The organism is Shewanella sp. P1-14-1, assembly GCF_001401775.1.
GTDB lineage: Bacteria > Pseudomonadota > Gammaproteobacteria > Enterobacterales > Shewanellaceae > Shewanella > Shewanella japonica.
On record NZ_LKTL01000014.1, the window covers coordinates 57,672 to 140,615 of the forward strand.

The 82,944-nt window shown below is 41.3% G+C and carries 72 protein-coding genes and 2 pseudogenes (1 of these 74 cut by a window edge); 36 read left to right on the top strand and 38 right to left on the bottom strand.

All coding sequences use genetic code 11. The features are described 5' to 3' along the window. A protein-coding gene (locus tag AN944_RS11640; protein WP_055024790.1) for a YgiW/YdeI family stress tolerance OB fold protein crosses the window boundary here: on the bottom strand, positions 1-119 show its start. 280 nt of this gene lie to the left of the window's left edge; 119 of the gene's 399 nt are visible here — the first part of the coding sequence; its start codon is at positions 117-119; its stop codon lies off the left edge, out of view. Between the two features lie 390 nt (positions 120-509). Continuing rightward, positions 510-830 (bottom strand): hypothetical protein, encoded by a 321-nt coding sequence (locus tag AN944_RS11645; protein WP_055024791.1) that lies wholly within the window; start codon positions 828-830, stop codon positions 510-512. A gap of 253 nt (positions 831-1,083) precedes the next feature. Here AN944_RS11645 and gmtY point away from each other — a divergent pair, with 253 nt between their 5' ends. From gmtY to AN944_RS11670, 5 genes are read left to right on the top strand one after another with little or no spacing between them, the layout of a single operon-like run. Continuing rightward, entirely contained in the window at positions 1,084-2,541 is a 1,458-nt protein-coding gene (gmtY, locus tag AN944_RS11650) for a gamma-mobile-trio recombinase GmtY (RefSeq protein ID WP_055024792.1), read from the top strand. Further along, complete coding sequence (locus tag AN944_RS11655) at positions 2,541-5,225, top strand: integrase family protein (protein WP_055024793.1); 2,685 nt, start codon at positions 2,541-2,543, stop codon at positions 5,223-5,225. Before gmtY ends, AN944_RS11655 begins: the two co-directional genes overlap by 1 nt. Then, positions 5,225-5,902, top strand: a complete 678-nt coding sequence (gene gmtX, locus AN944_RS11660; protein ID WP_055024794.1) for a gamma-mobile-trio protein GmtX — start codon at positions 5,225-5,227, stop codon at positions 5,900-5,902. The genes AN944_RS11655 and gmtX overlap by 1 nt, the downstream gene beginning before the upstream one ends. Then, positions 5,902-6,339 (top strand): VPA1267 family protein, encoded by a 438-nt coding sequence (locus AN944_RS11665; RefSeq protein WP_055024795.1) that lies wholly within the window; start codon positions 5,902-5,904, stop codon positions 6,337-6,339. The genes gmtX and AN944_RS11665 overlap by 1 nt, the downstream gene beginning before the upstream one ends. After that, positions 6,336-8,489, top strand: coding sequence for an AAA family ATPase (locus tag AN944_RS11670; protein WP_055024796.1), 2,154 nt, complete (start codon positions 6,336-6,338; stop codon positions 8,487-8,489). The genes AN944_RS11665 and AN944_RS11670 overlap by 4 nt, the downstream gene beginning before the upstream one ends. Positions 8,490-8,941: 452 nt before the next feature. Here AN944_RS11670 and AN944_RS11675 read toward each other — a convergent pair whose 3' ends face one another. The 6 genes from AN944_RS11675 to AN944_RS11700 all read right to left on the bottom strand — a co-directional run bounded on the left by AN944_RS11675 (position 8,942) and on the right by AN944_RS11700 (position 13,095). Next, entirely contained in the window at positions 8,942-9,385 is a 444-nt protein-coding gene (locus AN944_RS11675) for a YiiD C-terminal domain-containing protein (protein ID WP_082419996.1), read from the bottom strand. A gap of 65 nt (positions 9,386-9,450) precedes the next feature. Beyond that, a complete protein-coding gene (locus AN944_RS11680) occupies positions 9,451-10,095 on the bottom strand; it encodes a DsbA family oxidoreductase (protein WP_055024797.1) in 645 nt (214 codons plus the stop codon). Positions 10,096-10,215: 120 nt separating this feature from the next. Beyond that, positions 10,216-10,527, bottom strand: coding sequence for an EthD family reductase (locus AN944_RS11685; RefSeq protein WP_055024798.1), 312 nt, complete (start codon positions 10,525-10,527; stop codon positions 10,216-10,218). A gap of 45 nt (positions 10,528-10,572) precedes the next feature. Beyond that, on the bottom strand, positions 10,573-11,373 hold the full coding sequence (locus AN944_RS11690) for an SDR family oxidoreductase (protein WP_055024799.1): 801 nt from the start codon (positions 11,371-11,373) through the stop codon (positions 10,573-10,575). A 141-nt stretch (positions 11,374-11,514) separates the two neighbouring features. Then, positions 11,515-12,336, bottom strand: coding sequence for an AraC family transcriptional regulator (locus AN944_RS11695; protein WP_198589623.1), 822 nt, complete (start codon positions 12,334-12,336; stop codon positions 11,515-11,517). A gap of 165 nt (positions 12,337-12,501) precedes the next feature. Next, positions 12,502-13,095: a TetR/AcrR family transcriptional regulator gene (locus AN944_RS11700; protein WP_055024800.1), complete on the bottom strand. Its 594-nt coding sequence runs from the start codon at positions 13,093-13,095 to the stop codon at positions 12,502-12,504. A gap of 109 nt (positions 13,096-13,204) precedes the next feature. On the opposite strand from AN944_RS11700, the gene AN944_RS11705 reads away from it, so the two are divergent. Next, on the top strand, positions 13,205-14,023 hold the full coding sequence (locus tag AN944_RS11705) for a peroxiredoxin family protein (RefSeq protein WP_055024801.1): 819 nt from the start codon (positions 13,205-13,207) through the stop codon (positions 14,021-14,023). A gap of 18 nt (positions 14,024-14,041) precedes the next feature. After that, positions 14,042-14,599, top strand: a complete 558-nt coding sequence (locus tag AN944_RS11710) for a carboxymuconolactone decarboxylase family protein (RefSeq protein WP_055024802.1) — start codon at positions 14,042-14,044, stop codon at positions 14,597-14,599. Between the two features lie 426 nt (positions 14,600-15,025). Here AN944_RS11710 and AN944_RS11715 read toward each other — a convergent pair whose 3' ends face one another. After that, the gene (locus tag AN944_RS11715) at positions 15,026-15,577 is read right to left on the bottom strand and encodes a prepilin-type N-terminal cleavage/methylation domain-containing protein (protein WP_327272391.1); all 552 of its coding nucleotides are present in this window, start codon (positions 15,575-15,577) and stop codon (positions 15,026-15,028) included. Positions 15,578-15,981: 404 nt separating this feature from the next. Between AN944_RS11715 and AN944_RS11720 the strand changes: the two genes are divergently transcribed. Then, entirely contained in the window at positions 15,982-16,788 is an 807-nt protein-coding gene (locus AN944_RS11720; protein WP_055024803.1) for an SDR family NAD(P)-dependent oxidoreductase, read from the top strand. A gap of 45 nt (positions 16,789-16,833) precedes the next feature. Here the strand turns inward: AN944_RS11720 and AN944_RS21635 are convergent, their stop codons facing one another. Beyond that, positions 16,834-17,010: a hypothetical protein gene (locus tag AN944_RS21635; protein ID WP_160319086.1), complete on the bottom strand. Its 177-nt coding sequence runs from the start codon at positions 17,008-17,010 to the stop codon at positions 16,834-16,836. A 146-nt stretch (positions 17,011-17,156) separates the two neighbouring features. Here AN944_RS21635 and AN944_RS11725 point away from each other — a divergent pair, with 146 nt between their 5' ends. Further along, positions 17,157-18,032 (top strand): radical SAM protein, encoded by an 876-nt coding sequence (locus tag AN944_RS11725; protein ID WP_055024804.1) that lies wholly within the window; start codon positions 17,157-17,159, stop codon positions 18,030-18,032. A 115-nt stretch (positions 18,033-18,147) separates the two neighbouring features. On the opposite strand, the gene AN944_RS11730 is transcribed toward AN944_RS11725, so the two are convergent. Continuing rightward, on the bottom strand, positions 18,148-19,137 hold the full coding sequence (locus AN944_RS11730; RefSeq protein WP_055024805.1) for a hypothetical protein: 990 nt from the start codon (positions 19,135-19,137) through the stop codon (positions 18,148-18,150). Positions 19,138-19,760: 623 nt separating this feature from the next. On the opposite strand from AN944_RS11730, the gene AN944_RS11735 reads away from it, so the two are divergent. Next, positions 19,761-19,940, top strand: coding sequence for a PA3496 family putative envelope integrity protein (locus AN944_RS11735; RefSeq protein WP_055024806.1), 180 nt, complete (start codon positions 19,761-19,763; stop codon positions 19,938-19,940). A gap of 289 nt (positions 19,941-20,229) precedes the next feature. On the opposite strand, the gene AN944_RS11740 is transcribed toward AN944_RS11735, so the two are convergent. After that, on the bottom strand, positions 20,230-22,053 hold the full coding sequence (locus tag AN944_RS11740; RefSeq protein ID WP_082419997.1) for an alpha-amylase family glycosyl hydrolase: 1,824 nt from the start codon (positions 22,051-22,053) through the stop codon (positions 20,230-20,232). A gap of 56 nt (positions 22,054-22,109) precedes the next feature. Continuing rightward, entirely contained in the window at positions 22,110-23,117 is a 1,008-nt protein-coding gene (locus AN944_RS11745) for an aldo/keto reductase family oxidoreductase (protein ID WP_055024807.1), read from the bottom strand. A 168-nt stretch (positions 23,118-23,285) separates the two neighbouring features. On the opposite strand from AN944_RS11745, the gene AN944_RS11750 reads away from it, so the two are divergent. Then, positions 23,286-24,185 carry a LysR family transcriptional regulator gene (locus AN944_RS11750; protein WP_055024808.1) on the top strand — a complete coding sequence of 300 codons (900 nt, stop codon included), beginning with the start codon at positions 23,286-23,288 and terminating at the stop codon, positions 24,183-24,185. Between the two features lie 106 nt (positions 24,186-24,291). On the opposite strand, the gene AN944_RS11755 is transcribed toward AN944_RS11750, so the two are convergent. Continuing rightward, entirely contained in the window at positions 24,292-24,975 is a 684-nt protein-coding gene (locus tag AN944_RS11755) for an energy transducer TonB (protein ID WP_055024809.1), read from the bottom strand. 476 nt (positions 24,976-25,451) lie between these two features. On the opposite strand from AN944_RS11755, the gene AN944_RS11760 reads away from it, so the two are divergent. Continuing rightward, a complete protein-coding gene (locus tag AN944_RS11760; protein WP_055024810.1) occupies positions 25,452-27,533 on the top strand; it encodes a M13 family metallopeptidase in 2,082 nt (693 codons plus the stop codon). Positions 27,534-27,608: 75 nt separating this feature from the next. Here the strand turns inward: AN944_RS11760 and AN944_RS11765 are convergent, their stop codons facing one another. Beyond that, positions 27,609-28,592, bottom strand: a complete 984-nt coding sequence (locus AN944_RS11765; RefSeq protein ID WP_055024811.1) for an MDR family oxidoreductase — start codon at positions 28,590-28,592, stop codon at positions 27,609-27,611. A gap of 47 nt (positions 28,593-28,639) precedes the next feature. Next, on the bottom strand, positions 28,640-29,284 hold the full coding sequence (locus AN944_RS11770; RefSeq protein ID WP_055024812.1) for a TetR/AcrR family transcriptional regulator: 645 nt from the start codon (positions 29,282-29,284) through the stop codon (positions 28,640-28,642). Positions 29,285-29,471: 187 nt separating this feature from the next. On the opposite strand from AN944_RS11770, the gene AN944_RS22030 reads away from it, so the two are divergent. The 3 genes from AN944_RS22030 (at position 29,472) to AN944_RS11785 (ending at position 31,894) form a co-directional block, all read left to right on the top strand. Continuing rightward, positions 29,472-29,966: a type II secretion system protein gene (locus AN944_RS22030; RefSeq protein WP_055024813.1), complete on the top strand. Its 495-nt coding sequence runs from the start codon at positions 29,472-29,474 to the stop codon at positions 29,964-29,966. A 185-nt stretch (positions 29,967-30,151) separates the two neighbouring features. Further along, a complete protein-coding gene (locus tag AN944_RS11780) occupies positions 30,152-30,409 on the top strand; it encodes a hypothetical protein (RefSeq protein WP_055024814.1) in 258 nt (85 codons plus the stop codon). 282 nt (positions 30,410-30,691) lie between these two features. Then, positions 30,692-31,894, top strand: coding sequence for an ammonium transporter (locus tag AN944_RS11785; RefSeq protein ID WP_055024815.1), 1,203 nt, complete (start codon positions 30,692-30,694; stop codon positions 31,892-31,894). A 146-nt stretch (positions 31,895-32,040) separates the two neighbouring features. On the opposite strand, the gene AN944_RS11790 is transcribed toward AN944_RS11785, so the two are convergent. After that, complete coding sequence (locus tag AN944_RS11790) at positions 32,041-32,700, bottom strand: nitroreductase family protein (RefSeq protein WP_055024816.1); 660 nt, start codon at positions 32,698-32,700, stop codon at positions 32,041-32,043. A gap of 298 nt (positions 32,701-32,998) precedes the next feature. Here AN944_RS11790 and AN944_RS11795 point away from each other — a divergent pair, with 298 nt between their 5' ends. Next, a complete protein-coding gene (locus AN944_RS11795; RefSeq protein ID WP_055024817.1) occupies positions 32,999-33,859 on the top strand; it encodes a patatin family protein in 861 nt (286 codons plus the stop codon). A 208-nt stretch (positions 33,860-34,067) separates the two neighbouring features. Here the strand turns inward: AN944_RS11795 and AN944_RS11800 are convergent, their stop codons facing one another. After that, positions 34,068-35,243 (bottom strand): patatin-like phospholipase family protein, encoded by a 1,176-nt coding sequence (locus AN944_RS11800; RefSeq protein WP_055024818.1) that lies wholly within the window; start codon positions 35,241-35,243, stop codon positions 34,068-34,070. Positions 35,244-35,920: 677 nt separating this feature from the next. On the opposite strand from AN944_RS11800, the gene AN944_RS11805 reads away from it, so the two are divergent. The 5 genes from AN944_RS11805 (at position 35,921) to AN944_RS21775 (ending at position 42,773) form a co-directional block, all read left to right on the top strand. After that, positions 35,921-37,603, top strand: coding sequence for a hypothetical protein (locus AN944_RS11805; protein WP_055024819.1), 1,683 nt, complete (start codon positions 35,921-35,923; stop codon positions 37,601-37,603). A gap of 289 nt (positions 37,604-37,892) precedes the next feature. Beyond that, positions 37,893-39,962, top strand: coding sequence for a carboxylesterase family protein (locus AN944_RS11810; RefSeq protein ID WP_055024820.1), 2,070 nt, complete (start codon positions 37,893-37,895; stop codon positions 39,960-39,962). 125 nt (positions 39,963-40,087) lie between these two features. Then, positions 40,088-41,560, top strand: coding sequence for a phospholipase D family protein (locus tag AN944_RS11815; RefSeq protein ID WP_082419999.1), 1,473 nt, complete (start codon positions 40,088-40,090; stop codon positions 41,558-41,560). A 311-nt stretch (positions 41,561-41,871) separates the two neighbouring features. Next, on the top strand, positions 41,872-42,558 hold the full coding sequence (locus tag AN944_RS11820) for a LysR family transcriptional regulator (RefSeq protein WP_200913371.1): 687 nt from the start codon (positions 41,872-41,874) through the stop codon (positions 42,556-42,558). Further along, complete coding sequence (locus AN944_RS21775) at positions 42,528-42,773, top strand: hypothetical protein (protein ID WP_200913372.1); 246 nt, start codon at positions 42,528-42,530, stop codon at positions 42,771-42,773. Before AN944_RS11820 ends, AN944_RS21775 begins: the two co-directional genes overlap by 31 nt. A gap of 146 nt (positions 42,774-42,919) precedes the next feature. On the opposite strand, the gene AN944_RS11825 is transcribed toward AN944_RS21775, so the two are convergent. Beyond that, positions 42,920-43,678: a hypothetical protein gene (locus AN944_RS11825; protein ID WP_055024821.1), complete on the bottom strand. Its 759-nt coding sequence runs from the start codon at positions 43,676-43,678 to the stop codon at positions 42,920-42,922. A gap of 330 nt (positions 43,679-44,008) precedes the next feature. Between AN944_RS11825 and AN944_RS11830 the strand changes: the two genes are divergently transcribed. The 3 genes from AN944_RS11830 (at position 44,009) to AN944_RS11840 (ending at position 49,393) form a co-directional block, all read left to right on the top strand. Then, positions 44,009-45,562 (top strand): amidohydrolase family protein, encoded by a 1,554-nt coding sequence (locus tag AN944_RS11830; RefSeq protein WP_055024822.1) that lies wholly within the window; start codon positions 44,009-44,011, stop codon positions 45,560-45,562. A gap of 341 nt (positions 45,563-45,903) precedes the next feature. After that, positions 45,904-46,746, top strand: coding sequence for a polysaccharide deacetylase family protein (locus tag AN944_RS11835; RefSeq protein ID WP_055024823.1), 843 nt, complete (start codon positions 45,904-45,906; stop codon positions 46,744-46,746). Positions 46,747-46,885: 139 nt separating this feature from the next. Beyond that, a complete protein-coding gene (locus AN944_RS11840; protein WP_055024824.1) occupies positions 46,886-49,393 on the top strand; it encodes a cache domain-containing protein in 2,508 nt (835 codons plus the stop codon). Here AN944_RS11840 and AN944_RS11845 read toward each other — a convergent pair. After that, positions 49,390-49,728, bottom strand: coding sequence for a hypothetical protein (locus tag AN944_RS11845; RefSeq protein ID WP_055024825.1), 339 nt, complete (start codon positions 49,726-49,728; stop codon positions 49,390-49,392). The genes AN944_RS11840 and AN944_RS11845 overlap by 4 nt on opposite strands. Positions 49,729-50,567: 839 nt before the next feature. Between AN944_RS11845 and AN944_RS11850 the strand changes: the two genes are divergently transcribed. The 3 genes from AN944_RS11850 to AN944_RS11860 all read left to right on the top strand — a co-directional run bounded on the left by AN944_RS11850 (position 50,568) and on the right by AN944_RS11860 (position 52,985). After that, a complete protein-coding gene (locus AN944_RS11850; RefSeq protein ID WP_055024826.1) occupies positions 50,568-51,959 on the top strand; it encodes a hypothetical protein in 1,392 nt (463 codons plus the stop codon). A 63-nt stretch (positions 51,960-52,022) separates the two neighbouring features. Further along, a complete protein-coding gene (locus tag AN944_RS11855) occupies positions 52,023-52,595 on the top strand; it encodes a DUF2971 domain-containing protein (RefSeq protein WP_055024827.1) in 573 nt (190 codons plus the stop codon). A 72-nt stretch (positions 52,596-52,667) separates the two neighbouring features. Beyond that, positions 52,668-52,985, top strand: coding sequence for a hypothetical protein (locus AN944_RS11860; RefSeq protein ID WP_144430182.1), 318 nt, complete (start codon positions 52,668-52,670; stop codon positions 52,983-52,985). A 217-nt stretch (positions 52,986-53,202) separates the two neighbouring features. On the opposite strand, the gene AN944_RS11865 is transcribed toward AN944_RS11860, so the two are convergent. The 3 genes from AN944_RS11865 to gloA all read right to left on the bottom strand — a co-directional run bounded on the left by AN944_RS11865 (position 53,203) and on the right by gloA (position 56,030). Continuing rightward, positions 53,203-54,054, bottom strand: a complete 852-nt coding sequence (locus AN944_RS11865; RefSeq protein ID WP_055024829.1) for a DMT family transporter — start codon at positions 54,052-54,054, stop codon at positions 53,203-53,205. Between the two features lie 441 nt (positions 54,055-54,495). Continuing rightward, the gene (locus tag AN944_RS11870; protein ID WP_055024830.1) at positions 54,496-55,596 is read right to left on the bottom strand and encodes an alkene reductase; all 1,101 of its coding nucleotides are present in this window, start codon (positions 55,594-55,596) and stop codon (positions 54,496-54,498) included. Between the two features lie 56 nt (positions 55,597-55,652). Further along, a complete protein-coding gene (gloA, locus tag AN944_RS11875; protein WP_055024831.1) occupies positions 55,653-56,030 on the bottom strand; it encodes a lactoylglutathione lyase in 378 nt (125 codons plus the stop codon). Positions 56,031-56,285: 255 nt separating this feature from the next. On the opposite strand from gloA, the gene AN944_RS11880 reads away from it, so the two are divergent. After that, a complete protein-coding gene (locus AN944_RS11880) occupies positions 56,286-56,504 on the top strand; it encodes a hypothetical protein (protein WP_055024832.1) in 219 nt (72 codons plus the stop codon). Positions 56,505-56,873: 369 nt separating this feature from the next. Here the strand turns inward: AN944_RS11880 and AN944_RS11885 are convergent, their stop codons facing one another. The 3 genes from AN944_RS11885 to AN944_RS11895 all read right to left on the bottom strand — a co-directional run bounded on the left by AN944_RS11885 (position 56,874) and on the right by AN944_RS11895 (position 58,880). Beyond that, a complete protein-coding gene (locus AN944_RS11885; RefSeq protein ID WP_055024833.1) occupies positions 56,874-57,365 on the bottom strand; it encodes a tyrosine-protein phosphatase in 492 nt (163 codons plus the stop codon). A gap of 135 nt (positions 57,366-57,500) precedes the next feature. Next, on the bottom strand, positions 57,501-58,667 hold the full coding sequence (locus tag AN944_RS11890) for an aromatic ring-hydroxylating dioxygenase subunit alpha (protein ID WP_055024834.1): 1,167 nt from the start codon (positions 58,665-58,667) through the stop codon (positions 57,501-57,503). 12 nt (positions 58,668-58,679) lie between these two features. Next, complete coding sequence (locus AN944_RS11895) at positions 58,680-58,880, bottom strand: hypothetical protein (RefSeq protein ID WP_055024835.1); 201 nt, start codon at positions 58,878-58,880, stop codon at positions 58,680-58,682. A gap of 130 nt (positions 58,881-59,010) precedes the next feature. On the opposite strand from AN944_RS11895, the gene AN944_RS11900 reads away from it, so the two are divergent. From AN944_RS11900 to AN944_RS11920, 5 genes are all read left to right on the top strand, one after another. After that, the gene (locus tag AN944_RS11900; protein ID WP_055024836.1) at positions 59,011-59,595 is read left to right on the top strand and encodes a TetR/AcrR family transcriptional regulator; all 585 of its coding nucleotides are present in this window, start codon (positions 59,011-59,013) and stop codon (positions 59,593-59,595) included. A gap of 72 nt (positions 59,596-59,667) precedes the next feature. Further along, the gene (locus AN944_RS11905) at positions 59,668-60,255 is read left to right on the top strand and encodes a hypothetical protein (protein ID WP_055024837.1); all 588 of its coding nucleotides are present in this window, start codon (positions 59,668-59,670) and stop codon (positions 60,253-60,255) included. 9 nt (positions 60,256-60,264) lie between these two features. Continuing rightward, entirely contained in the window at positions 60,265-61,155 is an 891-nt protein-coding gene (locus AN944_RS11910; protein ID WP_082420002.1) for a sterol desaturase family protein, read from the top strand. Between the two features lie 657 nt (positions 61,156-61,812). Continuing rightward, the gene (gene katG, locus AN944_RS11915) at positions 61,813-63,993 is read left to right on the top strand and encodes a catalase/peroxidase HPI (RefSeq protein ID WP_055024839.1); all 2,181 of its coding nucleotides are present in this window, start codon (positions 61,813-61,815) and stop codon (positions 63,991-63,993) included. A 393-nt stretch (positions 63,994-64,386) separates the two neighbouring features. After that, on the top strand, positions 64,387-64,875 hold the full coding sequence (locus tag AN944_RS11920) for a zf-TFIIB domain-containing protein (RefSeq protein ID WP_055024840.1): 489 nt from the start codon (positions 64,387-64,389) through the stop codon (positions 64,873-64,875). A 166-nt stretch (positions 64,876-65,041) separates the two neighbouring features. Here AN944_RS11920 and AN944_RS11925 read toward each other — a convergent pair whose 3' ends face one another. The 9 genes and pseudogenes from AN944_RS11925 to AN944_RS11960 all read right to left on the bottom strand — a co-directional run bounded on the left by AN944_RS11925 (position 65,042) and on the right by AN944_RS11960 (position 76,026). Continuing rightward, positions 65,042-66,034, bottom strand: coding sequence for a hypothetical protein (locus AN944_RS11925; RefSeq protein WP_144430183.1), 993 nt, complete (start codon positions 66,032-66,034; stop codon positions 65,042-65,044). A gap of 505 nt (positions 66,035-66,539) precedes the next feature. Then, entirely contained in the window at positions 66,540-68,726 is a 2,187-nt protein-coding gene (locus AN944_RS11930; protein ID WP_055024842.1) for an OsmC domain/YcaO domain-containing protein, read from the bottom strand. Between the two features lie 169 nt (positions 68,727-68,895). After that, on the bottom strand, positions 68,896-69,603 hold the full coding sequence (locus AN944_RS11935) for a flavin reductase family protein (protein WP_055024843.1): 708 nt from the start codon (positions 69,601-69,603) through the stop codon (positions 68,896-68,898). Positions 69,604-69,739: 136 nt separating this feature from the next. Continuing rightward, the gene (locus AN944_RS11940; protein ID WP_055024844.1) at positions 69,740-71,311 is read right to left on the bottom strand and encodes a cryptochrome/photolyase family protein; all 1,572 of its coding nucleotides are present in this window, start codon (positions 71,309-71,311) and stop codon (positions 69,740-69,742) included. Positions 71,312-71,418: 107 nt separating this feature from the next. Beyond that, a pseudogene (locus AN944_RS21880) lies at positions 71,419-71,544 on the bottom strand (DUF2256 domain-containing protein); the annotation flags it as partial. A 302-nt stretch (positions 71,545-71,846) separates the two neighbouring features. Then, a complete protein-coding gene (locus AN944_RS11945; RefSeq protein WP_055024845.1) occupies positions 71,847-73,298 on the bottom strand; it encodes a deoxyribodipyrimidine photo-lyase in 1,452 nt (483 codons plus the stop codon). Further along, the gene (locus AN944_RS11950) at positions 73,298-74,686 is read right to left on the bottom strand and encodes a DASH family cryptochrome (RefSeq protein WP_055024846.1); all 1,389 of its coding nucleotides are present in this window, start codon (positions 74,684-74,686) and stop codon (positions 73,298-73,300) included. Before AN944_RS11950 ends, AN944_RS11945 begins: the two co-directional genes overlap by 1 nt. A gap of 327 nt (positions 74,687-75,013) precedes the next feature. Next, positions 75,014-75,304 carry a hypothetical protein gene (locus tag AN944_RS11955; protein ID WP_408005083.1) on the bottom strand — a complete coding sequence of 97 codons (291 nt, stop codon included), beginning with the start codon at positions 75,302-75,304 and terminating at the stop codon, positions 75,014-75,016. Positions 75,305-75,510: 206 nt separating this feature from the next. Further along, entirely contained in the window at positions 75,511-76,026 is a 516-nt protein-coding gene (locus AN944_RS11960; RefSeq protein ID WP_055024848.1) for a VF530 family DNA-binding protein, read from the bottom strand. A 179-nt stretch (positions 76,027-76,205) separates the two neighbouring features. On the opposite strand from AN944_RS11960, the gene AN944_RS11965 reads away from it, so the two are divergent. Then, positions 76,206-77,060 carry a PA4780 family RIO1-like protein kinase gene (locus AN944_RS11965; protein ID WP_055024849.1) on the top strand — a complete coding sequence of 285 codons (855 nt, stop codon included), beginning with the start codon at positions 76,206-76,208 and terminating at the stop codon, positions 77,058-77,060. Between the two features lie 374 nt (positions 77,061-77,434). Beyond that, positions 77,435-78,679 (top strand): 4Fe-4S binding protein, encoded by a 1,245-nt coding sequence (locus AN944_RS11970; RefSeq protein WP_055024850.1) that lies wholly within the window; start codon positions 77,435-77,437, stop codon positions 78,677-78,679. 399 nt (positions 78,680-79,078) lie between these two features. Here AN944_RS11970 and AN944_RS11975 read toward each other — a convergent pair whose 3' ends face one another. Continuing rightward, entirely contained in the window at positions 79,079-80,686 is a 1,608-nt protein-coding gene (locus AN944_RS11975; RefSeq protein ID WP_082420004.1) for an ABC-F family ATPase, read from the bottom strand. Between the two features lie 460 nt (positions 80,687-81,146). On the opposite strand from AN944_RS11975, the pseudogene AN944_RS21520 reads away from it, so the two are divergent. Then, positions 81,147-81,311: pseudogene (locus AN944_RS21520) on the top strand (IS110 family transposase); the annotation flags it as partial. Between the two features lie 22 nt (positions 81,312-81,333). Here AN944_RS21520 and AN944_RS11980 read toward each other — a convergent pair. Then, positions 81,334-82,098: a hypothetical protein gene (locus AN944_RS11980; protein WP_055024852.1), complete on the bottom strand. Its 765-nt coding sequence runs from the start codon at positions 82,096-82,098 to the stop codon at positions 81,334-81,336. 41 nt (positions 82,099-82,139) lie between these two features. After that, positions 82,140-82,703 carry a hypothetical protein gene (locus tag AN944_RS11985; protein WP_055024853.1) on the bottom strand — a complete coding sequence of 188 codons (564 nt, stop codon included), beginning with the start codon at positions 82,701-82,703 and terminating at the stop codon, positions 82,140-82,142. Between the last annotated feature and the right edge of the window lie 241 nt (positions 82,704-82,944).

Here is an 82,944-nt window from a genome sequence, read left to right on the forward strand (position 1 = left end):
CCACCAGCTTGCTTTAACGCTGGTGTCGTTACGGCAGCATTATCAGAATAACCTTCAGACTGATTTGCCATTGCTGCTGATGACATAAATAACACACTGCATACTAATAATTTTTTCATTTCTATCCTCATTAACATCATTGGCTAATAGATTAAGGTTTGCGACAAACACGCTCTTTTTGCACAAGCTGAAACATTGGTTAACACCTTTTGTTGTTGGCGGAATAATACGCGATTACTAAGTGTTAAAGTCCAAGATGACCGATTGTTAATGTGAAACATTGTTCATCATTGGTTTATTAAGGTGTATTAGCGCCTCAACCATTAAAGTTATGCTTGATATGGCTATGATATGAAGAATTATTGATACCTAGTTACCACTTTACGCCACTGTGGTCTCATATGATGTCAGCAGTCAGCAGTCAGCAGTCAGCAGTCAGCAGTCAGCAGTCAGCAGTCAGCAAGGTAAATAGAAAATATATCAACAAAAAAGAGAAGCAACGATATGGGTTAGTCATTTAACATCGACTCACATTCGAAGCCTTGTCTCATAGAATCGAATCGACAGTATAAACCACACTGCCATGGTGCATTGTTATATTCTGCCGATACTGTCTGTGCATGAGCTTTACATGAAGGGTAATCTACAAAATCTGTATCCATTTCATAAGCGGCAGAATCATAACCATTTTTATACACAAATGAGCTCCAAACTTCAGGGCCTTTATGTTGATTAGACTGATTGATCATCACAACTGATGTGATAACAGCAATTAGCAAGCCGATGATAACGACGACAGATACAAGGTTAGCGTTTTTAGCTGTAGGCATAATAATTTAGCGAAAAATAAACATGGCATTAGCATAAGCGGTTAATAGTGAAAAGCAATCGCTACTAAGCTAAGTCAGTTCGAAAAACATAGGATTTAGCTGAAACTAAAAGCAGCCTCAACACATTTATATATAGTAACTTTAAAGGGTGTATAATGTGTATTAAGGTAGAGAAATCTGCCTTTTTTTTGCATATTTAACATAACAGGTGTATAGTAAATGGTGTGTACGATATGTATAAGGAAAACATGGTTTGTCATCAGTAAAAGTTAGAGCAACGATTGTAGAGGACAATACGGGCATCAAAAGCCAACTGCCTATCTTGCTAACTGAGCAAGGAGAGTTAAGTACGGTCACAGACTACCTACTCAAGCTAGAGGCAGACGGTGTGAGTAACTCCGTCATGAATGGGTTTATTCAAGCGGTGTCCTTGTTGCTGGATTATATGGAAGCAAATAGAGGATTGTTTGACGATCCGAAGTTGCTCTTTCAGACCTTTTCTAAGCGGTTGTATACAGGAACGATTGGTGAGGATGGACTTGACCCATCAGGTTTGTATTGGGTGCCAAGTTCAACCAGTAACGTGAATAAGCATATTCATCGATTGACGGCATTTACAGATTGGTTGGCAAACAAGCACGGCACTGCGTCCATGAATCCCTTGCGTAATGCTACCCCGCATGAGCAGCGATTGAATTACGCTGCATGGTATCGCAAAAACCAAAACGATTTCCTTGGTCATATCGAAGATAAGACTGTGAACAAAACCATCCGTAAGGCGCGAACCATTAAAGGACGCACGCCGCTCACCAAAACCGAAGATGACGCCATCGCCTTTCCTGAAAAGCATTGGGAAGATTTTTATATAAATGGCATCGGTGGCGCGAGCGACCCACGAGTGGCACTCAGGGACAAGTTAATACTCCTTCTCATGCACGGTGGCGGGTTACGCGAAAGTGAAGCTTTAACGCTTTGGGTGACAGACGTGTTTGAAGATCCCTATGAGCCAGATAGTGCTATCGTTCGAATTTACAACGAAATAGATGGCAAAGCCCCTGATGGTTGGCGAAGTCGTTCTGGTACACCAAACAGAGAAGCATATCTAAAGGAGCAATATGCTCGCATCCCTCGCCAGCGCATGAAAGGCACAGCTCATCTTGGTTGGAAGAACCGTGTGGTTGACCACAAAGACAATTACATACAGGTTCAATGGTTTCCAACTGACTATGGCAAAGTGTTTATGTCACTTTGGAAAAACTACCAAAAGTACCGCGCCAGCATCGACTGTCATCACCCTTATGCGTTTATTTCGTTTCATCATAGCGCTATCGGCAACCCTTACACCATCAACGCCTTCCATGATAACTACGCCAACGGCTTGAAGCGCATTGGTTTAGAGCCGAGCAAGGCAGAAGGCTTAGATCCACATGGGCATCGACATAATTACGGCAGACGATTAGAACGTTCAGGATTGAACCCGTTGGTAATTCGACGCTGTATGCACCATAAGTCCCTAGACTCACAAATCCCCTACACAGGCAAAGGCCAGCAGGAAATCTCTGACGAACTCACTCAAGCCACGCTGCAACTGGCAAACCCTGAATCCAAAGTCAAAGCACTCGACTGGAAAGCATTGGTAGAGCATGGTTTTGATGACATCGACCCGCAGGGCTACTTCACTGGCAAACATCCAAAATTGAGAGGTAAATAATGGCGAACAAAGGCAGAAAACTCGACGGACGCTCATCGGATTTAACTTTCTCATGGATGCTCACCACGCTTGGTGCGGAGTGGCAGCAATGGCAGGAGTTAGCAGCGGAGTGGATGGCAACTCAAACGACAGGTATTAACAATAAACAAAATGCTCTAAATCGTTTCTTTGAGTCCTATCTGGCTGAATATGCACCCTATGCCATCGGCGATATAGATTTGTTTTTTAAGGGCTACTGCGGTCATCAATGCTCTAGCGAAGAGTTGAAGATTCTTGTAATGAAAACACAAAATGCCCCAGCTATCATCTCTAAAGGCGTGAATTTTCCTTGTGACTTTATCGACTTTGTTATTGAAAAAGTGTTCTCCGAGGAAGATGACCATGGCAACCTTGCTCCCTTAGTTCAAAACCCGCTCAGCAAAATCAAGAGCCAAGCCTCCACTACGGAAACCGTGCGTAACCCCTTGCCGTATCGCTATATTCAGGACTTACGCCAAATACTCTGTCCGTTGCCCGACAAAACCGAACTGACCGTCATTGAGCAAAATCTCAAGGAAGGTGAACAACAACTTCCTGCTTACCACTACCGTCATTTCAAGCACTGGACATGGGCGCAGCAGCAAACAGGGCAAGGAGAAAGAGGTGGCGATGGTGATTGGTTTGAAGTTGAGCCAGAACTGATTGATAAAGCCGATCCTGATTGTGTGTGGCGCACCAAAGAGGTGACTCGCCATATTAAAGGAGAGGGGAAGAAGAAAATCACCGTCCATCAAATCTGGTCGCCTGTCAAAGCGATGGTGATTTTAATAAAGCTCCATCTACCACTGCGTACCTATCAGGTGCGTATGCTGGACAGCGGTGAGGCTGATACATGGCGCTATGAGCAAGGTCAATGGGTGCTCAACACCAAACATGACTTTGCCCTTGGCAGCGAGAAGCGCCCGTTCGGGAAAGGCATCTTCCGCCGCATTCACGACACCATGACAGGGCTGTATTCCACAGGCTTGTATATCAACACCAACAAAACCGCTGACCAAAACAAAGACGAACTAGAGCGTGGTTATATCATCCCTTGGCAAAACGAGGAAGTGCTGTACTGGCTTGAGAAACTGCGTAACTGGCAAGAAAAATATAACCCCATTGCAAAGCCCACCGATTGCACCACACTGCTTAATAAGCATATTGGAAAGAGCAAGTCGGATAAACAATTAGAAAGCATGGGGGAAATTGCGTTTCTGTTTCGTGATGCGTCAGCAAAAGGTGAGGATGAATCTAAACCAATTGCAGGTGACGCAAATATAGCGCCTTTCTGGTATCAACTCCTAATAACGCTAGAAAACCAACTGGCAGAACGTGGTAATACCCTAGATAACGGAGAACGGCTAAAACTGGTTGTGGATTACCCTGAAGGTACTCAAGAAGGTTCTAAAGTTGCCACACTTTTTCCTTTACACAGTTTGCGAGTCTCACTCATCACGGCGTATACGATGGACACGCAATTGCCACTGCCTGTGATTTCTAAGCTATTAGCTGGACATACACGCCTGTTGATGACCATCTACTACAACAAAATCACTCCATCGGTTATGGCTGAGAAGATGGACGAAGCGCATGGCGCACTGGATGCCAAATCCAAACAATCAGTGCGCAACTTCCTTAAAGATGCTTCGATGGAGCAAATCCAATGCAAGATGGTGTATCACAGTGATGATAGCATTCAGGCGGCATTGGTTAACCGTAATCCGATAGGCTGGGAAGAACGCTCGTGTGGGATGTGTCTGGTTGGTGGCAACACCGTGAAATCGGATGAAGTCAGTACCCTTGGTGGCTGCTGGAACGGTGGTGAGGTGATTAAAGATACAAAAATCGCTTACAACCGTGTTTACGACAGCGTAGCGCACGGCTCTGAAAACTGTATCCGCTGCCGCTGGTTTATTACCGAAGCACGCTACCTACCTGCGCTTAATGCCCACTTCAATCAACTGAGCTACAAAGCACATCAGGCCGCTAACCTATCGGTGGAAATTGAGGGTGAACTAGAAGCCCTCAAAGATGAACAGTTCTTTTGTGAAGAGCAAGGTAAGCCGTTCATCAAGCATGATGAACTGCAAGCACTACAGCGCCGCTATGAAAAACAGCAAGTCGAAGCCGATGAATACGCCAAAGATTGGATAGCGTGCTTTGAGCTTATCAACAAAATCATTCGCGTCGAAGAAGCCAGGAATGAGGATGACGCCAAAGATAAGCTGATTGCGGTTGGCTCTGAACAAGATGTCAGCCATGCCTTGAAATTTATCGAAACCGACTCTGAATTGTTACACCTCTCCCTAATATGTGATGATGCGGAGTTCTATCCTGATTTACAGGATGAACTTCGTAAAACGCCTGCCATAGAAAAGCGCTCACGCAAGCTCAGTCGTGTACTGATGAAAAAAGGTTTTGAGCCAATTTTCATGGAAATGGACGACAAGCAACAACTCATCGCCGCCAATGCCATGCTGCGCCAAATGGCGAAAATTGCCGACCCTGACGACAAGCTGGAAGGCTACCGCAAGGTGGCGAGCTACATCGAAGCGGGTGAATACCTGACTGATAACAAGCTATTCTCTCAGGGTATTCAGGCACTGACTGATAAAGCAATTAATCTTGATGGCATAGCACTACCGAACTTATTGGAGGACTAATGGAACTCGATATTGAAGTCATTCTGGCTGACTTAAAAGAAGGCAAAGTGCCTCGTACGCAGCAAAACCTCGATAAGCTCAACGAAACCCTGAAAGCCTATGCAGAATCAGGTCAGCGTGACTTCTCCATCACGCAAATTGGTCGGGTGTCTGCGGAAAATGGCGGATTGGCGTATGAGGCTTTTCGTGCTACCCGAAACACGCATTACCGCACCTTGATTGAAGCATGGGCGCAAAAGTGTAAAACCAACACTAAAAAGCCACTATCACCTACATCACGCTCCAAATCTGTCCCACAAGACAACAAGTTGTTAGAGCGCATCCCTGACCCAGCCGTCCGCGCTTTGTTTGGTCAAATCATCGCAGAGCGCAACCGCTACCGCAAAGAAGTAAACCTGCTTAAGCAACACGCCAATATCACGATTGATAAGCGACCTGTCCGTCAGTTTGATGCCAGCGCAGAGCCAAGCATTGAAGTGCTCCCCTCACTTTCTGGTGTGCTTAATGAATCAGAAAAAAAGGCATTGGCTTATGCCATCTCCGATGAGTGTATGGACAAGAACGACTGGCAAACAACGCAGGCAGGCCAAGTGAAAGACATGGAGTTCAACACAGAAATATTCCCCCGAGGCTTTGTGACTGGCCTGCGCAAGCTACTGGGTGAGGTTGATAACTAATGGCAAATGGGCAGCAAAAAGCACAGCAAAACCTCGATGCGTTTCAGGTGTGGGTGGCAACTCAACAGGATGATGACTTTAAACAAATAGTGTTTAGAGGTCAGCTAAATCGTATTGAAGTGGCTAAAGCCGTAGGCTGTGGTAAATCAGCTCTAAATCAAAATCCTGATTTACGAAAATCATTAAAACAACTAGAAGATAACCTGCGCGACAAAGGCGTGCTGCCACCACTGACCGACACCGCAAAAAAAGAAACTGATAAGCCTAAACAATACGATAATACGGCGAATCGCAAGGCGCTTGATTCAAAACGCTTATCAGCACTGGAGGCTGAAAACATTGAATTAAAAACCAAAGTGAAAGAGCTTGAATGTAAACTTGAGCGCTTTGGTGAATTATCAGAAACCTTGTCAGAAATGGGGTTCATGCCTCGATGAATGCTACCTTACACGAAGACCAATTGCGCGTCACCAGTATCCCCTACACCTCATCAAAGATGGTGATATTCAGCGGTACACCGCTAAAGAAAAACTCATACAGAGCCAACAGTGGTAAATACTACGTCACGATAAAGGTAGATCCTGACACATTGCCTGCACAACCAGCTATCGGTCAGTATTGGTCAGTCAAAGGAAGTCGACAAGTCGAAAGCATGGACATAGGCGATTACGTTATGCAGCAGCATACCTTTGAGTCACCTGAGTATGTTGAATGCAGTTTGCCAGAAACAGGCGAACAACTGATCCGATTCATCGCTAGGGAAGCTGCCTTTAAAGGTATTGGTGAAAGCAAAGCAAGGGCGCTCTGGGAGCTTTTAGGTAAGAATTTTCATGCAACCTTGAGAAAAGATACGCCAGAGTCAAGAGAGCGGCTTAGAAGTGTTCTGAGCGAAGATTCCATTATCTCATTGTTTGAGGGATATTCTAAATACAAGAATCTAGCCTACTGCAATTGGATGTCTGAACACAAGATACCTGCCAGTGTTCAGCAGCGTTTGCTGAAGTATCACACTGAGAAATCCATTGAAGCAATTAAACATAATCCTTATGCGCTAATTGGTTTCGGCATGAGTTTTACAGAGGTGGATTCTATTTCTCAAGCGAAGCTTGAGGCCACAACAAATGATGACAGACGATTGAGTGCAGCGCTTGAAATAGCGATACGCAAAGAGATTGAGAAAGGCCATACCTACACGATACAAGCTGATTTACGCACTTATTTAACCAAGTTACTCAAGGACAAAGAACTTGTCGCCAAAGCCTTTAAAGCAGGACATGACAAAGCTCAGTATTTATTAAATCACACAACAGGCACATACCATCCAACGGCTCAGTTATTGATGGAGAATGTCGTTGCTAAACGACTCAATGCGCTTGCCAGTCAAAACAACTTGTATGACGAGTATGCAGATTCTGCATATTGCTCTGCGGTTGGTGAATTACCTTATGAGCTAACAAAGAAACAAATAGAAGCTGTCACTACATGCTTGGATAACGCCGTAAGTTGCATTACAGGTGGTGCTGGAACAGGCAAAACGACAGTGCTTAGAACTGCATTGCGTGCCTATCATATAATGGGGTTTGAAATACATGCTGTAGCCTTAAGTGGTCGTGCGGCCATGCGCTTGCATGAGTCAATTGGTTTTATCACTTCAACGATTGCAAAGTTACTGCGAAATGAACCTATTGATTCAGATAAACAAAAACATCTGCTCGTTATTGATGAAGCCAGCATGATTGATTTGCCGACCATGTACCGCCTGGTCAACCATATTCATCCATCGGTTCGTATTATCTTTACAGGTGACCCCGACCAGTTACCGCCTATAGGTTGCGGCAAGGTACTTGCCGATATCGTTCTGTCTAAAGCCATTGCTAACACCATGCTAGATATCGTTAAGCGTCAGGAAGGTTCAACAGGCATTCCCGAATACTCCAAGCTCATTAATCAAGGCATCGTACCTGAGAAACTAAGTACGGGCGCTATTCACTTCCACGAAACGACAAAGAGCGACATTGCTCAAGTCTGTTGTGACTTGTATCAGCAATCACCTGAAAACAGTCGTGTTATGGCACCGACCAAAGCGCTCGTTGCTGACATTAATAAACTAACACAAGAAGCCGTCAACCATAATGGAAATAGACTTGAGTTCGAAATGCACGGTGAGAGATTCATTCAAAACCTCAGATTGAATGATGCGATTCTATTTACGCAAAACCATTACGACAAAGGCATTCAAAACGGCTCTCTTGGTACACTAACCAGTGTTGAGTCTTCGGGTGAAAGCTATGGTGAAGTAACGCTGGATACGGGGGATAAAGTTGAGGTCACACAATCAGTACTCGATTGCATGGAATTGGGTTATGCAATAACCCTCCATAAAGCACAAGGTTCTCAGTTCCCACGCATTATCATTGCTTTGCAGAAAGGTAGAATCGTTGACAGAGCATGGCTTTATACCGCTATCACTAGAGCTGAGCATGAAATTCACATTGTTGGGGCAGAAGATGATTTTAAAGCCATTACTGAGGCACCAAGTCATTCACATCGGCGTAATAGCTATCTTGTTGAGCTTTTAAAAAGATAAAAATAAAATTTGTTACTTTGGGGAGTGACTACGGGTACAAGCGGAGATAAGCTGTGTGTTAACGCGAAGCGTTATCCACATCTTATTCTGCGTTCTTGCGTAGCAAGATGTGCCTGTAGTTGAGCGACCATCAAAAAGCCCGTTGGTGTTCACAATAATTGCGTACTCATTTGCAACACACTTCTGGACAGAAATCATTTAGAGTACTCTGTCTACGTCGACTAATATTGATTAGAAAAAGTATCCGAAATTATCAAAGATCTATAATTAGTTTCACCCTCTTTATCTACAAAACGAGCGGTGAACGGTAGCCGAAGAGTACAGGGCAAGATCACGAAGCTTTACCTTGTGCTAAGTTTTTTATCTTATACTTCTTTTTGATAACAAACCAAGTCAACCATGTCTAAGCTCAATTTATTCAAGTACTTTGTAGCCTTCATTGCATTTTGACCTTATAACTCTTTATTAAAAACGACGTATACTCCCTCAAAAGTAGCAACCAACTCATCCGCACAAAATAGATTGCAGGCTATTTGAACACGACCTTTTCCCTTGCGTTGAAACGCACGATGAAACCGAGACCACGCCGTAAGGTTGTCATATTTACATACTGCTGTTACATCTTTGCTGGCGGGTTTCAAGTATCGAATGCTATTTTTTTGAATAACAATTTGATGTTTTTTACCCTCCAGCTGGGCATAAACTAAAGACCAACCTGCCAAAATACCAACAACAGACAAGCTGCCGCCAAACACCGTATTCATGTGGTTTGTATTCATTCTCAATGGTGCAGTAATCTCGATATTTTTGCTGCTACAAGTATTCACACCGATACCGAGAGACTTTGATACTGGTATATGATGATGAAGGTAGACTTCAAGCTCTCTATGTTTCATATAGACCGTTGCCTTTTTTAGACCGCCAAAATATTGCAAAAGTCCGTTTTAGAGGGATGCAGGAATTACATTTTAGCTAATTCAGTTAATACTTGCTTATACGTATCCACTGATTGGGCTCCAGAAATAGCGCTCTCGCGATTGAATACAACTGTTGGAACACCTGATATACCCGCTTGTTTCCATTTCTGTTCCAGCGACTGGACATGACTTCGCATATTATCGTCATCTAGGCATTGCATTGCTTCGTCAACATTAATACCAAGACTTTGCAACTCTTGCTCGAGGGTACTCTTGCTGGATATATCTTTTTGCTCGCTATAAAACGAAGCAAATAACCGGTTTTTAAGCTCGGTTTGCTTGCCTACACTTTTTGCATGCTCCAGAAGAATATGAGCATCAAGGGTATTTACAGCTTTTAGCCCGTCAAAGTAGTCGAATTTAAACCCAACGTCTTCTCCAAGCTCTGTCATCTCTTTTCTGAAACGAATGCTATCTTCTAATGTAGTACCGTACTTCCTTTTAAGGTGGGCACGTAGGTCTTCACCTTCAAGCGGCATATCTGGATTTAACTGAAAAGGTTGCCACTCAATCTCAATGCGATCTTCTATCCCAAGCTCTTTTATCGCGGTATTTAAACGCTTATAACCGATAATACACCAAGGACAAATCACATCTGACACTATATCCAATTTGATTTTCTTATTCATATTTAACTCTTTTTTATCAAGCGTTTAGCTTCAATTTTATTTCATTAAATAACACTAAGCTGAATCCAAATTGTTTATTATTCGGTATCCTGCTCATTTTCACCGTAGAGAGTTGCGGTTCTATATTTTTTGCTCACAAAGCTGAATTGTTGGAACGGTATTAGTGAAGTTCGGTACATCAGCTTTTATCTTCTCTGCATTTGGGCCAAATGCCGTTTGAAATGACTCTATAGATTCAAATGAAATTGTACTAATCGCCACATATGCCGCTGCTTCACCAGGAACAACACTTGTTAGCCCTGCATCTACTGTCGCCCCTTTTAGTGCGTCTCCCAGAAGCTCTCCTATCATAGGAACATGTTTGTTGCAGTAGTAATCAAAATCAAAAATCACATCATCGTTATTTGGGTATATTACGTATACTTTAATCATTGCTTTTTCCCTTTTTCTTTCACTAAAGTTTTAAACTGTTGGGGGTTACATTTTGTTCTTGGGCATTGCTTTTCCAATCATTGATTCACCCATTATTGCCTGCTTTTGGTGGGAGATGATCCCAGAAAGAATAGCGGTCATTCGATTACGTTTACCTGGAACCACAACTGCTTTTCTACCCAAACCATTGATAGCTATTTCTGCTACTTCCGCAGGATCTTTTGCAACCATAGGTAGTTTTGACCAGTCAACACCATTATCAGCAGTCATCGGTGTAGTTGTTAACCCAGGAGAAAGAACCGTTACATCAATACCTTTGGGTTTAAGTTCGCCATGAAGAGATGCACCTAGCTGAAGAACATAGGCTTTGGTACCTGCATAATTTGAAAAATATGGGGAAACCATATGACCAGAAAGACTTGATACCATTAAAATACCGCCTCTTTTTCTTTCGATCATCGCTGGTGTAAAGTGGTGAGTCAGTTGCAATACAGAGGTAACGTTAAGCTGTATCATCTTCAACTCTTGCTCTAGAGATGATTTAGCAAACGAACCATTAACTTCAATACCAGCGGCTAGTACAAGTAGCCCAATACTTTTGTCAATTTGCTTAACTTTTTCGACGCCTTCTGACGTACTTAAGTCAGCAGAAACTGTCATTGCTTTAATTCCGTAGCGTTCCGTAAGCAACGTAGCTTGCTCTTCAAGCTCTTTTTCTCGACGAGCGACCAAAACAACGTTCAATCCTTTTGCCGCAATCTGGCTTGCCATTTCTGCGCCAATGCCTGATGTTGCCCCTGTGATAAGTGCCCAATCACCATATTTTTCTTTAAAGCTGATACCCATAATTCGTTACCTTTCTCTGTGTTTAGTTGATGGGGTAACTATATGGAATTTGGAGGTACAGAGCTCTCCATAAAAGTTCAAAAATTGCTCACATTAGTTCAAACGAGCCAACCTGAATAGAAAGGTTAAAATGCGGTGGTGTCAAGTTAAACGAAATTGAGAAGGGGATAGGCCTGTTTGTCCTTTAAAGGCACGGTTAAACGTGGAAACCGACTCGAAACCCGTTTCAAAAACGATGTCGGAGATACGTAAGCTATTATCTTTCAGTAACACTTTAGCTTTGTTGATTTTTAATTTGCTAATGTATTTTATTGGGGGTTCTGAATACACCTCTTTAAACTTACGTTTAAAAGTAGAAACACTCATATGACACAGTGCTGCCAACTCATCCACACTCAGATCCGCATACAGATTACTTTGGATAATATCTTCAAATTTGGCAAAGTTAGGTTTAAACATAGAAGCAAGAAAATCGAGTTCAGAAGGTGCGCCGGTTCTTTTCGCCATAAGAATGACAAATTCACGTAGTTTGCTCTCGATAAGCAAATCATCCGCCAACTCTGGAGAATCCAGCAATATACTGATGCTATCACGATAGTGCTCTAGCAATTTGTCCACTTCAACCTGCAAAATATTATAATCGACCCTGTATTTTGACTGGCTAATATCAAAGTTAAACAGTGACTGAAATATTTCAGGATAGAGAAGGATACCAATCGCTTCACCTGCACCTTCATCATTATGATAGCTAGTGTTTTCATAAAAGTAGTTAGTGCATTTTGCCAGTATTCCGCAGTTTTTGTTCAATGAAGCAGATTCTGTCTGTTCCCTGACGTTAAAATCGCCATTTGTGACAAACGCAAAACACGCTTCACTGTCTACAAATACGCGCGGCATACGTTTGAAACTGGGTATATCTTGTTTTTGAAAAACAATACGTCCATTATATTTTATTGTTTTCATTTAAAGGCACCATTCAATAGTATTGCGATAAGGATAAAGCAGTCTACCTGCTCGATTAACTAATTGGCTCAACTAGAATCGTGTTGCTACGGTGCTGCATTCATAATCATTAGACATCTAAAACTCGACAACAAAACTAAAGCTCGAGAATAGCCTACGCATAATCTATTTTTCAAATGTACTCAATACAAGCATGAATACGTGTATAGATCGAGCGAGAGATTCATGTGGTCTTTGCCCTCTTGATTGAACTTTGAGTCCTTGACGAAACGTAAGGAAATAGTCGGTCAAATGCTCCGCATCTATACCATCAATAAGTCGTTCTGTTTTCTCATATTGAGTAAAAAATGCCAGTGTTGCAATACGACCTTGTTCAAACTTCTTAATAACATACTCATAGAGGGCTGGTTCGTTTGATTTTAATTCAACAATACTGTTTGTAATTAAGCAGCCGTAAGTGAGTAGATCATTCTCTGGATTTAAGAACTCACTATCAAATAAATATTGAAGATTCTCTGATATTAATTTATCTGAGTCGAGTTTCCTGAGTACCACAGACATGTGATGCTCAACATAGAAATCTACTATACATTTAAACACGGTTTCTTTGTTGCCAAACGCGTTGTAAATACTGGTTTTAGTTAATCCTGTAACGGTCGATAATTGATCCACCTTAGTCGACGCATAACCATGCTGCCAAAAATATTTGGCCATAACTCCAAGCACTTCTATCTCGTCAAACTGTCTTTTCTTTGCCATTTATCTATACAACTACATAAAATTCTTATTGACACCTATTGTACTAGTTAGTACATTAATTGCAAATGTACTAACTGGTACAATTAAACAAAACAATGAGGAACAAACGATGTTTTCAGCTATAGCACTATCACTACTTGGATTTGCCTCAACGGTGATTGGAAGTTTGCATTACTTTCTAAAAGTAAAAAAGAACAAGCCTCCCAAAAATCCTATCATCCTTATGCTAGCACTTGCGGCAGGTGTCCTTTTGGGGCTAGGTGCAATTATCAGTGGGATTATAAATATGCATTGGAGCTTTGTTTTCGTTGTCTTAATGTCCAGCTTTTCCATATTTCTTGGTGGTAAATTCATTTGGGTATTCAGTCAAAAAGATACTCCTCTAGGTGATATTAAAGTTGTAATTGGAGATAAGTTCCCACAATTCGAATCAACAACATATGACAACGAGATTTATTCGGCTGATGACATAAAAAATCAACGCGTTCTACTCAAGTTTTACCGAGGTGCTTGGTGTCCATACTGTAGTGCTGAATTAAAAATGTTTAACGATATGAAACCGACCCTAGATCGATATGGCGTTAAGGTCGTTGCGTTGTCGGGAGATACGGCAGAACAAGCAAAAATGCACATCGAACGAGATAGTTTAGATTTTCTTCTTTTGTCAGACCCAGAACTCAAAGTAGTTAAACAATACGGCGTTGAACACCACAAGGCTTTAGGGGCTGACTCGTCTAAAACAAAAACAGTATTAGGGCTGCCATTTCCTACTTCATTTGAATACAAATCAATGTCTATCCCAACATCGGTCTTAATTGATGAACATGGTGTCATCCAATGGATAGATCAGTCTGAAGACTATCGACTAAGAGCAAGCGAAGAACGATTAACTCAAGCCTTACGTAACGCTTTCACCATTAATAAATAATAAACCGAGAGAATTATTATGTTTAACTACCACAATATTGAAACAGCACCAGAAGCTTCAAAGCAAATGATGGAGCAATCTAAAAAATCACTTGGTTTAATTCCAAATTTACATAAAGTGCTAGCAGATGCTCCCGCAACTTATCAAGCTTATTTGAAGACTTATGAGTTATTCACGCAAAGTACACTATTCAGTCCACTCGAAGCTCAAGTGGTTCTGATGACCTCAAACTTTGAAAACAACTGTCACTATTGCGTTCCTGGTCATACGTGGATCATGAAATCAGCTAATATGCCAGAAAGCATTATTGAAGCACTACGGGAAGGAAATGAGTTACCTGATGTCAAACTACAAGCGTTGCATGTCTTTACTAAAGAGCTACTAGATAATCGTGGTCATATAGGTGATGAAAAGTTGCAGAACTTTCTAACGGTAGGATACACTGAGCGGCATGCACTTGAAGTGTTGACAGGCTTAGCTTGCAAACTCATTTCAAATTTCACCAATGCATTATCTCATACACCAGTTGATGCCCCATTAAAGGCTTTTGACTGGACTCACCCTTCAGAGAGGTAAGATCAATCTGAAGAGAGTATCTACTGATACTCTCTTTTAATGGCCGTGTATTTTCATAAGTATATGTGTTGTGGATTAGTAAATTTGGCCACATAGTCAGAACTCTAGGCATAAAGAAAAGTAAGTCAAATTACGAATCTTTAGTATAGCCTCATTCCTGCTCTAGCTTGTTATGGGGCAAAAGTTAGCTAGAGGTTTTGCTTTATCAGGTAGTGTAAACTCCTACCAAGATGGAGCGCACGACAACCGACATTGCGTTGCAAAAAAAACGTACACACCATTATACATAGTGTGTACGTCATTGTTACTTTAGCTAGCCCTTGTCGTATATAGCTATTCACTCACTCACACGAGAATAAACATACTTTCTACTATATACTCCATGAGGAGACTGCTTTATATTTCAATCTATAAATCTTAGCCTCCTTAACACTTGTTTGGATCAGTTTCTATTATGTACTCTGGTAATTCTGTTGTACTTTTTGCCTCCTTATAGATTAACTTACATTCTGCAGGCGCACCGACTTGCCAAATAGTCGCTTGCCCATTGCCTTCATACATTGTCCATTCAGCACCTCTATCAACAGCCATGGTTGGATCGGTTTCAGAAACGGCTGAGTTAAAGTTATTTTGTAGCAAATTATCTAAATCTAGTTCAGAAGCAACCACATAACCGTAGGCTGTGTACAAATCATTACCTGTACCGATATCTAAATCCGTCACATTTGCATCTTTCTCCACTCCAGCAAGACTGGCTTTTGAATACACCAATGTATTAGCACTTTGAATCGCCGCTTTCATTCCAGCAAGCGAGCTCACGCGAGCATCACCCTGCAAATTAATGAACTTGGGCGCGGCCACGACAGCTAAAATGCCAAGAATAATGATGACAACCACTAATTCGACTAAAGTGAAGCCGCCTTGCGCTTTAGTTGTCGACATTGAAAAATTCGGTTTTGTAACCATTGATAATTTCATAGTGATACCTCGCTATAGAGACATTTTCGTCTCTCTGATGAAGGCTTAAGTCATCTTAAACCTCGAATGCCATCCTAGCGTCGGAGTTAATCCACCTTATAACCATCACTCTATTTTTTTCTTAATTGAAACGACTTAATTGAAACGACAAGTGTATCAATCATAAAACCAAATAGAGCAAAAACTCTAAATCAACATTGGACTCAATTTTGTGATTGTGCAAATTAAATAAAGTTAATTTTTAACCAATCTATTGCTGCTATTTACAGTGCTCTATTATCAACCGAATCTATAAAGTGATTCTGCATTTAGTGCCATTATCAAACACTCAATAAGTGCTAATATTAATGAATCAAAACAGTGGACAGCGCCCCAGCGGCGATTAATATCATTAGGAATACACCATGCAAAAAATCATTCTTGTTACTGGTTCAACAGATGGAATTGGATTAGAAACAGCAAAAATGTTACTCGCTGAAGGCCATAAAGTATTACTTCATGGACGTAACCCTAACAAACTTGCCGATGTGGAAACGCTGCTTATTAACAGCTCCTCTGCTGCACAAATCGAAACGTATGTTGCCGATTTATCTAGCATGAGTGATGTCAAAAAGTTAGCAGCAAACATTAAAGAAAAACACAGTAAGCTGGATGTGTTAATTAACAATGCTGGGGTTTATAACCCTACGACGTTAATCACCTCAGACGGCTTAGATTCACGCTATGCAGTAAACACTTTTGCGCCTTATTTGCTTAGTAAGTTGTTAATGCCGATCATGGATAATAGCGGCCGCATTGTGAATTTATCTTCAGCTGCACAAGCCGCTTTTTTAGCAAGCGACATGGCACAGCCAAGTCAGTTATCTGATAGTACTGTCTATGCCCAAAGTAAACTGGCTCTGACAATGTGGTCACGAGATCTCGCCTTATCAGTTCAAGGTCATGGACCTATGATTGTCTCGGTCAATCCTGCTTCGATGTTAGGCAGTAAAATGGTTAAACAAGCATACGGTGTGGCTGGCGGAGATTTATCAATTGGTGCGGACATTCTAACCAGAGCGGCATTATCAGAAGAGTTTGCTCAAGCAACTGGGCAATATTTTGATAATGACAGAGGCCAATTTGCATCACCTCACCCTGATGCACTTGATGTAGCTAAAACCGCAAAAGTGGTTGCTGTGCTTGAGCGAGTTCTTACAGAGCTAAGCTAATAATTAAGCTCAGCTTCAATTACAAAAACCTTAATATTAAAAAAGCTAATGGCCCGTGCCTTTAGCTTTTTTATTGCCCTGCAATGACTCATTCTTTTGATAAAATCTGTCATCTTCAGCATAAGCACAACGCCTTTTCATCACGGTAAAACCCTGAGTTGCATAACAGTCCTGTGACTTAGCAACAAAGCGATTATCAACAAAATCGATAAACTGATTCAATATAGTGCTTGATTATCAAGCTAAAAATCTACTGTTAAGATCGCCCTCATTGTATTGCTAGGTGTCTTTTCATCTAGCATTGACCTAGAGTGTCTCCACTTCTAGGTGATGTATTCTCAATAAGACGACAGTCTTAAGGAAACGTTATGCGTTATGAAGGCAAAGTTTATCGTCCATGGCCCGAGGCTGACAGCATCCTCATTCAGACCACATTAGGTTGCAGTAACAACCAATGTACTTTCTGCAATATGTTCAGCGATAAACGATTTAAAATTCGTGAACTAGAAGATATTTTTAGTGATATTGAACAGGCCAGAAAAATCCACGCTCACGTTGAATCTATCTTTTTGATTGATGGCAATGTCATGGCTGTAAGAACCGAATTTTTATTGGCAATTCTCAATAAAATTACTGAGACTTTCCCTGAAATTCAAAATATTGCTTTATATGCAGGCTTTAATGATTTTCGCCGTAAAACAGTGGCAGAACTTAAACAAATGCGGGCTGCGGGTTTGACAATGGCATACGCAGGTTTAGAGTCAGGCGATCCTATTGTCCTCGATAACATCAAAAAGTCGATGAAACCTGAACATGCCATTGAAGGCATGGCGATGGCAAAAGAGGCAGGGATTAAAGTGCTGGCTTCATTTATATTTGGACTAGGTGGCCGTCATCGCTCAAAAGAGCACATTAAAGCGACTACAGATATTTTAAACATTATGCAGCCGGAAGAAATTGCGCCAATGGCCATTGCAATTCAGCCAGGGACTGAACTCGAACAGCAAGTACTGCGTGGTGAATTTGTTATGCCAAGTCCATTACAAGTGCTGGAAGAAGAGAAGTACTTACTGGAAAATTTAGCGGATTTTGACTGCTATTACTGGGGCGATCACGGTAATAATATCTCGCCAATGCGAGGCATGTTACCTCAAGCTAGAGTGCCATTTAAAGATAGAATTGAGCATGAAATAGCAACCAATCCAGTGACAAAACAAGACATCATTCAAACGTTTTTTTGGTAGGCTAACATGCTAATTTAACAGCTATTACCTTGCAAAGTGTTGGGATTCACCCTCAACACTTTGCCATTATTTAAGCCACTGTTTTTACTTTACTGAATGTCATATCAACCACGCATTAGTTCACGGTATACCGTAGCAATACCTCATTATCTAACACCACATTAGTAGCCCAAATAAAGCTGGCTCCCGCCCCACTGAATTTTTCGATAAAATTCATGTAGGCTTTTTTATTATTCACTCCTATTTCATCATCTGAGTATAAGCTTGCTTGCGGCCAAGTACTTGAATCAAAATCTTCATTCATCCAATTATCAGCCATCGTCCAATGCACGGCATACGCTTGTTGTCCATTTTTCTCATCCGTAACACCACAATCAGTAGATAATCTCGCGCCGTCTTTTTCAGATAAGCAGCTTAAATCTAAAATTGGAGAGGTATAAAAAGTTTGCGCTTGCCAATCACGATTTGTCACAGTGCCATCACTAAAGCTGGCAATAAAGCCCCCATCACCAGCATGGTATGCATTACCTCTATTATTCTCAGAACCTAAACCTAGGTTTTCTTCCCAATCAATGACTTTAACGGCAATGGTATAAGGTTTACTGACCTTGAATTTTACAATACTTGAATTAAATGGCGTAAATGGCACGCTATCAACGGCGATTAATTTGCCATTGATATAAAGTTCAAAGTAATTATCTGCAAAAATATACCCCGTAATCACCTCACCTTGCGGGTCAACTGTCACCACAGGCACATCATCTTGATTAACTTCTGCTAAATTTCTAGGGGTAATACCAGCGCATTGTTCATATAAATCCATTGCTTTAGGTGCACTGCTAAATTGATTACTGCCTGGTACAGTCCATACTGTGCCCTGCGCAGCAGTAATCTCACCTATACCAGCAACGCGACTGCGACCATTTTGACACGTAAACAAATTACTGACGACGGTAGTCGCAGCGCCTTGGGTAATACTCCCTGAGCCGAGATAGTCATCATGGTGCATTTGAATATCATCAGAAGCACAGCTCATCGCTGTACTTCCTATCATGACGATACCGCCAATTGAAAATAGGATGTTTTTAAACAATTCGTTTTTCATAGGCCCTTCAGTCAATCAAATAAGTGTGTTGGTTAATAATAGGCTATTCAAAAATATTGAATAAGGTTATTTAACCCTAGCAAGACACTAATCACTAGCAGCTTTACAGTCTTTTAAGCTTTGACATAAGTGGCACACAATGAGAATTACTGCGTCTAGAGCTTAAAAAACGCAGATAATGAATGATGAAGTGACTCACTTGCCCCTTTGCCACCTCTGTTAGTCATGTGTGCCTTAATGACTTTAATCTTGTATTGAATAAATGAATATCGCGACTAGGGCCTGTTGCTCTTTGCTGGTTAAGTTTTATTTCGAAAAAAATAATCTTGAAAGATCAACAGGCCCTAGATAGTTAGCAAAATAATTCGCTTATCCCCTTAAAATATGACGAATATCTCCTTTTGAAACTTTAAAATAAAATTGTTATCCGGATCGCATTTTTATTTTGAAACTCCTGATAAATTCCAGCTTAAGCATACACTAATGTAGTGTTTATTTTTACCAATACTAAATGCTTGTAGTTTGGTCTCTATGTTTGATATCGACAGGTTTTCTTGAATACCATCAGCGCCATTTGGCCCATGAAACACCAAGAAAATTCGACTCGATAATGAGGATATTTTATGGCTGAAATTATTGAATTTGTTCCAAGTAACACAGAAATAGATGGGTTTGAAAAACCATCTAATCCAAAAGCAAAAGAAGATATACAACACAGACGTGAAGTAAAAAGACGTCTTGAAGACTACCTCGAAGCACAACAACTCAAACGTGCAATGGGTGAGGATGATTTTTTTGCGTAATCCCTAGCATTCTTAACTAACGATTTCATTTTCCAATACAGGCGTTCATCTCCCACCACGCTTTGTTATTCATTAAGCTCATTGGTTTCTGAGCTTAATGAATTATCCAATAATCCCCACTTAGTTTCATTAATCACTGCGCAATCGTTGCATCACGCTTATCCAATAAAAAACCACTGTAAACTCATGCCTACAGTGGTCAGGAGTAAAAAGGGGAAAGCTCCTTAGTGAGGTTTTATCGTCAATCTGAGCCTATATTGACTCCTTGCTATTAGTCGTTGCATTGCTATTAGTCGTTGCGATGAGTCACTCGATACACCTCAAAACTTAAACCAGCGAGTGAGACCTTAATATCATGCCCATTAACCTTGACTTGACTCGTTGATATAGCAGTCTTTGATGATGTTGCCGCTTCTTTTAAAGCCTGCGTATTAAGGAGTGAATCCACTTCAGTAACCAGCATAGGAATCGTTGCCGAAGCCAAGCTGGTACCAGTATTAAATACCATCAATAACTCCTCACCAGTGCTGCTATCTATTCTTGAAAAAGCAAACATAGCGGCATGACTTGCGTTCTCTTTATCAGCATAAAATCGAGCTTGATACTCACCACGGCGTAAAACCCGCTCAGTCTTGCGTAACTCACTCAGTGCGGCAATGGCCCTATACAAAGGATGCGCTTTATCGAAGTTGTCATCAGCCGTTGTTGCCAAAGTGCCCAATAACGAATTGTCGTTATAGCTTGGTACTTGAGAGGCAAACATGTCTTCTCGGGCATCAATATCATTACCATCGCCAGTAAACCCTTGCTCATCACCGTAATACACCACCGGAATCCCTCGAGATAAAAACATAAAGGCATGGGATAAAATACTGCGCTGTAATTTTTCTGCTTCTGTGCTGGCAATGCCAGCTTCATTGATAAAGTAACCTGCTCGCCCCATGTCGTGATTACTTAAAAAAGTCATCAGTAAATCTGCTTGGCTATCTTCATCTTTATACAAATCATCTTGCTCAAATAATTGCTTGGCAAGCAGCGGACTTTGCCCTTGATAAAAGATTTTTGCAGCCACGTCTTGAAAAGCAAAATCCAATACCGACGGCAGTTTTCCATCTGTGGTGTATAAGCTCAAATTAACAGGGTTGGTATCATAGACTTCACCGAATACATGAAACTGAGGGATCCTCTGCAGCTTGGCAAACCCAACAATAGCAGGGCTGAAGGTTTGCCAAAATGATAAATCAACATGACGCACGGTATCGATTCTGAATCCATCAGGTTTAAATTCAGCAATGAGGTTTTGGTATATCTCAACCATCCCAGACAGCACTTTAGGATGCAAAGTATTCAGATCATCTAGACCATTAAAATCACCGTTTAATGAACTTTCTCCCTCAAAATTACTGTCGCCTTGATTATGATAATACTGTGGGTCATTTAGCCAAGATGGTGTTTTGATATTGGCTTCATCATCCAATAGAAATGGCGAATACTGCTCACTCATTGCTGTGTTTATTGGCTTATATTCACAACGCGTTAGCCCTTCAATAAATCGACCATCAAGTTGATGGCACTCTTTATAACGAATGATATCTGCAGTGTGATTAGTGATAATGTCAAAAAATACTTTCATGCCACGTCGGTGCGCCGCATCAATCAATTGCTTCAGGTCATCGTTTGTACCAAAGTGCGGATCGATTTCAGTAAAATCGACAATCCAGTATCCATGGTGAGCAATACCGTCTTTTTGAATCGCATTATTTCTTAGCAGTGGTGTCATCCATATTGCTGTAATGCCAAGCGATTCAAGATACGCAAGTTTCTGTTCAATACCGTTAATATCACCACCATGAAAACCTCGCTCAGTAAGGGGATCAAACCCGCCATGAGATACACCAGATAAGGCTCCATTGTCATTGGCTTGATTACCATTGTTAAAACGATCTGGTAAAACAAAATAAAAAATATCATCTCGAATATCACGATGAAGATAATCCTGATATAACACTTTGTCGCCCGTTGCTTTCGCATCGTTTACCTTAGGCGCAGCGTGTACGTGTATGTGGAAGGCCAATAACAGTAAAGCCAAACTCGTGAAAAATATTTGTTTCATAACACCTTCTTAATCCATTAGTGAATAATCCAAATCAGCCCAATAACGTGCTGAAATTAAGGCAGTTCATGCCCCTTTGCACTGACATATAAGGCATACCAATGTTCTCGAGTTAGCTGTAACCCCACTGCTTGCTGACATGCTGCAATACGTTGCAAGTCGGTTGTTCCAACCACTGGCTGAACTCGAGCCGGATGCTGCATTAACCAAGCAAGAATGATGGCCTCTTTACTGACACTGTATTCAGCGGCAAGCTGACAAACTAATGCGTAGGTTTGTTTAACCCGCATTGGCTCATCACTGAGATCTGCGCCGCTGTATCGTCCTTGGCATAAGCTTCCCCACGACTGCACTTGAATGTGTTGCTGTTGGCAATATTCCAATGTGCCAGGGGTAAAATTAATATCAGCCCCAAGCTGATTTCCGGCATAAACGGTTTCATCTATCCAATGCTGTTTGTGTAAACTCAGCTCTAACTGATTCACGACCAAAGGCGTATCTAAATGCTGTTGCAGCATACGCATTTGATGGTGCTGCATATTCGAGACACCTAAAAATCTCACTTTGCCTTCGTCACGAAGTCGATGATAGGTTTTGGCAACATCTTCTGCATCCATTAGCGGATCGGGTCGGTGTAATACCAGTACATCTAGGTAGTCAGTTTGCAGGTGTTTCAGACTTTGATTCACACTGTGGCCTATCCATTGTGCCGATAAATCATAGCGTTTAGGCCCCTTATCATCAGCAAATCGAATACCGCATTTAGTTTGAATCAACATGTGCTCTCTTAGCTCAGGTCGAGACGATAAAACTTGACCAAATACTTGTTCCGCTTTACCAAAAGTATAAATATCCGCATGGTCAAAATAGTTTATCCCTTGGTCTAAAGCAGTACTCACCACATCATGTGCCTGCGCTAAGTCTTTTGCATTTATGCCATTTTTATTCCAGCCCCCTCCCAACCCCATACAGCCATACACTAAAGGGCTTGCGTGAGGTAAGTGCTGATTAAGAGGTAAAGGATTAGGGCTAACATTTGCCAAAGGTTTAACGACAGACTTCATGGTTTAATCACTGATGTTAAGTATTAAGATGATGCATATTCTCAACATTAACCCCATCAGTGGAACCGTATTCTCCAAAATCATTATTTGATATAACTACCAATAACAAAATACAATTCACTTTAAAGAACAAAAACTATCATACGTATTTTATGAAGGACTAAGCTAATGAGCCGAGAGCACAAGAAATTTGAGCGACTATTTCTATTTAATGAAGTCGCAAAACAGCTCAGCTTTACAGAAGCAGCGGCGACTTTAGGCATATCCAGAGGCTATCTTTCGGAACAGATCCGCCAATTAGAAAAGGAATTTGGCAGACCTTTGCTGATCCGCAGCACACGCAGTGTAAAACTCACTCCCCAAGGTGAATTAATATTGGCGAAGATGGGACAGGTAAAACAATCGTTATTGGAGTTAGATAGGCAGATACGCCATGACAATGACAGTATTGCGGGTCGAATTCGTATTACAGCACCCAGCCAGTTTACCCAACGTTACCTATTGACTATTTGCCGTGATTTTCAAAAGCAAAACCCACTCATTGAGTTTACGCTCGACAGTAGTTACACCACCTACGATTTAACCCAAAATGACTTTGATTTAGCTATTAGAGCAACCAAAACACCACCACAAAATATGGTGGCTAAAAAGTTATTTTCTTACCAGTATGTATGCTGCGCCGCGCCCGCTTATATTGAACAACACGGTGCTCCAAGTACAATTGAAGAGCTGACACAACATCATTGCTTAACCGCTGAAGAACAAAGCCTGTGGCATATAGGGCAAGAACCGATGATGGTGAAAAGTCATTTAAGCATTAATGATAATCACATGCTAAAAGCGTTAGCACTTGATGCTCAAGGGATCATTTTTGTGCCTGAGTATTTGGTTGATAGAGAACTTGAAGTTGCCAACTTAATGCCTTTACTCGTCAATGAGCCCACACAGGCCTCTTCTACTTACCTTGTTCATCCACAACTGATACATCAATCAGCAAGATTAGCGAGTTTTATTACCTTTACGTCAGACTGGATAAGTCGTCACCTGCCGCCATCACAGCGACAATAGTGGTTTAGCAGATTAACCTAACTCTGCAGCTTAATGAGCTAGGTTAACCCGAATAAAACCGCCAATACGGCTACGTGCGATTACTGAGTACTATTACTGAGCGCTATTACTGAAAGTTATCGAGCGTAAAGTCTAATCTTACTTGCTGATGACGTTGGATCACGCCCTGACCTTTGACCGTTTTTGGTTTGTACTTCCAATTATTAATCGCCTGCAAAGCTGCACGGTTAAAGGTTCTTTTAGGTTCAGCCTCCAGAACTTGTGCATTGATAACCGCCCCACTGCTACTGATATCAAACATCACTATCACATAACCTTCTTTCCCGTCACGAGCAGCATCCATAGGATACTGAGGTGAGACTTGTACTACAGGCATTGCGTCCCCTTCATTAAAGCCCGGAGTAAACGTTTCTTGAATCGGCGTCGTCATTTCTGGCGAGATGTCATCAAAAGTATTATTCGTATCCGAGCTGGTTGTCGCAACCGTATCGCGTTTAACTAAGGGCGGTATTGATTTCTTTTCCAATCTAATTTTTTTTATCGGCTTTGACGGCTCTGCTGGCCTCTCAAAATAATCAATGATTGGGCTCGGTTGCACTTCTTCCACATAAACATCATCGCTTTTTATCAACTGGGCCATGAATACAAACAAGGCAAGCGTGATAGCCCCACCAACGAGTAAAATACTCACATGGCTCACTATGCGAGATGAGGTAATACAATGGAAAAAATTCACAGAGTTTGAGTAAAAAGCTGAACTATTTTGAAAAGCAGTTTGATCTGAGGTCATAGACATTCCTTGTGTAATGTAGAATTAATACAAACAATTAAGCTGCCTTTTAACCTGTAGTCGTCAATTAACTCACTTACCAAATATTTTGTTACATTTAGCCAAAACAACCAGAATCACACATAAAACAAAACAATTAATTAACAAAAAAGAAACGCAGAAAGCGCTTTCAAAATAACATTATTGTTTCGCATTAATATTTAACACTTATCTCCCAAATGCTCATCTCATTGTTTCAGTTTAGATTCATACCTAAGTATTAAGCTCAAGCTGGCTATATACGTAACAAGATTTGCTAACAATTATAAGATTGACTTTTTGGCTCAGTTTTAGAATATGGTGGCGATTATTAGATATGGATCCTATAGATAATTGCAGTAAAAAATTGTCGTTGTAAAAAGATCGCCCGAATAAAAATCAAAAAAACCAATAAAAAACAAAAATGAACCCCATTTTTTGTAAGGAAGCAGACCACAATGAAAAAAACGCTAATTGCAATTGCACTAGCCTCAACCTTTTTGAGTGCTTGCGGCAGTTCAGATGTCAAAGTCAATGACACGAATAAGGCAGAAGCTACAGTAACAAAAGCCACCAATACCCACGCTGAGTTAGGTGATTTCGGGATTGATTTAACCGCCCGAAATGAAGCGGTAAAACCGGGTGACGACTTCTTTATGTATGCCAGCGGCACATGGTATGACAACTTTGAAATGCCCGCGGATAAAACCCGTTATGGCGCTTTCACTGCATTAGGTGAGCGCAGCGAGAAACAAGTTAAAGAAATCATTGATGATATCGCTAGTCGTAGTGATTTAAATGCTGAAGAGCAGTTAATTGCAGATTTTTATCAGTCTTACATGGACACTGATACCATCAATAAATTGGGTATCACCCCTATTCAAGGCACATTAGATACTATTACCGCAGTTAAAAACACTGATGACTTAACCAAGGTATTTGGTAACGCGTGGCTCACCGATGCTGAATCGCCAATTTATGGCGGCATGTGGTTCAACCGTTTAGATCCAAACCAATATGAACTGTCTATTGGCGCTGGCGGTTTAGGCTTACCTGATCGCTCTTACTACCTAGAAGACAGCGAGCGTTTTGTAAAAATTCGCACCGCTTATGTGAGCCACATTGCTGAAATGCTAGCTTTTGCTGGCATTAAAGATGGCCAAGCTCGCGCAGAAGCTATTCTTGCGTTAGAAACTAAAATTGCTGAAGGTCAATGGCCACGTGAGAAACGCCGTAACCGTGACTTAACCTTAAATCAGGTTAAACGTGCAGACTTAAATAATGAGTACCCTAACTTCAACTGGGACTTATTCTTTGAGCAATCAGGTTACCAAATCCCACAACTTAACGTGTCTCAGCCTGAGCCGATCAAAGCGATGATTGAGCTAATCAATAACGAGCCGTTAAATGTATGGCAAGACTACCTGACCTTCCACACTGTCAGTAACAATGCAGGCTTACTATCTGAAGATATCTACAACGCAAGCTTTGCTTTTTATGGCAAAGAACTGAGCGGACAAGAAGAGCCTAAACCGCGCTGGAAACGTGCCGTAGCCGAAATGTCTGGCACCCAATCGTTAGGTTTTGCTATTGGTAAAGTGTATGTGGCGCGTTACTTCCCTGAGTCATCAAAACAGCAAATGGCTGAATTGGTTGAAAACCTTCGCACAGCGTTAGGTCAACGTATTGATGGTCTTGATTGGATGGGTGATGAAACTAAGGTAAACGCCCACGCTAAACTTGCCGCCTTCAAACCTAAGATTGGTTACCCAGATGTATGGCAAGAATTCGATGGCCTAACATTAACCAACAAAGATTTAATCACTAATATCCAAAACTTACGCCAATACTTCCATGCCGATAGCGTTGCTAAAGAATTGAAAAAGACTGACCGTAACCGTTGGGGCATGACGCCACAATTCGTCAACGCATACTACAATAGCTCGTTCAATGAGATTGTGTTCCCAGCAGCCATTTTACAGCCTCCGTTTTTCGATCCAAATGCCGACCCAGCTGTGAACTATGGCGGCATTGGCGCTGTGATTGGTCATGAAATGGGACACGGCTTTGATGACCAAGGCTCTAAATCTGATGCTAACGGTATTCAACGTAACTGGTGGACTGACAGTGACCGAGCAGCATTTGAGGCGAAAGCCGATATGCTTGCAGATCAATACAGTCAATACGAGCCACTACCGGACAACTTCGTAAATGGCCGTAACAGCTTAGGCGAAAATATTGGTGATGTAGGTGGTTTAGCCATGGCCTATCATGCATACCAGTTAAGCTTAAATGGTAAAGAAGCACCGATTATTGATGGCCTGACGGGCGATCAACGTTTCTTCTTAGCATGGGCACAAGTGTGGAAAGAAAAACGCACCGAGCAAAGCATGTTAAGTCAGCTGCGTGCAGGTACTCACGCACCTGGCCGTTACCGCGCACTTGCGCCACGTAACCATGATGCATGGTACAAAGCGTTTGACGTGAAACCAGGTGACAAGCTTTACTTACCAGAAGACCAACGCGTTCGTATTTGGTAATCGGTCAATCAGCCGATAAATATAAAGCCAGTCAATTGACTGGCTTTTTTATGAGTCGATGAAAGTGTACTTTTGCTACTTAGTTAAATCGACCACAACGCGGCCACGAACTTGACCAGCCATTAACGCTTCTGCCGTGCTTATCACTTCATCTAAGCCAATATCTGCTGAAATATCATCAAACATTTGTGGTTCAATAATCTCAGCTAAGCGTTGCCATGCCTCAAGTCTGTCTTCAAGAGGACGCATGACGCTGTCGATACCCGCTAACGTCACACCACGTAAAATAAATGGCATGACAGAAGAAGGAAAGTCCATCCCTTGGGCCAAGCCACAAGCCGCTACAGTGCCGCCATATTTTGTACTGGCGCAGATATTGGCTAAGGTGTGACTACCAACAGAATCAATCGCCCCAGCCCAGCGCTCTCTGGCTAATGGTCTACCTGGCTCCGATAAGGTGTTACGGTCAATCACTTCTGCAGCGCCAAGCTTTTCAAGATAAGCGGCTTGATCTGCTCGCCCTGTTGATGCCACAACCTGATAGCCAAGTTTGGCTAAAATGGCGATAGCAAAGCTGCCGACACCGCCATTAGCGCCTGTCACCAGAATTTCACCTTTTTCAGGAGTGACGCCATTTTTCTCCAGCGCAATCACACTCAACATTGCGGTATAACCTGCGGTGCCAATCGCCATAGCTTGCTTTGGCGTAAAGGCATTAGGCAACGGGATCAACCATTCACTTTTTAAACGCGCCCGCTCAGCAAGACCACCGCAATGCACTTCACCAACACCAAAGCCATTGAGTAGCACGTAATCGCCAACTTTGAATTTATCAGTCTCGGACGCTTCAACAAGCCCCACTAAATCAATACCTGGCACCATAGGAAACTGCCTGACCACAGGACCTTTACCGGTAATTGCCAATGCATCTTTATAGTTTATCGTGCTATAAATCACTTTTACGCTTACATCGCCATCGGGTAAAACACTCTCATCAATTTCCTTAACTGCCGCGCGATATCCTTGGTCATCTTTTTCAATTAATAAGCCGTTAAACATGGTCACTCCTCAATATAGACCGCTCGTCTATAAATAGTTAAAAAATTTTATCGCGGTAATCCTGCGATAAAACATTCAAGGTAATTTTGCAGTGGCTGAGTGCTTTTAACTAACTTTGCGCGGCTTACCGCCCCTTCCCAGCCAACCCAAAAATGCTCAGCCAATAAAACACAGTTAGCCGTTGGGGATAATTCGCCCTCAACTTTGGCAGCCTCTAGACAAGCCGTTAATCTTTGCTGCCAATCTAAAAATATATCAATCAATTGCTGTCTGTAGCTTTCAGGTAATAAATCCACTTCTTGGCCTAAATTGCCAACCAAACAACCACGCTTAAATTGATAGCGCTCCATACCATCCATCGCACTTTCAACAAAAAGGCCAATACGTTCAAGCGCTGAGTAAGCTTCGTTTAGCAAGCACTTATCAAGTTTGTAAGCAAAATACGTGGCGTAGTTTTCAATCACAGCCTGACCAAATGCTTCCTTACTCGCAAAGTAATAGTAAAACGAACCTTTGGGCACACCGACCTTTTTAAGAATTTGATCGATTCCAGAAGAGGCAAAGCCATTCTCAGTCAGTTGCTCAAGACCACTGCGAATTAGTTCCGCCCGAGTATCTTGACTATCTCTCGCCTGCTTGGGCGGCCTACCACGTCGTGGTTTAGTGATGTTTTCTACAATTGATTCTGTCATAAAATCATATTAGACCGATCGTCTATTAAAATGCAATGTTATTTCAGATCCTTTGCTTTTTTTGTTTAGTTGCTCTCACTATGATTCCTTGCGATATGCCATAAATCCTGTACCTGGCACCAAATGGTAACTCTTAAAGTTTTCATTGAGGAATAATAGCCACAAATTCACTATTTGAGGTTTTATAATGCAGCGCAGTAATGGTTTTACGCTAATTGAATTAGTGGTCGTAATTATTATTTTGGGTATTTTATCTGTGGTCGCAGCGCCAAAATTTATCGATCTTAAAGGCGATGCCCATACTGCTACCATTGAAGCGATGGCAGGAGCCATTGATAGCGCAAACAGCTTGGTTTACTCGAAGTCTGCGATTAATGGTGTTGAAAAAGAAGCGTCGATAGATGCTGCTGCAATTGGCGATGAATATGCAGGTGCAACGCTCATATATGGCAGCATGCAGTCTGATGAAACAAGCTTAGTGATGTTTGTCGAAGGTATTGATGACCCAAGTGCATGGGACATGGAAAAAACCAATGAAGTAAACATGAGAATTCATCCTGCTGATCACCCTACCATTGGTGATGGGGCTGGCAACTGCTTCGTACAATACAGCCACCAGTGGACTGATGCTCGTGGAGCAACTTATCCCGCTAAAACCACTTTATATACTGACGATTGTTAGACATCGATGAAAAAACGGCTAAAAGCCATTTGTAAATGTTATTAATACTGCTGTAAAACAAAGCAATAAACGATATATCATCAAGCTAACTTGGCACTCTTAGTAAAGTGCCATTAACGATGAACCTTAAGCGATGAGCCTTCAGCCATGAGTGGCATACCTAAGCCGATGAAATACCGTTAATAATGTCATTTAGCTCTAGCCGTAAACGTGCATTAGATACAAGCCGCCCTATTGCTTATCGAGCATCGAGTGCACGCTCTTGTGCCGTTTGCGTATCTGAAAAATATCGAGTTAAGCGATCTGTAATCCTAGAACAAGTCCGCCAACAAACCCATGTTGATCTCAACGCTGTTGATAATTCAGATGGCATCTTAAAAGCGATTAGCGCATTAGAACACATCAAATTAAATGGCCTTAATAAACCGCTCCACACTATTTGATAACGCTGCACTGTTTGATAACGCGCTGCACTGTGGTGACTCAGCCATCGCACCATTATGAAACAAAATGCACGCATTTACTGAACAGAACTTAATCATTCAACCTAAAGCTGCAGAAAAATCGCACCGATATCGATCATAGAACTTATTGTTATGATGGAATTTTTATCTAGTCGCACCATTTTAGCCCCTCCTGAATTTAACATTATCCCAACATAGGAATAATTCTTGCTTTACTAAGTGACTGAATTATAAATAAGAGAATAGCTTTGGGGAGCATAAATGGACAATATCAGTGACGCGATCGGGGTAATTGCACAAAGTGCGGATACCGTTTTTATCCTTCTTGGTGCAATTATGGTGCTAGCGATGCACGCAGGCTTTGCATTTTTAGAAGTGGGGACTGTCAGGCATAAAAACCAAGTAAATGCATTAGTTAAGATTTTAACCGACTTTGCTTTTTCAGCTGTAGCCTATTTTGTCATTGGCTATCAAATCGCTTACGGCAGCCACTTCTTTGTCAGTGCAGAGACATTATCAGCTAATAATGGCTATGACTTAGTGAAGTTCTTTTTCTTACTCACCTTTGCCGCCGCTATTCCCGCCATTGTTTCTGGCGGTATTGCTGAGCGTGGTAGCTTTCGCCCCTTCTTATTTGCCTCTGCATTGATTGTGGCGTTTGTATACCCACTGTTTGAGGGCATGATATGGAATGGTAACTATGGATTTCAAGCATGGTTAGGCAACACCTTTGGCGCAGAGTTTCATGACTTTGCAGGCTCTGTTGTCGTACATGGAATGGGCGGTTGGTTAGCATTAGTTGCTGTGTACTTTTTAGGTGTTCGTGGTGGCCGTAAGCCCGGAGTCGCCTTTGCTCCATCTAACATTCCCTTTCTGGCATTAGGGTCGTGGATACTAATTGTCGGCTGGTTTGGTTTTAATGTCATGTCAGCACAAACATTAGATGGCATAAGTGGCCTTGTGGCCCTAAACAGTTTAATGGCCATGGTGGGCGGCACGATTATCGCGTTAATTGTTGGTAAAAATGATCCAGGGTTTATCCATAATGGTCCACTAGCTGGGTTAGTTGCTGTTTGTGCGGGTTCTGATTTAATGCATCCAGTTGGCGCTTTTGTCGTCGGTGGTGTTGCCGGTGGCTTATTTGTTTTTGTATTCACAAAACTTCAACGCAGCACCAAAATTGATGATGTATTAGGTGTTTGGCCTTTGCATGGATTATGCGGTGTTTGGGGTGGTATTGCTGCTGGAATATTTGGACAACAAAGCTTAGGCGGTCTTGGTGGTGTAAGCATTATGTCGCAACTGGTTGGCACACTTGTGGGTGTTGGTTCTGCCATCGTAGGCGGCGTGATTGTTTACGGTATTGTTCATAAAATAGCTAGCTTACGTTTAAGCCAAGAAGATGAATATATAGGCGCTGATTTAGCCATTCACAAAATTGGCTCAACCAATGCTGACAAGTAGTTCTGTCAGTTTATATGGCTGTTTTTATGACTGTTTTTATGAAAAGGTTCTGGCCTGTTTTCAGCCCGATAAGTGACAGCATAAAATAGTGACGAAAACAAAAAAGCTCAAGCAATTGCTTGAGCTTTTTTAGTAAACCAATGCGATTATAAAACAGTAATCACATCAGCTTCAGGTAAACGAGCTTTAGGTTTACCGTGGTTATAATCTTCACCACCTTTGTGGTACCCAATCGCTAATGCAAATTGACACACATAACCTGCTAGTTCTTCTTTGAAAATCTCGCCAATTAAGTCAGGATCGACCCCTTCCATTGGCGTTGAGTCAATACCTAAACGCGCTAGAACGTGCAGTGTATTACCAATCGCAATGTATGTTTGCGCTTTAGTCCAGTTGCCGTTAAACCCATTTTCATCAGTATTTAAATCAGCAAAGGCATAAGCACCATTTAACATGTTGTCGTACATTTCTGCCGGTAAATGGCCTGATGCCACTTCTGCGTCAACCACTTTACGGTAGTCATCTTTGGTGTAATACGGGTTGTGAGCAAATAAAATAATGTGTGATGCTTCAGTCGCATGAGGCTGATTAAACTGATGCATGTTTGCAAAAGTATCGTGGAAACGTTGTTTGGCAGCATCCGTTTCAAGCACAATAAATTTCCAAGGCTGCGAATTGATCGAAGAAGCAGATAAACGCATCGCCTCTTTAAGTACTGACATATTTTCTGCAGAAATCCGTTTAGAAGCATCATATTTTTTAGCTGTATAGCGGCTGTTAAGATCTGTAATAATTTGATGAGACATAAAGTATTTCCTCAATAAGCAATGTCAAAAAATGAATCAAGAGACAAAAATGAATCAAGAGAATGTTATTGCCATCCCCATGAATAAAGTCGCTTAAAATCTTGTTGCAGTAATACTAGTTAAAAATGGCTAATTTCGACATAGCCACCAGCACCAAACATTATGGACTTATTAATCCATAATAATCGACGCTATCATTAGCGGATCCCATGACAAATATTGAGTCTTTACTCTATCAACATTAAGATAATGACATCACTCGAATCAGATAATCGCATTGAGCGATAAAGAAACCGCAATGGATGCATATACCACAACGAAAAATCAACACGCCCTTGTAGTAGAAGGCGGCGCAATGAGAGGGATCTTTGCCTCTGGCGTGTTAGACAGATTTATTGAACAACAATATCGTCCTTTCGACTTTTGTATCGGCGTGTCAGCTGGTTCAACAAATTTAGCCTCTTGGTTATCTCATCAAAAGCAGCGCAATTACCGTATCATTACCCATTATTCATGCCTGCCTGAATTTATTGATTTTGGTCGTTTTATTCGTGGTGGTCATTGGCTTGAGCTTGACTGGTTATGGGATATTTTGGCAAAAGAATGCTATTACGATATGGCAGCGTTTGTGCAACAGCCGATCCCTTTATTTGTGGTCACAACCAACATCAATACAGGTGAAGCGGTTTATATAAAAAGCACTGAAGACAATCTCGAACTGATTTTAAAAGCATCCTGTTCAGTGCCTATCGCTTATCGAGACTTTCCTACTTATCAAGGTGCTCCTATGACAGATGGCGGCATTGCCGATTCAATACCTGTTATTAAAGCCTACGAAATGGGCGCCAAAGAGATCACTGTAGTATTATCTAGACCATTAGGTTATCGCAAAAAGGCCCCCAAAATACCTTGGCTAATCACTAAAACTCTCAAACGACACCCTAAACTTGCAGAAGCCATGGTGAACCGTGCAACCAATTATAACCAAGCCATCGACTTTATCATGCAGCCTCCAGCAGACTGCAAAATCCATATTATCGCCCCGCCAGATGATTTTAACGTCGGTAGATTAACCACTGATAAAGCAGTTTTAGAGGCAGGATATCAAATGGGAATCACTGCTGCAGATACCTTGCTTGCGAAGCCCTGTTTTAGTTAAAAAAAACCGGACAAGATGTCCGGCTAACAAGCTGCTTCCGTGCATTGATTACCAAAAATGCTTTTACGCAAATTTGCTACACCTTGTGCCACAACACATGGACAGGTAAAGCTGTAATCAACGATTAGGGTTGGTAATGAAAAGTCGATTTATCTCGTATTTTTATGGTTAAACTGAGTATTGTTAATTGGCTTAAAGCCCGTTTCTATTAAGGTAATTGTTTAGACCACACTTGCCCCTTCACTGCTTTGTCATAGCCATAATTGTAAAGTGCTTGCATGTATTCAAAATCAAACATTGCCTTAGTTTCTACTGGTGCATCAAATTCGCTATCCACATAGGTGAAGCTCAAATCGATTTGTTGTAATTGGCTGTCATAAAGCATTTTGTATAGGTCACCTCTGCTTTGCAGCACTGTTAAACTTTTTAAACTTCGAGTCAGTAATGCCATGCCCTTATCTGGTATCACTTCATAAGGCATAGTTAACATGCCATTGCGGATAACATGAATATATGGCTGTTGAGTTAGCCCAAGTGCCTTTGATAGCTTTCCATAATCTGTTGTCACTGGCTCAAAGAACATTTGTGCAGATAAACCACCATCGACGTGCAATTCCTCATACGCTTCACCCTGATAATCGACTTTGATAAACTGCGGAGGGAACACACCAGGGATCGATGCACTCGCCGCTAAAATTTGATGAATAAAACCAGCTTTATTGTCGATATTACTGTTAGCAATCGCACCAATATTCCATATTGATAAACGGCCAGAATCAAACTGTGTTGTGCCGATAAATAATCGACGCCCTGCATTATGCTGCTTAGCGATGTCAGCTATCATTTCTGGGGTGTACACGCTAGCAATGAACTCCAGCATATTGTCACCGTTGGTAAAAGCATCTTTAAAAAGCGTATTTAAAAAGTTACGTTTGCCCATGATTTCTTTGTCATTAATCCCTAGCATCACTTGCTTTAATCTAGGCACTTCATCGCCGCCCAGAAACGCAAATGGTGCGATTAATGCCCCCGCACTAACGCCTGTCACTATTGTGTATTGTTCAAGTTGGTCATGATCGTATAAGCCATTAACGACACCTGCACCAAACGCACCTTTAGCCCCGCCTCCTGATAACACTAAAATGTTTAACGCATCGCCCTGAACAGTTAACGGGGTGGATTTTGTTAAATCAGAATATAAAAAAGTGGATGGTTCACCAGCCCAAAAGCGCAGCGGCTCTGCATTAGGTGATTTTGCTTCGCCGTCAACGGTCGCTTGCTCATAACCCTGTTCAGGAACTCGAAGATCAAAAGTATGTGTGGTGCTACAGCCAGCGATAAGCATCAATAATAAAATGGCTGCTATCTGTTTAACGTGATTCATTGCTTCTCTCTATATGTTCTGTTTATTGCAACAAGCCTTCTCTTCTGTTGGTCCGCCGTTTGTGGCTACAACACAGAAAATAACGCTTAATGGGGTAAATCCACTTTGTCACACCTACACACCACTTATTATAAAAAGCTTTTAAATCAGTAACTTTATAGTGAAACACCTAAGGTTAGCAGGTTGATTTGACGCATTATAGAGACTGAAATGACCTAAGCAGAATCACATATGAAGGATCAAACCCTCATCCTGTATTGACTGAGTATCTAGCACGTCGTGTTAAAGCCCCAATGACTCAATGGAAAATGCATCACTTCCCTAATTCCATTCTCAACGCCATTTCCTCAGCACTTAAATCCTAGCTGCAAACGGAATTCATTCCTTCTCTCAAGTAACCCATTCAACAGTTTGTGTTTCGTCATTTATCAATCAGTTTGTATAAAAAACAAACCGAGGGTTTCGTCCTACAAACGCGATTAACTAAATTTAATCTTTCTCCCTAGAATGCTCGCCAACACAGTTTCATCAATGCAAAAAGCGCTAGCGGCACAAAAAAGACTGCAGCCTTTTTAGCGAGGTTTGTATGAGATTCACGACTAACAAATGAACGGTTAGTTGACATCAATAACGATTGAATACGCATAGGTTTGCGGTTCAGTAGGAGCAAATACAGCATGACCTTTACTAAAAATTGGATAACCTCTTTCCCGAAGCAAGCTTTATCCATAGGCATCAGCGTAATGGCACTCAACTTTCCAGTGAATGCTTTAGCTGAAGAATTTCAACCTGTTGAAGAGAGCGAAAAACAGCAAATTTTGACAGGTAAAGCCATCTTCAAAAAATACGGCATTGCAGATGACTTACCTAAGCTTGGGTTGAATTCATTAGTACAAGGTGAGCACTTGGTTGAGCACGTCAAACGCTCAACCAAAGTCGGCGATGAAGAGCGTAAATCCGAAGTGTTTTTAATTCAAAATACTGACGAGAAAGGCAACATTGACCTTCGCATCAAATATGACCCTGCAAAGCTTGATGAAAACGAAGACATTATTAAAGAAATCGAAGCGAATACTAAAATTGAGTATCGCTTACGTAATTATGCGCAAAGTTATGATCCGAACTCTGTTACCGCAACAGAGCTAGGTAATGGCCAAGTAGAAATCGCATTCAATTACTCTAAGTTTGGCTTACCGCAAGATATTGCTCACTTTCGTTTTATGCGAGTCAAAATCACGGTTGAGAATAACCAACCTGTAAAAATGATTATTAAAAATACCCGTGACTTTGCATATCAAAATTACCGCATTAATGACTATCATCAAGTGGTCAATTTTGAAACCTATGACAATGGTAACGTTGGCGTTAAAAACAAGCGCATCGAAGCCAATGGTGAAAACTCAAAAGGCACAGCCGTTAGCATCGCAACCATCGTTGAACCTGTGGCCTTTTACGATGGTGACATGGAAGCAACCGTTGTTAACCAAGAACGTCTGTCCCAAGTATCAGATCCTCGCTACAAAGAAGAAAGCGTGAAGCTAGACCGCGTATTCCCATTAATGGGGGATTTAGTCCGCCGTCAAGGTATTGATGTGCCATTACCGTTCGGTGTGTCTGTTGCTTACCGTAATCAAGATATGAATTTTGGCTTTAGTGACTTTGACATTATGGGCGCCAATTTAAATGAGTTCTTTGACCCGTTTAAATCGGTAGCTCAAGTGAATGCGGAAAGCTTAAGTTTACGTGGTGACGTGAATATTTTGCCTTTTTGGAATGTATTTGGTTACGTCGGAAAAATTAATGTTGATGCCAAAGTTGATGCTGAATACACAGGTGAAATTGGTCGTCAGTTACAAGATAAGTTAAACAACAAGTTACCAGGTTTAGGTAATGCATTCTGTAATGAGCTATCAGCACTATGTAACTCTGGCACCTTAAGCGTACCTCTGCATCTTGAATACGACCTAATGGGGGTTGGAACAACCTTATCGGTTGGTTACAAACAGTTCTTTGCTTCTGTTACAGGTAGCTACTCGAGAACAAGAATGGTCGGAACAGATAAGTGGGGCGACGGCATCTTAACCGTTCAACCAATGCTGGGTTACCAGTTAGCAGATTACCGCGCACAAATCTTTGTTGGTGCTGAATATCAAAGCCTAAAACCTAACATGGAAGGGTCTATCCAAGGCGTTGAACTTGGCGGTGAAGAGTTCTTCTACAACGTGGGAGTTGACCTAGATAAGTGGGCTTACCTTGTTGGCTTTAACAAACAATTTGGTAAGCACTACAACTTAACCATGCTGTATAACAAAGGCGAAACCCGCAGTGCAGTCACACTGAATTTCGGTTACCACTTCTAAATTGACTTGATGTAACCCAAAACACTACCTGAGAAAAAATGACCTCACTCTATCAAGTTGAGTGAGTCATTTCTCCTTGCACGCACCTCAACGGGTAAGGCTGACATTCAGGGCTGAATTTTCATGAGGATTTCATCCTACATAACCGATTACGCATGTAGGCACTGAACAATTAATATACAGCCACATTTGCAGACAACCTAGCTATCAGGCCTTAACAATAATCAATCAGCCTCATTAGCAAATAACAGGTTACGTTTGGACGATTAGGCCATTACAGGACACGAAAATGACAATATTCAATAAAACCATACTTGCTGTTTCAATCGCATTCACATTAGCAGCTTGTTCTGGCAGCGATGATAATAACGAAACAACACCGACGCCACCGCCACCACCAGAAGTCACGCCACTTCCGACTGAAGAGGTGACGTTAACCATTGGCCAAAGTCAGGTTGAAGCCCTAAAAGAGTCTCATGTTGTTACCTCAGTAACAGGTGAAAAATCACTTGCCAGTATCGAAACATTCAAGGGCATTACTTACGCAACAGCAGAGCGATTTAGCCATAGTGCGCAACTTGATATGGACGAAACGGTCAATGCGACAGAATTTGGCTTTGCATGTCCACAGCTTAAAACAACATCACAACCTCAGTCTGAAGATTGTTTAAATTTGAATATTTGGCGTCCAGCGGATCTGTCAACGGATGTGGTACTACCGGTTTATGTATTTATCCATGGTGGTGATTTTGAATACGGCGCAGGCTCTGAGCCATTGATTCATGGCGATACGGTTGTTGCGCAAGGCGCTGCTGAAGGTAACCCATTTATTGCCGTGACACTTAACTATCGCCTTGGCATGTTAGGCAGCCACTGGCTTAAAGACAATCAAGGCGGCAACTATGGCCTTGGCGATCAAAAGCGCGCTTTAGAGTGGGTCAATAACCATATTGCTGACTTTGGCGGTGATATTGAAAACATCACCCTAATCGGTCAAGGCGCTGGTGCAATGTCGGTAGGCATATTGCAACAAGAAGCAACTGAAGAGCCGATGGCAGGTGAGTATTTTACTCGCGCTATTATGCAAAGTAACCCCGCTGGATTTGATTATCGCACTTACAATCAGGCTAAAAGCTTTGCCACTAGAATTGAAGACACCCGAGCTGAAATGCCAGAACTCAGTGAGTTAAGTTTAGCGGATATGCCTTTAGACCAGCTGATGACACTTCAGGCTAAAGTGAACTCGCCAATTGGTCGTATCGGTGATTGGACTGGGCTTAGCTGTGTTGATCTGGATAACCTTGTGGGTAGCGGATTATGCTTAACCAGCAAAATATCAGGTGAAGCAAGCCCAATGGCTAATCTAATGCCATTTGCACCATACGTTGAATATTATAAGCCAACGTTTGGTTCAACCATTAAAGGCTACCACTTAACCACTCAGCCTTCATTGGATCATTTTACCGTACCGACAGTTGTAGGTTCGAATACGGAAGAAGCCAATACTTTCGCGATGTTGCCAAGCTTAACCTTCTTGATCCCAACGATTATTAACTTAATGAATAATCTCGATCCAGAGTTAATCGAACAAGGTGACATCAATCAAGCCATGCTAACTTGGCTTGCTGACGAGAAAAACATGGCTTTAGTTGAACAAGAAATTGCTCAACTAACCGCTGATGATATTAAAGCGCAAGTGGAGCTAGGTGATATCTTACCGAGCAGCGCCTATGAAGCCATTGTTAAGTTTTACTTTGGTCTTGGTAACGGTGACACCACCAATGCATTACTCGATTTAGCAGACTTTTATCCAAACAATGAAAGTGAATTATCGGGCGCTTTAACCAACATGAAGCAATTTAAAATGATGCTAAATGACATGTTATTTGCTGGACCTTCACGTAAACAAGCACGAGAAACCCAAGAAAATAACGTAGACGCCACCTTTTATCAGTTTGGTTACCATGCAAGTTTCAACGTATGGACATACAACACAGAAGGTGAAGATGGCAATCTTGATATCGGCGATGTGATTAAAACGATCAGCTGTATAAGTGGTGCGTGTAATGGCTCTGAACTGCCATTTGTATTTAACAAAGCACTGAAACTTGATGGTTCACCAGTCTCTGTTAGCAGTAAAGACCAAGCGTTAATGGATAAAATGTCTCGCCTGTGGTTTAGCGATGCATTATTTGAAAACTACCAATACAACAACGACAGCGTGTTGTTAATCGACGAAGACGGAATTCATACATTCGAGTCAGATTGGGATAGCAAACAGCCAGGTACGGATCCGGCACTTAGACAAGGTCGCTTACAAGGACTTGAAGATTTAAACCTGATCTTAGGTTACCTATAAGCAGTGACTTAGCGCGATCAATGCACAAGATTTCACTCTTTGTTAGTCATACCTAACAACTCCCCAAAAATAGGCCAGTTCGCTGGCCTTTTTTATGACGTTTTTTGACGATTAACGGATACCTCATGAAGCTGTTTAACCCTATTAAGCCTATGTCACTGCTGACATTGCTTTGCGGCATATTGTTACTGACAGGCTGCGCCACACCTAACCCAAGTGTCCCAGAAGGATTTGAAAGCCACTTTGTAAAACGTGACTATCAAGCACAGGCTTACTTAATTCCAGCGGCAAATGAAGCCTTTGCCCGTCGAATTGATTTAGTCAGAAAAGCACAATCAAGCATCGATATGACCTATTTTTCGTGGAATGGCGATACCTTAGGCCTCACCTTACTAAATGAGCTCAAACTCGCAGCTGACCGCGGCGTGAAGGTTAGGCTAACCTTAGATGACTTACTGGTTTTTAACGAAAAATGGTTGGCGGATGTCGACAAGCACCCTAATGTCCAAATCAAAATTTTCAACCCATTTAACTCGCGCAAAATGGGCTGGGTTGGCCGTGCTTTTGATTTCCAAATCCATCAAGAAGTGCTAGATAATCGTTTGCATGAAAAGTACTTTAACGTCGATCATCAGCAAATGATCCTCGGCGGTAGAAACATTGGCGACGAGTATTTTGGTTACAGTAAAGAGGCTAACTTTTTCGACTTAGATGTGCTGTTCACTGGCGATATTATTGCGCCATTTGCAACCAATTATGAACAGCAATGGCAAAGTGACTTTGTTGTCCCTGTGAGTGAATTAATTAAGGTGAATGCGGATATTAGCGACACACGCCACTTTTCTAAAGCCTTAGCTAAAACCCAAAAAAAGCACCCAGAAATAACACAAAATATTGAATTAACAATCAATAATATGACAAACCCAGCGTTTATTGATGTGACAGTGTCACCTGTTTTCGATTCTCTGCAAAAAATGCATGACCGTTTACCTTACTTCAGAACACGAGCTGAAATGACGGTCAGTGAAGAGTTAAAGCAAGCCAAGGATGTCGTTATTTCAACCCCTTACATTGTGCCGACAGATAACGAGTTTACGGTCATTGCAAACCTGACAGCCCAAGCATCTAAAGTCACGTTAGTGACCAACTCGTCAGCCTCAAATGATTCGCTATTTATCCCGGCATATTATGAAAAGCACCGTCAAACCTTATTGGATATGGGAGTCGATATATATGAATATAAAGACACGGCCAAAAATGACGATCATTTTTACCATGGTGATACTTACTACCATAACAAGACCATTATTCTAGATAATCATGTCTCTTATGTGGGCTCATCAAATTTTGACCCACGCTCAGATTTCTTAAACATAGAGTTTGGCTTGTTCGTTCACAGCACTGAGTTTGCCGAGCATCTACACCAGTATCTTTTACAACAAAAAGCCACGCTTTTTTGGCATGTAACCCAACAAGAAAACGGGGATATCCAGTGGCGAAGTCAAGATAAGGTACTCAATAGCAATCCTAATTATGGAAGCTGGCATAAATTACCCGACTGGCTGTTTAGAAAAATGGATGGTGAGTCAGAGTTATAACTTGATACTGCAATGCATCTTTACCGTTCACGATTTTAGGGCATAACAATTCCATGTTATGCCCTATTTTTATCTGCCCTAAAAAAGCAACAATGTTTTAAAACTAACGCAGCCCATTACACTCTTCAGACATTACGCTTTTCAGTCATTGCATCATCAGCCATTTTTATTGAAAACAGCGTAAATCAAACAGCAACATAACTTGAGTTCAGTTATGCTAATAATATCCAGTCTTCAATTATGTTAATAATATCCAGTCTTCAATTATGTTAATAATTTAGAGCCTTATGCAACCAACCTCGGAGCGGCGAATGAATTTTAGTCTAGAGCAGCTACAAGCTTTCGTGATTGTTTATGAGGAACAATCAATCAGTAAAGCCGCAATCAAACTCAATAAACACCGCACGACTGTTGGACAAGTGATCAGCAATTTAGAAGACCAAGTAGCAGTGACCTTGTTTGAACGAGGCGCTCGAAATGTCACCCCAACCCACGAAGGCAGTTTACTGTACCATTACGCTAAACAAGCCTTAGAACAAGTCAAAACTTTCGATAAAGTCGCGCTTAGCCTTTCTTACGGCGAACTTGATTCAATTACAATCGCTTATAACAGCTTTATTCCACACACAGCCTTGTCATTGATTAGAGCGCAGCTCACCTCTGACTTTCCTAATATGCGGGTGCGTCTATTAGTACGGACTCAGCAAGAGATCCGAGCGGGAATTGAAGATGAGTCTATTCATTTTGGTATTGTGAATATCACGAATGCCAGCGCCATGAGTAATTTAGATTATGTCTTACTCGGCCAAATGCCTTTTGCTCCATATGTTAATCGCAATAGTGATATCGCCAAGCTCGATAGCAATGAAGTGTTTACCGCGCTGCAATCATCAAGACAAATTATTCTAAAATCTTTTTTAGATGAAAATATGGCAAAAAAATCACCTTGTCACCCCATTATGATGTTGTGGATCAATTGTCGCTCGCCATCAAGTTAGTCAACGATAATTTAGGCTGGACCTTACTCCCAAATCATCAAGATCATGCCAACGCCACCAATGAGCTACTGCAAATACAATGTCCGCAAATTAGCGATGACTATTACGTTCCACTGGCTTTGTGGAGTTTAAAAACAAAACCCATCATTGAAGTGAAAAAGTCGATAAAAGCGGCGTTTGATCGATACATATCATTAGGCCAGCAGGTTCAATAGCAATCCTTTACTGAAAACATGCTCGTCATAAAAAACACGCAATAAAAAAGCGACTCAACGTCGCTTTTTTACATCAGTTACATGGCAATCAACACGAAAAAACCGCACTACATCCTGAATAACCGCCAGATAAGATTGGCACTCAATTAAAAATAAGCCTTGTATAGCGCCCAAACTACCGTCTCATCAGCTGAGTAATCAAAATGAGTTGATGACGTACTTGCTAGTGTATTTTCAATCTTAATCTGACCCCAACGAGTTTTGTCTTGGCTTAATGGTGTTGCGACTTCTAATGTGGTTTTTAGCACCGATGTTTCAATACTGCCTGTCATGTAGGTATATTCAGGGTTAATCATAAAATAGGTGCCATCATTGCCCGTTTTCAAAATCAAGAATATATCGCCTGTTGCCCCATAAGTTGCCGTGTCTGACTCCCCCATCATCTCGACAAAATCATCACTGTATTCACCACCTAGCACGCCCGCTCTTACGAATAAATTAACCTTGTCACTCGGTAACGTAATCGATGCAATTCCGCCAATAGCCGCCGTGGTAAAAGCATCATTGTTAATCATATCCAATGACATCGCGACCTTAGGTACGGCTGTACTTTCTAAATCAAACACATGAAAGTATTGTAAACGACTGTCGCTATACTCACCTTCATTGTTCATCGTCCCTTCAAGCGTCAGCATTCCTTCTTGGGTGGGACTGACACTAAACGAACCTGAAATAGACACCTTCAAGTCCCCTTTATTGCTCATCGCGGCGTAGCCAGATGTCGTTGCTTTGGTTAAATCAGAAGGGTCATGTTCAGGCTTTTCTTCGGCAACGATTGCCGAGGAATAAGTGCCAGTAAACATTAGTGAGCTCAATAAAAGTGTTGCTAAGGTCGATCGTTTCATTAGTGCTATCTCCGGTATTGGTGTAAACCGAGATAGTAAAACCACTTCTTAAATCCAGATAATCGCCAAGCGATGATAATTTCATCACCACAGGTTTCAATGCAGTTAAAACATCCACATCAAAACCCGCCACTTGGGAATAAAAGCCTTTCTATTACACAAAAGGTACACAAAAGGGGGCAGTTCCCTCCTCCGAGATAATGATTAAACCCTCCCTAAGAGATATCACTTTTTTGCAGTTAGCCAGTAAATTACTCGTCATTCAACAGGCAAACACGCTGCCTGAATACGATGGATTTAATGTTCATCTTTCTAACTCGAGGAATAATCATGAAAAAAGTCAGCAAAATCACTCCATTGGTTATCGCAATGGCACTCATTGGTGGTCAAGTTCAAGCACAAGACTTTGATATTGTCATCAACGAAGGACGCGTGATGGATCCTGAAACAGGTTTTGATCAAGTCGCCAATATTGGCATTAAAGATGGTAAAATTTTAAGCATTACCAAAGACATCATCGAGGGTAAACAATCAATCAATGCCAAAGGTTTAGTGGTTGCGCCAGGGTTTATTGACACTCACTCTCATGTATCAAACATTCCATTTGGCCAAAAATTACACTTACGTGATGGTGTGACGACCCCGTTAGATTTAGAGGTGGGTTCTTACCCTGTTAATGCTTTCTACGATCGCCTTGAAGGAAAATCGATAACCAACTATGGTACATCGGTATCACCAGCAGGAATTAGAGAGTCAATTGTGAACCCTGATTATAACTCGCGAACAGGGTCACTGGTCACCGACTTATTTGAACAACACGAACATGAGCATTCTCATGCGACATTGGAAGTAGCAACATTTTTGCCTAACAAAGAGCAAATAGAAAAAATTAATAACAAGGTCGCCCAAGAAATGGGGCAAGGTGCCATTGGTGTTGGTGTCCCTGTCGGTTACATGTCAGCAGGCACGACCTCTGCAGAAACGATCTCTTGGCAAGAAACCGCAGCCCAATATGGTTCATCAACCTATTTACATGGTCGATTCTCAAGCCAAAAACCGGCAACGACTGGTATTTTAGGCTTCCAAGAAATGATCTCAAATGTTGGCATTTATGGCGGCGGCTTACTGATCCAACATATCCACCAACAATCATTAGAGAAAACACCTGAAGCATTAAAAATGATTGCAGATGCGCGTAAAGCTGGACTAAAGGTTTCAGCAGAGGTTTACCCATACTATCAAGGTGCTACTATTGCTGGTGCAGATTACCTCGTCCCTGATAACTATGGTCCAAACATGGGTAGAACGTATAAAGACATTATTGAAGTGGCAACCATGAAGCCGTTAACCAAAGAGCGTTACGATGAGTTAGTGGCAAACAACCCAAGTGCATCAGTAATTTTTGCAGGTATTTCTAAGCAAGGTATGCTGGAAGCGTTAGTGGATCCAAATGTTCATGTTGGCAGTGACGCGATGCCGTTAACTATCCCTGCTACTGGGCAAATGGCTGTTGACTTTGACACCCCTTATGAAGGCTTACAAGGTCACCCTAGAGCTGCGGGAACTCATGGCAAAGTATTACGTTTAGTGCGTGAGCAAAACATCATGCCACTCATGACTGCTATCTCTAAAATGAGCTACAAGCCTGCTAAATACTTACAAGAAAACGGTGTGCATGCGATGGAAAATAAAGGCCGTATTCAAGTGAACAAAGATGCAGACATTACTATTTTTGACCCTACAACCGTAACAGATAACGCCACGTTAACCGATGCAGGTTTACCAACAACGGGGATTCCCTATGTATTGATTAACGGTACCGTCATTGTTAATGACTCTGTGGTATTAAAAGATATCTACCCAGGTCAAGCGGTAAGAAACTAAGCGTTTTATTGTTCTCAACAAAACGTATAGGGGCGTTAATGATTGCATTAACGCCCCTTTTTACTGTGTTCACTGCGCATCATTTATTTATATCTCTAGGCACCATTCATTACATGAATAGCCACACGCCATAAATTTGATTGCTTTCATGGCTGGCATTGTTACTTTATAAACACGTTCACGCTGACGACTAAGACGAAACCAGCTTTTTTCTTAATGAGCCGCTTCAGTCAGTGGTGTTGAAACTTGATGGCTATTAGCTGAAAAAGCAATTCAATACACCATTACAATTCGATACAGCATTACAATTCAATACAGCATTACAAGTACAAGGATTAGTTATGTTGCGCCAATATCTTGCATCAGCCATCACCCTTTTGGCGTTATCGAGCTTTCAAGTCACTAGCACTGCATATGCTGCAACAAACCTAGCTACAACAAACCAAGCAGATCTAAAATGGCCAAACAACTATCAAGCTGCGGTGAGTTTATCTTATGATGATGCACTACTCAGCCAATTAAACTACGCGATTCCAGCGCTAAATAAGCATGGTTTTAAAGCCTCTTTTTATCTCACGCTATCTAATTCTAGTACCCAAACAGCGCTAGCGCGATGGCGTGATATTGCCACTGATGGCCACGAACTGGGCAACCACACCTTATTCCATGCCTGCAGTAAAAGTATTGAAGGACGAGAGTGGGTCGAGCCTCACAATAATATTGATACTAAAACCGTGGCGCAAATGCAGCAAGAAATCGAAACCGCCAATACCTTCCTCCAAGCCATAGACCAACAAACTGAGCGTACTTTTACGCCGCCATGCGGTGATTTTTATGCCGCAGATGGTAATTATATTGATGCCATACGTGAAAACTTTGTCGCAATAAAAGGTTACAACCCACAACTGGCTCCAAAGTTCGATTTGCTATTAATGCCTGAAAATGTAGATGGCGAAACCTTGATTAATTTTGTCAAGCAAGCCCAGCAACAAGGGGGCATTGCCAACATATTATTTCACGGCATTGAAGAAGATTACTTAAGCGTCAGCAATCAAGCTCACAATGAATTACTGCAGTATTTGAGCGATAACCGAGACATCCTGTGGGTCGACACTTATCGGAATATCATGGGGCATGTTAACTCAGCACTTAACCTTGATGAAAAAGCAACCAAGCCTCATTAAATACCATCAATAGCTTGATGATTCTCACATAATCCAAAGTAATTGATATCGATATTATTTATCTTAATAAGGGGCGTTGAGTTTTGTTCTATGTTTAGTCTAAGCTAAAACAGAAATTAAAGGATATTCAAGGAAGATTATGCTGCTATGGAATGACCAAAAACTGATTAACTTAATCAAGTATGCCCCTGCGCTAACGGTATGCTTTTTTATGATAGTGATCAATGCGGTCATCATTCATGACAACCAACAAAAAGAAAATGAAAGCATCCTATCCCTTCGAGAAGACGTTATTTCTCGTCAGAAAAAAGAGATTAATCAACAAGTAAATCAAGTCATCAATGTCATTCAATTCAAAAACAACCTGGTGTTATCACAGCTAAAACAGCAGTCCAAATCACGGGTCGATGAAGCCCACTCAATCGCTCAAAGTATATTCGTCAATAACCCTGACAAGCCGAAATCAGACGTCATAAAAATGATTATCAATGCGTTAAGGCCGATACGCTTTAATGATGGCAGAGGGTATTTTTTCATTTTTGACATGCAGGGCAATAATATCCTGCATGGATTAAAGCCCCATTTGGAAGGCACCTCAGTATGGGATGCCCAAGATTTACGCGGCACTTTCATCCTGCAAGAGCACATCAATAAAATAAAACGCCAACAAGGTGAAGCCTTTTATCATTGGTGGTACCAAAAACCGGGGTACCCAGCCACACAAGAATTCGAAAAAGTCGGCTTTGGTAAACAATTTACCCCATTTAATTGGTTTATCGGGACTGGAGAGTATGTCGCCGATGTTGAAAATGATGAGAAGGCAACCTTACTGAATTGGATTTCTGAATACGACTACGGTAATCATCAACGCCTGTTTGTCATTGACAAACAAGGTCACTCACTCGCTAACCCTATCACGCATAACGAGCATGCTTTTATTGAGCGCCATGAAGATACAACGCAACAAATGGTTAAACAGCTACTTTCCCAAGTAACCACTGAAGGTAACTTGGTAGAGTTTGATTTATCGAGCCAAACAGAGTTTGCATTAACCCCTGTAGAAATCACTTATGCCAAACTGTTTGAACCATGGGGCTGGGTTGTTGGCTCTCACTTTAATTCCCATGATTTTGAAGCTTACCTTATGAGCAAGCAAGAAGCCTTGCTGCTCAATAACCACGAGAAATTAATGAAGGTACTGACATTAAGTATCATCTCCACTTTTCTCATGGTGGGAGGCTGTTTATTTGCAAGTAACCTTATTGCGAATCGATTCAAAAAGTTTAAACACCGTATCGAAAAGGATTTTACTAAGTTAGCCAACTCAAAAGCCACCATGAAACATATGGCAATGCATGATGCATTAACTGGGCTTCCTAATCGAATGTGTTTATTAGACAAGATTAACCAAGATCTTAAATCTGCTAAAAAACACCATAGAAAGCTCGCGCTAGTGCTGATTGATATTGATAACTTCAAAAAGGTTAATGATATTTATGGCCAATCATCAGGAGATGAATTACTTAAAAAATTAAGCCAAGCCCTAGCGCAATCAATTGAACCTATCGATACCTTGGCACGCTTTGGTGGCGATGAGTTTGCATTTTGCTTTCCTAACTTAGATAACAACCAACAAGTTCATCAAAAAATTGCGCTAATACAAACGATCTTAAATAAAGCCTATACGGTAAATAACACTGAACATATGATTAAGTGCAGTATTGGTATTAGTATGTACCCCTCAGACAGCCAAGATCCTGAAGGCTTAATCCGAAAAGCAGACATCGTACTTTATAAATCTAAAACCAATTTAAACGGCTCAGTCACATTCTTTAATGCAGAAGTCGATGCTCAGGTCAGTTATGAGTATCAACTTGAAGAGCAACTAAGGGAGGCATTAGACAACAATGAAATTAGCGTCTTGTATCAACCTCAAATCAATACCCGCAATGTGAAAATACAAAGCGTTGAAGCGCTTGCTCGTTGGAATAACCCAAAGCTTGGTTCAATTTCACCCGACGTGTTCATTAACCTTGCAGAACGAACCGGACTGATTATTGATATTGGCTTATTTATTTTCCGTAAAGCCTGTGAAGATATCTTAGCAACATCGCCCAATGGGCATGGTGCAATCAATGTTTCAATCAATATCTCACCTAAGCAATTAGTGGATATCAACTTCGTAGAATCAGTGACCCAAATCGTCAGTGAAGTGGGTATTGATATTCATCGTATTACCTTAGAAATTACTGAAAACTTAGTGCTTCAAGATTTAAAAATGACCGCCATAATTTTAAATGAATTAAAGGCACTAAAATTTGGTATTTCCCTTGATGACTTTGGCACCGGCTACTCTTCATTGAGTTATTTAAACGAGCTACCGATTACTGAAATCAAAATTGATCGATGCTTTATTAATAATATTAATAGCAGTAAGCAAAGTAATGCACTCGTAAAAGCAATTTTTGCCATAAGTGAAGCTTACAACATCAGTGTTGTCGCTGAAGGTGTTGAAGAAAAAAGGCAGTTCTTAACGTTAAAATCATACCGATGTGACCTCATTCAAGGGTATTACTTCGATAAGCCGCTGACAGTAGAGCAACTACAACAAAAGTACTTTACCCCTGAGTTTGCATCACATGGTTAGTCCATTCGGGTAATAAGCGTGTGTTCGTCATCCACAAAAGCAACAAAGCCGCCGTGATAGATAAACACCCGACCACGCCCTTCAACTATGCAGGCAAGCTGTGGGTTCAGATCTTCTTCGTTATCCTGACTTTGAAAGGTTCCCGTGTCAGTGATTACGCCGCTGAATGTAGGCAAATATCCATAACTGCGCTTCGCTTGATCAATCAGGCTCAATTCGCTGGCGCTTGAGAAACAAGATGGAATAGCGCCTGCTTCTTCAATAAACATCGTTTTCAGTTCTTCAAAAGCGGTAATCACCAGCCAGTCGATGCCGTTAACATGATGGATAAACATAGAGTGTCTCGTTAATTCTGATGCAAAGATTTTATCACTATCAGGGGAGAACCTAGTAGCGGTTTAGTTACTAAAACACGTCATTCGGTGCCATTTGGGATATTCACTAAGCCATTATTTGGTAAATCAACATCCTGTTGCTTAGTTAATATCAGTTTTAGACATATGGAATTTACACTGGATTTCCAAACTCCGTTTGGATTAACGTCGTGGGTTCTCTCTATTTCCAAACTCCGTTTGGATTAACGTCGTGGCGCTTCGCCCACACCAGAGCAAGAAGGGTGAAACTGCTCACCCCTCTTGATTCTTTATAAACCATAGTCCCAGCAGCTCCGGCGAAATTTAAACAGCAAAATTTCCAACGGAGAATCATCCAGCTTTAGACTTCGTTTGTAGTTCTAACGAGTTGGTGCCCAAAGTCTGTTTTATTATTTTGAAAAATCAAAGTCGTGGCGCTTCGCGGAAATATCACCTTATATTTTCTACTGTATTGTGCACTTGATCTGACTTTAAAGTACTAGAAAGATATACAGTCATAAATGTACGCAGATGATTCCTGAGTAAAGTGAGCAAAAATCGCGTACTTTATGCTCGATAAACGTCTATTTACCTGTTAACTTATTGAAATTAAAATGATTAAAAACAGGTTGTAGAGACCTCTACATCAAAGCGCTCAGTTTTGCGGGCTTGATATTAATAAAACAGGTGTTAAATTTTATTTTTATCTTTACTAAACAGTCGGTTGGCTTGGTATCCTTGCTACTAACTTGAATTTTAACAGGAACATTATCGAGCAGCTATATAATAAGCTGTTATAGCAAAAGGGATAATTGGTTGTTATGAAGAAAGCACTAATACTTGATCGGTTAGATAGAGGGACGATACTGACCTCTTTACAAGCTGGTGGCTATAATGATCAATTGAAGATACTTAAGTCCAAGGTGGAAAACTGGGAGTCCATTTGCGACATTTTGGATCAAGACGAAAAAAATGAAACCATAGTATTGGCAAAATTCACTGAATATGTACTGTTTTTATTTTGTCTACCTCAATATAAAGAAGTTGGTAAAAAACTATTGAGAAAGATTAAAAATAAGAATCATGCCATCTTTATTTACCATAATAATTTTGTTGGGGAGTTTAGCTGTAACAAGAATCAGCCTTGGCGTCGAGATGTTTTAGATATCGATGACGAGGATGATTTTGTTTCCACATTTAGCGGCGATTCTAGCCTTGAGACATGGCTAAAACAAAAATGTATCAGCACAGATAGTGATATATATGAAGTGAAAGTAAAAGAATTTGTAAAAGATATTAACAGGGCTGAATTTAATGTAATACCGTATCGAAAATTAGTCGACATTGAAATTGCAGGCCAGAACTTTATAGAAAGTGTGGATCAAGGGCTAATTTTTAGGGTGTACGTTCCTAATGAGCGTCTTTGGGCGAGAGAACTTGATCGCTTTGTTATTCTTTTTAGGGATTATGCTTCAACTGCAGTGAATAGTGATGTCAAGGTTGTTCAAAATAGAACAGGTAAAGGTGTTACGTTTTCTCTGTATTCAAATGATGGGCAGATTGATAAAGATAATATTGGCAGCCTGTTCGAAGAGTTCTCTACTTTTCTTGATCTTTGTTCAAAAGATGTTGAAGAGGCAACGCGATTACTTGAGAAATCAGGCATACCCAAGAAAGACTTAGGGAGAATTATTAATCGATACACAAAAGAATCTAAGCGATTAATTATCGACTTGAAGCATGAAAGAGAGAGCAAGATTCTTTGCATCAAGCAACGTTTTGAAAGTGAAATATTTGAAGCTGAAATTAGCCAAGATATTGCAGACTTTGTCGAAAGCTCCCTCCCCCAAACTTCCAGTCCAAGCGGTGTGCTACTAGGGTCATCACAAAATCAGATTAATGCGTCCGTAGTTAATATTACCAATAATCACATAGATTCGATGGAAGGTATTATTGCTAATGAAATAACAGGTAATATTAGTAGTACACCTGAAGATGAGCAGTTGCGTGCACTAATTGAAACTCACATAGTAACCACTGCTGAGAAGACCGAATTAAAATCTGCTCTTGATGAGCTTAAAGATGATTCATTATCTTCAAATGAGAGAACTATATCGTGGCAAAAACTGCAGGGATTTCTGGGTAAGGTCGCAGATAAAGTGGGTGATGTAGGTGTTCATTTACTGAAAAAGTATCTTGAACAGCAGATATAGCTATAACAAAGCATTGCAGCGGACAAGCCGCTGAATGCAGCGTTATGAGTCAAGGAGTGATTCGTGATCTACTATAAATATCGAAGTTTGGATAAAATAAAATTTTTACTTGATATCTTTTTAAACCAGCGCCTTTATGCTGCGCCCTATACTAGTATGAATGATCCAATGGAAGGTCATTATTTTCATCGTTCAGGAAAGCTCAGTCCTGAATTTAAATCGGCTTTAAAAGGTAAAAAAGACTCATATGGTATCGTTTCATTATCAGAGGTTAACGATAACGCTTTAATGTGGGCTCACTATGCAAATGGTCACAATGGCATAGCTATCGGGATTGAGATTTCTAGTCCTAACTATGAAATTGTTCCAATAAAATACGACGGCTTAAGTCATTTGACACAAAAATTTGAACATGAACCTGCTGAAGCTGCGAAACGCATTCTTTCACACAAATTAGAAATCTGGGATTATGAAAAAGAGCATAGAGTATTCGTTCAACACGAGAAATTTGTACCTGTAAAAATCAAGGAAGTTATTTTTGGTCGTAGGGTTAGCCCACACGATAAAGAGTTTTTCGAAAAGCTAATTAAAAAGCTATGCGGTAGTGAAATACAGATAAAATCAGAAAACGCATAACAAGGCGTTATACAGTAAGGGACTATGGGCGAAATATTCAAACAAAACAGTATTAATTTAGCCATTTCAACAATGACTATTTTATTTGGTTACTACTTCGATCTTGGTGGTGCTTCGTTTTGGTTTGGTGGACTTTTAGTAATCCCTGCAATTGCTATTTGGTTTCAGTTTAAATTCGCGCTTGGCAGTTTTTTGTTACGCCTCGGAATTGCTGTTTTACCTTGGTTAGCTCTGTGCATCATTGGTTTATTGTGGGCATCAAAAACAGAACATGATGGTCAGCGCGCCATGAATATGTTCTTTTTTGAAATGCTACTATATTCTGTTGTTGCAGGTGTTGTTGTAGTAACAGCACGCTTTTTCTTTCAAAAAACTAAAGCTCGGAGTTAGTTGCTGTATAACAAGTTACTCAAATACATGGAGAGTGAAGTGTAATAATTGGAATAATTGGAATAAGTTGGGCCAGAGTAAACTTAATTATTAGTTAGCAATGCTCGTAATATCCTTCTTCTACCTCACCCACTAATCGCTTATGAGTGAGCTGAGGGTGCAATTTCAAAGCTGTGAAAGTGTGCCGAGAAACTGAAACTAACCCTTTTAGCGGGCATCAATTGGGTCGTTTAGATAGCTTAATATACATAAACAAAGATAAAAAGATGACCAAACCACCTGCCAGTTTTTGAATTTCTATCGCTTCACCAAGCACCATTACACTCAGCATGAGTGTCCATATCGGCTCTAGGATCATGATGAGTGCCGCTGTTTCCATGTTTACCGAGTATTGTCCTAGTGTTTGCAGCAAATAACGCATCGATGTGGCAAAGACTGTCGATATAACAAACCACGCCAGTAAGGTGCTGTTTAGCTCAAAAGCGGCGGGTTGTGTAAAGAGCACGTAAATACCGCCCACGAGGCCGACGGTAAAGAGCTGTAAACAAATGGAATCTAATGGTTTTATACGACTACTGATTTTTTTGTTTAATACAAAATGCACCGATAAAAGTGCTGATGCAAATAAAAAGTACCACTGAGATTCATCCACCTGCCAACCATTGGTCAAGGTCATCAACATCATCCCCACTACGCTGAGTGGCAGTGCGTACCAAAAGGCTTTGTTGGGCTTAATCTTAAACAATAACCATGCTGTCATCGGTGCGATGATCATCGCTAGGCTCATGATAAATGCCCCTTCCGATAAACTTGCAGTCACAGATACCGCGTGTACCCATACCAGCAGAGCTAACCCCAAAAAGACGCCGACACAGCAAGCAAGTAAGATTTGCTTGGCTCTAAGTCGCCACAGGCTTTTATAACAAAACGGCAGCAGCACTAGACTTGCCAGCAAAAAACGACTGGCAATAAAGCTTTCACCGGGCATTTCAGCGACCACAATTTTCGAGGCAATCCAGCCAAATGCAGCCAACAAGGTGGCGATAAATAAAAACAATGCTCCGCGCATAAAAAGACTCTTATTGGCTGGGCGGTTGATCTTTCAAGGTTGTTTTGTCGCAAGTTTTGGATGCATCTTTGTGAATAAAAGGTGCCTAGATGACTAGATGACTAGATGACTAGATGACTAGATGACTAGATGACTAGGCATCAAGGCATCAATCCATCCATCTCAATTAAAACACTTTATTTCGAACAAAACTTAACCAGCAAATTTCAACAGGCCCTAGTGACGAATAATAAACTGAGGTTGTTATAAACGATAAAGACTCAGCTGACGAACAATGAATCAATAAACTGTGAAATCAACAATTATATCGAGTTTGTGTTAATTCATTTGTCAGTAATTGTGTGGCGTATTAAACATAAAAAAGCAATCTTGCATCTGCAAGGTTGCTATTTATTAGTCTATGTTAGCCTAAATACGACTGGGTTAACTAACCAGTAATTTTCATGATGGGCTGTATTCAGGGTAATCTGTTAGGCCTTTTTCATCGCCGCCAAATAAGGTAGCAGGGTCGTGTGCCGCTAACGGATAGCCATGCTTAATTCTATTCGGTAAATCTGGGTTTGAGACAAACGGACGACCAAAGCCAATCATGTCAGCTAAGCCATCATCAATGGCGTCTCCGCCCTTTTCAGCATCATACTTACCCGCATAAATTAATACCCCTTTATAAGCTTCACGAACCGCGATTCTAAATTCGATTGGCGTTTCAGGCGCGTCATCCCAGTCAACTTCGGCAATATGCAGATATACAATCTTGTGAGTCTCTAATAATGCTGCAGCTGCGGTGTAAGTCTCGACCGGTGTTGCATCAACGGTGCCATTAAGCGAGGTAAACGGCGCTAAACGCACGCCCACTTTATCAGCCCCGATAGCATCAACCATGGCAGCAACCACTTCACTTAAAAAGCGCAGGCGGTTTTCAATCGAGCCACCATATTCATCAGTGCGGTTGTTGGCTTCTGAATCGATAAATTGATTAATCAAATAACCATTCGCCGCATGCAGTTCAATACCATCAAAACCTGCTTCAATCGCATTCAGCGCCGCTTGACGGTACTCAGCAATAACAGCTTCAATATCAGCTTTGGTCATTGCACGTGGCTCAACCACATCAACAAAACCTGGTGCATTAGTACCATCATCAATAAATACTTTCACATTTTCAGCTTTCAGCGCTGACGATGAAATCGGTTGCTGACCACCAATATTTTCAGGATGCGTCACACGACCTACATGCCATAACTGAGCGAATATCACTCCGCCTTTAGCATGTACTGCGTCAGTGGTTTTCTTCCAACCAGCAATTTGCTCAGCTGAGTAAATCCCCGGCGTCCACGCATAACCTTGGCCCATTGCTGAAATTTGCGTGCCTTCGGCGACGATCAATCCTGCTTGCGCACGTTGAGCATAGTACTGCGCCATCATGTCATTGGCGACATTGCCTGGCTGTGATGCACGTGAACGTGTCATTGGTGGCATGACGATACGATTATTTAGGGCATGTTCACCTAACTGTATCGTTTGAAATAGTGAGTCTTTCATGGGAATTCCTTAAAATCGAAAACGGCAAAAATAATCTGAAAGCAAATATGATGACGTTAATCTAATTGGATTAATTCAATCTGATATTTGTCAGGATCTGTAATAAAGGCGATATGAGTTTCGCCGCCTTTAACTGGGCCTGGCTCACGAGTGACATTACCGCCCAATGTTTTAATCTTGTCGCAAGCGGCATAAATATCATCAACACCTAAGGCTAAATGACCAAAAGCATTACCCATTTCATATTCATTGGTGTCCCAATTATGGGTTAACTCGATAGTGGTGCCACCTTGCTCATAACCGACAAACACTAAGGTGTAGCGATAGTCTTTATTCTCGTGACGCTCAAGTACCTTCATACCCAACACATTCGTGTAAAATTCGATAGAGGTATCAAGATCAGCGACGCGTAACATTGTGTGTAAAAATTTCATAATTTGCCTTACAAAGTTGGCCTCAAACAAAAGTCATTAAGCTTGTTGCTTGAGTGTGCCTCAATGGGAATAACATCATTTTACGCCTATCAAATATAAAAATATAATTAGCATTTATTCTTATAATCATAATTTTTTGTTATCAAACGAGACATTCAATAGCAGGAAGAATCACTTAAATTGTGCCTGCGATATCAATGGATCCCATGGGATCATTTCACTACACTGTAGCTAAGGTTTAGATCGGAGTGGTTTATGTTTTTAACGTTTGATGTGTTTGGCAAAACCATGGCGGTATTGCGTAAAAACGAAGAATGGCAATTATTTTTAGATTCAGGAACGGGATTGCGATCTAGGATTTATGATGTGGTTATCCCCGCCGATTTAACTGAATCTGAACTGGATAAGTATTTAGCGGATATCTTTCATGAGAATGCCAAAGGTAATCAGCTAACTGTCAGCCGCATTAAGTAATTCTCTATCTTGGTTTGCTATAACAGATTAATCATTAATCTATCTTGATTTCGCCTGTGCCCTCTTCATTGCTCAGATAACAAACTATGCCACAAACCCTTACCAGTTCTAGGTTTCAGCCATTTAATTAGGATGGTCGGTCACCTGATTTTTTAATGCGCTAGCGTTGTTGGATTACTGTTCGCTATTGAGCTAATTACGTTTAATTATTTGTCAGCTCGACATTTATGTAGGGTTTTTAACCACTCGGTAAATTGACTTATTTGAACTGGCCACCGAATATTACACGCAAAAAAAGCGAACCATTGGGTTCGCTTTTTTACTTAAATACTCGCTCATATCGCCCAAGGGCAAGCTTGAATAAATCAGCTATGCATAGGCATGTAAATAAGCAACTTGGACAGGGTTTCTAAGGGCTTTCGGTCTGATATTTTGCACTTCAGCAACCACTTTTTCTACTGGCCAGCCTTGAGCTAATAAAATCAATCCAATGACCAAACCTGTTCGGCCAGTTCCGCCTTTACAGTGCACAGCAATTTTACCTTTATTGGCAATCAGCGCCAAAATTTGCGATCGATATGTTGCCCATGCAGCTTCAAAATCATCACTCGGTGCTGCATCATCAAGGATCGGAAGTTGCGTCCAAACGATATTATTATCGCTGCACACAGTCGGTAATGATTCAGCGTTATTAACAGCCATTTCTTTATCGAACATCAGTGTCAGTAACATATCTGTGCCGGCTTGCTTTAATGTGGCAACAGAGTCAGTCAACGACGCCTCTTTGGTGCCAGGGCAAGGGGTAAAAATCAGCTGAGCACCGTTATCCAAAGTTAATGCATCAAACGGATGTGTCGACATTATCATCTCCTAATTTTAGCGAATTATTTTCAGTGATTGGCGACATTGATGTAAGATCGTTTGCCAAAATTCAAGGGTTGTATTAAGTAGATTATGTCACTTGATACATTCATTTGTACAAGTAATTTAAACTTTTTACGAAACAAGTCTTGAGTCCCAATAGGGTTTGATGATGTTCCAAATAAGCTCCTGATGCTGCCGGATAGGCGCTTCTCCAAAACTTGCACTAGGTCCAAACTCAAATTGTGGACTAGTGAATGATTTTTGCAGCTGCTCGCATATGTAAATATCTTCTCGCATAAAGTCTGCCGATCCTAAAGGATGGTTTTGATCGAAACTTGCGTATTTCGGTTTCACTTTTTTGTCCCAAAAAGCCGCTGAACTTAGACTTTGTTTAAGGTAGTCAAGTGTGCCACTGTCCTTCATTTTAGTTCGAACAATAACCCTGCTCTTGGATGGCGAAATGGGAATAATGTGAAAAACAGACCAAGAGGACTCCAACTCAGCTAAACCGATTCCAGGAAATAACATCGGCACCCACACACCTATATTGTTCAGTCCAGATTGATAAACCAATGGTGAGGCAGCATTTTGTTGCAGGTTGCGTTGATAGTCATCAGTCAGTGGCTCCCAGAATTTAAAATGTTTACCCACAAAACCAAACTGAGCTTTTTTATGGTTATACATGTTAAGTGTGCCAGCATGGAGCTGAGCAAGGTGGTAATGGTCGATGTAGTTCTCAACAATCACCTTCCAGTTAGCATTTATGTCTTCAATAACCACACTGTCTTTAAATTCTACTAACGATTCAACCTCGTGGGGGCCTAATTGATTTTCTATTGGTCCAAACCAATCTTGTAAAGAAGTGGAATTGGGATCTGGGTGTACCCAAATCATGCCTCGCCAAATCCCAACATTGGCAGGTTTCAGGTTCAAACAATCTTTTTCAATACCAGTAAATTCATTTCTGGATTTTGGTAAGGACACAAGCTCACCTGATAACTGATATGTCCAGTCATGATAGGGGCAGGTTAACTTTTTCAAGCCACTTCCTTTACCTTCCAATAATTGGGTCCCTCGATGGCGACACATATTATGGTAGGCAAGCAGGTCTCCATGTTCATTTTTAATAATAACGATGTTACTTAGCCCAGCTTGCACCGTTAGGTAATCACCGGGGATTTTTATGTCCTCAATTAATCCAGCAAATGCCCATGTATTTGAAAATATATGCTTCTGCTCTAACTCAAAAAAGTGAGAGTCAATGTAAGCTTCAATAGGTAAACCATTATTTGAATTCATTTTTTCCTGCCACTACACAAACGGCCAATAAGGATAAATAAAACAACTCGCTGCAACGGCAATCCATATCAGCATGGTAAACCAATACATGGCTGGTTGAGTGTCTCTTTTATATGACTCCCAGATATACGCCTCACCTCTAACGAGGTCGAATAGCAACCAAAGAATTAACGCAAAGCCTAACCAATAAGACCAAGGTAAAGATAACCACATAACCACACTCCCCAATACGTTTATTTTCACTGTGACAATTTATAGCTTATATTGAACCAAAGTTAATTGTCAAGGTGACAATTAAAATCAAAATGCTATCATGTTAGCTTTGATGACTAGGGAGAATGGTATGGCAAGGCCGAGCATGGCGACTCAACGCCGAGAAGAAATTCTCGATGCCCTCGAAGCGTGTATATTGGATAAAGGTATTCAAGCAACGTCTTTAGAAAATATCGCCGAAACCGCAAATATGAAGCGTACTATTTTGAGGCACTATATTGGTAATAGAGATGATATTATCTGCGCATTAAGTGAACGTTGGACCTTGCGATACACGCAACAATGGCAAGAAGTACTCAATTGGCTCCCCAAAACAAATAGAGCTCAAGCCCTTGTAGATAGCCTTTTTAGCACGAGAACTAAGGAAATGGTCAATAACACCGTCATAGGTGAAGCGATATTTTCAGAGGCTAAAAGGTTAGAGACCATTAAAGCGCATCAGCAACAAATCATGCATGAGTTTATACAGCATTTAATTACCGAGTTTACGGCTCAATACCCAGAAGTCAGCCAAGAAAAAATTGAATTAATTGCATATGGTATTTATTCAAACTATTTAATGAGTGAATCCTTGTTACCTCTTGGTATGTTTGAAGAAATGTACAAGTTAAAGCAATCATCTGTTCTGCTGTGTGAGCAACTTGTTTTAAAATAGTTAATTTTCATGTTGACAATAAATATCCAAAAACGTAAATTGCACTGACTATTTTTTGTATAGGTGTCATTTATGAATTTGTTCAACTCGATATTAACCTCGGTATTGATAGTGATATTAGTCTGGGGCGCTGCTCTATTTCAAAGCCCTGATGCCAATGCGCTCATACAAGCATCTCCACAGCCCAATAAATCGATAACGTCAAACACTATCGAGCCTACATCAGTTGATTCAAACTCAACCCCTGCAATCAAGGTTAATCAGCAAATTAACATCGCGGGGATTAGACAAAACATTGCCATAGCTGATATCCACCAGCTTTGGCAAACATTCAATGATCAAGCAGAGTTACATGCCTCATTAGTTGTGCAGCCCACTAAAGTGTTTGTCTTATATTCAGCAATGACAAATAGCTTTGAGCGAGCTGATGTCACCATTGGCTATGATGTAAAAGAACTAAAACAACATCCCAACACATATAGTATTGATACAAAAAATGGCGACATTATTTTGCCAGAACACCCTTACACCGCTGCGCAATTGGCAACAGCCTGGGAGAAAATTGACTATAGTAAAACGGTCAACTTTGTCCTTGAAACTCACTTTTTAGATAATTCCGGCAATGCAACATCGACGACGATGCTTGTTTCATATCAATAGGGAGCAATGATGGATTATTTATCACAACTGTTTACGCCTAATGATGTGTGGGGATTAGAGGTCTGGATTGATAATTGGTTTTTTGTCCTCGCCATTGGGTTATTTATTATTGAACTGCTTCGATATGGAATAAAGAAGCAGTTCACTAAAAACCTGTTAGGGGACAGCGTAGCCAATTTTGTCACGCTAGGACTATTTGGGTTAATTATTACGATTGTTGCTGCGAGTTATGCTGGTGTATTTCTTTTTTCTTATGAACACCTTAGCCTAGTACAACTTCCTATAACGGGATGGACAATATTGTGTTGTATTTTACTTGCCGACCTTGCCTATTACTGGGAACATCGCTTTTTACACATGAATGGCTTTGGTTGGGCAACTCATACTGTGCATCATAGCTCTCCCCATTTTAATATTTCGGTGGCATACCGACACGGACCAATGGATTGGTTTTTTCCGTTGTTCTTCTACTTACCATTAGTCTTTTTAGGCTTTCACCCCTTTGTTATTTTTTTAGCAGAAATCATTGTGCAAGTATTCCAAACACTACTGCACACTGAAACAGTGAAAAAACTTCCACGCCCCATAGAAGCCATATTTAATACGCCTTCTCATCATCGAGTGCATCATGCGACCAATAAACAATATCTCGATAAAAACTATGCGGGCATGTTCATTATTTGGGACAAAATGTTTGGTACTTTTGCGGAAGAAAAAGAACCAGTGAAATATGGTGTTTACCCAAGAATAAACACAGTAAACCCCATTAAGGTGTTCTTTTCTGGTTACGTCACGCTTATCAAGCGGCTATGGCATGCCCCAAGCTGGCGTTACCGCATTCACTTACTGATAAAGTCCCCAACGTGGGCTTGGCAGCAGGAACAAATAAATAAAAAGTAGCCTGCTTAGACTGAGTGTATTTAGTTAAGGGGTTTAGTGTCTTGGTTAAGTCGCAGTTAGCAATGGAATTATCCTCAAGCTTCCGCATTCGTTTCGTTTGATTGGCAAATGAAGACACAAAAAGCGAACCTCGTCGTTCGCTTTTTTGTTTTTGCATCGATATCAACCTCATTGACGCTGACCAGCTTCATATCGACTCATAAGCAACAGCTGACACATAGCAACGAGAAAACTAGCGATTAATCTCATTTGCCTTACAACTTGAGCCGCTCTCCAAATACATCACCAAACCGTTAACTGACTGTTTTTAGATATTAAAGACTTGCCAATGTAAATTACTGCAAAGAACAACAGGATATTGGCCAAATATTGATCTAGATTTATAAAACGTCAAAACAGCCGTATACAATAATTCCGCTTTGAAATATTTCTTACTGTGTTTACCCCATGCTAAAAGGTAAAACACAAGTACGGCTTCAAAGTCAGCTTTAACATGTAGGCTCAGCCATCTGTTAACTAGCCGAGCCTGTATAACCGTTTCATTTCTCTGTCTTTTTAATGGTAACAACGATTTAAGTACGTTCAATCAAGAAGTCACCCAATTTAGTGGGAGTTCTTGATTATGTTTATCACATCACTCAGCAAGGAAATAGCGTAATGGATAGCTCAAAGTCAGCCGGAAAATGCCCTGTCATGCATGGGGGCAACACCAATCAACAAAGCCAAGATCAGCTATGGTGGCCCAAGTCGCTTAACCTCGATATTTTGCATCAACACGATACTAAAACCGATCCTATGCCCAACAGTTTTAGTTATGCCGATGCGTTTAATGCATTAGATTTAGATGCAGTTAAGCAAGATTTAATTGAGCTAATGACCAGCTCACAATCCTGGTGGCCTGCCGACTGGGGACATTATGGTGGCTTGATGATCCGCATGGCGTGGCACTCAGCTGGGACATACCGTATTGCCGATGGGCGCGGTGGTGCAAGCCGCGGTAACCAGCGCTTTGCTCCTTTGAACAGCTGGCCTGATAACGGCAATTTAGATAAAGCCCGCCGCCTACTTTGGCCGATTAAAAAGAAGTATGGCGACAGTTTATCTTGGGCAGATTTAATGATTCTTGCTGGTAACATGGCTTACGAGTCAATGGGACTTAAGATGTACGGTTTTGCTGGCGGACGGGAAGATATCTGGAGTCCAGAGAAAGATATTTTCTGGGGCGCTGAAAAAGAATGGCTCGCCACCAGTGATAACGAAAATAGCCGTTATTCTGGCGAGCGAGATTTAGATAATCCATTAGCAGCGGTCATGATGGGGCTGATTTACGTTAACCCAGAAGGGGTCGACGGTAAGCCAGATCCAATTAAAACCGCCCATGATGTTCGCATCACCTTTGCGCGTATGGCCATGAATGATGAAGAAACCGTCGCTTTAGCGGCTGGCGGTCACACTGTGGGTAAATGTCATGGTAATGGCGATGCAGCGCAATTAGGCCCTGAGCCAGAAGCGGCTGAAATCGAAGATCAAGGTTTTGGTTGGCTCAATAAACAACACCGTGGGATCGGCAGTGACACTGTCACCAGTGGTATTGAAGGCGCTTGGACAACAAACCCTACCCAGTGGGATAACGGATACTTTCACCTATTATTAAACTACGATTGGTGGACAACCAAGAGCCCAGCTGGTGCATGGCAATGGGAACCGGTCAATATCAAACCTGAAGATATGCCAGTTGATGTTGAAGACCCAACTAAACGCCATAATCCAATCATGACCGATGCCGACATGGCATTAAAATTTGATCCTGAATATCGAAAAATTGCCGAGCGCTTTTATAACGATCCCGACTACTTTGCCAAAGTGTTCACCCGAGCTTGGTTTAAACTTACTCACAGAGATCTTGGCCCTAAAGCTCGCTACTTAGGTAATGATGTGCCAAATGAAGAGCTAATTTGGCAAGACCCAATCCCTAGTAATCCTCATACTCTCAGTGAAACTGAAATTAATGAGCTTAAAGCGGCTATTTTACAAAGCGAGTTAACGGTGGCTGAACTCATTACTACCGCATGGGATAGCGCCAGAACCTATCGTGGTTCTGATAGACGTGGTGGTGCAAATGGCGCTCGTATTCAACTTGCGCCGCAAAACCAATGGCAAGGCAATGAACCTGAACGGCTTAATAAAGTTCTCGCGGCATTAGCAGCGATTAAAGCACAAAAGAATTCATCCATTTCGATGGCTGATTTAATTGTGTTAGCCGGTAGCTGCGCTGTTGAACACGCAGCCGCTCAAACAGGCGTTAATGTGTCAGTGCCATTTAGCCAAGGTCGAGGTGATGCAACCGCTGAAATGACAGATGCTGAGTCATTCGATGTTCTTGAGCCCATTCATGATGGCTTTAGAAACTGGTTAAAGTCTGACTATGTTGTGACCGCTGAAGAGCTATTGTTAGAGCGCAGTCAACTCATGGGGCTTACTGCAGCAGAAATGACGGTATTAATTGGTGGCATGCGAGTATTAGGCACCAACTATGGCGGTGAAACTCACGGCGTGTTCACTGATGATGTCGGTAAGTTAACTAACGACTTTTTCGTTAATCTCACTGACATGAACTACGCTTGGAAGCCTGTTGCTAACAACCTCTATCATATTGTTGAACGAGAAAGTGGGGTTCAGAAATGGACTGCGACACGTGTTGACTTAGTCTTTGGTTCTAATTCCATCTTACGTGCTTATTGTGAGCATTATGCGCAAGATGATAATAAAGCCAAGTTCGTGAATGACTTTGTTGCCGCATGGGTCAAAGTGATGAATGCCGATAGATTTGATTTATAATTCATTGGATTAAGCTACCCGCGCGAGCCCCCTTATGCTCGCGCGGGTAGTATTTTACCAAGGTAGTATTTTCGCAAGGATAATTTACCTCACAGACTCTATCTAATACTGGCTCTAGTCATTAGTGACAGTTTCCGCCACTGAAATGATTATTCGCAATTACTCTCTTATTCGAAACACTTTTAACGCTTACCCGTTTAACCACCATTCCATACTTCTCAACATACCTCTCTTGGCAGTTGACTAACCCAGACCCCTTAACTGCCTTCGTAATCAATTGACTAAACCTAACTCTATTTTAAAGCTTTACCAATACACCCATTAAAAGTAACTTAACAGCAAATTAATCTTTATAATGAAGCATATAAACCTAGCAGTTAAAGGAGTAACGACATGAAATGCCCAAGAACGGCGTCTGAACTAACACCTATCAAAGTCGGCGGTATAACGGTCGAGTTTTCCAAAGCCTCTGGTGGTGTCTTTTTTGACAATTATGAGCTGATGCATTTTGACGAAGAACATGAAAAGCGCGGTTCGGTGCTGGTAGAGCATTTATCTCAATTTACCCCATCTGCAATAGATTATAGCCAAAGAATTAATTGCCCGAAATGTCCCGATATCGTCATGCGCCGATATTTTTACAGTCCAAAAAATCAAGTAGAAGTGGATGAATGTCCTGGCTGTGGGGGGATTTGGTTTGACTATAATGAACTCGCAAAAATTAGGGAGCTCTTTCCTAATCAACAGGATCGAGACAAAGCTGGCAAAGACTTTGTACTTGCTATGCTAGAGACTAATATTCAGAAAAACCATGATATGAAAATACAACAAAAAGACGCATTAGCTCAAAAATTACAACGATTATTTATGAGCGTTTTTTAAAAAACATTCGTGATATCGACGGATTTCTATAAACTTAAAAAGCGAACCAGGAGGTTCGCTTTTCAATGTAAGGCAGTGACAAAATCAAATCATAATCAACAACTTAACTTAACTTAACTTAACTTAACCAGCACTGTTAGTGACTCACATTGATATGATATCAGTTTTATGGTTTTTCAATTAAGTCATAAGGCGTGCCGAGCGGATTGTTGTATAACGCTTTAAGCACTGCTTTGGCTCCATCCCCCCAAGCTGCGCCATGACCATAATCTTCAAAATGATCGGCAAGGCCGATCAAGTGCCCCAACTCATGATCAATAATGCTATTACTGACATTATTCAGGTTATTGCACGTGCCCGATACTACGCCTAAATTGACCCACACAAAGCCTTCATTACTCAAATAACCCTCTGAGTCTATGACTTGTGATGGAATGTAGTTTGTTTTAGGTGCATAGCTCACCGAGCCTTTAGAATCACCACAGTTTTTGTAAACCACATTGGAGCCAACAGACATAATAATGCCACCTGCAACATGTGGATTCTCTTTAATCAGTTGTTTATAAGAGGTAGCAACACCATCTGCACTGAACTTACTGTCATTCGTCATATAGCTGCCGTTATATAAATCATCTCGGCTAACAGCGAATTCATCCTCTACATGAATATCGACATACAGTATTTCACGTTGAAAAATCCGCTGACCAATTGTGCTTTCAATACGTTTTGCAGAATCAATCAATCGGCTTTCCCAGTCACTGCTGTAGGAATAGGCTTTATTAATAATCAGTGGGATCAAATCTTGTTCAGGGTTTGTGGCTTCATTGAAAGTTTTAAAACGCACGGTTTTATTATCTAAATCAAGCGCCTGATAGTTTTCTACCCAATCCTCATCGTACCCTACTCGGCCATCAAATGATGTCTCTGCACACACTTGCACAGCAAGGCTTCCATTGAAGCAATAGCCTAGACGAGGACTAATACTTGGCAAGTCGTAGTCCATATACGCACGACCTTCAAAGGCGGTGTTTTGATCGTATAAAGCGCCATTTGATGCGGTTAGACTTTTTTGAATGTAGCTATTATTGATATCAACATCATCACAACCCAGTAAAAACACTACTGAAGCAGCTAACATCGTCACTTTTATCTTTGTCATTATCATGTCACTCTGAAAGAAATATTTTGAGTTTATTGTTATTTCTCATCATGTTAATCAACCTGAATGACAAACAAGCCTAAAACCGCCAAAAACATTCTTATTCAACAGCTTAGTTACAAAAACAAAGAGAAAATATCAACATCCCCCTCCAAATAACACCCACCAGCAAACCTTACTCAAACAATTGTATATTTGTGCAATCACTATGGTCGAACAACAAGGTTACAACTTCAAAGCACACACGAACATTACCGCAACGCGATGTAAATCATGATAAATAGTACTTTGGGAATAAGTAGTGCTTTGACGATAAAGAGTGCTTTTGTTATTGCAAGGGAATGAACTGAGCTGAGCTGAACTGAACTGAAATCAAATGAATGCTGAAAATGACTGAAGCAATAACTTGATAAAATAACAATAAAAATGCCCATTAGTGAGTCACTAACGGGCATTAAATTCATTTCAATAAAACGCTATTTAGCATTATTAAGCAGCGTTGAGCTTATAACTTAGCAGCCAATTTACGCGCTTGATGCAGTTTCTTATAGCTTTCAATCAAGCGTAAATGAGGCTCAATGCCTTCAAGGTTGATACTGGTTTCAGTTAGGCCATAGAATCTCACTTCACCTGTTACGCTACCAACCACATTTTGCATCACTTCTTCGCCGAACATACGGGTAAAGTTATGGATAAAGTGCTCGAGTTCCAGCTCTTCATCTAATTCAACTTCTAATACAGCATTAACAGCTTGATAGAATAAGCCACGCTCAACCGTATTATCGTTAAATTGCAGGAAGTCTTCGACTAACTCAAGGGCTTCTTCAAGAGCGCCTAATGCAAGGTAAATTAAGATTTTTAACTCAATAATCGTTAACTGTCCCCAGACGGTATTTTCGTCAAACACAATACCAATCATGGTGCGAATGTCAGTGTAGTTATCTTGCTGACTTTCATCTAAACGGTTAACCAAATCCACCAGTTCTTCATCAGATAAACGATGCAGATTTAAAATATCTTCACGATAATCTAAGGCTTTATTGGTGTTATCCCAAATCAGGTCTTCAACAGGGTAAACTTCAGAAAAATCAGGGACCAACATACGACAAGCTGATGCACCTAACTGGTTAAACTCAGCGGTATACACCTCTTTACCTAAGGCTTCTAAGATGCCGAATAAGCCGTTTGCTTCTTCTTCAGATGTACCTGAGAAGTCCCATTCACAGAATTCATATTCTGAATTGCTGCTAAAGAATCGCCATGAAACCACACCCGTTGAATCAATAAAGTGCTCAACAAAGTTCTCTGGTTCACTCACTGCCATGCTGTTAAATGTCGGCTTTGGCACGTCATTTAAGCCTTCAAAGCTGCGGCCTTGCAGTAACTCAGTAAGGCTGCGCTCTAATGCCACTTCAAAGCTTGGGTGGGCGCCAAATGAGGCAAATACGCCGCCTGTTTTAGGGTTCATTAAGGTCACGCACATCACTGGGAATTCACCACCAAGTGAGGCGTCCTTAACCACAACTGGGAAACCTTGTTCTTCTAAGCCTTTAATACCCGCAAGAATGCTTGGATACTTTTCTAATACGGCCATTGGCACGTCAGGAAGGACAATTTCTTGCTCAATGATTTGGCGTTTAATGGCTCTTTCAAAGATTTCAGACAAGCACTGTACTTGGGCTTCCTGCAGATTATTACCCGCGCTCATGCCGTTACTTAAAAATAAGTTTTCAATCAGATTTGATGGGAAATAGACCGTTTCACCATCGCTGTGACGTGTGTAAGGAATCGTGCAAATACCGCGCTCAATATTGCCTGAGTTAGTATCAATCAAATGCGAGCCATTTAACTCTTCATCTGGGTTATAAATTTCAAGGGTGTACTCGTCTAAAATGCCTTGCGGTAAAGCATCGTCTTCTTCAAGTTCAAACCACTTTTCATTGGGGTAGTGAACAAACTCGCTGTTGGCGATCTCGTTGCCAAAAAACTGATCGTTATAGAAGAAGTTATTGTTTAAACGTTCAATGAACTCGCCTAACGCTGAGCATAATGCACTTTCTTTGGTTGCACCTTTACCATTGGTAAAACACATTGGCGATGCTGCATCACGAATATGTAATGACCACACGTTAGGGACGATGTTGCGCCACGATGAGATTTCAATTTTCATCCCAAGATCAGCCAGCATCCCGGTCATATTTTTAATGGTTTCTTCAAGCGGTAAGTCTTTACCTAAAATGTAGGTAGACTCATCACCATCAGGTTGCCCCATTAGCATGGCGTTCGCATCACTATCGAGGTTTTCAACCGTTTCTATTTTAAATTCAGGGCCTGTTTGCACGACCTTTTTTACCGTACAGCGGTCAATGGAACGCAATATGCCGGTACGATCTTTCTCTGAGATATCATCAGGCAGTTCAACTTGAATTTGAAAAATCTGGTTGTAACGATCTTCAGGGTCAACAATGTTGTTTTGCGATAGGCGAATATTATCGGTCGGAATATCGCGGGCTTTACAATAAACTTTGATGAAGTAAGCCGCACATAACGCAGATGATGCAAGGAAGTAATCAAACGGACTTGGCGCTGAACCATCACCTTTATAGCGAATAGGCTGATCGGCCGTAACCGTAAAATCGTCAAACTTGGCTTCGAGCCTTAAGTTATCGAGAAAGTTAACTTTGATTTCCATTGAATACACCCACAACTTGCTTAGCTAATATGTTTAAATCAGCGCTAACGATCGCGCCTATCTATCGAATTGGGTGAATTATCGGTGTTTTTGCTCCATTAGTCTTGGATTAATTAAAATAAAACTCGATTGTGGCTGATTATCCGCTATTTTCTGCCATCAGCTACAATCAAATATCCAATGCTTGTACTGGCCTATCAACTTTGGCATAGCTCAAGCGTGATAATCTGGTCGTCGTATGATAACTATCAAGCCCCGACACAGCAGCGGTATTTATCGACTCGATATCAATATAACCATCATCTTTCACCGCGATGTTATCCACTAATACATGGCTGACTTCGCCAATCACCAATATCGTATTGTTGATAGTTAATGGCGTAATCTCCCGCACTGACAGCGAAAACTTTAGCTGGCTTTGTTGAACAAATGGCGCAGCAACTCCATCAATATAGGTTTCTGTAAGCCCTACTGCATCAAACTCTGAAATAGCATCATCGTACCTAGCCGAAGTTTGGTGTGCCTGCTGATAAATATCTGCCGATACGTGGTTAATGGTGTAAACCCCAGTGCGTTTGATATTGGCTAAGGTATTTCGGGGAACAGCTTTATTGTCAGCATCGTTGATGTTCGCTTTTTTGAGGGTGTTTTTTGCTGGAGGCTGCACAGCGGTTGGGCGAATGATCATACCGACTAACGCAGGCGATGCGCCAATGTGAAACACCGAGCTTATCATCGCCAAATTAGTGATGCCTTGCTCGTCAATTGTTGCCACTAAATTGGCACTTTTAAACCCTGATAAGCTATTGATAAACCTTGCACGTTGACGATCTGCAAAGCCATTAATATCTGCTGAACTGAAATGCTTAATTGCCATAATATGGTGACGTTTCCTGTAAGTTGTAAAATAAATCCAAGCGAGACTTAGCCCTGATGTAAAGTAAAAGTTCTCGGTGCCAATGTGTCGAGACTGAGATTGAGATTGAGACTGAGCATTAGACTGAGACTGAGCATTAGATATTATCTAAATTGGCTAATAACCCGTGGGCATGCTTAAGTATACGAGCCCTATCTGCTTCTGGTTTTTTAAGCCAATTGGCGTACACCATTCTAGTGCGAGGGTTGGCATTAAAACGGTGTTGATGCTTATCCATAAAGTGCCAGTACATCGAGTTCAGCGGGCACGCATCCTCTGTGTCAATTTGATTCACCTTGTAGTGGCAGTCTGTGCAATAGTCGCTCATTTTTTTAATATAGTTACCGCTAGCGGCATAGGCTTTTGAACCAACAATGCCACCATCAGCAAACTGGCTCATCCCTCGGGTGTTGGGCATTTCAACCCACTCAATCGCATCGATATAAATACCTAAATACCACTGGTCTACTTCATCAGGGTGAATGCCTGCAATCAGGCAAAAGTTACCCGTGACCATTAAACGCTGAATATGATGAGCATAGGCATAATCGAGGGATTGTTTAATGGCATGATGTTGACAATTCATCTTGGTATTAGCGTCCCAAAACCATTGCGGTAAAGCTCTTGTGGATGCCAAATGATTCAATTGGGCGTATTCAGGCATGTTAGCCCAGTAAATTCCTCTGACAAATTCACGCCAGCCAACAATTTGCCGAACAAAGCCCTCAATTTGCGCTAATGAGATGGCACCCTCTGCTTGGCGATAAGATGCAATCGCGGTATCGACCACATGTTGTGGACTGAGCATTTTGCTATTAATGGCAAAGGATAACCGAGAGTGGTATAGACTCCATTGTCGCTGAGAAAGCAAGGAATCAAGTTGGCCTGTCATCGCATCTTGAAATTGGCCAAAACGCACTAAACAAACGCGACAAAAATGCACTAATAAATCCTGTGCCTCCTGACGTGTTACTGGCCAAAGCAAGGTCTGTGACACTTTACCTATGGTGTGAATGTCATGGCGTTTTAGCCGTGCAATTATTTCGCTAACATCATGACTAAAGACTAACGCTTCGGGTACATGTTCAAAGTCGGCAGGAGTTAACTTTTTCCTGTTTTCAGCATCATAGTTCCATTGCCCACCTTCTGGATTGTCTCCATCCATCAGTAAATTAACGCGTTTACGCATCTTGCGATAAAAGTGCTCTAAACGGTGTTTCTTACCCGCTTTGAAGTACTCATTGAGCTCTGAATCAGACAAATAAAAGTGTTCAGTTTCGTAGGCTTGAGTCGTAACGCCTGTGTTGAAATTCATGTCATTCGCTAACTGCTCTCGCAGGCGATACTCATCAGGCAACTGATACTCAAACTGCGTAACTTGGTATTGCTCAATCAGGCTATGAAATAATTCAGGTAAATCTGTAAATGACGCAGTGTCATCTAACGTTAAATAGCACACACGATGCCCAGCTTGCTGCAGTGCCTTAGCAAAGGCGGCCATTGCTGCAAAAAAAGCACACACCTTTTGCCCATGATGACGGGTGTAGTTTGTTTCTTGTTTTAGCTCAGCAATAACATATAAAGTCTCTGGACAGGTCTGGCGAAACCAAGAGTGTGACGCATTAAGTTGATCGCCTAAAATCAGTCGTAATCGATTGGCTGTTTTCATGACGTTTCCTTTTTAACTAATGGCTTATTAGCTAATTCAGCCTTAGTCAGTGTTGTATTAACGAGTAAGCTATTTGCGGGTAAGGTTTTCGCTAAGCTTGCAATGACTGATCGTCTTTCACCCGCGCAGCGCTTAGAGCAGAACTTCACATTAGGCCAATCCCGCTTCCATTTTTTACGCCAACTAAATGGTCGCTGACACACTAGGGCCTGTTGTTCTTTGCTGATTAGAATTTGTTCGAATTAAAAGCACTTTAATCGCGGCGTGAGCGATGACGTTTAGTCATCTAAACAAATTCGCTCACAACAAACTGAACTCTTTGCAAAGAGCATAGGTGCTTTTAAACGAACCTTACAGGCAGCACTTGTTGTCATTTATACTGCGTTAACGACTTATCATGTGGAATAACCACACATCAAAGTCGCTGCCTTATATAAATTTCCAACAAGTTGCTGCAAAAATAATCTTGAAAGATCAACAGGCCCTGCACATATTTTGTCTGGTAAGGTGCTTTTTATCCCTTGTGATTTTCTCATCAACCCTGCCTAACATGTCGCTGCAACAAGCGTTGGGCCTCTTGCTTGACTTGAGGTCGGCTGCGCCATTGCCACAATAGGCTTTGCGCCGCTTTATAGCTTTGGCTTAGGTCGACGATTGGCTCAGGGTATTCAATACCGAGTTGCACTTGATGCATCATTTGCTCCATTGGTGACAACATCCAAGGGGAATGCACTAAAGGAGCTGGAATATCTGCCAGTTCAGGTAACCACTTTTTGACAAACTCGCCATCAGAATCTTTTTCGATACCTTGCTTTACAGGGTTATAAATCCGAATGGTATTAATGCCAGTAACCCCAGCTTGCATTTGGAATTGGCTGTAATGGATCCCTGGCTCAAAGTCTAAAAACAGCTGGGCAAGATGCTGCACACCTAAACGCCAATCAAGCTGTAAATGATGGGTCAGAAAACTCACTAACATGGCACGCATTCTAAAGTTGATATAGCCCGTATGAATTAAACATCGCATACACGCATCCACCATAGGAATACCTGTTTTACCGGTTTTCCAAGCCTCTAACTTGAGCATAGCAGCAACCCCTTCGGCTCGTGGTAAATCAATGTAGCCACGATTGACCGGTCTAAACTCCATTGCTGATTCACTTTCAAACTTTTGGATAAAATGGCAATGCCAGTGCAGCCTTGAGCTTAACGCCACCAGACTGCGTCGCCAGCCTTTGGTGTTCCAGTGTTGTAAAAGTTGCTGGTATACCTGACGCAAACTTATATTGCCCCACGCCAAATATGCCGACAGGCGTGAACAGTGGGTTTGGCTTAACAGTGGGCTCGATAATGAGTACGCATAAGATTGGCCACGCCCTTCAAAAAACGACGTTAGCGTTTGCCAAGCTGATTGTTCGCCACCATATTGAAATGTGCCTATAGCGTTGGGCAGCGAGGCTGCACATCGACTCAATGAACCTCTCGCTTCATCATCAATCAGCCAATCAATTACCGATAAATCAATATTTGCTAAGGGCGCACGCATGACCTTTTGCCAGTGCTTGTCCCAATTTTGCCTATCAGATAAACCTCGTACCACTGCCGCATAGGGTGTTTCATGCCAATCAATGCCTTGAATTTCACACCATTGCCCCACCTCAATGTCACGTTCAAAGGTACTATTAAGCCCCACCTCTTGATGTGAATATAACGCCGATATACCAAATTGCTGATGTAAGTCTGTTAAGGTTTCTGTCACGTTATCAAGGCTGCAACGTAATGCGCCTTGAGGGACTCGGTGCTGGATATCCTGCAAGGATTGCTTAATAAACTGTAAGTGGCGAGCGGAAGTGTGTTTGTCGTTAACGACTATGGGCTCAAAACAATATAAAAGTAATACAGGCAAACCCGAATTAATTGCCTCCAATAAAGGCGCGTGATCAGACAAGCGTAGGTCTCGTTTAAGCCACACAACCGCTATAGGCATTAGCCAGCCTCCTGATGTTCTTGTGGCCAATCGGCAGCATCAAGGCTATCTAAGTTTAACGCTAGCTCTTGCTGCCATTGCTCGCCCAACCAATGGCGAATAAAAACATGCTGAGGGTCGTACATGGCTGTTTGTTTTTCGATATTGAAATGGCGACCACCACGTGGATCGACACCAACGCCAGCAATGTACTGCCAGTTTCCCCAGTTAGATGCCACATCATAATCAATCAATTGTTGCTCAAAATAGGCAGCGCCATAGCGCCAATCAAGGCCTAATTCATTCACTAAACAACTGGCTACAATCTGTCGCCCACGGTTAGACATGTAACCCGTCGTATTAAGCTGTTTCATGCAAGCGTTGACCAAAGGATAAGGAGTATTACCTAAGCACCATTTTTTAAATCGCTCAGGGAAAAAACTCGTCAGAGGCTTGACTGTTGCTTGGCCTTTAAAATGAAATAACTGCGGGCCATGCTGCCAAGCAAGCCAATGAAAATACTCCCGCCAAAGCAGCTCAAAGCCTATCCAGTATGTAGACTCATTCGCGCCATGTATGCGCTCATATTGCTTTAGCTGTGACCATAACGCCCTTGCCGACACATTACCGAAAGCGAGAAATGGACTGAATTTAGTCGAATGTTCAAAGCCATCGAGTGCATTACGAGTTTGTTTATAGTCGCTGGCATAATGACTCGAAAAATAATGCTCAATATGCTTATTAGCCGCCTTTTCACCGCCAGAAAATATAGCGGAAGATGGCGCTTGAAACTGACTGAAGTCGGTTTCATATTGGCTGACTAAGGTGATTGGTTGTGGCGAAATACCATTGAAGGTATCGCAAGGTAACTCCACTGCTAACTTCGCCTTTTCAACTTTACGGCGAAACTGCGAGAAGCTGTTCATTGCATCAATATAAGGCGTCATTTGCTGTTGATTGAACAAAGCATTATTCCACTGTGCAAGTAGAGTGACATCTGGCAGGTTTTTACCTATTTGCTGCCAAGATTGCCTTTCATCCCAGCCCACTGATTTACTGTAACCTAGCGCATTAATGCGGTTTTGTTCGGCCAACTGAGTAACCACTGCAGCAGGATTACCAAAATATAACTGCAATGAGTGCCCTAATACACTGAGCTGTTGTTGAAGGTCTGCCAAGGATTGCAGTAAAAAACTGAGTTTGTGTGGTCCCATTGATTGCTGCTGGTAACATCTTGGTGTAAACCATTGCTCATCAAACACATAGGCAAAAGCCAAACTTGGCGTTTGCTGGTTTGAGCGACCACCATGCTGCACTGATTGCGCGTGACGCAATAACGAATTCAGCGCCACGTTGTCGTGTAAGCGAAGGTCTTGAGTAAACACAAATAAGCAGCGATTGTCTGACAAAACACACCCTAGAGATTATTCAAACATGCTATTGATACGAAGCGCACACCAGAAAGGTTTACTAGAAAAGTGAACAGCTAAGTGAGAGGTGGGAAGATCTGTACTGAACAATAGCAAATAGGCTATACCGCTCTGCTAAAGTTTATGTCGCTTTGCTATGGTTTATGCCGCTTTGCTAAGGCTTAAGTCGCTCTGCTATGGTTTATGCCGCTTTGCTAAGGCTTATGCCGCTTTGCTAAGGCTTATGCCGCTCTGCTATGGTTTAAGTCGCTCTGCTATGGCTTATGCCGCTCTGCTATGGCTTTTGATTCACAGCTAAAGGAAATGTTAGGGATCGTTTGGCTGCCCTTTGGTGTGATACTTGCGACTGGCATTTTGTTGCTGCTCAAGTTCACGTTGATGGTTTTCATGATTAACCAGCACTAGGGTTAAATACATTTTCGTCGGCAATGACAACACCATCCCAAATGCCACACACATGGCGCTGAGAATAATCCCCTTCACGCCCATCACTTCAACAGTATGGTTAAAGTTATGTAGATAAATGCCAAGTAAAATCAGACAAATGCCACAACAAATACAAGTTCTAAGTATCACTATTAACGTTGAGCTTTTTATCATCGTTCACATCCTTGATAATAAATCTGAGCAAGTTATATCTCGAATCGAGCGTATATCGGTATTTAGGTGCTCTACATCCTTATTCTAGGTAAACATGAGACGCTTGATCTACCCATTCAAATTAAGCGACTTATCCTTAGCCTAAGTTTTTTAAACGGTAACTTATATCGTCTAGCAAAACGCTTAGTGCTTAAGTAACCAACCTATTTACCCCAAGGGTTACTCGGGTCTTGTGATGGCGCTGGGCGATTTTTATTACGAGATTTATTTTGAGCATGATTATTTTGAGCATAGTTATCTTGCGCTCTAGGTTTATCTTTTCCGTACTTGTTAGGGCGACTGTTATTACGCTTCATTTCTTCGTAATCAGCTGTGGCTTTTTCACGCATTTCTGCAATTAACTCAACTGTCAGCTCTTGCGGCTTACGTGGCACGATGCCATCAGCAAAGCCACGCTCACGGGGTTTTAGCTCAAACTGGGCAGCACTGCCTTTTGGCATGCTTTTAAAACGATACAGATAAAAGCTTTCAACGCGTTCTCGTGCCCATTCGGTTTTCTTTAAAAACTTAAGGCATGACTCTAAACTGGGATTATTATTGAAACACTCTAAGCGCAGGGCTGCGTATAAAATCTTCCAATCATAAAAATCGACTAGCTCAGCGACCATTGTTTCTGATTTTAAACCATGCAGTGGATTGTTTCGTTGTAGTTCAACCATAAGAGATCCCAAAAATGCCGATGAGCGAAATATAAACCTCATAATAGCAAGCAATCTACACGCTTAGCTATCTCGCTGGGTGTTTATCCCAAAAGCTTTTTCTGTTCACTACGATACTTTTTACTCTGATGGCGATAATTGGTCTTTCCTTGTTCTAATAAACTCGGTATAACGGCGCAATGAAAATCCCAAAACGAATCCAACCTCTGGTTGAAGAAGGCTTAGTCGACGACGTCCTGCGCCAATTAATGAGCGGCAAGGAAGCCAGTGTTTATGTTGTGCGCTGCGGCGATGATATTCGCTGCGCCAAAGTCTATAAAGATGTTGATAAGCGCAGCTTTAAACAAGCCGTTCAATACCAAGAGGGACGAAAAGTTCGTAATAGTCGTCGCGCCCGAGCGATGGAGAAAGGTTCTAAGTTCGGCCGAGATCAGCAAGAAGAAGCTTGGCAAAACGCCGAAGTTGATGCGCTATATAAATTAGCCGCTGCGGGTGTTCGCGTGCCTGAGCCTTATGGTTGTTTTTCTGGTGTGTTACTAATGGAGCTCGTCACTGACAGTGAGGGCGTTGTCGCCCCTCGACTTAATGATGTTGTCTTTTCAAAAGAAGATGCCATACGCGATCACGCCAGTATGATTGAATACACTAAATTAATGTTATGTGCTGGGCTTATTCACGGAGACTTATCAGAGTTTAACGTACTGGTTGATGACAAAGGCCCGGTGATTATCGACTTGCCACAAGCGGTTGATGCCGCAGCCAACAATAATGCTGTGTGGATGTTCGCCCGTGATGTAAACAACATGACAAACTACTATAGCCAGTTTGCCCCAGAGCTTGCTAACACCCAATATGCCAAAGAAATGTGGGCACTATTTGAAGCTGGAGAACTAACGCCAGACACTGAACTTACAGGTGAATTTGCAGAAAGCGAACACATCGCTGATGTTGACTCTGTGCTTGAAGAAATCAACGCAGCACGGGAAGAAGAGCAAGAAAGACTGCAGCGCATTATTGATGCGAATGAAGATTGATGCCAATGAAGATTGTTAAGCGAAACCTGAATGCAAATCATATCTACCAGCGAGTGAAGTAACTTACTCACTCGCTTTGGCAACGATAAAACACGACTAAAATAATCGCTAAAGCAATCACTAAAGCCCAAGCGTGTTGAACATTGGGCTTCATCATACAGCCTACCTATTTAGCTAAGTTCCTCCCTCCTATCAAATCAATTTGAAAATACTACCCCCGTTAACAATGTTAATTTCAGGTTAGTGATATTGCGCATTTTATTTATGATTTTTATATTAAATTTACGAACTCATTCACAATCTGAAATGGGATAACGAACTTAGATTAACGAGCTTGGCTCTCATAAGCACTTACACAATAAATAAGTCATCTTATGAGTACTATCGAATCAATCACCTTAATGCTAGCGCTAGTCTATAGCATCAGTTTACTTTACTGGAGTAAACAAAAATGGGGCGCAGCTATTAGCGCTGTATTACTTGGCTCTGCCCTGTTAATGACTCTCCATTGGCCGTTATTTGTCGGCCTAGTCGTGGCACTGGTTGCGGTGACAATGTTAAATAAGTTTCAACCTGCACTGGCCCAAGGCGGCGCTGTTGCTGGCGAAAGCTCAAGAGGCAATAACAAAGCCAACCAATTACGAGAAATGATAAGGCACTTACTGGCGTTATCTATGCTGCTTGTTGGGGTACAATTTGCCATCAATTCCGCCATGCTTAAAGCAGGAGTCGAACCCATATTGGTTCGTCCAGATATTGGCGATGCCTTTTTACCGATTGCAGGCGGAATAGAACTTAAAGCCATTTTAGGGCTGGGGTTATGGGATAAAAACCACCCTTCTGCTGCCGTCATGTTAGTGGTGGTTTTACTCACAGGCTTATTATGTAAGCGCGCCTTTTGTGGCTGGGCATGCCCACTTGGATTAGCTGGCGATTACCTTTACGCCCTTAGAAAGAAGTTCATCAAACAAGAGTTTGCTCCACCAGCTTGGTTAGACTGGATACTACGCATGCTTAAATACTTGTTAATGGCAGCGCTGATTTTATTAGTCTTCACTATGCCGCTTGCTAGTATTCCTCATTATCTTGATGGTTATTATCACAAAGTCGCGGACTTAAAGATGGCGCTGTTTTTCTTAAAACCTACCATCATAAGCCTTATCTGTTTCAGTATTATTCTTGGTATTGCCGCTTGGAAGAAACAAGGATTTTGCCGATATATTTGCCCTTATGGTGCATTTTTAGGGCTACTCAGTTTTTTAAGTCCGTTCAAAATACGCCGCACCACTGAACAATGTTTAATTGAAGGCAAAGGGATGAAGTGCGATAAATGTACTCGCGCTTGTCCAGCTAACATTATCGTTCACACTCAAACGACAATTCGTAGCGACGAATGCCAAGCTTGCATGAAGTGCATCTCAGCTTGCCCTAAACAAGAGGCGCTGCATCTTAGCACTCGTTGGGGAACTAAAATGTCTGCCAGAGGCTTAACAATATTACTGCTGTCATTGCTATTTATGATCCCACTTTGGGCATATGTTGGTGGTTTTTGGCATAGCGAAACTCCAACAGAAATAAGAATGATGTTAATACAACATTTAGGCAGTATTGGTCATTAACTGCTATTTGTTAGATTCAAAGTGATATCAATGAATCCACAATATCATCCTTAAAAATGATGCTAACGTCACTGAGGCAGTATTGGTCATTAACAGCTATTTGTTAGCTTCAAAGTGATATCAATGAATCCACAATATCATCCTTAAAAATGATGCTAACGTCATTGAGGCAGCATTGGTCACTAACAGCTATTTGGATTCAAAGGGGTATCACTGAATTCACAATATCATCCTTAAAAATGCCGCTAACGTCATTGAGGCAGTATTGGTCATTAACAGCTATTTGTTAGATTCAAAGTGATATCAATGAATCCTAAATATCATCCATAAAAATGCCGCTAACGTCATTGAGGTTAGCGGCATTACTTTTACCCGTTCAGTTAAACTGTATTTGAGGCACTATGCCGCTTTACTTGCAGCTTCTGCCTGACTTGCTAAGTACTCATCAAACGTACCGTGGAAGCTCACTAACTGCTTGTCTTTCACATCAATGATATGAGTTGCCAATGACGATACGAACTCGCGGTCATGGCTAACAAAAATCAACGTACCTTCAAATAATTTAAGGGCGTTATTTAATGCTTCAATGGCTTCCATATCCATGTGGTTGGTCGGTTCATCCATGACTAATACGTTAACGTCTTGCATCATTAACTTGCCGTATAACAAGCGATTCTTTTCACCACCTGAGCAATTACGGGCTTTCTTGTTCGCGTCATCTTCAGTGAATAACAAACGCCCTAGCATGCCACGCACCATTAAATCGTTATGCTTTGGCGTTCGCCACTGCGACATCCAATCAAACAAAGACAAGTCATTATCAAAGTCTTTGCTGCTGTCCTGTGGGCAGTAACCAATCGCTGCGTTTTCAGACCATTTGATGGTGCCATGGTTATTCGCTAATTCCTTGACTAAACAACGTAGCAAGGTGGTTTTACCGACACCGTTTTCGCCAATAACCGCAAGCTTTGCGCCCGCTTCTAATATTAAATCACCACCTGCAAATAAGCTTTCACCGTCAAAGCCATGACCTAATTCTTCAAGCACTAATGCCTGACGGTGCATTTTTTTACTTTCATCAAATCGCAGTGATGGCGTCATACGGCTCGATGACTTCACTTCATCTAAACTGATTTTCTCAAGTTTTTTAGCGCGAGAGCTTGCTTGTTTTGCTTTCGAGGCATTGGCGCCGAAACGATTAACGAAGTCTTGCAGCTCTGCCATTTCGGCACTCTTTTTAGCATTACCTGCTAATAATTGTTCTTGAATTAACCCAGAAGCTTCAAGGAAGTATTCGTAGTTACCAGGATAAATTCGCAGCTCACCGTAATCAATATCGGCCATGTGAGTACAAACGGAGTTCAAGAAATGTCTATCATGTGAAATGATAATCATGGTGCACTTACGTTGATTAAGTTCACCTGCCAACCAAGAAATAGTATGAATATCCAAGTTGTTGGTCGGTTCATCAAGTAACAAAATATCTGGGTTTGAAAATAGCGCCTGTGCCAGTAAAACCCGTAGTTTCCAGCCCGGTGCAACTTGTTGCATTAAACCAAAATGATAATGTTCTTCAATACCTGCTTCTAATAGAATTTCACCGGCACGAGATTCTGCGCTGTAGCCATCCATTTCAGCAAATTCACTTTCAAGTTCAGCGACTTTCATGCCGTCTTCTTCGCTCATTTCGGGTAACGAGTAAATACGGTCACGCTCTTGCTTCACTTCCCATAGCTTTGCATCACCCATGATCACAGTATCAACCACACTGTATTGCTCGAATGCGAACTGATCTTGGCTCAATGTACCGACTTTCAAACCGGGAGTAATCGAGACATTACCAGAACTCGGAGCTAACGCGCCGCTAAGGATTTTCATGAATGTTGATTTACCACAACCATTAGCACCAATTAGACCATAGCGGTTACCGTGGCCAAATTTAGCGGAGATATTTTCAAACAATGGCTCTGCGCCAAACTGCATGGTGATGTTGTTTGTACTAATGATAGTGGTAACCCTCGGGATAAATAGTAGAAAAAGTGAGCTTAAAAGCAGCGCGGCAGTATACAGACTCTACTGTGTATTAGATACCCGAAAGATGAGTTTAATAGGTATTGTTAATAGATATTTGTTAATAGGTATTTGTTAATAAGCACTTGTTGATAAGAACTTATTAATAAGAACTTATAAATAGCCACGTGTTAATAGGGGCTTGGAGCATGGACTGGGAAGTAAGGGACATATTCGCAGTTTTGGTTAGCTATCGGCTTAGTGTCCCATAAGCAAAAATGTAAATTGAAAGACACTATCATGCAGAATATTGTTGGTGTATTTATGGCCACGATAATTGGGTGACCAAAATAAAGGCAGAACAGTTATCAACTCACTCTTGGACAGAAATGGGTTAGGAATTAAGTCTTGGCTAATGAGCATTTAATAGAAAAATAATTATGTTTACTCTGCCCCATTTATTCAGTCTACCTCTGTTTTCAAAGAAACTTATCAGCGACTAGTCGCAGCTGGAAAGCCAAAGAAAGTAGCCATAATTGCCTGTATTAGAAAGTGGGTTGTAACACAGACTTCCATGCTAAGAGATGATGTAATGTGGGAAGTACCAAAAGCTCAAAATTAGCTATTGACGCCATAGTCTCTTGTTAGCCGTTGTTTTCAATACGCTTAGATTCACCTTCGATTGCATCTTCTTTCTCTTTTTGTTCTTCCTCTTTACGCTTTGCAAACTCTTTAGCAAATTCTTCAAAAAAATCTGAGAGTTCATCCTGAATATGACGTTCTCTTTCTCGTATTTCATCGAGTTGCTCTCTATGTAATTTTATATATTTAACGGTTCTTTCAAGATCTTTTCTATTTCTAAACCAAATTACCTTAGTTGTGCCAATAGAGTCTGCTTTTGTATCATACATAGCAACTTCGCCAACAAAACGTTCGCCATTATGTGAAGACATTAAAGTAATAGTTCCTCTATCGCTTTTTTGCTTGTCAGCAGCTTCATAAGTTAAAGGCAATAAAAGGTTTCTAAAACTTCCACATATATAATACTCTTCGCCATCATCTGCGCCTGTTTTGCAAATCATATGACCATTAATAGTGTGTCCATGCCGTTTAATATTTATTGCTTCTTGCCTATAATCCCCTGTGTTTACATATAGTGAATACCACTTTCCTTCAACATGTAAATCTTTATAAACTCTTTCTTCGATCCATGGCTCAACTACGCCTTTCCAAAATCGACCAACAACCAGTACCAAGAAACTAACAACTAAACCTGAAACTAAACCTGAAACAACATTCTCAAACATTTTATCTTCCTGATGAATACTATATGACTTTGAAATACGGCTAACGCCGCAATAAACGGCACGTAGGTTGGCGCTGTTTTTGCTGGCTTTTTGTTTTAGCAAAAACCGTGACAGCCGTTAACGTGTCCGATTTAATTGCCTTGTTAGGCATTTTGCTTTCTGCCACGCACAAGCTCAACTTTTGTAAATTTTGCAACCTGCTCTATGGAATTATACCTGTAATAATTACCGATAATTTCTGCTATTAAAACGTCTATATCGTCTCTGTACCAAATAAAAACTTGTTCTTCGTTCATAAGCTCGAGATCAGGAAGAGGCAATGTATAACGACCACCATCACCAGAAACGAACGGTAATGATCTAACAACAATTCCATTTATCATTAAGTTTATATGAAACCGAGAGCCGTTTTGGTCTGGAAAAACAGAAGTCCACTTCTCACGAAAAGGCTCCCTATCTTCAGAGCGTTTAAATTGAAATAAATTATTTGACTCGCAAACCCATACCTCATCGTTTTCAATATCTTCACGTTGCCACTTTCCAGACCTGATCATTCGTTCAAAATTTATAAAGCTTGTAGCAGAGTTTAATTTTGTTGTTTGTTTTGTAAGTTTACTTTCTAACTCTGAGCTAGATTGTTTAGCAAATATTTTTGCTATTACCCATGAGGATATAATCCCTAAAATCCAGCCAATAAATATTTCCATATATATCGTACTCAGTAATGAATGCCTAACAGCTTATTATATAGCTGCTCGATAATCTTCCGGCTAAAATTCAGCTTAGCAGCAACCATGCCAAGCCAACCGTCTGTTTAGTATGGATAAAACTAAAATTTAAGATCTGTTTTATTAATATAAAGCCCGCAAAAGTGAGCGCTTTGATGTAGAGGTCTCTACAACCTTTTATCAATAACTTTAGATTCAACAACTTATCAAATAACTAGAA

Excerpts from the sequence above, each read along its gene's own strand:
- AN944_RS11925 (WP_144430183.1), bottom strand. The coding sequence starts at position 66,034 with ATGACAAAGATAAAAGTGACGATGTTAGCTGCTTCAGTAGTGTTTTTA.
- AN944_RS11810 (WP_055024820.1), top strand. The coding sequence starts at position 37,893 with ATGACAATATTCAATAAAACCATACTTGCTGTTTCAATCGCATTCACA.
- AN944_RS11785 (WP_055024815.1), top strand. The coding sequence starts at position 30,692 with ATGGACAATATCAGTGACGCGATCGGGGTAATTGCACAAAGTGCGGAT.
- AN944_RS11835 (WP_055024823.1), top strand. The coding sequence starts at position 45,904 with ATGTTGCGCCAATATCTTGCATCAGCCATCACCCTTTTGGCGTTATCG.
- AN944_RS11685 (WP_055024798.1), bottom strand. The coding sequence starts at position 10,527 with ATGATTAAAGTATACGTAATATACCCAAATAACGATGATGTGATTTTT.
- AN944_RS11765 (WP_055024811.1), bottom strand. The coding sequence starts at position 28,592 with ATGTTTAACGGCTTATTAATTGAAAAAGATGACCAAGGATATCGCGCG.
- AN944_RS11840 (WP_055024824.1), top strand. The coding sequence starts at position 46,886 with ATGCTGCTATGGAATGACCAAAAACTGATTAACTTAATCAAGTATGCC.
- AN944_RS11645 (WP_055024791.1), bottom strand. The coding sequence starts at position 830 with ATGCCTACAGCTAAAAACGCTAACCTTGTATCTGTCGTCGTTATCATC.
- AN944_RS11865 (WP_055024829.1), bottom strand. The coding sequence starts at position 54,054 with ATGCGCGGAGCATTGTTTTTATTTATCGCCACCTTGTTGGCTGCATTT.
- AN944_RS11740 (WP_082419997.1), bottom strand. The coding sequence starts at position 22,053 with ATGAAACAAATATTTTTCACGAGTTTGGCTTTACTGTTATTGGCCTTC.
- AN944_RS11795 (WP_055024817.1), top strand. The coding sequence starts at position 32,999 with ATGGATGCATATACCACAACGAAAAATCAACACGCCCTTGTAGTAGAA.
- AN944_RS11730 (WP_055024805.1), bottom strand. The coding sequence starts at position 19,137 with ATGAAAAACGAATTGTTTAAAAACATCCTATTTTCAATTGGCGGTATC.
- AN944_RS11825 (WP_055024821.1), bottom strand. The coding sequence starts at position 43,678 with ATGAAACGATCGACCTTAGCAACACTTTTATTGAGCTCACTAATGTTT.
- AN944_RS11890 (WP_055024834.1), bottom strand. The coding sequence starts at position 58,667 with ATGAATTCAAATAATGGTTTACCTATTGAAGCTTACATTGACTCTCAC.
- AN944_RS11780 (WP_055024814.1), top strand. The coding sequence starts at position 30,152 with ATGTCATTTAGCTCTAGCCGTAAACGTGCATTAGATACAAGCCGCCCT.
- AN944_RS11885 (WP_055024833.1), bottom strand. The coding sequence starts at position 57,365 with ATGTCGACACATCCGTTTGATGCATTAACTTTGGATAACGGTGCTCAG.
- AN944_RS11670 (WP_055024796.1), top strand. The coding sequence starts at position 6,336 with ATGAATGCTACCTTACACGAAGACCAATTGCGCGTCACCAGTATCCCC.
- AN944_RS11965 (WP_055024849.1), top strand. The coding sequence starts at position 76,206 with ATGAAAATCCCAAAACGAATCCAACCTCTGGTTGAAGAAGGCTTAGTC.
- AN944_RS11935 (WP_055024843.1), bottom strand. The coding sequence starts at position 69,603 with ATGGCAATTAAGCATTTCAGTTCAGCAGATATTAATGGCTTTGCAGAT.
- AN944_RS11735 (WP_055024806.1), top strand. The coding sequence starts at position 19,761 with ATGGCTGAAATTATTGAATTTGTTCCAAGTAACACAGAAATAGATGGG.
- AN944_RS11895 (WP_055024835.1), bottom strand. The coding sequence starts at position 58,880 with ATGTGGTTATCTTTACCTTGGTCTTATTGGTTAGGCTTTGCGTTAATT.
- AN944_RS11705 (WP_055024801.1), top strand. The coding sequence starts at position 13,205 with ATGTTTTCAGCTATAGCACTATCACTACTTGGATTTGCCTCAACGGTG.
- gmtX (WP_055024794.1), top strand. The coding sequence starts at position 5,225 with ATGGAACTCGATATTGAAGTCATTCTGGCTGACTTAAAAGAAGGCAAA.
- AN944_RS11745 (WP_055024807.1), bottom strand. The coding sequence starts at position 23,117 with ATGAAGTCTGTCGTTAAACCTTTGGCAAATGTTAGCCCTAATCCTTTA.
- AN944_RS11710 (WP_055024802.1), top strand. The coding sequence starts at position 14,042 with ATGTTTAACTACCACAATATTGAAACAGCACCAGAAGCTTCAAAGCAA.
- AN944_RS11725 (WP_055024804.1), top strand. The coding sequence starts at position 17,157 with ATGCGTTATGAAGGCAAAGTTTATCGTCCATGGCCCGAGGCTGACAGC.
- AN944_RS11690 (WP_055024799.1), bottom strand. The coding sequence starts at position 11,373 with ATGGGTATCAGCTTTAAAGAAAAATATGGTGATTGGGCACTTATCACA.
- AN944_RS11770 (WP_055024812.1), bottom strand. The coding sequence starts at position 29,284 with ATGACAGAATCAATTGTAGAAAACATCACTAAACCACGACGTGGTAGG.
- AN944_RS11680 (WP_055024797.1), bottom strand. The coding sequence starts at position 10,095 with ATGAATAAGAAAATCAAATTGGATATAGTGTCAGATGTGATTTGTCCT.
- katG (WP_055024839.1), top strand. The coding sequence starts at position 61,813 with ATGGATAGCTCAAAGTCAGCCGGAAAATGCCCTGTCATGCATGGGGGC.
- AN944_RS11815 (WP_082419999.1), top strand. The coding sequence starts at position 40,088 with ATGAAGCTGTTTAACCCTATTAAGCCTATGTCACTGCTGACATTGCTT.
- AN944_RS11945 (WP_055024845.1), bottom strand. The coding sequence starts at position 73,298 with ATGCCTATAGCGGTTGTGTGGCTTAAACGAGACCTACGCTTGTCTGAT.
- AN944_RS11870 (WP_055024830.1), bottom strand. The coding sequence starts at position 55,596 with ATGAAAGACTCACTATTTCAAACGATACAGTTAGGTGAACATGCCCTA.
- AN944_RS11675 (WP_082419996.1), bottom strand. The coding sequence starts at position 9,385 with ATGAAACATAGAGAGCTTGAAGTCTACCTTCATCATCATATACCAGTA.
- AN944_RS11960 (WP_055024848.1), bottom strand. The coding sequence starts at position 76,026 with ATGGTTGAACTACAACGAAACAATCCACTGCATGGTTTAAAATCAGAA.
- AN944_RS11900 (WP_055024836.1), top strand. The coding sequence starts at position 59,011 with ATGGCAAGGCCGAGCATGGCGACTCAACGCCGAGAAGAAATTCTCGAT.
- AN944_RS11720 (WP_055024803.1), top strand. The coding sequence starts at position 15,982 with ATGCAAAAAATCATTCTTGTTACTGGTTCAACAGATGGAATTGGATTA.
- AN944_RS11700 (WP_055024800.1), bottom strand. The coding sequence starts at position 13,095 with ATGGCAAAGAAAAGACAGTTTGACGAGATAGAAGTGCTTGGAGTTATG.
- gloA (WP_055024831.1), bottom strand. The coding sequence starts at position 56,030 with ATGAAATTTTTACACACAATGTTACGCGTCGCTGATCTTGATACCTCT.
- AN944_RS11845 (WP_055024825.1), bottom strand. The coding sequence starts at position 49,728 with ATGTTTATCCATCATGTTAACGGCATCGACTGGCTGGTGATTACCGCT.
- AN944_RS11790 (WP_055024816.1), bottom strand. The coding sequence starts at position 32,700 with ATGTCTCATCAAATTATTACAGATCTTAACAGCCGCTATACAGCTAAA.
- AN944_RS11860 (WP_144430182.1), top strand. The coding sequence starts at position 52,668 with ATGACTATTTTATTTGGTTACTACTTCGATCTTGGTGGTGCTTCGTTT.
- AN944_RS11805 (WP_055024819.1), top strand. The coding sequence starts at position 35,921 with ATGACCTTTACTAAAAATTGGATAACCTCTTTCCCGAAGCAAGCTTTA.
- AN944_RS11940 (WP_055024844.1), bottom strand. The coding sequence starts at position 71,311 with ATGAAAACAGCCAATCGATTACGACTGATTTTAGGCGATCAACTTAAT.
- AN944_RS11715 (WP_327272391.1), bottom strand. The coding sequence starts at position 15,577 with ATGAAATTATCAATGGTTACAAAACCGAATTTTTCAATGTCGACAACT.
- AN944_RS11930 (WP_055024842.1), bottom strand. The coding sequence starts at position 68,726 with ATGGAAATCAAAGTTAACTTTCTCGATAACTTAAGGCTCGAAGCCAAG.
- AN944_RS11850 (WP_055024826.1), top strand. The coding sequence starts at position 50,568 with ATGAAGAAAGCACTAATACTTGATCGGTTAGATAGAGGGACGATACTG.
- AN944_RS11760 (WP_055024810.1), top strand. The coding sequence starts at position 25,452 with ATGAAAAAAACGCTAATTGCAATTGCACTAGCCTCAACCTTTTTGAGT.
- AN944_RS11695 (WP_198589623.1), bottom strand. The coding sequence starts at position 12,336 with ATGAAAACAATAAAATATAATGGACGTATTGTTTTTCAAAAACAAGAT.
- AN944_RS11655 (WP_055024793.1), top strand. The coding sequence starts at position 2,541 with ATGGCGAACAAAGGCAGAAAACTCGACGGACGCTCATCGGATTTAACT.
- AN944_RS11970 (WP_055024850.1), top strand. The coding sequence starts at position 77,435 with ATGAGTACTATCGAATCAATCACCTTAATGCTAGCGCTAGTCTATAGC.
- AN944_RS11755 (WP_055024809.1), bottom strand. The coding sequence starts at position 24,975 with ATGACCTCAGATCAAACTGCTTTTCAAAATAGTTCAGCTTTTTACTCA.
- AN944_RS11910 (WP_082420002.1), top strand. The coding sequence starts at position 60,265 with ATGGATTATTTATCACAACTGTTTACGCCTAATGATGTGTGGGGATTA.
- AN944_RS22030 (WP_055024813.1), top strand. The coding sequence starts at position 29,472 with ATGCAGCGCAGTAATGGTTTTACGCTAATTGAATTAGTGGTCGTAATT.
- AN944_RS11665 (WP_055024795.1), top strand. The coding sequence starts at position 5,902 with ATGGCAAATGGGCAGCAAAAAGCACAGCAAAACCTCGATGCGTTTCAG.
- AN944_RS11750 (WP_055024808.1), top strand. The coding sequence starts at position 23,286 with ATGAGCCGAGAGCACAAGAAATTTGAGCGACTATTTCTATTTAATGAA.
- AN944_RS11880 (WP_055024832.1), top strand. The coding sequence starts at position 56,286 with ATGTTTTTAACGTTTGATGTGTTTGGCAAAACCATGGCGGTATTGCGT.
- AN944_RS11830 (WP_055024822.1), top strand. The coding sequence starts at position 44,009 with ATGAAAAAAGTCAGCAAAATCACTCCATTGGTTATCGCAATGGCACTC.
- AN944_RS11920 (WP_055024840.1), top strand. The coding sequence starts at position 64,387 with ATGAAATGCCCAAGAACGGCGTCTGAACTAACACCTATCAAAGTCGGC.
- AN944_RS11800 (WP_055024818.1), bottom strand. The coding sequence starts at position 35,243 with ATGAATCACGTTAAACAGATAGCAGCCATTTTATTATTGATGCTTATC.
- AN944_RS11985 (WP_055024853.1), bottom strand. The coding sequence starts at position 82,703 with ATGGAAATATTTATTGGCTGGATTTTAGGGATTATATCCTCATGGGTA.
- AN944_RS11905 (WP_055024837.1), top strand. The coding sequence starts at position 59,668 with ATGAATTTGTTCAACTCGATATTAACCTCGGTATTGATAGTGATATTA.
- AN944_RS11820 (WP_200913371.1), top strand. The coding sequence starts at position 41,872 with ATGAATTTTAGTCTAGAGCAGCTACAAGCTTTCGTGATTGTTTATGAG.